Annotated in this window: 76 protein-coding genes and 1 tRNA gene; 38 read left to right on the top strand and 39 right to left on the bottom strand. The window is 61.6% G+C overall.

The annotated features are described in order from the left end of the window. Window positions 1-22: 22 nt before the first annotated feature. The 3 genes from IVB42_RS05955 to IVB42_RS05945 form a co-directional block, all read right to left on the bottom strand. The gene (locus tag IVB42_RS05955; protein WP_247469845.1) at window positions 23-1,708 is read right to left on the bottom strand and encodes a transposase family protein; all 1,686 of its coding nucleotides are present in this window, start codon (window positions 1,706-1,708) and stop codon (window positions 23-25) included. A gap of 363 nt (window positions 1,709-2,071) precedes the next feature. Further along, window positions 2,072-2,147: transfer RNA gene (locus IVB42_RS05950), tRNA-Ile, on the bottom strand. Between the two features lie 381 nt (window positions 2,148-2,528). Further along, window positions 2,529-3,503, bottom strand: a complete 975-nt coding sequence (locus tag IVB42_RS05945; protein WP_039799642.1) for a tripartite tricarboxylate transporter substrate binding protein — start codon at window positions 3,501-3,503, stop codon at window positions 2,529-2,531. Window positions 3,504-3,609: 106 nt separating this feature from the next. Between IVB42_RS05945 and IVB42_RS05940 the strand changes: the two genes are divergently transcribed. Continuing rightward, window positions 3,610-4,587 (top strand): TAXI family TRAP transporter solute-binding subunit, encoded by a 978-nt coding sequence (locus IVB42_RS05940; RefSeq protein WP_247397686.1) that lies wholly within the window; start codon window positions 3,610-3,612, stop codon window positions 4,585-4,587. Between the two features lie 184 nt (window positions 4,588-4,771). Here IVB42_RS05940 and IVB42_RS05935 read toward each other — a convergent pair whose 3' ends face one another. Both IVB42_RS05935 and IVB42_RS05930 read right to left on the bottom strand, forming a co-directional pair. Next, a complete protein-coding gene (locus IVB42_RS05935; RefSeq protein WP_018456163.1) occupies window positions 4,772-6,001 on the bottom strand; it encodes an ABC transporter substrate-binding protein in 1,230 nt (409 codons plus the stop codon). Between the two features lie 98 nt (window positions 6,002-6,099). Next, entirely contained in the window at window positions 6,100-6,993 is an 894-nt protein-coding gene (locus IVB42_RS05930; RefSeq protein WP_247397688.1) for a helix-turn-helix transcriptional regulator, read from the bottom strand. Between the two features lie 301 nt (window positions 6,994-7,294). Between IVB42_RS05930 and IVB42_RS05925 the strand changes: the two genes are divergently transcribed. The 3 genes from IVB42_RS05925 to IVB42_RS05915 are packed head-to-tail and all read left to right on the top strand — an operon-like array spanning window position 7,295 to window position 11,251. Beyond that, window positions 7,295-8,128 (top strand): substrate-binding domain-containing protein, encoded by an 834-nt coding sequence (locus IVB42_RS05925; protein ID WP_247397690.1) that lies wholly within the window; start codon window positions 7,295-7,297, stop codon window positions 8,126-8,128. Between the two features lie 54 nt (window positions 8,129-8,182). Continuing rightward, window positions 8,183-9,289 carry a molybdopterin-binding protein gene (locus IVB42_RS05920; RefSeq protein ID WP_247397692.1) on the top strand — a complete coding sequence of 369 codons (1,107 nt, stop codon included), beginning with the start codon at window positions 8,183-8,185 and terminating at the stop codon, window positions 9,287-9,289. Between the two features lie 12 nt (window positions 9,290-9,301). Next, on the top strand, window positions 9,302-11,251 hold the full coding sequence (locus tag IVB42_RS05915) for a molybdopterin biosynthesis protein (protein ID WP_247397694.1): 1,950 nt from the start codon (window positions 9,302-9,304) through the stop codon (window positions 11,249-11,251). Between the two features lie 7 nt (window positions 11,252-11,258). Here the strand turns inward: IVB42_RS05915 and mobA are convergent, their stop codons facing one another. Both mobA and fdhD read right to left on the bottom strand, forming a co-directional pair. Next, window positions 11,259-11,894 (bottom strand): molybdenum cofactor guanylyltransferase MobA, encoded by a 636-nt coding sequence (gene mobA, locus IVB42_RS05910; protein WP_247397712.1) that lies wholly within the window; start codon window positions 11,892-11,894, stop codon window positions 11,259-11,261. Further along, window positions 11,881-12,771: a formate dehydrogenase accessory sulfurtransferase FdhD gene (gene fdhD, locus IVB42_RS05905; protein ID WP_247397715.1), complete on the bottom strand. Its 891-nt coding sequence runs from the start codon at window positions 12,769-12,771 to the stop codon at window positions 11,881-11,883. Before fdhD ends, mobA begins: the two co-directional genes overlap by 14 nt. A gap of 207 nt (window positions 12,772-12,978) precedes the next feature. Between fdhD and mobB the strand changes: the two genes are divergently transcribed. From mobB to ybaK, 8 genes are all read left to right on the top strand, one after another. Beyond that, window positions 12,979-13,506: a molybdopterin-guanine dinucleotide biosynthesis protein B gene (mobB, locus tag IVB42_RS05900; protein WP_247397717.1), complete on the top strand. Its 528-nt coding sequence runs from the start codon at window positions 12,979-12,981 to the stop codon at window positions 13,504-13,506. A gap of 9 nt (window positions 13,507-13,515) precedes the next feature. After that, window positions 13,516-14,772: a gephyrin-like molybdotransferase Glp gene (gene glp, locus IVB42_RS05895; protein WP_085384381.1), complete on the top strand. Its 1,257-nt coding sequence runs from the start codon at window positions 13,516-13,518 to the stop codon at window positions 14,770-14,772. 66 nt (window positions 14,773-14,838) lie between these two features. Next, on the top strand, window positions 14,839-15,102 hold the full coding sequence (locus IVB42_RS05890) for a sulfurtransferase TusA family protein (RefSeq protein WP_018456154.1): 264 nt from the start codon (window positions 14,839-14,841) through the stop codon (window positions 15,100-15,102). A 319-nt stretch (window positions 15,103-15,421) separates the two neighbouring features. Then, on the top strand, window positions 15,422-17,077 hold the full coding sequence (locus IVB42_RS05885) for an OFA family MFS transporter (RefSeq protein WP_018456153.1): 1,656 nt from the start codon (window positions 15,422-15,424) through the stop codon (window positions 17,075-17,077). 90 nt (window positions 17,078-17,167) lie between these two features. Continuing rightward, entirely contained in the window at window positions 17,168-17,455 is a 288-nt protein-coding gene (locus IVB42_RS05880) for a hypothetical protein (protein ID WP_026233096.1), read from the top strand. Between the two features lie 248 nt (window positions 17,456-17,703). Further along, window positions 17,704-19,413, top strand: coding sequence for an NADH-ubiquinone oxidoreductase-F iron-sulfur binding region domain-containing protein (locus tag IVB42_RS05875; RefSeq protein ID WP_247397720.1), 1,710 nt, complete (start codon window positions 17,704-17,706; stop codon window positions 19,411-19,413). Next, window positions 19,410-22,178 (top strand): formate dehydrogenase subunit alpha, encoded by a 2,769-nt coding sequence (fdhF, locus tag IVB42_RS05870; protein WP_247469841.1) that lies wholly within the window; start codon window positions 19,410-19,412, stop codon window positions 22,176-22,178. The genes IVB42_RS05875 and fdhF overlap by 4 nt, the downstream gene beginning before the upstream one ends. Before the next feature lie 245 nt (window positions 22,179-22,423). Then, window positions 22,424-22,897, top strand: coding sequence for a Cys-tRNA(Pro) deacylase (ybaK, locus tag IVB42_RS05865; protein WP_247397726.1), 474 nt, complete (start codon window positions 22,424-22,426; stop codon window positions 22,895-22,897). Between the two features lie 13 nt (window positions 22,898-22,910). On the opposite strand, the gene IVB42_RS05860 is transcribed toward ybaK, so the two are convergent. Beyond that, window positions 22,911-23,594, bottom strand: a complete 684-nt coding sequence (locus tag IVB42_RS05860) for a GntR family transcriptional regulator (protein ID WP_085350046.1) — start codon at window positions 23,592-23,594, stop codon at window positions 22,911-22,913. A gap of 157 nt (window positions 23,595-23,751) precedes the next feature. Between IVB42_RS05860 and tcuA the strand changes: the two genes are divergently transcribed. From tcuA to tcuB, 3 genes are read left to right on the top strand one after another with little or no spacing between them, the layout of a single operon-like run. Beyond that, entirely contained in the window at window positions 23,752-25,143 is a 1,392-nt protein-coding gene (gene tcuA, locus IVB42_RS05855; protein WP_247397729.1) for an FAD-dependent tricarballylate dehydrogenase TcuA, read from the top strand. Window positions 25,144-25,171: 28 nt separating this feature from the next. Then, entirely contained in the window at window positions 25,172-26,200 is a 1,029-nt protein-coding gene (locus IVB42_RS05850; RefSeq protein WP_085384376.1) for an esterase, read from the top strand. Window positions 26,201-26,204: 4 nt separating this feature from the next. Continuing rightward, window positions 26,205-27,311, top strand: coding sequence for a tricarballylate utilization 4Fe-4S protein TcuB (tcuB, locus tag IVB42_RS05845; protein ID WP_085384375.1), 1,107 nt, complete (start codon window positions 26,205-26,207; stop codon window positions 27,309-27,311). Between the two features lie 72 nt (window positions 27,312-27,383). Here tcuB and IVB42_RS05840 read toward each other — a convergent pair whose 3' ends face one another. Together IVB42_RS05840 and IVB42_RS42195 are read right to left on the bottom strand one after the other, a co-directional pair. Continuing rightward, window positions 27,384-30,788: an acyl-[ACP]--phospholipid O-acyltransferase gene (locus IVB42_RS05840; protein WP_247397731.1), complete on the bottom strand. Its 3,405-nt coding sequence runs from the start codon at window positions 30,786-30,788 to the stop codon at window positions 27,384-27,386. A 219-nt stretch (window positions 30,789-31,007) separates the two neighbouring features. Further along, a complete protein-coding gene (locus IVB42_RS42195) occupies window positions 31,008-31,274 on the bottom strand; it encodes a hypothetical protein (protein WP_346659071.1) in 267 nt (88 codons plus the stop codon). 51 nt (window positions 31,275-31,325) lie between these two features. Between IVB42_RS42195 and IVB42_RS05835 the strand changes: the two genes are divergently transcribed. After that, entirely contained in the window at window positions 31,326-31,946 is a 621-nt protein-coding gene (locus IVB42_RS05835; RefSeq protein ID WP_162496297.1) for a TetR/AcrR family transcriptional regulator, read from the top strand. 14 nt (window positions 31,947-31,960) lie between these two features. On the opposite strand, the gene IVB42_RS05830 is transcribed toward IVB42_RS05835, so the two are convergent. The 3 genes from IVB42_RS05830 to IVB42_RS05820 all read right to left on the bottom strand — a co-directional run bounded on the left by IVB42_RS05830 (window position 31,961) and on the right by IVB42_RS05820 (window position 35,815). Next, the gene (locus IVB42_RS05830) at window positions 31,961-33,268 is read right to left on the bottom strand and encodes a GGDEF domain-containing protein (RefSeq protein ID WP_085384371.1); all 1,308 of its coding nucleotides are present in this window, start codon (window positions 33,266-33,268) and stop codon (window positions 31,961-31,963) included. A gap of 246 nt (window positions 33,269-33,514) precedes the next feature. After that, window positions 33,515-34,819, bottom strand: coding sequence for a nicotinate phosphoribosyltransferase (pncB, locus tag IVB42_RS05825; protein ID WP_247397742.1), 1,305 nt, complete (start codon window positions 34,817-34,819; stop codon window positions 33,515-33,517). A 51-nt stretch (window positions 34,820-34,870) separates the two neighbouring features. Then, window positions 34,871-35,815 carry a LysR family transcriptional regulator gene (locus tag IVB42_RS05820; RefSeq protein WP_166517555.1) on the bottom strand — a complete coding sequence of 315 codons (945 nt, stop codon included), beginning with the start codon at window positions 35,813-35,815 and terminating at the stop codon, window positions 34,871-34,873. 95 nt (window positions 35,816-35,910) lie between these two features. On the opposite strand from IVB42_RS05820, the gene pcaH reads away from it, so the two are divergent. Further along, window positions 35,911-36,699 carry a protocatechuate 3,4-dioxygenase subunit beta gene (gene pcaH / locus IVB42_RS05815; protein ID WP_039799636.1) on the top strand — a complete coding sequence of 263 codons (789 nt, stop codon included), beginning with the start codon at window positions 35,911-35,913 and terminating at the stop codon, window positions 36,697-36,699. Window positions 36,700-36,703: 4 nt separating this feature from the next. Beyond that, entirely contained in the window at window positions 36,704-37,330 is a 627-nt protein-coding gene (gene pcaG, locus IVB42_RS05810; RefSeq protein WP_026233093.1) for a protocatechuate 3,4-dioxygenase subunit alpha, read from the top strand. 18 nt (window positions 37,331-37,348) lie between these two features. Here pcaG and IVB42_RS05805 read toward each other — a convergent pair whose 3' ends face one another. Beyond that, window positions 37,349-37,960 carry an NYN domain-containing protein gene (locus tag IVB42_RS05805; protein ID WP_018456136.1) on the bottom strand — a complete coding sequence of 204 codons (612 nt, stop codon included), beginning with the start codon at window positions 37,958-37,960 and terminating at the stop codon, window positions 37,349-37,351. Window positions 37,961-38,320: 360 nt separating this feature from the next. Next, window positions 38,321-39,226: a helix-turn-helix domain-containing protein gene (locus IVB42_RS05800; protein WP_085359783.1), complete on the bottom strand. Its 906-nt coding sequence runs from the start codon at window positions 39,224-39,226 to the stop codon at window positions 38,321-38,323. A 48-nt stretch (window positions 39,227-39,274) separates the two neighbouring features. On the opposite strand from IVB42_RS05800, the gene pobA reads away from it, so the two are divergent. Next, complete coding sequence (gene pobA, locus IVB42_RS05795; protein ID WP_085350037.1) at window positions 39,275-40,447, top strand: 4-hydroxybenzoate 3-monooxygenase; 1,173 nt, start codon at window positions 39,275-39,277, stop codon at window positions 40,445-40,447. Window positions 40,448-40,482: 35 nt separating this feature from the next. Here pobA and IVB42_RS05790 read toward each other — a convergent pair whose 3' ends face one another. After that, a complete protein-coding gene (locus IVB42_RS05790) occupies window positions 40,483-42,624 on the bottom strand; it encodes an adenylate/guanylate cyclase domain-containing protein (protein ID WP_247397744.1) in 2,142 nt (713 codons plus the stop codon). Between the two features lie 18 nt (window positions 42,625-42,642). After that, window positions 42,643-43,314, bottom strand: a complete 672-nt coding sequence (locus IVB42_RS05785; RefSeq protein ID WP_085384366.1) for a hypothetical protein — start codon at window positions 43,312-43,314, stop codon at window positions 42,643-42,645. Between the two features lie 588 nt (window positions 43,315-43,902). Between IVB42_RS05785 and IVB42_RS05780 the strand changes: the two genes are divergently transcribed. After that, window positions 43,903-44,361, top strand: coding sequence for a hypothetical protein (locus IVB42_RS05780; RefSeq protein ID WP_085359789.1), 459 nt, complete (start codon window positions 43,903-43,905; stop codon window positions 44,359-44,361). A gap of 40 nt (window positions 44,362-44,401) precedes the next feature. Here the strand turns inward: IVB42_RS05780 and galE are convergent, their stop codons facing one another. Together galE and IVB42_RS05770 are read right to left on the bottom strand one after the other, a co-directional pair. Further along, on the bottom strand, window positions 44,402-45,394 hold the full coding sequence (gene galE, locus IVB42_RS05775) for a UDP-glucose 4-epimerase GalE (RefSeq protein WP_018456129.1): 993 nt from the start codon (window positions 45,392-45,394) through the stop codon (window positions 44,402-44,404). A gap of 6 nt (window positions 45,395-45,400) precedes the next feature. Next, on the bottom strand, window positions 45,401-45,550 hold the full coding sequence (locus IVB42_RS05770; RefSeq protein ID WP_240543981.1) for a hypothetical protein: 150 nt from the start codon (window positions 45,548-45,550) through the stop codon (window positions 45,401-45,403). 239 nt (window positions 45,551-45,789) lie between these two features. On the opposite strand from IVB42_RS05770, the gene IVB42_RS05765 reads away from it, so the two are divergent. Both IVB42_RS05765 and IVB42_RS05760 read left to right on the top strand, forming a co-directional pair. Continuing rightward, a complete protein-coding gene (locus tag IVB42_RS05765; protein ID WP_247397747.1) occupies window positions 45,790-46,074 on the top strand; it encodes a hypothetical protein in 285 nt (94 codons plus the stop codon). A 196-nt stretch (window positions 46,075-46,270) separates the two neighbouring features. Further along, window positions 46,271-46,669, top strand: a complete 399-nt coding sequence (locus IVB42_RS05760; RefSeq protein WP_039799634.1) for a CHRD domain-containing protein — start codon at window positions 46,271-46,273, stop codon at window positions 46,667-46,669. A 43-nt stretch (window positions 46,670-46,712) separates the two neighbouring features. On the opposite strand, the gene IVB42_RS05755 is transcribed toward IVB42_RS05760, so the two are convergent. From IVB42_RS05755 to IVB42_RS05745, 3 genes are all read right to left on the bottom strand, one after another. Next, window positions 46,713-47,078: a VanZ family protein gene (locus IVB42_RS05755; RefSeq protein WP_247397750.1), complete on the bottom strand. Its 366-nt coding sequence runs from the start codon at window positions 47,076-47,078 to the stop codon at window positions 46,713-46,715. Between the two features lie 115 nt (window positions 47,079-47,193). Further along, entirely contained in the window at window positions 47,194-48,744 is a 1,551-nt protein-coding gene (locus IVB42_RS05750; RefSeq protein ID WP_247397753.1) for an EAL domain-containing protein, read from the bottom strand. A 639-nt stretch (window positions 48,745-49,383) separates the two neighbouring features. Next, complete coding sequence (locus tag IVB42_RS05745) at window positions 49,384-49,557, bottom strand: hypothetical protein (protein ID WP_162847250.1); 174 nt, start codon at window positions 49,555-49,557, stop codon at window positions 49,384-49,386. A 999-nt stretch (window positions 49,558-50,556) separates the two neighbouring features. Here IVB42_RS05745 and IVB42_RS05740 point away from each other — a divergent pair. The 3 genes from IVB42_RS05740 (at window position 50,557) to IVB42_RS05730 (ending at window position 51,769) form a co-directional block, all read left to right on the top strand. Further along, window positions 50,557-50,832, top strand: coding sequence for a hypothetical protein (locus tag IVB42_RS05740; RefSeq protein WP_018456121.1), 276 nt, complete (start codon window positions 50,557-50,559; stop codon window positions 50,830-50,832). Between the two features lie 41 nt (window positions 50,833-50,873). Further along, window positions 50,874-51,290 (top strand): hypothetical protein, encoded by a 417-nt coding sequence (locus IVB42_RS05735; RefSeq protein ID WP_018456120.1) that lies wholly within the window; start codon window positions 50,874-50,876, stop codon window positions 51,288-51,290. A gap of 203 nt (window positions 51,291-51,493) precedes the next feature. Next, window positions 51,494-51,769 (top strand): hypothetical protein, encoded by a 276-nt coding sequence (locus IVB42_RS05730; protein ID WP_083926416.1) that lies wholly within the window; start codon window positions 51,494-51,496, stop codon window positions 51,767-51,769. Window positions 51,770-51,789: 20 nt separating this feature from the next. Here the strand turns inward: IVB42_RS05730 and IVB42_RS05725 are convergent, their stop codons facing one another. Both IVB42_RS05725 and IVB42_RS05720 read right to left on the bottom strand, forming a co-directional pair. Then, the gene (locus tag IVB42_RS05725) at window positions 51,790-53,013 is read right to left on the bottom strand and encodes a hypothetical protein (RefSeq protein ID WP_247397756.1); all 1,224 of its coding nucleotides are present in this window, start codon (window positions 53,011-53,013) and stop codon (window positions 51,790-51,792) included. A gap of 758 nt (window positions 53,014-53,771) precedes the next feature. Then, complete coding sequence (locus IVB42_RS05720; RefSeq protein WP_247397760.1) at window positions 53,772-54,164, bottom strand: hypothetical protein; 393 nt, start codon at window positions 54,162-54,164, stop codon at window positions 53,772-53,774. A 196-nt stretch (window positions 54,165-54,360) separates the two neighbouring features. Between IVB42_RS05720 and IVB42_RS05715 the strand changes: the two genes are divergently transcribed. Continuing rightward, complete coding sequence (locus IVB42_RS05715; protein WP_247397763.1) at window positions 54,361-54,756, top strand: hypothetical protein; 396 nt, start codon at window positions 54,361-54,363, stop codon at window positions 54,754-54,756. A 41-nt stretch (window positions 54,757-54,797) separates the two neighbouring features. Here the strand turns inward: IVB42_RS05715 and IVB42_RS05710 are convergent, their stop codons facing one another. Both IVB42_RS05710 and IVB42_RS05705 read right to left on the bottom strand, forming a co-directional pair. Next, window positions 54,798-55,331, bottom strand: coding sequence for a hypothetical protein (locus IVB42_RS05710; RefSeq protein ID WP_247397823.1), 534 nt, complete (start codon window positions 55,329-55,331; stop codon window positions 54,798-54,800). Between the two features lie 189 nt (window positions 55,332-55,520). Then, window positions 55,521-56,258, bottom strand: coding sequence for a metallophosphoesterase family protein (locus tag IVB42_RS05705; protein WP_085384361.1), 738 nt, complete (start codon window positions 56,256-56,258; stop codon window positions 55,521-55,523). Between the two features lie 192 nt (window positions 56,259-56,450). Between IVB42_RS05705 and IVB42_RS05700 the strand changes: the two genes are divergently transcribed. Beyond that, the gene (locus IVB42_RS05700; protein WP_247397766.1) at window positions 56,451-57,074 is read left to right on the top strand and encodes a transglutaminase-like cysteine peptidase; all 624 of its coding nucleotides are present in this window, start codon (window positions 56,451-56,453) and stop codon (window positions 57,072-57,074) included. Window positions 57,075-57,084: 10 nt separating this feature from the next. Here IVB42_RS05700 and IVB42_RS05695 read toward each other — a convergent pair whose 3' ends face one another. From IVB42_RS05695 to IVB42_RS05685, 3 genes are all read right to left on the bottom strand, one after another. After that, window positions 57,085-58,365, bottom strand: a complete 1,281-nt coding sequence (locus tag IVB42_RS05695) for a hypothetical protein (RefSeq protein WP_247397769.1) — start codon at window positions 58,363-58,365, stop codon at window positions 57,085-57,087. Window positions 58,366-58,523: 158 nt separating this feature from the next. Next, window positions 58,524-58,799, bottom strand: a complete 276-nt coding sequence (locus IVB42_RS05690; RefSeq protein WP_247397771.1) for a hypothetical protein — start codon at window positions 58,797-58,799, stop codon at window positions 58,524-58,526. A 74-nt stretch (window positions 58,800-58,873) separates the two neighbouring features. Then, entirely contained in the window at window positions 58,874-59,398 is a 525-nt protein-coding gene (locus IVB42_RS05685; protein WP_247397775.1) for a hypothetical protein, read from the bottom strand. Window positions 59,399-59,671: 273 nt separating this feature from the next. Between IVB42_RS05685 and IVB42_RS05680 the strand changes: the two genes are divergently transcribed. From IVB42_RS05680 to IVB42_RS05655, 6 genes are all read left to right on the top strand, one after another. Then, on the top strand, window positions 59,672-60,874 hold the full coding sequence (locus tag IVB42_RS05680; RefSeq protein ID WP_247397777.1) for a polysaccharide biosynthesis/export family protein: 1,203 nt from the start codon (window positions 59,672-59,674) through the stop codon (window positions 60,872-60,874). Window positions 60,875-61,091: 217 nt separating this feature from the next. Further along, window positions 61,092-61,610, top strand: coding sequence for a hypothetical protein (locus IVB42_RS05675; RefSeq protein ID WP_247375389.1), 519 nt, complete (start codon window positions 61,092-61,094; stop codon window positions 61,608-61,610). A 28-nt stretch (window positions 61,611-61,638) separates the two neighbouring features. Continuing rightward, entirely contained in the window at window positions 61,639-63,126 is a 1,488-nt protein-coding gene (locus IVB42_RS05670) for an O-antigen ligase family protein (RefSeq protein ID WP_247469839.1), read from the top strand. A 138-nt stretch (window positions 63,127-63,264) separates the two neighbouring features. Further along, the gene (locus IVB42_RS05665) at window positions 63,265-63,891 is read left to right on the top strand and encodes a hypothetical protein (protein WP_247397782.1); all 627 of its coding nucleotides are present in this window, start codon (window positions 63,265-63,267) and stop codon (window positions 63,889-63,891) included. A 280-nt stretch (window positions 63,892-64,171) separates the two neighbouring features. Continuing rightward, the gene (locus IVB42_RS05660) at window positions 64,172-66,427 is read left to right on the top strand and encodes a polysaccharide biosynthesis tyrosine autokinase (protein ID WP_247397797.1); all 2,256 of its coding nucleotides are present in this window, start codon (window positions 64,172-64,174) and stop codon (window positions 66,425-66,427) included. A 71-nt stretch (window positions 66,428-66,498) separates the two neighbouring features. Further along, entirely contained in the window at window positions 66,499-67,179 is a 681-nt protein-coding gene (locus IVB42_RS05655) for a hypothetical protein (RefSeq protein ID WP_247397800.1), read from the top strand. A 401-nt stretch (window positions 67,180-67,580) separates the two neighbouring features. On the opposite strand, the gene IVB42_RS05650 is transcribed toward IVB42_RS05655, so the two are convergent. After that, complete coding sequence (locus IVB42_RS05650) at window positions 67,581-68,897, bottom strand: hypothetical protein (protein WP_247397803.1); 1,317 nt, start codon at window positions 68,895-68,897, stop codon at window positions 67,581-67,583. A 132-nt stretch (window positions 68,898-69,029) separates the two neighbouring features. Between IVB42_RS05650 and IVB42_RS05645 the strand changes: the two genes are divergently transcribed. Then, on the top strand, window positions 69,030-70,280 hold the full coding sequence (locus IVB42_RS05645; RefSeq protein WP_247397806.1) for a glycosyltransferase: 1,251 nt from the start codon (window positions 69,030-69,032) through the stop codon (window positions 70,278-70,280). Here the strand turns inward: IVB42_RS05645 and IVB42_RS05640 are convergent. After that, window positions 70,244-70,969, bottom strand: a complete 726-nt coding sequence (locus IVB42_RS05640; protein ID WP_247397807.1) for a family 16 glycosylhydrolase — start codon at window positions 70,967-70,969, stop codon at window positions 70,244-70,246. The two genes, IVB42_RS05645 and IVB42_RS05640, sit on opposite strands and share 37 nt — an antisense overlap. Window positions 70,970-71,109: 140 nt before the next feature. Further along, window positions 71,110-72,450, bottom strand: coding sequence for a hypothetical protein (locus IVB42_RS05635; RefSeq protein ID WP_247397809.1), 1,341 nt, complete (start codon window positions 72,448-72,450; stop codon window positions 71,110-71,112). 207 nt (window positions 72,451-72,657) lie between these two features. Here IVB42_RS05635 and IVB42_RS05630 point away from each other — a divergent pair, with 207 nt between their 5' ends. Beyond that, window positions 72,658-73,752: an acyltransferase gene (locus tag IVB42_RS05630; RefSeq protein WP_247469837.1), complete on the top strand. Its 1,095-nt coding sequence runs from the start codon at window positions 72,658-72,660 to the stop codon at window positions 73,750-73,752. An 11-nt stretch (window positions 73,753-73,763) separates the two neighbouring features. Here IVB42_RS05630 and IVB42_RS05625 read toward each other — a convergent pair whose 3' ends face one another. The 3 genes from IVB42_RS05625 to IVB42_RS05615 form a co-directional block, all read right to left on the bottom strand. Continuing rightward, window positions 73,764-74,918: a glycosyltransferase family 4 protein gene (locus IVB42_RS05625; RefSeq protein WP_247397811.1), complete on the bottom strand. Its 1,155-nt coding sequence runs from the start codon at window positions 74,916-74,918 to the stop codon at window positions 73,764-73,766. Window positions 74,919-74,988: 70 nt separating this feature from the next. Beyond that, window positions 74,989-75,573, bottom strand: a complete 585-nt coding sequence (locus IVB42_RS05620; RefSeq protein WP_247397813.1) for a WcaF family extracellular polysaccharide biosynthesis acetyltransferase — start codon at window positions 75,571-75,573, stop codon at window positions 74,989-74,991. 13 nt (window positions 75,574-75,586) lie between these two features. Then, a complete protein-coding gene (locus IVB42_RS05615) occupies window positions 75,587-76,951 on the bottom strand; it encodes an undecaprenyl-phosphate glucose phosphotransferase (RefSeq protein WP_247397826.1) in 1,365 nt (454 codons plus the stop codon). 399 nt (window positions 76,952-77,350) lie between these two features. Here IVB42_RS05615 and IVB42_RS05610 point away from each other — a divergent pair, with 399 nt between their 5' ends. The 3 genes from IVB42_RS05610 to IVB42_RS05600 all read left to right on the top strand — a co-directional run bounded on the left by IVB42_RS05610 (window position 77,351) and on the right by IVB42_RS05600 (window position 81,430). After that, window positions 77,351-78,337 carry an ABC transporter substrate-binding protein gene (locus tag IVB42_RS05610; protein ID WP_247469834.1) on the top strand — a complete coding sequence of 329 codons (987 nt, stop codon included), beginning with the start codon at window positions 77,351-77,353 and terminating at the stop codon, window positions 78,335-78,337. Window positions 78,338-79,087: 750 nt separating this feature from the next. Next, window positions 79,088-80,062 carry a GDP-L-fucose synthase gene (locus IVB42_RS05605; protein WP_247397817.1) on the top strand — a complete coding sequence of 325 codons (975 nt, stop codon included), beginning with the start codon at window positions 79,088-79,090 and terminating at the stop codon, window positions 80,060-80,062. Window positions 80,063-80,122: 60 nt separating this feature from the next. Next, window positions 80,123-81,430, top strand: a complete 1,308-nt coding sequence (locus IVB42_RS05600) for a WcaI family glycosyltransferase (protein WP_247397820.1) — start codon at window positions 80,123-80,125, stop codon at window positions 81,428-81,430. Window positions 81,431-81,551: 121 nt separating this feature from the next. Here the strand turns inward: IVB42_RS05600 and gmd are convergent, their stop codons facing one another. The 4 genes from gmd to IVB42_RS05585 all read right to left on the bottom strand — a co-directional run. Continuing rightward, window positions 81,552-82,643: a GDP-mannose 4,6-dehydratase gene (gmd, locus tag IVB42_RS05595; RefSeq protein ID WP_247397821.1), complete on the bottom strand. Its 1,092-nt coding sequence runs from the start codon at window positions 82,641-82,643 to the stop codon at window positions 81,552-81,554. Window positions 82,644-82,781: 138 nt separating this feature from the next. Then, on the bottom strand, window positions 82,782-83,078 hold the full coding sequence (locus IVB42_RS41875) for a transglutaminase-like cysteine peptidase (RefSeq protein WP_253075156.1): 297 nt from the start codon (window positions 83,076-83,078) through the stop codon (window positions 82,782-82,784). Then, window positions 82,972-83,241, bottom strand: a complete 270-nt coding sequence (locus IVB42_RS41870) for a transglutaminase-like cysteine peptidase (protein WP_253075157.1) — start codon at window positions 83,239-83,241, stop codon at window positions 82,972-82,974. The genes IVB42_RS41875 and IVB42_RS41870 overlap by 107 nt, the downstream gene beginning before the upstream one ends. 291 nt (window positions 83,242-83,532) lie before the next feature. Beyond that, the coding region (locus IVB42_RS05585) for a transposase domain-containing protein (RefSeq protein WP_247295740.1) at window positions 83,533-83,635 on the bottom strand (103 nt) is incomplete at its 5' end.

The raw sequence follows: 83,635 nt of genomic DNA, 5'->3' as shown, positions 1-83,635 counted from the left end.
CGTATTGCCTCACTTGCAGATGTTACCCTGGCGGCGCCGTGGCCGATGACGATCCGAGGTCGCCTGATGGGTCGCGCCAGGTAGCTTTCCCGGCTTGCTCGATGAGAGGGGCTGTGGGCGGGTCGGGCCCTACATAGCCCGAGCCGTCCACAACCCCGGGCAATGGGGCTGCGGTCGTGACGTCCGCAAGCGGCTCCTTCGCGAGCAACTGCTTAACAGTCTTCCGTCGAAGCACCCTCAGCAGACGCTGCACAATAGAATGCTGCGTCGGCCCGAAATCCTCGGGGTATTTCTCGCTCAGCCGGCAGACAATGGTGAGCGCAGTTAGCTGCGGCTGCTCGGCGAGCCAACCCTCGATCACAGCAATATGCGGATCGAGCTTGGACGGCATGCGAACCCTGGTTTTATAGGGCCGACGGGTGCGCCGGTGTGTGGCACGTGGCTCGCCGGAGGTCGTCGTCTTGCCGAGCGTCTTCGCAAAGGTGGCTGTGGTGGCTGGCGCGGTGCTCGTGCTGGCGGCTTGCAGGCCGCGCACTTGTCCGGCACGACGATCGACGCGATTGCCGAGTTCGTCCTGGGTCGCGCGAATCTCGGCCAACAGCCCGACCGGATCGAGCGAGCGATACTGATCGCGCAGCCGCTTCTTTACGGCTGCGGTGACCTTGGGATGCGCCAATGCACGCTCATAGGGTGTTGATGGGAGATGATAGCGCTTGATCACTTTAGCCCCTTCGCGGCGCTTCTCCTTCAGCTTGAATGACGGCTGGAAGAAGTTGACGTAGAGCCTTGCCGCCGCATAGAGGCGACCCATCACGCGCGCCGTCTCGACGCCATCGAAGCGGCCATAACCCATGAGGCGGCGGACGACGGCACCATTCTTCTGCTCGACGAACGCCTGATCGTTCTTCTTGTAGGCGCGCGAGCGTGTGACTTCGAGCTTCTGTTCGCGACACCATGGCACTACGACATCGTTCATGAAGGCGCTGTCGTTGTCGAAGTCGACGCCGCGCAACAGCCAGGGGAACAGGCTCTGTGCGCGGTTGATCGCCTCGACGACCAGCGAACCTTCCCGCGTCACCAACGGCAGACACTCCGTCCAGCCCGTGGCGACATCGACCATCGTCAAAGTCTGGATGAACGAGCCAGCCACCGACGTTCCGCCATGGGCGACCATGTCGACCTCGCAGAAGCCAGGCGGCGGGCTGTTCCAGTCATTGAACGTGCGGATCGGGACCTCGCGCCGGATTGCCGAATAAAATCCGGCACGGCGTCGCCTGCCACCGCTCGCCGCGACCTTCACGTCCACGAGCAGGCGGTCGATGGTTGCGGGGCTGATCGAGAGAACACAGTCACGATCCGCCTGGCCAAGTCGCAATCGGCCATGTTGCTCGAGGGCAGGCAGCAAGGTCGGGATCATCACCTTGAGCCGCTTGCCGCACACCCGATCCGACGCCTCCCACAGCGCCGTCATCGCGTCCTTGATCGTCGCGCCATATCTACGCTTGCGCTCTCGCGGTGCCTCAACTGCGCCGGGCCCAACCGTTGCGCGTCGCCGGAGTGCGCGCACCGCATGCTTGCGATGCCAGCCCGTCCTCGCGCACAGCTCGTCAAGGATCCGCCCCTTCTCCGCTCGTTTGGCCGATCGGTAACGTTCCATCACCGCCGACACCACCTCGCGCCTCGCGCCCATGCTGATCTTTCCCGCCATGGAGGCCACCGAACCAATTTGGTGGCGCCGCTGCATTCACCGGCGAGAAGTTGTCCAGTAACATTCTGGGTGAGGCAATGCGCACTCTTATATGTCCCAGCACACAAAGGCGCGGCCAAGCCACTGCGGCACGCGAGGAATACCCGACGTGGACATCGAGCCAACTGCTGTGAAGGTATTCTTTTGGAAAGAGTGACCGATTACCGGCCCATTTGGTTCATCGTCCCGGCAGATTTGAAAAATCAGGCTCATTCCCCTCGGGACCCTACGAATTCAGCGACGGGCTCCGCTAGTTGAGGCGCAAGAGTCAGATCTTGCGAATCCGAGTCAAGTCCGCTGCGAACCGATAAAAAGTGCTTTCATTGGTGGGCCCGGCAGGACTCGAACCTGCAACCAGACCGTTATGAGCGGCCGGCTCTAACCATTGAGCTACAGGCCCCGCCGCGAGACGGCTCGCGGGACTGCGCGGCCGGCAACGGTGCGCGGTTCGTTTACAGGGACGGAGGCGGGGGTGCAATGCTGGCTCTGGCGGATGGGAGCGCCGGCGCAGCAAGGCCTGATATTTTTGAATAACCGAAATTGGCGATGATGCCCTTATAGTCCTGTTTTGCCCGACGGCGCAAGCCCACCTCGCCGAGTCTTCGCCCCCGCCCTCTGGCAATCGCGCCAGGGGGCTCGGTTCTCGATCCGTAACCTCTTGTGATCCCTTGATCTTTCTACTGTGCATGGGGTTGTTTTCGCACATTTTGTTGGGAGGGGGCTTCCGATCCCCTCCGATGTCGCGTTGGCGCGCTGCCGGCGCGCGGCAGTTCCGCAGGCGCTAGTCCACCGACACGCCGGCGAACTCCACCACCTTGCGCCACTTCTCGGTCTCGTCGGTGACCAGCTTGCCGAACTCGGCCGGCGTCATCGGCTTGGGGATGCCGCCGGTCTCGGTGAGGCGCGCGACCAGCTTCGGGTCCTTCAGCGCCTCGTTGACGGCCTTGTTAAGGATCTCGATCACGTCCTGCGGCGTGCCCTTCGGCGCGGAGATGCCGTAGAAGCCGACCGATTCGAAGCCGGGCAACGTCTCGGCGATCGCGGGCACATCGGGCACGCTCGGCCAGCGCTGCGGCGAGGTGACGCCGAGCGCGCGGACATTGCCGCCCTTGGCCTGCTCCATCGCGGAGGGCAGGTTGTCGAAGATCAGCTGCACCTTGTTGGAGATGATGTCGGGGAACGCGATCGCAGATCCCCGATAGGGCACGTGCACCATGTCGCACTTGGACATCACCTTGAACAGCTCCGCCGACATGTGCACCGAGGTGCCGTTGCCGGACGAGGCAAAGGAGATTTTGCCGGGATTGGCCTTGCAGTAGTCGATGAACTCCTGAACCGTCTTCGCCGGGAACGCGTTGGAGACCACCAGCATGTTGGTGAGCTGCATGATGCTCGCGACCGGCACGGTGTCGCGCAGGAAGTCGAACGGCAGCTTCTTGTAGAGCGAGGTCGAGATCGCGTTGTTGGGCGCGACGAACAGCAGCGTGTAGCCGTCCGGCGGCGAGGTGATCGCGGCAGCGGCCGCGATGTTGCCGCCCGAGCCGGTGCGGTTCTCGACGATGAACTGCTGGCCGAGGCGGTCGGTCAGCCACTGCGCCATGATCCGCGCCACGATATCGACCGGGCCGCCGGCGGAGAAGCCGATGATCCAGTGCACGGGACGGTCGGGATAAGCGGCGGAGGCGGGAGGTGCGGCGCCCAACAGCGTTGAAAGGAAAACCAGCCCGCAAACACTGTTACGCAAAATTCGCAACATGACGTCTCCCATTGTTCTATTGTCGTTGGGCTGCATGCTTTCACAAAATCGGGGCGCTGCCTACATCCCGCAAGTCGATGTTGACGCGCCCCCGCCGGGACCGACCATGAGATTCGCTTTTGTTTTCCTGCTCGGCGCGGCGCTGCTTTCAAGCCCCGCCGCCGCTCAAACCGGAGCCAACGCCATTCCGACCAACACACCCAGCCTGACGATCAGCTTGGGCACTGCGACGCCCGGCGGCGGTTTTCCGCTCTATGGCAACGCCTTTGCGCAAGTGATGAACGCGGCCGATCCGCAAGTGATCATCGCCCCGCGCAACACCAAGGGCAGCAACGAGAACATTCCGCTCTTGGAGAAGGTCGCGCTCGATCTCGCCCTGGTCGCGGGCGAGCCGGCCTATGAAGCCTTCGCCGGCATCGGCCGCGCGAAGGTCGCGCTGAAGATTCTCACGGCGATTTATTCCAACCCCGGCATGTTCGTGGTGCGCGCCGATAGTCCCTACAAGGCGATTCGCGATCTCGTCGGTCAGCCCGTCGCATTCGGCGCCAAGGGCTCGGGCCTGCCGATCCTGGCGCGCTACGTGCTCGATGGTCTCGGGTTGAAGCAGGACGAGGACTTCAAGGCGATCTATCTCGACCGCGCCGGCGACGGCCCCGCGATGGTCGAGGATGGCCGCGTCGCAGCACTCTGGGGCGCCGGCATCGGCTGGCCCGGTTTCGCGGCGGTGGCCTCTAGCGTATCAGGCGCGCGCTTCATCGCGCCCAGTGCCGAGGAGATCGCGCGCATCCGCGCCAAGCATGCCTTCCTGAAGCCGCTCACCGTGCCGGCCGGCAGCTACCCGAACCAGTCCGAGCCGATCGCCTCGCTCGGCTCCTGGAGCTTTGTGCTGACACGCGAAGATTTGCCTGACGATGTCGCCTATCGCCTGGCGAAGACGCTTCACGGTGTCGAGCCGACCTTCTGCAAGCAGCTCGCGCAAGCCTGCGAGACTACGGCCGCGAACACCGTCGCCGCCGCGCCGAAGCCCGAGCTGATCCATCCCGGCGTGATCAAGTACTTTCGCGAGATCGGGGTGGTGAAGTAGCGCGCTTCCTTCCTTCTCCCCCTGTGGGAGAAGGTGGCGCGAAGCGCCGGATGAGGGGTATCTCTCCGCGAACTCAACAGCGAGTTGGACTCGCGGAGACGACCCCTCACCCGGCTTCGCTTCGCGAATCCACCCTCTCCCGCAAGGGGAGAGGGTGCACCGTCAGCGCGGCGTCGCTACACCCTCACTTCTTCACCATCGCGCACGCCGGGTCCGGCGGACCGAACGCCTTGTCGCCCGAGATCGTGGTGAGGATCTTGTAATAGTCCCACGGATATTTGCTTTCCTCCGGCGTCTTCACCTGCACCAGCCACAGATCGTGCACCATCAGATTGTCTTCGCGTAAGCGGCCATTGCGGGCGAAGAAATCCTCGATCGGCTTTTCCCGCATCTTGGCGGCCACCTTGAGCGGATCGTCGGTGCCGGTGTCCTTGATGGCGTTGAGATAGTGCATCACGCTCGAATAGACGCCGGCCTGCCACATCGACGGCATCTTGTTCATCTTGGCGAAGTAGCGCTTCGACCATTCGCGGGTCTTGTCGTCCAGGTCCCAATAGAACGATGTCGTCAGCAACAGCCCTTGGGCTGCCTGCAGGCCGAGGCCGTGGATGTCGGTGATCAGCGCCAGCAGCGCCGCCATCTGCTGGCCGCCCTTGAACACGCCGAATTCGGAGCCGGTCTTGATCTCGTTCATGTTGTTCGGCGGACCCGCCGCAATGCCGATGATCTTGGCCTTGGAGGCCTGCGCTTGCAGCACGAAGGAGGAGAGGTCGGGCGTCGCCAGCGGCGGCTTCACCGAGCCCAGCACCTTGCCGCCATTGGCGGTCACGACCGCCGAGGCGTCGCGCTCCAGCGAATGGCCGAAGGCATAATCGTCGGTGATGAAGAACCAGCTGTCGCCGCCGCGCTTGACCACCGCGTCCGCGGTGCCGACCGCGAGCGCGCGGGTGTCGAACACCCACTGGATCGCATAAGGCGAGCAGAACTTGCCGTGGAAATCCGCGGTGCCGGTGGAGTGGGTGATGAACAGCCGCTTCTTCTCGTTGGCCATGTTCTGCACCGCGAGCCCGACCGCGGAGACCGGCACGTCGACGATCAGATCGACCTGGTCGACGTCGTACCAGCGCCGCGCAATCGCGCCGCCGATATCGGCCTTGAGCTGGTGGTCGCCGACGACGATGCTGATCGGCTTGCCGAGCACGGTGCCGCCGAAATCGTCGATCGCCATCTGCGCCGCCGTCACCGAACCCTGGCCGGTCGGCGCCGAGGCCGGACCGTTCATGTCGGTGAGCACGCCGATCTTGACGACGTCGTCGGACACCTGCGCCATTGCGGCGCCCGGCAGCAGCGTCGCCGCCAGGAACGTCGCTGCAAAGCCGGCAGCGACCGGCAGTCCAAATCTCGTTGGCTTCATATTTGTCCTCCCCTGATCCGGCGCGTTGGCCGGTGTACCCCGGGTATGGCCCGGCTGAATTGGTTTCTTTTGCAACTATTTGGGGGCGGGCGTCAACGTCAGGCGGCGAAGCGGATTTGTCCGGCCGGGGAGGGATCGTAGCCGGTCAGCTCCTCGGCGCGCTGGAGCAACCGCTTTTCGCCGAGGAACCGGATCAGGCCCTGCATAGCGGGGCGGAAATAGCTGCGCTGCCGCATCGCGAGGTCGAAGTTCTCCCAGACCAGCGGCACGAAATCGAGGCCGGCCGAGCGCGCGGACGCACGCGTCGCGATGCCGCAATCGGCCTGTCCCGCGCGAACGATCTCGGCGAGATCCGGCCCGGTCAGGGCCGGCATCTCGATCCGGCGCAAATCGCGCGTCGAGGCGCCGGCGCGCTTCAGCAGCACATCGAGCAGCATCTGCGCGCCCGTGCCCTGCTGTCGCATCGCCATCCTGGCCCCGAGCGCGAGCACGTCGGAAAGGCCGCGCAGCCGCTTGGGATTGCCCGGCGGCAGCACGAGACCCTGCTCGCGGCGCGCGAACGCGACCAGCAATGCATCATGCAGGTCCGGAGCGTCTCGCAGGACCGTCGCATTGGCCTCGGCGGCAAGATTGCCGTCGGCGTCGACGCTGTGGAAGTGCATTGCCACGGCCATCACCTCGTCGCGCTGTAAGCGCTCGAGCCCGCGTGCGCTGCCCTCGCTCATCGAGCCCAGGCCCGAGCCGGATTCGCGCAGACTCCAATCCAGAAGCTCGTCCTGGCTGCCGCCGACGACCGGCGGCGGCTCCGCGATCAGCATGCCGGCCGGGCGCGCCAGTCCGGACAGCACCCAGAGGTCGAGTTCGTGCCGCGGGAAGAGCCATTTTCCGGTCACCTTGGTGCAGGGGATCGCACCGGTGGTGACGAGTTCGTAAAGCTTGCGTTCGCCGAGCCGAAGATAGTCGGCGGCTTCGCTGGTCGTCAGGAATTCCATCCTGCATTCCTATGCAAATTCTTGCTTCTTTTTGACGTTCGACGCAGGTGGAATTCTGCATTTCAAGTTTTGTCCGCCACGACCATGCCCGATCATCTCGCTGCTTTGCAACACATCCCCACGCGCGATCTCTGCCTTGGTGAACGATCCTGAATTGCTCGCGTGGTGCGGATCTTGCGGTCTTCGCGCGCGGCGCATTGCCGGAATTTCCCGACGCTGCGGGCGCAATGTGCAAACGCGTCACGAGTGCGGCGCAATCCATCAGCATCATGATCGCGTCATAGCCAGTGGGAACCCGATCATGGCCGTCCGCCGCCTCTCCGTTGCACTCGCGCTTCTCTGCGGCCTCGTCGCCGGCGTTGCAGCGTCATCCGCGGAGGACCGCGCGATCGTGCTCGCCACGACCACAGCGACGCAGGAGTCCGGCCTGCTCGACCATCTGCTGCCGATCTTCCGTGAGAAGACCGGCATCGAGGTGACGGTGATCGCGCGGCGCGCCGACGAGGTGCTCGAGGGGGCACGAAGGGGCGAAGTCGACGTCGTGCTGATGCATGCACGGCCGCAGGAGGAGAAATTCGTTGCCGACGGTTTTGCGGTGAAGCGCTTTGACGTGATGTACAACGACTATGTGCTGATCGGGCCGAAGAGCGATCCCGCCGGCGTGAAGGGCAAGGACATCGCGACCGCGCTGAAGGCGATCGAGGGCAAGGGCGCGCCGTTCGTGACGCGCGGCGACCGCTCGGGCACGCATGCCGCGGAGCTCGCGCTCTGGATCGTCGCCGGCATCGACATCGCCCGTACCAAGGGCGCATGGTATCGCGAAGCCAAGCAGGACATGGCCTCAGCCCTTGATGCAGCGCGCACGGCGAACGCCTATGTGCTGTCCGACCGTGGCAGCTGGATCGCTTTTCGGGATCGCGGCGATCTCGACATCGTCGTCGAAGGCGACAAGCGGCTGCTCAATCAGTACGGCGTGATGCTGGTGAACCCCGCGAAGTCTCCGAACGTCAAGAAGGAATTGGGGCAAGACTTCGTCGACTGGCTGATCTCGCCGGACGGGCAGGCGGCGATCGCCGGATACAAGGTCGACGGACAACAGCTGTTCTTCCCCAATGCGGACAAATCGGGCGGCTGACGTTCGTGTCGCCAGCGGTTGCCAAACCGGGCGATGCATGGTCCATCATGGCGCATGACCCAGCGCCTGCCGCCATCGCTGACGCCACTCGACGCCGCGCTCGCCGCGTTGCTGAAGGGGCTTGATCCGCTCGCGCCGGTGGAGTTGCCGCTGAGCGAAGCGGCCGGCTGCATCGCCGCGGGCAATCCGCTGCTCGCGCCTCGACCATCCTGTGACGTCGCTGCCGCGGACGGCTGGGCGTTATGCGCCAATGATCTGGTCGGCGCGTCCTCCTATTCACCGCTGCCGCTGCCGACAGCGCCCGCCTGGGCCGATGCCGGCGACGCGATGCCGGCGGGATGCGACTGTGTGCTCGATGCTGACGCAGTCGAGGTGTCTGGTCCGCTCGCCCAGGTGTTGGCGGAGGGCGTGCCGGGGCAGGGCGTCAGGCGCGCAGGAAGCGACATCGACGGACGAACGCCTGCCGCCGCAGAGGGGTATCCGGTCGGTCCTGCCGCTCTTTTGCTCGCGCGCGCCGCCGGGCTGGACCGGCTGAGCGTGCGCCGTCCGCGGCTGCGCATTGTCAATGTATCAGGTGCAACGCTGACCATGCATTTGATCGCGGACATTGCTCGCGCCGCTGGACTGGATGTGCAGACGAGCGAGGCCGGCGCGCGAGACGCGGGATCGATCGCGGAGACGTTGGGGACGCCTACCTGCGATCTCCTGCTGACGATCGGCGGCAGCGGCGTCGGTCGCAAGGATGCCGCGGTCACGGCGCTGGCCCAGGGTGGTGACGTGATCGCCCATGGTCTTGCGCTCCAGCCCGGACGCACCGCCGCGATCGGGCGGCTGGGAACCATTCCTGTCGTCGGCTTGCCCGGATCGCCGGACCATGCGCTCGCGGTCTGGCTCGCGCTCGTGCTGCCGCTCGTCGACCTTCTGTCGGCGCGGCAGCCGCGCCGACAGATAGTCTTGCCGCTCGCGCGAAAAATTGCATCCAGCGTCGGCATCGCCGAAATGGTCCTGCTGGCCGAGGAACATCATGCGTGGGTGCCGCTTGCGGTAGGAGAATGGCCGCTCCAGGCAATGGCCCGTGCTGATGCATGGCTGCTTGTTCCCGCCGGCCACGAGGGATTTGCAGCGGGCGCGCCGGTCGATGCCTATCTGATGCGGGAATGATATGGGTTTAGCATGACCATGATCCCGCAATCGCAAGTCCGCAGCGCACTCGAACAGGAACAGTTCCTGAAAATCCTTTCCCGCGAGGAGGCCCAGGCACGCTTCGAGGCTGCGCTGTTCCCTCGCGCGATCTCAAGCGAAAGACGCAAGCTCGCAGCAGCGCTCGGCGCGTCGCTTGCTGAAGACATCACTGCGCCAATCGACGTGCCACCGTTCGACCGTTCCAACGTCGACGGCTTCGCGGTGCGCTCAGCGGACCTTGCGACAGCCGGCGAAGGTGCGCAAGTTCGCCTCGCGCTGAATGGCGAGACTATTCACTGCGGCACCGTACCCGCGCTGCAGGTGGCGGCGGGAACGGCAACGCCGATTGCCACCGGCGGTCCGCTGCCGCGCGGTGCCGATGCCGTGGTCATGGTCGAGCATACCCAGCCGGCGGGATCGGCCACCATCGACGTCCGTCGCGCCGCCTCGCCCGGGCAATTCATATCCTACGCAGGATCCGATATCGCGCGCGGCGAGGCGCTGCTGCGCGCCGGCACGATCGTGGGCTCGCGCGAGGTGGGCATGCTGGCGGCTTGCGGTCTTGCCGAGGTGAGCGTCGTGCGCAAACCTCGTGTGGCCGTGATCTCCACCGGCGACGAACTGGTTCAGCCCGGCGAGGTGCTCGCGCCTGCTGCGATTTACGATACCAACGGCGCGATCGTCACTGCTGCGATCGACGAGAACGGCGGAGAGGCGGTTTTCCTCGGCGCCATTCCCGACGACGAAGCTCAGCTCGAAGCCGCCATGCGGCGTGCGCTGGCGGACGCCGACATGCTAGTGCTCTCCGGCGGCACGTCGAAAGGCGCCGGCGATCTGTCTCATCGCATCATCGGCCGGCTCGGCCAGCCCGGCATCATCGCGCATGGCATTGCGCTCAAGCCCGGCAAGCCGCTGTGTCTTGCGGTGTGCGACGGCAAGCCGGTGGTGATCCTTCCCGGTTTTCCGACCTCGGCGATGTTCACCTTTCACGACATGATCGTGCCGGTGTTGCGCAAAATGGCCGGACTGCCGCCGCGCTCCGATGCCAAGGTGAACGCGACCGTGCCGGTGCGCATTGCTTCCGAGCTCGGCCGCACCGAATTCGTCATGGTCTCGCTGGTCGAAGGCAAGGACGGCTTGATCGCTTATCCCTCCGGCAAGGGGTCCGGTGCGATCACGTCGTTCGCGCAGGCCGACGGTTTTCTGCGCATCGACGCACTCGCCGACCAGATGCCGGCCGGGACCGAAGCCGAGGTGACGCTGTTCACGCCGCATGTGCGAGTGCCCGATCTCGTCATCGTCGGCAGTCATTGCACCGGCCTCGATCTCGTCACGGCGCAACTCGCGCATGCCGGGCTGACCGTGCGTTCGATCGCGGTCGGCAGTCTCGGCGGACTTGCGGCGGCGCGGCGCGGCGAATGCGATCTGGCGCCGATCCATCTGTTCGACGACAAGAGCGAGACCTACAATGCGCCTTACCTCGTCGAAGGTCTCGAACTCGTGCCGGGCTGGCGACGGATGCAGGGCATCGTGTTCCGCAAGGGCGACAAGCGTTTCGAAGGCCACAGCGCGAAGGACGCCGTCGTCGCGGCGCTCGCTGATCCCTCCTGCATCATGGTCAACCGCAACCAAGGCGCCGGCACGCGCATCCTGATCGACCGGTTGCTCGGTGGTGCGCGCCCGGAAGGCTACTGGAACCAGCCACGCTCGCACAACGCGGTGGCCGCGGCGGTCGCGCAGCATCGCGCCGACTGGGGCATGACCATTGCGCCGGTCGCCAAGGCGGTCGGCCTCGGTTTCATTCCGCTCGCGGAGGAGCATTATGACTTCGCGTTGGTGACGGCGCGGAAGCAGCGTCCGGCGGTGCGGGCCTTTCTCGATGCGCTCGGCTCGGACGAAGCGCGTGCCGCGCTGGAGCGGGCCGGATTCCGGCCGGCGTAGAGCTTGGTTAGGACGCCGCATCCAGTGCGGCGAGCCGCTCGGCTTCCGCGATATCCTCGACCGTATTGGCATTGAAGAACGGATCGAGCGGTTCGGTCGGCCACGTCACGGTCGCGAGCGGATAACGCGCGGTCCAGCGGTCGATCTTGCGGAGATCCTCGACCACCAGCGCGTGACGCAGTTCGTCTCGCAAGCCAACGCGCCACAAGCCTATCACCGGATGCGACTGGCCGCCCGACGCCGCAACGGCGAGCTCGGCATTCGCCGCGATGCATTCGTCATGCAAGCGCGCGACCAGATCGCGCGGCAGGAATGGACAGTCGCCGGCGGCACTGAGCACCCATTCCACCTCAGGCCGGTTCGCCGCGGTCCAGTCGAGCGCGGCAAGGATGCCGGCGAGCGGACCGGGAAAGCCGGGCACGTCGTCGGCGACGACCTGCAAACCGAAAGTGGCGAAGCGGGCGGGATCGCCGTTGGCATTGAGGATCAGCCCGCTGCATTGGGGTGATAGGCGCGCGATCACGCGTTCCAGAATGGTGCGGCCGCCAATGGTGCGCATCGGCTTGTCGCCGCCGCCCATGCGCCGCGCGAGGCCACCGGCGAGCAGCACGCCTTGCGTGGTCGGAAAGCTAATCGTCACCACCTTCACCCTTGCGCTTGTGCTTGGCCGCTTCCTCCTCGACGTAAGCGAGGTTCTGGTCGTAGACGATGCGCTCTTCCCCCGACAACGCGATGAAGCGTTTGCCGCGCGCGCGGCCGACCAGCGTCAAGCCCACCTGCCGGGCGAGATCGACGCCCCAGGCGGTGAAGCCGGAGCGCGACACCAGGATCGGAATTCCCATGCGGACCGTCTTGATCACCATCTCAGAGGTGAGCCGTCCCGTGGTATAGAGGATCTTGTCGGATGCATCGACGCCGTGGCGGTACATCCAGCCCGCGATCTTGTCGACGGCGTTGTGACGGCCGACATCCTCGGTGTAGCAGAGCGGCTCCCCCTCCCTGCACAGCACGCAGCCGTGGATCGCACCGGCTTCCAGATAGAGCGAGGGCATGGTGTTGATGGTCTGAGTCATCTGGTAGAGCCAGGACGTACGCAGCTCCGCCTTCGGCAACGCCACGCTCTCGACCGCCTCCAGCAGATCGCCGAAGGCGGTGCCCTGCGCGCAGCCCGAAGTCTGCGTTCGCTTCTTCAGCTTGGCTTCGAAATTGGTGTTATGCTCGGTGCGCACCACCACGACCTGGAGGTCGTCGTCGTATTCGACCTCGGTGACCGCGTCATTATACTTCAGCATGTTCTGGTTGAGCAAATAGCCCAGCGCCAGATATTCCGGATAGTCGCCGATCGTCATCATGGTGACGATCTCCTGCGAATTCAGATAGAGCGTCAGTGGCCGCTCCACCGGCACCTTGATCTCGATTCTGGCGCCGGACTGGTCGGTCCCGGTCACGCTTTCGGTGAGGCGCGGGTCGTCGGTATCAGGGACGATCAGGGGCACTGGGGCTTTGTCGATCTTCATCATGGCCGCGACGTTAGCATGACATTCGGGTCAAGCCGATATAAGCATGCTAGCGAGAGAACGAAATGCCGCCTTTTCGTCATTGCGAGCGAAGCGAAGCAATCCGGGCTGCCGCTGTGGATCCATTCCTAGATGCTTCGCTGCGCTCGCAATGACGGAGGAGAGAGTGGTTCCATCAGGGACCTGGTCGCTCGCGGAGACGGAGCTGGAATGAAAGTCATCGGCCTTGCGGGCTGGAGCGGTGCGGGCAAGACCACGCTGTTGACGCGGCTGATCCCGCATTTCAATGCGCTTGGCTTGCGCGTCTCGGTCATCAAGCATGCGCATCACCAGTTCGACGTCGACGTTCCCGGCAAGGACTCCTGGCGCCATCGTGAGGCCGGCGCGGCCGAGGTGCTGGTTGCTTCGTCAAATCGCTGGGCGCTGATGCACGAATTGCGCGGGGCGGCGGAGCCGCGACTGCCGGAACTGTTGAGCAAATTGTCAGCCGTCGACCTCGTCGTGATCGAGGGTTTCAAGCGCGAGCCGCATCGCAAGATCGAGGTGCATCGCGCGGCCAACGACAAACCGTTGCTGTTTCGCGATGATCCCGGAATTTACGGGATCGCGGCCGATGTCGCCATTGAAACACGACTGCCGACCGTCCATCTCGACGATATCGCCGCCGCCGCGGAATTGCTGCTGCGCGCGGCGATGCCGGTCGAGGAAGCGGTCGCGAAAAGCGCTGCGATGCGCTGACGAGGCACCATGGCGCAATTGTCGGACGATTGTTTTGCCTTCGGCGGACCGATGATGTCGGTCGCCGAAGCCGTTGGCCTGATCACGACGCGCGTCAACGCGATTGTCGATCTCGAAACCGTGACACTCATCGATGCTGATGGGCGGGTGCTGGCCCGCGATATCGCGGCGCCGCTGCCGTTGCCCCCCTTCACCAATTCCGCTGTTGACGGCTACGCCGTGCGCAACGCCGATCTTCCGGACAGCGCCGAGCGGGCACTCCCGCTCGACGGCCGCATCCAGGCCGGCGGTCTGGCACTGGCGCCGATCAAGGCCGACCACACTGCGCGCATCTTCACCGGCGCGCCGATGCCGCCGGATGCCGAAACCGTCTTCATGCAGGAAGACGTGCGCGTAGACGATGCCGGCCGAATCGTGCTGCCGCCGGGGCTGAAGCCGGGCGCGAATGTCCGCCCTGCGGGAGAGGACATCCCCCAGGGCCACATCGCGCTGCGCGCAGGCCAGCGCTTGCTGCCGCAACATGTCGCGCTCGCGGCGGCGTTCGGCCTGGTCGGGCTCGACGTCGTCAGGCGCATCCGTGTCGCGGTGTTCTCGACCGGTGACGAATTGACCTCGCCCGGCGAGCCGCGCGCGGCCTCGCAGCTGTTCGATTCCAACCGCTTCATGCTGATGGCGATGCTGCGCCGGCTCGGCTGCGAGGTCAGCGATCTCGGCATTTTGCGCGACGAACGTACCTCGCTTGCGAATGGCCTCAAGCAAGTCGCAGGCACGCACGATCTGATCCTCACCACCGGCGGCGTCTCGACCGGAGAGGAGGACCACGTCAAGGCCGCGGTCGAAAGCATCGGCTCGCTGGTGTTGTGGCGGATGGCGATCAAGCCGGGACGGCCCGTGGCGATGGGCATCATTGCGGGCACGCCGCTGATCGGATTGCCGGGCAATCCCGTCGCGAGTTTCGTCACCTTTGTGCATGTGGTGCGGCCGACGGTGCTGGCCCTTGCGGGCAGCCTGCCGGCGCCGCTGTTGCCGATCCCGGTGCGTGCGGCATTCACCTACAAGAAGAAGGCGGGCCGACGCGAATATGTTCGCGCCTCCTTGCGGCGCACGCAGGACGGCGCACTCGAGGCAATCAAGTTTCCACGCGAGGGGGCTGGGCTGTTGTCCTCTCTGGTCGACACCGACGGCCTCATCGAGCTCGATGAGGAGGTCACGCGTGTCGAGCCGGGGCAGAGCGTGGGTTTCCTGTCCTATGCCGATTTGCTCTGAGTCTGAACGTGATGCTGGTGCTGGCTCGGCGTTGACGCCATCGGTCGCTCCCGCCATGTTGCGCCGATGACCAGAACGACGCTCGATCTCACCGGACTGAAATGCCCGCTGCCCGCCCTGAAGACGCGCAAAGCGCTGAAGCCGTTGCATCCGGGGGATCAGCTCGAAGTGTACTGCACCGATCCGCTGTCGGTGATTGACATTCCGAACCTGATCCGGGAGACCGGCGACACGGTGGAGATCACCGAGCGCAACGACGCGCGCATCGTGTTCTTGATTGAGAAGGCCGATCGATCGATAGAAAATATCAATGGTGCGCCGCCCACTTAGCTCGCGGTCACTCGGTTGATACCTACCTTTTGTCTATCGACATCGATCATCACTTCTGCCCCAATTGACCGTCCTCCGCCGAGACGCGGAGGTCGAGTCGTGCCTGCGATATGCGGAGCAAATGGGCCGTCGAAAGAAGCCCGGCCGTGGCGTCGGGCATAGTCCCCACGGTTAGGGGTTTAACGTCTCGGATGCGCGTGACGATCCTGGCGCGCGTCGATCATTGTGCGGAGCAGCAGGGACAAAGGCTGCGCTGCAGGCTGAGGAACAGGACCGTCGTGGCAGGCCGTTCAGAAGGGCGGCTTTAGGGGAGGAATGCATGTCTACCATCGAGAGCGCTGGAACACTTTCGGGTGCCGGCGCAGGTTTTCTGGATCGCGAGCGGACCATCGCGACCGCCGGGTTCAATCGCTGGCTGGTGCCGCCGGCTGCGCTGTGCATCCATCTCTGTATCGGCATGGCCTACGGCTTCTCGGTGTTCTGGTTGCCGCTGTCGCGCGCGATCGGAGTTACCGCGCCGAAGGCGTGCGCGGACATGTCACTGTTTCAGGAGCTGTTCACGACCAGCTGCGACTGGAAGGTCGCCAGCATGGGGTGGATGTACACGCTCTTTTTCGTGCTGCTCGGTATCGCGGCTGCGGTCTGGGGTGGCTGGCTGGAGCGCGTAGGCCCGCGCAAGGCCGGCTTCGTCTCGGCCTTGTGCTGGTGCGGCGGCCTCTTCCTCGGTGCGATCGGGGTTTACACCCATCAGCTCTGGCTGTTGTGGCTGGGTTCGGGCGTGATCGGCGGCATCGGTCTCGGTCTTGGCTATATCTCGCCGGTCTCGACGCTCGTGAAGTGGTTCCCGGACCGTCGCGGCATGGCGACCGGCATGGCCATCATGGGTTTCGGCGGCGGCGCCATGATCGGCGCGCCGCTGGCTAACCTCTTGATGAACTACTTCAAGACCCCGACCTCGGTCGGCGTCTGGGAGACCTTCGTCACGATGGGCGTCATCTACTTCGTGTTCATGATGATCGGCGCGTTCCGCTATCGCTTGCCGCCGCCCGGCTGGCAGCCCGAGGGCTGGACCGCGCCGTCGAAGGCCAACGCGATGATCTCGAAGGCCAACGTCCATCTCAACGATGCGCACAAGACGCCGCAATTCTGGCTGATCTGGTGGGTGCTGTGCCTGAACGTGTCGGCCGGCATCGGTGTGATCGGCATGGCATCGCCGATGCTGCAGGAGATCTTCGCCGGCAAGCTGATCGGCCTGCCGGAGGTGGGCTTCAACGCGCTCGATGCGGGGCAGAAGGCGCAGATCGCCGCGATCGCCGCGGGCTTCGCCGGATTGCTGTCGCTGTTCAACATCGGCGGCCGCTTCTTCTGGGCATCGCTGTCGGACAAGATCGGGCGCAAGAACACCTACTATACGTTCTTCATCCTGGGCATCGTGCTCTACGCGCTGGCGCCGACCTTTGCGGCGATGGGTTCGAAGCTCCTGTTCGTGCTTGGCTTCGGCATCATCCTATCGATGTATGGCGGCGGCTTCGCCACCGTGCCGGCTTACCTCGCCGACATGTTCGGAACCCAGTTCGTCGGCGCCATCCATGGCCGGCTGCTGACGGCGTGGTCCACCGCAGGCATCATCGGTCCCGTCGTCGTCAACTACATCCGCGAGTTCCAGCTCGCGGCAGGCGTGCCGCGCGATCAGCTCTACAACACGACTATGTACATCCTCTGTGCGATGCTGATTGCGGGCTTGATCTGCAACTATCTGATCAAGCCGGTCGATTCGAAGTGGCACATGAAGGACGCCGATGTCGCCAAGTTGCAGGCTGCAAGCGCCAGCGCCGCCGCCGCGGGGCCGCACGGCTCCTACGGCATCGGATTTGGCGGGCTTGACGCCAAGGCGGCGCTGTTCTGGGCGTTCGTCGGCGTCCCCCTGCTTTGGGGTGTTTGGAAGACATTGGAGAGCGCGGTCAAGATCTTCTGACCGTCGTCGAGACAGAAGCGGGATGCTCATCAGGCGTCCCGCTTCGTTGGCCTTTCGGACATCATCAGAAATGGGACTTGGGGGATTGAAATGATTCGCACCCGAATTTGCCTTCGAATTTGCCTCGCGGCCGTGTTGCTCGTCGCTGGCCTTCATGCCGCATCCGCGCAGACGGCGACGCCGCCGGCGGCGCCTGCTGCAGCGACGCAAGCCAAACCTGGCAAGATGAAGCTCACCATGCAGAAGCTGAAAGACATGAAGGCGAAATGGGCAACCAACAAGCCGAAGCTGAAAGCCTGCCGCGCCGACGTGAAGTCCAAGGGCCTCGCCGGCGACGATCGCTGGTTCTACATTGAAGAGTGCATGAGCAAGACTTGAGATCGGGTTCCATCCGACGCTTGCGCAAAAGGGCACGGCGGGCGACCGCCTGCCTCCTAAATCATTCTAGAGACGCTCTAAATTCTCTTGCATCTGGCATACCACAGATTAGAGTTGCGTCGAATTTGGCTTGATCGGCGGGACGCAGGAACCGGTGGTTCCGTTTGATCGAGTCGGGAAATGAAGACTGATCGCCTTGGCGGTCCGGTCCAAACTCATCACGCATTTGAAGAGAACGCGACGTCTCCATGAGCAGCAACGACGACGTTCACAAGGTTCGCGAGTTCGAACATCCCGGCCAGGGACGGAAGCGCGCCAAATCCACACCCAAGGGACGGCAGGTCGATCCCACCGCCTCTCATGAGATCGCGCAGTTGCTCGGCGACCGACCGCGGCGTCGCGACCTGTTGATCGAATATCTGCACCTGATCCAGGATCAGTACCGCCAGATCTCTGCCGCGCATCTCGCCGCGCTCGCCGACGAGATGAAGCTCGCCTTCGCCGAAGTGTTCGAGACCGCGACCTTCTATGCGCATTTCGACGTGGTGAAGGAAGGCGAGCCCGATATCGCGCCGCTGACGATCCGGGTCTGCGATTCGCTGACCTGCGCGATGCTCGGCGGAGAGAAGCTGCTCGCGGATTTGCAAGACGCGTCGGGTCCCGGCATCCGCGTGGTGCGTGCGCCCTGCGTCGGCCGCTGCGATACGGCGCCTGCCGCGGAAGTCGGACACAACTTTGTTGACCATGCGACGGTGGCCAATGTCATGGCGGCGGCGAAGGCTGGCGACACCCACGCGCATCTGCCCAAATATATCGGCTATGACGCCTATGTCGCCCGCGGCGGCTACAAGCTGCTCAATCGCCTGTGCTCGGGCGAACTACCGACGGACGACCTGCTGAAGGCGCTCGACGACGCCTCGTTGCGCGGTCTCGGCGGCGCCGGCTTCCCGACGGGACGTAAATGGCGCGCGGTGCTTGGTGAACCCGGCCCGCGCCTGATGGCGATCAACGGCGACGAGGGCGAGCCCGGCACGTTCAAGGATCGCGTCTATCTCGAGAGCGATCCGCACCGTTTCCTCGAGGGCATGCTGATCGGTGCGCATGTGGTGCAGGCCTCGGATATCTACATCTACCTGCGCGACGAATATCCGGCCTCGCGCGAAATCCTCGAACGTGAGATCGCGAAGCTGCCGCCGGGCGGTCCGACGCTGCACATGCGCCGCGGCGCTGGCGCCTATATCTGCGGCGAGGAATCCTCGCTGCTGGAAAGCATCGAGGGCAAGCGCGGCTTACCCAGGCACAAGCCGCCTTATCCATTCCAGGTCGGTCTGTTCGGCCTGCCGACCTTGATCAACAATATTGAGACCTTGTGGTGGGTGCGCGACATCATCGAGAAGGGCGCCGACTGGTGGAAGGGCCACGGCCGGCATGAGCGGCACGGCCTGCGCAGCTTCTCGGTTTCGGGCCGCGTCAAGAATCCCGGCATGAAGCTCGCGCCTGCTGGCATCACCGTGCGCGAGTTGATCGACGAATATTGCGGCGGCATGGCCGATGGCCATCAGTTCTACGCGTACCTCCCGGGTGGTGCGTCCGGCGGCATCCTGCCGGCGGCGATGGACGACATCCCGCTCGATTTCGGCACGCTTGAAAAATACGGCTGCTTCATCGGCTCTGCCGCGATCGTGATCCTGTCGCAAAAGGACAGCGTGCGCGCGGCCGCATTGAACCTGATGAAGTTCTTCGAGGACGAGAGCTGCGGCCAGTGCACGCCGTGTCGCGTCGGAACCCAGAAGGCCGCGCTGCTGATGCAGCAACCGGTCTGGAACCGCGCTCTCCTGGACGAATTGAGCCAGGCGATGCGCGATGCCTCGATCTGCGGGCTCGGACAGGCGGCATCGAATCCGCTTGCCACCGTGATTAAATATTTCCCTGACGAGTTCAAGGAAGCGGCCGAATGACGAAGATTACGTTCGAGCTCGACGGCAAGCAGGTCGAGGCCAATGCAGGCGAGACGATCTGGCAAGTCGCAAAACGCCAGGGTCGCGAGATTCCGCATCTGTGCTACTCGCCCGCGCCGGATTATCGCCCCGACGGCAATTGCCGCGCCTGCATGGTCGAGATCGAGGGCGAGCGCGTGCTCGCGGCGTCCTGCAAGCGCACGCCATCGGTCGGCATGAAGGTGAAGACCGAGAGCGCGCGCGCGGTTTCCGCGCAAAAAATGGTCATGGAGCTGCTGGTCGCCGACCAGCCGGCGCGCGAGACCTCGCACGATCCGGACTCCAAATTCTGGCACTGGGCCGAAACCACTGGGGTCACCGAGAGTCGCTTCCCCGCCGCCGAGCGTTGGGCGACCGACGCCAGCCATCCGGCCATGCGCGTCAATCTTGACGCCTGTATCCAGTGCGGCCTGTGCGTGCGCGCCTGCCGCGAGGTCCAGGTCAACGACGTCATCGGCATGGCCTATCGTAGTCACGGCTCGAAAATCGTGTTCGATTTCGACGATCCCATGGGCGAGTCCACTTGCGTCGCCTGCGGCGAATGTGTGCAGGCCTGTCCGACCGGGGCCCTGATGCCGGCCGTAATGCTGGACGAGAAGCAGACCCGTGTCGTCTATGCCGACAAGAAGGTGGACTCGCTCTGCCCGTTCTGCGGCGTCGGCTGCCAGGTGACTTATGAGGTCAAGGACGAGAAGGTGATCTATGCCGAGGGCCGTGACGGCCCCGCCAATCACAACCGCCTTTGCGTCAAGGGCCGCTTCGGCTTCGACTACATCCATCATCCGCATCGCCTGACCAAGCCGCTGGTGCGGCTGCCCAACGCGAAGAAGGATTCCAACGACCAGGTCGATCCGGCCAATCCGTTCACGCATTTCCGCGAAGCGAGCTGGGAAGAAGCGCTCGACATCGCGGCCAAAGGCTTGGTCAAGATCCGCGACGAGAAGGGCGTGAAGGCGCTGGCCGGCTTCGGTTCGGCGAAGGGCTCCAACGAGGAGGCCTATCTGTTCCAGAAGCTGGTGCGCACCGGCTTCGGCTCCAACAACGTCGACCATTGCACCCGTCTGTGCCACGCCTCGTCGGTCGCGGCGCTGTTCGAAGGTCTGAGCTCGGGCGCCGTGTCGGCGCCGTTCTCGGCTGCGATGGACGCCGAGGTCATCATCGTGATCGGCGCCAATCCGACCGTGAATCATCCAGTCGCCGCGACCTTCATCAAGAACGCGGTCAAGCAGTACGGCGCAAAGCTGTTCGTCATGGACCCGCGCCGGCAGACGCTGTCGCGCCATGCGACCAAGCATCTGCAGTTCAAGCCGGGCTCCGACGTCGCCATGCTGAACGCGATGATCCACACGATCATCACCGAAGGGCTGACCGACGATCAGTACATCGCCGGCTACACCGAGGGGTTCGAGGAGCTCAAGGAGAAGATCAAGGAGTTCACACCGGAGAAGATGGAGCCGATCTGCGGTGTCCCGGCGCAGACCCTGCGCGAGGTCGCGCGAACCTATGCGCGGGCAAAATCGTCGATCATCTTCTGGGGCATGGGCATCAGCCAGCATGTCCACGGCACCGACAATGCGCGCTGCCTGATTGCGCTGGCGTTGATCACCGGCCAGGTCGGGCGTCCCGGCACCGGCCTGCATCCGCTGCGCGGCCAGAACAACGTGCAGGGCGCTTCCGATGCCGGTCTGATCCCGATGTTCCTGCCGGATTATCAGCCGGTCGGCCGCGACGACATGCGCGGCGCCTTCGAGAAGCTGTGGGGCCAGGATCTCGATCCCGTGCGCGGTCTGACCGTGGTCGAGATCATGAACGCGATCCATGCCGGCGAGATCAAGGGCATGTATATCGAGGGCGAAAACCCAGCGATGTCCGACCCCGATCTCCAGCATGCGCGCCAGGCGCTTGCCATGCTCGACCATCTCGTGGTGCAGGATCTCTTCGTCACGGAGACCGCGTTCCACGCCGACGTCATCCTGCCGGCCTCGGCGTTTGCCGAAAAGGAAGGCTCCTTCACCAACACCGATCGCCGCGTGCAGCTCGCACGCCAGGTGATCAAGCCGCCGGGCGATGCGCGGCAGGATCTCTGGATCATCCAGGAGATCGGCAAGCGCATGGGGTTGCCGTGGAATTATGCCGGTCCCGGCGAGGTCTTCACCGAGATGGCGGAGTTGATGCCGTCGCTGAAGAACATCACCTGGGAACGGCTGGTCCGGGAGGGCGCGGTCACCTATCCCGTCGACGGTCCCGACGTGCCCGGCAACGAGATTATCTTCACCACGGGCTTCCCGACCGCGAGCGGCCGCGGCAAGATCGTTCCGGCTCACGTCATCCCGCCGGACGAGATCCCCGACACCGAATATCCGATGGTGCTCTCAACCGGCCGCGTGCTCGAGCATTGGCACACCGGCTCGATGACCCGCCGCGCGCAGGTGCTCGACCAGATCGAGCCCGAGGCGGTCGCGTTCATGTCGCCGAAGGACATGCACAGGAAGAAGCTCGCGCCGGGCGATTTCATCCGGCTCGAGACCCGCCGCGGCGCGGTCGAGGTCAAGGTCCGCTCCGACCGCGACGTGCCCGAGAACATGGTGTTCATGCCGTTCTGCTACGCTGAGGCGGCGGCCAATCTCCTGACCAACCCGGCGCTCGATCCGTTCGGCAAGATCCCGGAGTTCAAGTTCTGCGCGGCCAGGGCGGAGCGGGCCGAGATGCGCGACGCGGCGGAGTAGGCTGCGCGCTCGCCGGTTATTTGGCGACACAATGCCTGCGGTGTCGTCCCGGCGAAGGCCGGGACCCATACCGCGAGGTGTCTCGTTAGCGGATGGTGGGCGTACCGAACGACGAGTCTTCTCCAAACTCCTCCCTGTGGTTATGGGTCCCGGCCTTCGCCGGGACGACGCTGAGGCTGTGGTGCATGTGTCCACCCGTGTCGCCGTCCCTTCGCTCCTCGCAGCGGCGGTGCTAGACATCGTCCATGTCCAAAGCCACCCCAGCCACACGCGCGCTCACGGCCGCCGGTGTTGCCTTCACTGTCCACACCTACGACTACGATCCCGACGCCGAGAGCATCGGCCTTCAGGCTGCATCCGCACTCGGCGAGGATCCCGCGCGCGTCTTGAAGACGCTGATGGCGCTGGTCGACGGCAAGCCGGTCTGCGTGATCGTCCCGTCCGATCAGGAAGTCTCGATGAAGAAGCTCGCCGCTGTTGTTAGCGGCAAGTCGGCGCAGATGATGAAGCCGCCTGAGGCCGAGCGCCTCACCGGCTACAAGGTTGGCGGCATCAGCCCATTCGGGCAGCGGAAGCTTGTGCGCACCGTGATCGAGCAGAGCGCGCTCGCACATGATTACGTGTACGTGAATGGCGGTCAGCGCGGACTGCAGGTGCGGCTCAGTCCGGGCGATGTGCGGGACGTGTTGAAGGCGATCGTCGCGGAACTGGTCGCCTGAGCGCGGCGCTCTGCTATTGTTTTTGCAACAGCTTCAGCCGACAGCGCAGCGCTTCGCGGATGTGTGTGCGCGCGAGCTGCTCCGCTTTGCCGCCGTCGCGAGCCGCGATGGCGTCGATGATGGCCTGGTGCTCGCCGTGGCTGGTCGACGGGCGACCGGATACGGTGAACGTGGTTGGACCGAGCAGGGCGATCCAGTCCTGCAATTCCCGCGAAGCGTTGTCGAGATAGCGGTTGCGCGCGGCGCGGCAGATCGCCTCGTGGAAGGCGCGGTTGAGCCGCGCCATCTCGGCGGGATCAGTCCCCGACGCTTCCACGAAGGTCTGCTCGATGTCCCTGAGCGCGTCGACCTCGGTCGCAGACGCGTGCTCGGCGGCAAGTCGGGCGGCGGCGCCCTCCATGATCTCGCGCATGGCGTAGAGCTCGAGCACCTCCGAGATGTCGAGGTTGCGTACGATCAGGCCGCGGCCGCCGGCAGGTTCGACGAACCCACGTGCGGCAAGCCGCCCGAGCGCTTCCCGCACCGGGGTGCGGCTGACCTTCAGCCGCTGGGCGACCTCTTCCTCGCGCAGGCGGTCGCCGGCGCGGTAGCTGCCGGCCTGCAGCGCCTCGCAGAGCGAGCGGAACACTGCTTCGCCGAGCGCCACGCCGCCGCCGCGCGCGATCGAGCCGCCTGCTTTTGTCGGGCGTCTTGCCATGCATCCTCGTGCTCGCCACGCGCATCCTTCCCATGCAGGATAACGCTTGCCGGACATTCGTATATCTTTGTATACAAAGGTGCGCAATGACCAGCCGGATTGGCCGGGGCCGCCGGCGGGCAGAATGTCTCCAACTTCGTCGCATCGGACAGACGGCATGAGCAGCAAATACGATGTGCTGGTGATCGGCGGCGGCAACGCGGCGCTGTGTGCGGCGATCAGCGCGCGACGCGGTGGGGCATCGGTGCTGGTGCTCGAAGGCGCGCCAAAGTTCTATCGCGGCGGCAACACGCGCCACACCCGCAACATGCGTTGCGCACATGACGAGGCGACCGAAATCCTCACCGGCCCCTACACTGAGGAAGAGTTTTGGGAGGATCTCCTGCGCGTCACCGGGGGCCAGACCGACGAGGTGCTCGCCCGGCACATGATCCGCGAGTCCAAGGACATCTTGAACTGGATCGTCGAGCAGGGCGTGCGCTGGCAGCCCTCGCTCGGCGGCACGCTGAGCCTCGGCCGCACCAACTCATTCTTCCTCGGCGGCGGCCGCGCGATGTTGAACGCACTTTATCTCACCGCCGAGAAGCTCGGCGTCGAAATCGAATACGACGCCGAGGTCATCGACCTCATGATCGAGGACGGCATGTTTCTCGCCGCCCACCTCAGGCGGCCGATTAAAGGCGACACCGAGATCCGCGCGACGTCGCTGGTCGCCGCCGCCGGCGGATTCGAGGCCAACATCGAATGGCTGAAGCAATATTGGGGTGAGGCCGCCGACAATTTCCTGATCCGCGGTACCCCCTATAACCGCGGCTCGATCCTGAAGATGCTGCTCGCCAAGGGCGTGCAGGAGGTCGGCGACCCCACCCAGTGCCATGCGGTCGCGATCGACGCGCGCGCGCCGAAATTCGACGGCGGCATCATCACGCGGCACGATTCTGTGGTGTTTGGCATCGTCGTCAACAAGCACGCGCAGCGCTTCGATGATGAAGGTGAGGACATCTGGCCGAAGCGTTACGCGATCTGGGGCCGGCTGGTGGCCGCGCAGCCCGAACAGATCGCCTACATCATCTTCGACTCCACCGTGGTCACGAGCTTCATGCCGACGCTATTCCCGCCGATCGCAGGGCAGACGGTGGCTGAGCTTGCCGGCAAGCTCGAGCTCGATCCGGCCGCGCTGGAAAAGACGATCACCGAATTCAACGCCGCGGTGCAGCCCGGCACCTTCGACCACACCATTCTGGACGATTGCCGCACGGAAGGCATCACGCCGCCGAAGACGCATTGGGCACGGCGGATCGAGACACCGCCCTACCTTGCCTATCCGGTGCGGCCCGGCATCACCTTCACCTATCTCGGCACGCGCGTGACCAGGGAAGCGCGCATGCTGATGGCTGACGGCAAGCCGTCGGCCAACATGTTCGCGGCCGGCGAGGTCATGGCCGGCAACGTGCTCGGCAAGGGCTATGCCGCCGGCATGGGCATGACCATCGGCAGCGTGTTCGGGCGGATCGCAGGACGGGAAGCGGCGCGCCACGCGAAGAATTAGGCGGAAGAACAGACACGAGGGAGGAACCATGTCACGCATTGCCATCGCTTCGATCGCGGCGCTGCTGACCGTCGGCTACGCCCACGCGGCCGAGCCGATCACGCTGCGAGACATGGGCTCGTTCCATGTCGGTGGCCGTCTTGTCGAAATCTCGGGCAAGCCGGTGAGGGAGGTCGTGTTCGCGCCCGGCGGAGTGCCGGCCAAGGTTGATCCCAACGGGACGTATCAGGTCGAGCAGATGTATGTTCAGTATTTCCTGCCGGCAAACGAGAAGGGTGCCTATCCTTTGCTGATGTGGCATGGCGGCGGACTGACCGGCGTCACCTACGAGACCACGCCTGACGGACGCGAAGGCTGGCTGAATTATTTTCTACGCATGGGGTGGGGGGTCTATAACTCCGACGCAGTAGAGCGCGGACGCGCGGGCTGGGCGCAATATCCCGATATCTTCAAAGGCGAGCCGGTCTTCCTGACCACGGCCAACCCGTTCGAGCGTTTCCGCATCGGCGATGGGCCGAACTCGTACGATCCCGATCCCGCCAAGCGAAAATTGTTGCCGGGCAACCAGTTCCCCGTCGAGGGTTACGAGAATTTCGTCAAGCAGAACGTACCGCGCTGGACCACGACCGACGATGCGACCATCGCCGCCTATATCGCTGAGATCGATCGCGTCGGCCCCTCGGTGCTTCTGTTCCACAGCCAGGCCGGCACCTTCGGCTTCAAGGTCGCGCAAGCCCGCCCTGACAAGGTCAAGGCGCTGATTGCGATCGAGCCGGCCGGCATCGGCGATCCCGCCAAAGCGGATGTGCTGAAGAACATCCCGACCCTCATCATCTACGGCGACTATATCGAGCGCGATTCGCGCTGGCCCAAGATCCGCGCCAACGGCATCGCCTTTGCGGACGCCATCAAGGCGGCCGGCGGCAGCGTCGACATCATCGATCTCCCGCAGACAGGCATCAAGGGCAATTCGCATATGGTGATGATGGACAAGAACAATCTCGAGGTCGCGGCCCTGATCCAGAAATGGCTCGAGGGCAAAGGCCTGACGAAGTAAAGCCATGCACGGAAGCAGAATTTTGGATGAAGGCGACCGCCTGATGACGGTCTGCAATTCCTGCCGTTACTGCGAAGGCCTTTGCGCGGTTTTTCCCGCCATGGAGATGCGCCGCGCCTTCTCCGACGGCGACCTCAATTATCTCGCCAATCTCTGCCATGGCTGCGGCGCCTGCTACGTCGACTGCCAGTTCTCGCCGCCGCACGAATTCAACGTCAACGTCCCGCAGACGCTGGCGATCGCGCGCGCGGAATCCTATGCGACCTATGCCTGGCCGCAGGCGCTGTCCGGTGCCTTCGCCCGCAATGGTCTCGTCATCAGCATCGTCGCCGCGCTCAGCATGGCCGCCTTCATACTCGGCTTCGCTGCCCTAAACGACCGCAGCGTGCTGTTTGGCGTGCACACTGGCCCCGGCGCGTTCTACAAGTTGATGCCGCACAACGCGATGGCAGCGTTGTTCAGCGCCGCCTTCCTTTATGCGATTTTCGCGCTGGTGATGAGCGTGCGTGCCTTCTGGCGGGATATCGGCCCGCCGATCGGCGGCCGTGCGGACGGCGGCTCGATCTTTCAGGCGATGCGCGACGCTGGTGAGCTGCGCTACCTCCATGGTGGCGGCGTCGGCTGCTACAATGAGGATGACAAGCCGACCGACCGGCGCAAGCTTTTCCATCACCTGACCTTCTACGGCTTCCTGCTCTGCTTCGCCGCGACCTCGGTCGCAACGCTGTATCACTATCTGCTCGGCCGCGAGGCGCCGTATCCGTGGTGGGATCTGCCGGTGGTTCTCGGCACGCTCGGCGGCATCGGCCTGATCATCGGGCCGATCGGCCTGTTCGTCGCCAAGATGCGGCGCGATCCGGCGCTGCTCGACGAGCAGCGCTACGGCATGGATGTCGGCTTCATCGCCATGCTGTTCCTGACCGGGTTCACCGGCATGCTGCTTCTGATTCTGCGGGAGACTGCCGCCATGGGACCGCTGCTGGCACTCCATTTAGGTGCAGTGTTCGCGCTGTTCATCACCATGCCCTACGGCAAGTTCGTGCACGGCATCTATCGCTTCGCGGCGCTGGTGCGTTATGCGCAGGAGCGACGCGGAGAAGCCGGTTCTTGAGATTCAGGCGGCGCGGAAGCGGCCGATCGGGGCACCGCGCCTCGCCTGATTGAGGCGCCTCGTGCATCTCTCTTATGCCACCTCGCGCTCTGGTCCAGACGCCTGCTCGCGAGCCATCGTCGTTGCGGTGACGTAGTCGGTCTTGCCGGTGCCGAGCAGCGGCACCTTGTCCACCACCATGATCGCCGCGGGAACGGTCAGCTCGGATGCGCCGATCGCCTTGGCTTGGCCCTGCATGGCACTGCGCTCGGCACCCTTTTCCGTCGTCAGCAGCACGATACGCTCGCCCTTGCGCGGATCCGGGATCGAAACCGCGACCGATGCGGCCTGCGGCCACAGCGTTGTCGCGATGTTCTCGACCGCCGACAGCGAGACCATTTCGCCGGCGATCTTGGCAAAGCGCTTGGCGCGACCCTTGATGGTGATGAAGCCGGCCGGGTCGATCGCCACGATGTCGCCGGTGTCGTGCCAGCCGTCGGCGAGCGGTTCGAGCACGCCGGGATTTTCGGCCCGCAAGTATCCGAGCATTACGTTGGGTCCGCGCACCGACAGGCGTCCGCCTTCCTCGATGCCGGGGACCGGGTCGAGGCGGCTTTCCATCAGCGGCGACAGGCGGCCGACCGTGCCTGGACGATTGGCCATCGGCGTGTTCATCGCCAGCACCGGTGCCGTCTCGGTGACGCCATAGCCTTCGAGGATGCGGATGCCGTAACGCTCCATGAAGACCTGCCGGGTGCGATCCTTGACCGCCTCCGCGCCGGCGATCACCAGGCGCAAGGTGCGGAAGTCGTAGGCATGGGCCGAGCGTGCATAGCCCGTGAGGAATGTGTCGGTGCCGAACAGGATCGTGGCTCCGGTCTGGTAGATCAGCTCGGGCACGATCCGGTAGTGCAGCGGCGAGGGGTACATGTAGATCGGAATGCCCGCGAGCAGCGGCATCATCATTCCACCGGTCAGCCCGAAGGAGTGGAACACCGGCAGCACGTTGAACACCTTATCATTGGCGTTGGCATCGACCCGCGCCAGCGCCTGTGCGGCGTTGGCAAGGATATTGCGGTGGGATAGCACAACGCCCTTGGGCGTGCCTTCCGAGCCCGACGTGAACAGCACGACGGCCGGATCGCTCGCCTGGCGGACGACGCGCGGCGTAGTACCGGCGAGCAGGCCCTTGATCTTGTCGGCCGTGCCGATCGAGGCACGGACGTCCTCGAGGTAGACGACGCCGACTTCCGCGGAGATCGCCGCCATCAGCTTGTCGAGCTTGCCCTTCTCGATGAAAGCTTTCGACGTCAGCACGGTTTTGACCTGCGCGGCTTTCATGGCGGCAAGCACGTTGACCGGGCCCGCCGAGAAGTTGAGCATCGCCGGCACCCGGCCGATGTTTTGCAGCGCCATGAAGACCACGGCGACGCCTGCGGAATTCGGCAGCAGCACGCCGACATTTTCACCGATGGCGGTGCCGTTCTCCAGCTTCCGGCTCAAGACCTGCGCGCCAAGGATCAGCTTGCGATAGGTCAGCTTGGTGCCGAGCGCGTCCTCGACGATGACCTTGCCGGTGTCGCGGTCGCGATAGGCGTGTCCGAGCGCCTCGAACAGGGTGTGATCGAGCATGGCGTTCTTCACCATGGCGTCGATCATCACGTCCTGAAGTGCTGCGCCCGCGGCGTTGCGGCGCGCCTTGCCCTTGAGCGACGGATCGACCGGAAGCTTGACCGGCGGCAGGATGGTGACGGTCACCCGCGGAAACCACGAGCGCTTGATCTGGCGGCCGTTGAGATAGCTGAGATGCGAGCGTTGGGCGCCTTCGATGCGGATCGGGACGACGACCGCGTCGGCCTTGTCCGCGATCATCGCGGTGCCGTCATAGACCTTCATCAGCGAGCCGGAAACAGTGATGCGTCCTTCCGGGAAAATCACCACCGGCTCTCCGGCGGCGACGAGCTTGATGAGGTCGCGCGCCGCCAGCGGCTTGGTGGGGTCCATGGTGTAGTGCTTGACCACCCGCAGGAACGGCTTGGCCCACCAGGCCTTGGCGATGCCGGTATCAACCGCGAAGCTCGCGTCGATCGGCAGCACGGCGTGCAGGAGCGGGCCGTCGATCAGGCTGACATGATTGGGCGCGATCAGCATGCGCGTGCCAGCAGGCGGCAGGTTCTCCAGCCCGCGGACCTCGGTGCGGAACAGCGCGCGGAACAGCAGCCCGCCAAAGTCGCGCACGCCTTCCTTGCCCCACTTGGTCAGCACGAACCAGACTGCGCCGAAGCTGATGACGCCGAGGCCAAAGAAGATCCAGCCGATGTGCAATCCGCCGGCCTGCAACAGCGCGACGAACAGCGAGCCGGCCACCATGAAGGCGGCCTGCAGCACGTTGCCGGCGGCGATAATGCGGGCGCGCTCGGAGGGGGCGGACCAGGCCTGGACGGCGGCGAAGGACGGCACGACGAACAGCCCGCCGCCGAATGCGAAGGCAACGAAATCGACCAGCATGCGCAATCCCGCGAACGAGGTTGCGAAGTCGCCCGCTGTGATGTCCTGGCCCTTGGTGGTCACGCCGATCGCCCAAGCGAGGTCGAGGCCGGCAAACCCCATCATGATGGCGCCGATCGGCACCAGCGCGAGGTTCGGGCGAACGTGGCTCAGATTCGCGGCGAACAGCGAGCCGACGGCAATGCCGATTGCGAAGATCGCGAGACACAACGTCACCACGCCCTCGGTGCCACCGATGACTTCCTTGACCAGCGCCGGTAGCAGCGAGAGCACGATGGCGCCCACCAGCCAGAACCAGGACACGATCACGGTGCCGTCCCACAGCCGGTGATCGGCGTGCAACGTCTTCAACAGGCCGAGCGTCGAGGTCCAGGGATTTCGATTGACCGGCAGATCGGGTGCGGACGGCGTCGTCGCTGGTATGCGGGAGGCGAAGGCCCAGGACAGCAGGGCCAGCACGACCACGACCGATGCGACCCAGCCCATATGCGCGGAGCCGGCCACGAACTGGCCACCGGCAACGGTGCCGAGCAGGATGGCCATGAAGGTCGCGCCTTCGACCAGCGCGTTGCCGGTCGCGAGCTCGCCGAGCTCGAGCTGGTCCGGCAGCATCGCGTATTTCACGGGTCCGAACAGCGCGGCGATGACGCCGAACAGTGCGAGCGCTGCGAACAGCAGCGGCACCGAGTGCAGGAAGAAGCCGGCCGCGGCAAAGCCCGCGGCAAAGATCTCGGCGAATTTGAGCCGCCTTGCGACGACGGATTTGACGTATTTGTCGGCGAGCTGGCCGCCGAGCCCGGACAGGATGAAATAGGGGAAGATGAACACCGCGCCCGCGACCGTCACCAGCGCATCACCGTGGCCGGTCGCGGCACTGTAAAGCAGGATGATGACGAGTGCGTTCTTGAGCACGTTGTCGTTCAGCGCCGAGAAGAATTGCGCCCAGAACAGCGGCGCGAAGCGGCGTGACGACATCAAATCCCTGATCATGACTAGTCCTGTTTTGGAAACGCTGTCTGAGGTTGTTTCATTGTCGGATGGGCGTCGGGACCCGAGGAGATGCGACGGGCATTTGCGGGTTGACGAACGATCGCCCCGGCCTGCTCTGCGCCTTTACCTTCCGATCCTGTTGGTCTCCGCGTGGCGACGTTTGGTTCGCAAATGGCTGGTCGCGGCTCTATCACGCCCCGGCAAGGAGGCGTGCGCGCCTCAGGTAAGGTGGGCAAGGCGGCGAAAGGGCGAGAGGCGGCCGAGCAGGCTAATGCGGCGGCCCTCATGACGGGCGCGGTCGCGGTTGGCCCGCCACATCGGGAAGGTCACGCGGCGCTCGGTCAGGACGCCGGCAATGTCGCAGGCATTTGCAATGCGATCGATCGGCGCCGTCGCGAACCGCAGGAAGGCGCGGCCAAATCCGGTCACGAGAGCTGTGGCGTCATCGACGAAGGTGGAGGCGATATCAACAGCGAGGGTTTGCATTTTGCAGATCTCCAGGTTAATTTGAACATTGTTCAAATGAGTACCTTGAAAATGAACAATGTTCAAGACGAATCGTTGCGAGACCGAAAAAAATCTCGCCGGCGGCAGCAGATCGTGGAGATCGCTCGCAGCATTATCGCGACTAAGGGGCTGAAATCGTTGAAAGTCCGGGATGTTGCGGACGCCGCAGGCTGCTCGGTTGGGAGCGTCTACAACGAGTTCGGCGACTTCGACGGGGTGATCCTGACCGTGAATCGGGAGACCGTTAAGGAGCTGACGGTGCGGCTGGGCCAGGTTCCCGCCGAGGATCCCGTTCGCCAGCTCTACGGGCTGGCCGCGACCTACCTCGAATTTTTTGCGGAGCACGCCAATCTGCTGCGCTCGCTGTTCGAACATCGGATGGAGGACGACCGCCCTTACCCCGATGACATCCTTCAGATGGTGATGGACGCCTTCGCGCTGATGCATCCACCCCTGGTGCGGCTGCTTCCGAATGCAGACGACGTGCAGATCGCGCTGCTGTCACGCACCCTGTTTTCCGCCGTGCACGGGATCATCTCGCTCGGCCTCGAAGAACGCATGGTAGCCGTGCCGCCGCAGATGCTGCGCCAGCAGGTCGATCAGTTTCTGGATGCGCATCTCGCAGGGCTCGGGATTGTGCCAGTACGATAAAGTGTGGAGCGCTGCTACGCGCTGGCGGCCTTGCGGTGCCGCGAGGTGACGACGACGACGTCCGTCGTCCCGTTGTCGACCTGAACACGGTTGCGTCCGTTCTCCTTGGCGCGATAGCAGGCGGCATCCGCGCGCCGCATCGCGTCCTCGAGCGTGGTGTTGCCGTCGGTGATGCAGGCAACGCCGATGCTGGCGGTCACTGCAAAGCAACGATCGTCCCACGCGAAGACGGATAGCTCGAGCGACCGGCGCAGCCGTTCGGCGATATCCACGGCGTCGTACGGCGTGCTTTGTGGAAGGATTAGGCCGAATTCGTCACCGCCAAGCCGGGCCACCAGGTCATGCGGCCGTCGTTCCTGTTGCAGGAGACGCGAGATCTGGCAGAGCAGGCGGTCGCCGGCGAGATGACCGCAGCTGTCGTTGACGTCCTTGAATTGGTCGAGATCGAGCAGGACCAGGCCCAGCGAACCCGCCGCGGTGTCGTCCAACTCGCTTTGCAGGCGGGCCTCGAACGCGCGCCGGTTGGACAAGCCGGTCAGCCAGTCGTGCGACGCCTGCCAGACTAGGCGCTCCTTCTCGGCATGCAGGGCATCCTCAAACGCCTGTCGTTGCAGCACCAATCGCCGCGTGTGCCAGATCAGGAGCAGGATCAGCGTCATGGCTGTGACGATATTGACGCCAGTCAGCGTCATCTTGATGGCGCGCGAGCCTTCGCCGAGAACGGTGGAGAACCGCTTGGCGTGCACCGTGAACTGAGTGTTGAGCTCCGAAAGCCGCGACGACAATAATTGGAGGCGGTTGCCGTCCTGAACCGGTCCGCTCTTCAACTCTGACCGGATGACCTCGCCGAAAACGCTCAGCTCCAGCAGCATGGGGTCGGTGGCAGCCCACTCGCTGATCGCTTCCTTGAGAAAGCTGACCTGTTTGAAGTAGCGAAACAGCCAGATCAGTCCCGGCACGTCATCGGGATGGTTGCCGCCTTGCAGGAAGCCGATGCGGGCGGCCTCGACGTCGACCGGATCGCGCTCGAGCGCCCAGCGCGCGAACTCGTCGCCGATGGGAACGGCCAGCGAGGTCTGATATTGCGCAAACTGGCTGGCGTCGCCCGAATGCAGATAGAGATTGAGGAAATAGACGGCGTTCTTCTGCGAGCGCGACCACAACGCTTCGCCCGCGACATAGGCGCGGACCGAGGACATCACCTCCAGGCTGAATCCGGCGATCGCCGCCTGCAGCAGAACGACCGTGACGAAAGGCGAAACGAGCTTGATGACATGAAGGAAGCTTCGTCCCTTCGTTGACGGCGCTGTTCTGCGAAACACTTTGCGTTCCCCAAGTCGCTCAACGACCCCAGCGGAGCGATCCGCTCATAACGCGGATTACGCGCGAAAGGTGCTTAACTCGACTTGAAAATGCCAGGAGACTGCGTCGCAGGGTGAAGGCGTTGTGAAGTGGATGCTTGCAGATCGTCGCAAATGCCGTCGAACCGGAACTGACGCGGCATCGGCGAGCCGATGTCGCGCATTTGCCCCAGATGGTTTACTTGATGGAGAGAGATTGCTCTGGCGCTAGACCAGCACCGGCTTGCGCACGCGGCCGGCGTCGCCGAAGACGCGCAAATAGCGCTCGATCTCCGAAGGCAGGCCGGTCGCCTTCTCGGGATTGTCGGAAAGCTTGACGGCCGGACGTCCGTCGACCGACGACACCTTGCAGACCAGCGAGATCGGATCGAGGTTGAACGAGCCGTCCGGCGTGCAGCCGACGAAATCATTGGTGAGATTGGTGCCCCAGCCGAAGGAGAGCCGCACCCGGCCGGCGAAGTGGTGGTAGGTCTCCTCGATCGAGCCCACATCCATAGCGTCGGAGAACACCAGCAGCTTGTCCCTGGGATTGCGGCCCTTCTGCTCCCACCATTTCATGATCTCCTCGCCGGCTTGGATCGGCGGCGCGCTGTCGGGGCGGAAGCCGGTCCAGTCGGCAACCCATTCCGGCGCATCGCGCAGGAAAGCCTTGGTGCCAAAAGCGTCGGGCAGCGCAATCAGGAGGTTGCCGCCATAGGTTTGGCGCCACTGGTCGAGGATGCGATAGGGCGCCCAGCGCAATTCCTCGTCGTCCTTGGCCAGCGCAGCCGCGACCATCGGCAGTTCATGGGCGTTCGTGCCGATGGCTTCGAGATCATTGTCCATCGCGAGTAGCACGTTGGAGGTGCCGATGAAGGACGGGCCCAGGCCTTCCTTCACGGCCTCCACGCACCAGCGCTGCCAGAGGAAGCCATGGCGGCGACGGGTGCCGAAGTCGGAGAGCCGGAGGCCATCCAGCTTGCGCAGGCGTTCCACCTTGGTCCACAGCTTGGCTTTGGCGCGGGCATAGAGCACGTCGAGCTCGAAGCGGCCGCGGCCCTTCATCGCCGCCCGCGAGCGCAATTCGTTGAGGATGGCGAGCGCAGGAATTTCCCACATCGTGGTATGGCTCCACGGTCCGTGGAAGTGCAGCTCGTACTGGCCTTCGACCTTGCGCAGCTCGTATTCGGGCAGCCGGAATTCGGCGAGCCAGCGGATGAAGTCCGCCGAGAACATGTGGGTCTTGCCGTAGAAAGTGTTACCGGCAAGCCAGATCAGCTCTTTCTTGGTGAAGCGGATGGTGCGGGCGTGGTCGAGCTGGGCGCGCAGCTCGCCCTCGTCGATGATTTCGGCGAGCCGGACATGGCGCGATCGGTTGATGACCGAGAATGTCACCTGCTGATTCGGGTAAGATTCCCGAATCATTTGCAACATCAATAGCTTGTAGAAGTCGGTATCAAGCAGGCTGCGGATGATGGGATCCAGCCGCCAGCTGTGATTGTAGGTCCGGCTCGCAATGTCGGTCACTGTCATGGGGGAATTCTAGCGTGGCGGCCCCGGCGCAACCAGTGGGTTTGACGGGGATCAGGTTTTCGCGGGGACGGGGTGCGAGGCCGTTGCCGCCACGGTCTCGAGCTGGCTTCTGATCCAGCGATGCGCCGGGTCCTTCTGATATCGCTGGTGCCAGACCATGAACATCGGCAGCTCGGCCAGGGTTCGTGTGCGCGAGGCCAGCGGAATCCGCACACGCGCGAAGCCGTGCATCACGCCGGGCGCCAGCAGGCTCGGCATGCTCGCCAGCATCTGCGAGCCACGCAGGAAGGACGGCACGCCGGAGAAGCTCGGCACGGAGATCGCGATGTCGCGGTGGAAGCCGTTGGCTGCAAGCCGGCGATCGATGTCGAGCCGCTCATTGTCAGTGTAGACCACCGTGACGTGACGCGCCGCGAGATAGGCGCCGCGGGTAGCCGGCGCGGCGCGCGCTTTGGGGTCGTAGTAACAAACGTAATGGTCTTGCAGCAGGCGCTTCTGCACGATGTCCACGCCGGATGGCGGCAGCGGCGTGATCAGCAGATCGCAGCGGTTTTCGCGCAGCATCGCCGGCGAGGGCGACTGCGAGGGGATCACGCGCAGGTTCAGGCTCGTCACTTGCGCTGCGACATGATCGAAGAACCGCGGCAGCAGCAGGTCGCGCTGGAAGTCATTGGCGGCGATTGTCAGCGAAAGCTGCGCGCTCGCCGGCTCGAACGTGACACCGCCGGCAAAGCTGCGCATCTCGTCGATCAGCGCTCGCGCCTTTGCCGCGAGCGCCTGGGCGTGCGCCGTAGCGACAATGCCGCGGCCGGATTTGGCAAACAGCGGATCGCCGACGATCCGCCGCAGCTTGTTCAGGGCGTGGCTGACCGCGGATTGCGTCAGGCCGAGCCGCGTTGCGGCCGCCGTCACCGAACCTTCTTCCAACACGGCCAGGAACAGCTCCAGCGCGTGGCCATCGAGCGCCAAATGATCGATTTTATTCATGGAATGCATTATAATCGATCTATTTATCTTGAGAATAGCCGGCGCCATCATCTCCCGATAAGCCGTGCGCCCCAACGGGAGCGCCAGAGGGAGAGACAACGCCGATGCATGCCCAGGCGCCAGCCTTGCGGGAATCCCGCCCCAACCGTCCCGAGCCGTTCACGCCGCCGCTCGGTGACGGCGGCTTCTTCCAGCGCGACCGTTCCATGCATCCGCCGGCGCACGCGCCGGGCTACAAATCCTCGGTGCTGCGCTCGCCGCGCCAGGCGTTGCTGTCGCTTGAGAACTCGGTCTCGGAGATCACGGGGCCGGTGTTCGGGCACAACGATCTCGGCCCGCTCGACAATGATTTGATCCGCAACTACGCCAAGGACGGCGATCCCGTCGGCGAACGCATCATCGTCCACGGCCGCGTGCTGGATGAGACCGGCCGCGGCGTGCCGAACACGCTGGTCGAGTTCTGGCAAGCCAATGCCGGCGGCCGCTACCGGCACAAGAGGGACACGTATCTGGCGCCGATCGATCCGAATTTCGGCGGTTGCGGCCGCGCGCTGACCGACGACAGCGGCTACTATTATTTCCGCACCGTGAAGCCGGGACCCTATCCCTGGCGCAACTACGTCAACAGCTGGCGTCCCGCTCACATCCACTTCTCGGTGTTCGGCTCGGGCTTTGCACAGCGTCTGATCACCCAGATGTACTTTGAGGGCGATCCCCTGATCCCGGTCTGCCCAATCCTGACGACGATCCCGGACAAGGATGCGCTGGAGCGCCTCATCGCGCCGCTCGACCTCAACGCATCGACCCCGTTCGACTCGCTCGCCTACCGCTTCGACATCGTCTTGCGCGGCCAGCGCTCCACTTACTTTGAAAATCGCACCGCAGGGAACTAGGTCCATGCCGCAGCCGCTCAACTACCTCAAGGAAACCGCCTCGCAGACCGCCGGGCCCTACGTCCATATCGGCCTGATCCCGGCGATGGCCGGCTTCGACATCTTCGAGAAGAACTTTTCCAACGTGCTGGTGACGCCGAACACGCAAGGCGAACGCATCACGCTGGAGGGCAAGGTGTTCGACGGCAGCGGCACGCCGCTGCGTGACGTGCTGTTGGAGATCTGGCAGGCGAACGCGGCCGGCCGCTACAACCATCCGGCCGATCGGTCGACCGGCGCGCTCGACGAGGAATTTCGTGGCTGGGGCCGCGCCGGCTCCGACTTCGAGAGCGGGCTGGTGACGTTCGAGACCATCAAGCCCGGGGCCATCACCGACAAGGCGGGCCGCAAATGCGCGCCTTACGTCAACATCTGGATCGTCGCGCGTGGCATCAATATCGGGCTCAACACCCGGCTGTATTTCTCCGATGAAGAGACTGCGAACGCCGCCGACCCCGTGCTCAGCCTGATCGAGCAGCCGGTGCGACGTTCGACGTTGATCGCAAAGCGCAGCGAGCGTGGCGCCAAGATCGTGTATGCTTTCACGATCAATTTGCAGGGGCCGGAGGAGACGATGTTCTTCGACGTCTGAGAGCCGCCCCCCGAAGGTTCACTCCACCTGGTCACTGCGATCGATCGCTACGCGCGCGTGGAATTGCGGTGACTGACGCATCTCGCGCGATCCCGGCCTATTGGCCGGATCGCGCCCCACTTTTGGTTTCAGTTCTGCCAAATCGATGAATATGTCCGCCTGTCGGCGCAGCTCGTCAGCGACCATGGCCGGCTGAGTGGAGAGTGTGGAGACGACCGTCACGCGGACACCGAGGCGTTGCAGGGCTTCCACCAGCGAACGAAAATTCCCATCGCCCGAGAACAACACGATCTGATCGACGTGCTCGGCGAGCTCCATCGCATTTACGGCGAGGTCGACATCCATGCTGCCCTTCACCTTGCGGCGGCCGGTGATGGCGTCGACGAATTCCTTCGTGAGTTTCGTGACGACGGTGTATCCGTTATAGTCGAGCCAATCGATCAACGGACGGATTGACGAATACTCCTGATCCTCGACGACGGTCGTGTAGTAGAAGGCCCGCAACAGCGCACCTCGGCTTTGGAATTCGCCGAGCAGTCGCCTGTAGTCGATGTCGAAGCCGAGCGCCTTGGAGGTGGCATGGAGATTGGAGCCATCGATAAAGAGTGCGATCTTCTCAATCGAAGACATTATGCACAAATCTCCAGTTGTACGCGAAAGGTGGCCGGTCCAACCGCCGGGGGCGGTGTGTCGGCCGGAAAAACATTGAAGGCACCGATGGCTTGCCGAAAAAGCAGCGCAGACGACCGGACAGGGGCGGCCGTCTTGCGCCCAGGTTAGGGAGGATACAATGCCACCGGCGCCAGGGCGCCGAATGCAGCCAGGCTAAGGCGCGCGCATTCCCTACTCAATTGTACTGAGGTAAAGGGCGCCTATCCAAAGGATAGGGCCCCATATACGAAGGTTAAGTGGCAGCGCTGGCAACAAAGGCCATTGCGGTTCCCAGCGTGGCCTTCGACCACAGGCGCGGCTGATCGATCGGCCGGTGTGTCAGCCTTCATCGCCATGAAGCTGGGCACGAAAGGCCCGCGGTGACACGCCCGTGGCGGCGGCGTAGACCCGGCTGAAATAGGCGGGGTCCTCGAAGCCAAGCGCATAGGCGATCGTCGAGACCGGTAAATTGGTGTAGACGAGGTTGCGCCGCGCCTCGCGGATCAGCCGGTTGAGGATCAGGTGCGAGGCGGTGTCGCCGGTTGCTGCCCGGGTCACACGGTTGAGATGGGTCGGCGTGATCGACAGCGCGCTCGCATAGTCCGCAACGCTCCAGCGTTCCAGATGATGCTGTTCCAGCAGCGCCTCGAAGCGGCGGAATAGTCCGCTTTCAGCCGTGCCGTTGCCACCGCTCTCGCCGGTGAGCGCGCGGGCCACCAGCCCGATCATGGCCGCCGAAAGTGCACGCAGCACATGCGCTCGGCCGAAATCGCGCGCGGCGTGTTCGGCAAAGATCTGCTTCATGGTGGTCCGAATCTGCGGCGTGCCGCGTATCACGGCCGAGCGCGACAAGGCACCTCGCAGCCCTTCGGAGGCGAGCAGCGCTTCGTCCAATATTTCCGCGGCGATGGTCAGCACCCAGCCCTGGGTATCAGGCACGAAACGGAAGCCGTGGACGTGGCCGACGGGCACGTTGACGATTTGCATCGGCTTCAGCTGCACCACGCGCCCGTCGAGCGTCGCTTCGCCGCCGCCGCGCTCGATCAGCAGCACCTGGTGCAGCCGGGCATGGCGGTGCACGGCGAGCGTCCAATCGTGCAGCACCGAGCGCGACGCTATCGTCTCGCAATGCACGACATCGGGCAGATCACCGGATTCGCCGAACAAATTGTAGACCCGGATTGCCGGGGCGGGGGCTGGGTTTCTCATGTTCGAATAGTACAAGACAAAGACGAAAGCCTCCATCCGTCAGCGGCGCTGAATCTGCAAGAAAGTGCCGAGGAGGACGCAAAAATGAAAGTCCAGGTCTGTATCATCGGCGGCGGGCCGTCCGGGCTGCTGTTGTCCCAGCTCCTGCACCTCAAGGGCATCGACACGGTCGTGCTGGAAAAGTACAGCCGCGACCACGTGCTTGCCCGGATCCGTGCCGGCGTGCTCGAGCACGGCTTCGCCAGGCTGATGCGCGAGGCACAGTGCGGCGAGCGGATGGACCGCGAGGGCGAGATCCACAAGGGATTCGAGATCGCCCATGACGGGGTGCTCTCCCAGATCGACCTCCACAAGCATTCCGGCGGCAATTCGGTGCTGGTCTACGGCCAGACCGAGCTGACGCGCGACCTCTACGAGGCGCGCGACCGCCTTGGCGGCAACGTCGTGCACAATGCCGAGGACGTGACGCCGCATGACCTGACCTCGGACCAGCCGTACGTGACCTATCGTTCGAATGCCGAAACCGTCCGAGTCGATTGCGACTACATCGTCGGCGCTGACGGCTTTCACGGCGTCAGCCGGAAGTCGATCCCGAAGGACGTGCTGCGGGAATACGAGAAGATCTATCCGTTCGGTTGGCTCGGCGTGCTGTCGCGCACGAAACCGGTGTCGCCGGAGCTGATCTATGTGAAGCACGAGCGCGGCTTCGCGCTGTGTTCCTTGCGGTCGCAAGTGCTGAGCCGCTACTACGTCCAGGTGCCGCTCACCGACAAGGTGGAGGACTGGAGCGACGATGCGTTCTGGGCCGAGCTGAAGCGCCGTTTGCCGCACGAGGTCGGCGACCGCCTGATCACGGGGTCGTCCATCGAGAAGAGCATCGCGCCGTTGCGCAGCTTCGTCGCCGAGCCGATGAGCTACGGCCGCCTGTTTCTCGCCGGCGATGCCGCCCACATCGTGCCGCCGACCGGCGCGCGCGGGCTGAACAGCGCCGGCTCCGACATCTATTATCTCTATCACGCCATGCTCGCGCATTATCAGAACGGCGATGATTCCGGGCTCCAGGGCTATTCCGCCAAGGCGCTGGCGCGGATCTGGAAGGCGCAACGCTTTTCGTGGTGGATGACGATGCTGCTGCATCGCTTCCCCGACCGTTCCGAGTATGAAGAGAGGCTTCAGCAGACGGAGCTGGAGTATCTGCTGTCGTCCGAGACGGCGCAGCGTCTGCTGGCGGAGAATTACGTGGGGTTGCCGTTCTAGCGGGGAGTGGACCCGAAACGCGGTGGGACGCTGCGCTACTTTCCTTCTAGGATGTTCACCGGCGTCCAATCCGACCCCGGTGGATTTGTAGCGAGCGCAGTCGCGCGCTTGCCAAAAAGCGCTGACGCCGGATCCATTTCCGCCATTCGCCCGAACGCATCAGCCGCCTTCGCAAACTCCCTTGCCCGCCAGCGCGCCAGCCCTTCCGCATACGCGGCGGCAACCTTCGTCTGCCCGGCACTCTCCGTGCCCTTCTCCGCGAGGGGCTCGAACACCTTGATCGCCTCGCCGCGTCCTATCACTTTGATGGCGTCGAGCTCGCGCCAGGTGAAAGTATTGCCTGTCTGCGCGACAGTCGTTTCTGAAGCCATGATTGCGGTGCCATAATATTTGTTGGCGCCTTCGAGCCGCGAGGCGACGTTCACGGTGTCGCTCATCACGGTGTAGTTGAAGCGGCGGCGGGAGCCGATATTGCCGACGACAGCCTCGCCGCTGTTGAGCCCGATGCGGTGCGACAGGCCGCGGCCGGCGAAAGCGGCGCTGCCGGCGTTGAGCTCCGCCAGCTTTGCGTGACATTTCAGCGCGGCATGGACGGCGTGGCGCGCATGCGCGGGATCGTCGGCGGGCGCGCCGAACATGGCGACAATGGAATCGCCGATATATTTGTCGACATAGCCGCCATGGCTCTCGATGATGTCGGTCATGGCCGACAGATATTCGTTCATCAGCGTCACCAGTTCGCCCGGCGTCATCGTCTCGGCGATGGAGGAGAAGCCACTCAGGTCGGAGAAGAACATGGTGACGTTGCGCATTTCGCCGCCGAGCGCCGGCATCTTGCCGGAGGCAACCATGGTGTCGATCACTTCGGGGGCGAGATAGAACGCAAAGCTCTTGCGCAGGAAACGCTCGTCGCGATCGGCCAGCATGAAACGGTAGCCAATCATCATCGCGAGCGCGGCAAGGCTCGCGAGCGCCGGCTCGGTCAATGGTAGCGCCAACGCCTGTACGAACGCGGCGACGGCTGCAGCGGCGTAAACGGCGGTGAGGACGAACCATGCGATCAGTGCGCCACCTGGTGCGAGCACGCAGGCCGCGCAGGCCACGATCGCTGCGAACACGATGGTGAGAATGCTCCGCAGTGGAAAGCCGAGCTCGGTCACCGCATCGCGTTCAACCAGATTTCGCACGGCGTTGGCATGCACGAAGACACCGGCGATGTCGCTGCGGGCTTTTTGTTCGGTGGTTGCCGGTGCGGGCAGGGCGCATCTTGCGGCCGGCGTTCCGTCATAGCCGCCGGAAAGACGCATCGAGGTGATCTTGCGGTCATCGACATTGAGGATCGTGCCGAGCACCACAATCTTGTCACCGAAGGCGCGGCGGAAGAAGTCGCGGTCGTTCTTCTCGACGCAGGCGTGCAGGTCTGCGAACGAATATGTCGGCACGTCGCGGCCGAGCCCTCGGAAATTGAGCGTTAGCGTGTTCGGCACCGCGCTCGGGATCGTATACCCGGACAAAGCAGTCACGCCAGAAGGCGCGGTCTGCGGTTTTGCGCCGAGCGCGCGGGTGGCGAGTTCGACGGCCATTGCGGGAGCTGGCATGTCGCCGACAGGAAAACTCAGCGGCATTCGCCGGATTACATGGTCGGTGTCGGTATAGACGTTGAGGCCGCGGACGTTATTCCCCACAGCCAATTGCTGTGCGCGGTCCGGATGATCGCTGCTGAGGACCTCGCCCAGCACCAGCTTGCCGTCACTAGAGAGTTTCCGCAAGGCGATGAGATAGTCTCGGTCGAATCCCTTCAATCGCGCGCCAAGCGGCGCATCGCCAAAGGGAATCTCCGACCGCTCGATCGAGCTCGGAAAGATGACATCGAAACCGATCACCTTGGCGCCGCCGTCGGCAATGCTGCCGAGCACCCGGCCGATCTCGCGCGTCCAGGTCAGCGTCGGCGACCCCTGGAACGGCGGAGTGTCGTAGGTCTCGCCGTCGATGGCCACGACGACGACCGGTGATGTCGCGGGATCGCGGTGGTCGCCGACGAGCTTGCCGCGCAGTGCCGTGAGGATGTCGAGCGACAGGCCCTGCAGCGTCTGGAACGGCGGAGACGTGACGACGGCGCCTGCAAGAAGCGCAATCAGGATCGCTGCAACGATGTCCCGTCTGCCGATCCGCCGCATCGCCCCGTCGCTAGCTGCCTATTCGAGCCGCAGCAGGCGTCCCACGATCGGCGTCGGCGACGACGTGGCGCTGGGATCGACCTGGAAGGCGTAACGCTTGGTGCCGAGGATGGCGAGATAGCTGCCGCCCGGCGTCAGCGACTTCCCGGCCTTGGCGAAGTCATAGAACTTGCCTCCGACCATGGTCTCGCTCTTGAGCGGCACGCTGATCGTGGGCTCCTTGCCATCGGTGCGCTCGATCACCAGGGTGCTGCCGCTCTTCGCCTGCACCAACGGCGCGACACCGTAGAGCGTCGGCAGCTTGGCCGGAGCGCTGCCCTTGGCGTCCGACCGCATGGTGCGGAAGGTCGTCGCGGCACTCTGGTTCGCCTCGCGCTCCGACAGTTTTGCCGCGTTGGTATCGCAGGGGACCTTTTCCCGCTTGACCTCGCCGAGTTGCACGGTGCTCTGCTCGGTGCCGACCATGACGACGCCTTCGCTGATGGTCTCGCGCTGGCACGATTTGAGATAGCTGAGCGTAATGGTTGCCTTGGGCCCCAGCTTGATGATCTTGCCCGGCACCACATAATCCATGAACGCGACACCGTCGACCTTGCCTTGCACGTCCTCGACGATGGCGGTCGGGCTCTCCGCCAAAGCCGGAGCAGCAAGACAGCATGTGCCGACAACAGCGCCGATCAGGCTTTTCATGGCAATTCTCATCCAATTCGACCAATATTTGCCGGTCCCCATCCAGGCCCGATGCTTAGCAGCGAAACGCCCAGGCAAGTGTGACCGGAATCACTCTTTGATATTGGTGCACTCTATCAGGAAGAGGTTCAAGCCGGCGACCCGAGAAGACAGTGCGCCGGCAAGCTGGATGGATAATTTCAATCGGCTGGGACGGCCTCAACCGGGTGGCTCTCCATATCTATGATGGGCGCGAACGTAGCCTCGGTCTTCTGATACGGCGTCGCCTGCTGACCGGCGGCGATCTCGACCACTTCCTCCCGCGTGACAGGCTAGCTGTCACGAGCTGGCTGGAGTTGATAGCGGTTATATGCGTGCTGCAAACGAGGTCGGCACGCCGATCGTTTTTAGCGCGGTATGCAACGGGGTCCAGCTCCAGCTTTCTTGCCCGCCGCACGGGAAGCATGCGCCCGCGTCGCTGCGCCTCGGCGTCAAATTGACGAGTTGATTTTGCAGGGCGTTAACCGTGGCGGAATGCTCCCCGCGCGGGTCATTGTCGCGCCCCAGAGTTGGTTGCAAATACGTTGGAGTTTTACGGTGGATGTTTTCATGCTGAGAGACGGCAAATATGCGGCCTGGTTCAGGACCCCGCGCGGTCAGGGCACGGGCGTCGTGCATCTGGCGGAGGGACGAATCTCCGGCAGCGACAGCTTCTTCACTTATGGAGGCTCTTACCGAATTGACGAGCAGCGCTTCACGGCGGTTCTGACCACGCGGCGTCATGCCGAGGGGCCGCCGACCGTGTTCGGGCTCGACGAGGTCGAGGTCAAGCTCTCGGGCGTGTGCAGCGGTGCGATGGCGACCTGTTCCGGAACGGCCGAGCAGGCCCCCGATGTGACCTTCGAGGCGACGCTCATCTACAGCCAGGACGAGGTGCCGGCCGTTGACGCCCGAGGTGCGGTCGTGAAGCTCAACGCCGACAAGCTGCCCAAGGGGCTCGACGGCCGTTCGCGATCGCGCCATCCGTTTGCGCCGGGATCGCTCGGCTCAGAACGGAATAGACCATAAGGCCACGTCTTATCCCGCCTGATCGACTTCGAGGATGTTGTCAGGGCTGCTTAAGCGGATGAGCCCTCTGGTGCCAGGCCCAGGCGGTGCGGATTACAGTCGGCAGATCCGAATATCGCGGCACGAAATTCAGCGCTTTTCGCGCTGCGGAGGGATCGGCGACCAGATAGGTGGGATCGCCGGCGCGGCGCGGTTTGACGGTGTGGGGCACCTCGCGCCCGGTCTCCTGCCTGATGGCGGTCAGGATCTCCCGTACCGAAAAGCCGGAGCCGGTGCCTAGATTGAAGCTGCCGCCGGCATGCCCTTGTTCCAGCAGCTTCAGCGCCGCGACATGCGCTGCGGCGAGGTCGGTGACGTGGATGTAGTCGCGGATCGCGGTGCCATCGGGCGTGTCGTAGTCCTGACCGAACACGGCAAAATCGACATGGCCCTGTAATGCCATCATGGCGCGCGGAATGAGATGGGTTTCATTGTCACGCAATTCGCCGATGCCGCCGGCAGGATCGGCGCCGCTGGCATTGAAATAGCGCAGGCAGAACGCGCCGAAGCCGTAAGCGGCGCGGTAATCGGCGAGCATGCGCTCGATCATCCACTTCGATGCGCCATAGGGGTTGATCGGCGCGCAGGGGAAGTCTTCCGGCAGTTCCTTGGAATCGGCATTGCCGTAGACGGCGCCGGTCGAGGAGAACACGATACGATGGCAGCCCGCATTGCGCATCGCCTGCAATAGCGACAGCGTGCCCTGCACATTGTTGATGTAGTACTTTTGCGGGTCGGTCATGGACTCGCCGACGAGACTCGCCGCCGCGAAATGCATGACCGCCGTGATTTTGTGCTCGGCGAAGGCGCGCGCCAGCGTGGCGCCGTCGAGCAGATCGCCTGTTACCAGCGGGCCGGCGACGAAGCCGCGATGACCTGTCGACAGATTGTCATAAACGACGGGCTGATAGCCGGCGGCGGTCAGGGCGCGACAGGCATGCGAGCCGATATAGCCCGCGCCTCCCGTAACGAGGACAGTCGGTCGGTCGGTCATGTCTGCTTACCTCGAGGTGAAATCAACGATCATCCATGCGTCCGCGGCCAGCACCAAATCGGCACCCGGCACGAGCACCGCAAGCGTCAGCCATGCGGGACGTTTGCGGAAGGCGAGGACATGCCGCGTGGCGCCACGGGAGACGACATCAATCAAGGAGAGGGCTTCCGAAGTGACCTGTCCCAATGCGATTGCCTCAGTTCAATAGTTGATCGATCTGGTGAGCATAGATTGATCTTCGCTGTATGCAACCCACCGGCGGCTCGGCACGATCGTCCTTCTTCGTTTAGCTCGCATTGACCCTATCGCTGCGAAACGGTGGGCGCGCGCATCGCGGCAACCGAAGCTTTAAGAACCAAAATTAAGCTGATGCCGAGTAAAGGAGTGACTGAAACATGGCACAGATCTGGATGACCTATGACGAACTCGCCGAGCTTAGCGGCTGCACGTCTGCCGAGGCACGAATGCGGGCCATGCATTTGTCACTTGACCGCCGCAAAAGCCGCGACGGCGCAACCCGCGTCAAGCTCGATCTGGCGCTGACGGCCAAATATTTCGCCTCTGTCCGGGACGCCGATTTTGATCTGGACGGCGCCATCGAGACGCTCCAGGCCACCCATCGGCAGATGGCAGAACTCCTGACGCCGAACCAGTTCCTGGGCCGGCGCCGCTCGGCTTAGCTCCCGCACGCAATCCATCGGGCTCCGGGTACAAGGAGCCGAGATTCTCGCGATAGTTGTTCCGAATCAGGCATAAATCTCCATCCGGAATTTTCATTGCTGGCCGGGGTTTAACCGCAGCGGGCCGTAGAGCCTGAAGGAGGATGCCATGAGGAACGACAGCGATCGAGGCTACGCGACACTGTTGGCAGCGGCGATGCTGGGTGCGCTGATCATCATGACAGCCGCAACGGCAAATGCAGAGCTCGTGAAGTTGCAGGCCGATTTAAAAGGCAGCAATGAAGTGCCTCCGAACAACTCGCCTGGAACAGGCAAGGCCGAGGCGACCTACGATACGGAGGCGAAAACCCTGACCTACACAGTCAGCTTCGCCGGCTTGACCGGGCCAGCCATGGGGGCACATTTCCATGGCCCCGTGGAGGCCGGCAAGAACGCCGGCATCGTGCTGCCGTTCAAGACGGTCCAAAGCCCGATTCAGGGGAGCGCAACGCTCACCGAAGCTCAGGCTGCGGACCTGCTGGCTGGGAAATGGTATGCCAACATTCATACGGCCGCGAACCCGGGCGGTGAACTACGCGGACAAATGATAAAATAAGGACGGTCACTTCCCGATGCAGACGTGCAGGCCATGCATCTGCTCAGGAGGGCGGCCTCGGTAAGAAGGCCAGGATTGTTTGAGCGAGGAGGACCCCGACGGTCCCGCCTGCTGCCTTTTGCAGCACGTCCAGGAAACCCGGATCACGATCGGGCGTCATTGCTTGCAGGATTTCCAGCCCCATTGCGACCGCCACGACAAGCGAGCATGCGAGGGTGAGCCGACCGGGCAACAGGAAGGACAAGAGAAATCCCAGCAACCCGTAGGCGCTGAAGCGCTCGATCACGACGACCCAATAAGCCTCGTGATGGCCAATAAGCACGGGTCTCCCCGCCAGTCTCGCAAGCGTGGCATAGACGATGAGCGCGAAGCAGACGCCTGCGGCTGCGATAAGGTGGTTGCGGCGCATTGGACGACCATAGCCGGACCGGAGCCAGGCCGCGTTGAAAGATGAGAGTATCGTTAAGGCTGATTGAGCAAGGGGCGCGGCGCGTTTGCCGTCCCGGGTTAACGGCTCAATCCTTTCAGGCCACCAACGCCGCGTCGGTCGGCAATTTAGCGCTCTGCGCCAAGCAGCGTGACTCGACCAACTCGTTAAATCGAGGGAAGGGCAGTGGGGCGGAGACCAGATAGCCCTGCCCCTCCTCTACGCCGGATGAAATAAGCGCCCGGACCTGCTCCTCCGTCTCGATGCCTTCCGCGACCACCGTCATTTGGAGGTCCTTCGCAAGTGCGACCAGCATCTCCACGATCGTGGCAGTCGATGCGTCCACGGTGATCGTGTCGACGAAAAATTTATCGATCTTGATTGTATTGGCGCCCAGGCCCTTGAGCCGGGATAGCCCGCTATGACCGACGCCGACGTCATCGATGGCGACGCGAAACCCGTAGTCCCGCAATTCGCTGACTACGGCTGCGGCGCGTGCGAGGTCGTCGAGCTCGTCGCGCTCGGTCACCTCGATGACGATCTGGCGCGCGGAGACTTGCGCCGCCATGACCGTGCGGCGGAGCGTTTCAATGAAGCCCGCACTCAAGAGATGCTTTGGTACGACGTTGAGGGAGAGCTTAAAATCCTTGTTCGCTTTCAACAGCGGCTGCAGATCCGACAGCGCTGATCGCAGGATCTGCCAGGTCATGACCTGGATGCGGCCGCTGGATTCCGCGAGCGGGATGAAGTTCATCGGAGGCACGACCGATCCGTCTTTGAGGAGCCACCGAGCCAACACCTCGCAGCCTTTGATCCGACCGGTCTTGAGCTCGAAGATGGGCTGGTAGTACGGCTTGAATTCGTTCGCGGCCAGCCCGCGGTCGAGATCGGCGACGGGCCCTTCCATGCGGCGGCTCCGCGCGAAAAGCCCGCCGAAAAGGGCGCCGATTGCAAATGCTACGGCCAGCGTCGGCCAGTAAGCCTCGTTGTTCCACGTCGAGAGGATGCTGCGTTCGAGGCGAATGGTCGCATGGAGTGGGAATCGAGCTGAATTTTTGTCGAGATCGATCGGGGCCTGCAAGGCTTTGTCGGGATCGAGCAGGAATTCGCCAAGTTTCTCGCCGTTGCTCAACGCGAGGATCACTTCGCTATGGGCGCGCAACTCGGCGGGCATGATGTCGAACAGGCTGGCGTTGACGCCAAGAATGGCGACCAATGCGGCATTGCCGTTGATGTCTTTGAGCACGCCCAGAGCATCGCCGCCGAATTGCTCGACACGGAAGAGCGAAAGGCTCTTGTCGCGGGAGGGAAGCATATCGCGGCGGTCGATCCATCCCTTGTCGAATTCCAGCGTTTCGGAATAGGCCGAGCAGATCACTGAGCCATCCGGGTTGACGAGGCGCACATCCTTGATCGCGGAACGTTGGTAGACGTGGAGCCGGATCGCCTGCAGCGTCGCGGGCCCACAATCGGCAAGATCGCGCCGCGCGAGTTCGCCCAGGCTCGCGCCGGCAAAGTCGACCGCAAACTCGGCGCGACGCAGAACCACCTCGGTCAATTCGTCGAGCTGGTGGGCCTGCTGGTACCGAATGAACGAAGTTGCCGCAAAGTGGCCAGCCACGCCGAACGCGGCCGTGCTCGCGAGCACGAACGCCGCAAATACGAAAGTCGGTCGCTGCAATCTCATTCGGCCCGGCGGAACAGAGGGAAGCGTCGGCCGATCCTAATCAGGACGCGCTAAGATAGGGTTTAATGCGCGGGCGAGGCATGTGGAACCGGCCTTTGGGGGTGGGCAGGCGAGGGACCCGTCTGCCCCCGGACCGGGGGACCCTATCGAAAATGCTACTTAACCTTCCGCTCCCAAGTTCTGGCGGCCCATTCGATGGCGGAGGGAAGCGGGTGCGGGATTGTAGGGCGCGATGGAAGCCTGCCGAGGGCTGCCACCATGCTGTGGCCGGGTGGCTCGCAAGCGCAAGACCACGAAGGCGATATTGATAGTCAACCAGACCAGAATGACGGAAATGGCAAGATGGGCCACGGCCAGACCTCGCGATGGAGTTGGAGTCAACGCGAGCGCGCTGGTTCGGTTCCCTGGCGAACCGGGCTAGAGCGCATCTATTTCATGTAGCCGGAGTCGAGCCTTCGGGGCGGACGGCGACCTCACCTTGCCTTGAGGTCCTTGCTCTACTCCGATCAGCAACACGACGCATTCGTTCTTCGTCAGAACCGGCGATCGCGCGCCCGCGGCCATCATGACGTCGTTGGCGGAACGCCGCCGCACGCTCGCTTAGGCCTTTTTTCTCGCCTTCGTTTTCAACGAAAGACCAAGGCGCAGGGCCATGCGCTTGATCGCATCGGGCGATCGTCCGAGCTGTTTCGCCGCCTCCTCCAATGAAGCCGAAGACTTAGCCAACTCCATCAGCCGGCGGTCTTCCTTGAACGACCAGGGCTTGCGCGCCATAACCGAAATCATCCTCTCGTCGCGACAAGGACAAAGCCGCCAAGCGGACCCATGTCGCTCGACGGCTTTGCTTGGGTGGGGCCGAGCTTGGGGGAGCCCGGTGAGACGATGGGATAAGTGATTAGTGAGAATTCGCAACAAACAACGCGGATTAAGCTAACCGCTCAACCTTAACGCGTCTAATCCGGCTTTGTCGCTCCGTACTATCACGGAGGTGTCAATGCTGATCAGCGGCGGCCGTTACCGCGCTTTGAATGGCTGGAAGCCGAATTGTCGGGCGCCGGTTCTGAAGGCTGCATGGACTGCGTGAACCCCGATTAACATCCGGCCGGATCCAACTTCAATCAGTGAGACGTTTTGTCATTCCCCGGCCCGCGGCTGTCCGGCAACGACCAAACTTCAATCAGCTCCTTGCACAAATTTCGTCATCGCCTGGCAAAACTTTCAGCGGTGCCGATCTTGAAGTCGTCACAACGACAAGATGAAATGCAATGGGAGGAACGCGCCGAAAAAATGGGACGTTCAAATGTTGGCAATTGTGATTTTGGGTTCGATCTTCGCGGGCGGTTTTGCTTGCGGCTATGGTGCGAGGGCGTGGCGCTCACGCAAGCGATCGGCAAGATATCGTCTCTATGCGCCCTATACTCCCGCAACAGGGGCGGGACGAAGTCGGTCGCCCTCCTAATGATGGTATTTCGCGCCTGGCCTGTTTGCCGAGCGATCTCTGTAGCATTATCGAAATAACCATGTGCGGTTAGGTTAACTTGTCGCAATTCTTGAGAGCCTAGCCAATGCCACCTAGAACATCTCGATTCACGGCGGAAGCTTAGCCGCCCCGATTTTTCCGTGGCCCCGCGTTAGGGTAGGCGTAAATGACGTATCTGATTGCATTGCTAGGCGCGATAATTTGCATCGTTATTTTGATGGTTTTCGTTCGCGCCTATGATCGACACCTGAAAGATCTTCCAGGTCCTTGGATCATGGACGAGGCTCATTCGAATGACTGAAAGGCACAACGCGCCCCGCAGGTATTTCGTTGATGCGCAAGGGAAGCGGGTGCTGATAGGGCTGTCGCTTCCGGAAACGGCGGAGTTCGAAGCGCTGGACATCACATCGGGAGAGACGGTTCAAATCGGTCCGGGCGATGGGGCCGCCGCGGCGCACGAAGCTCGATGGCTTGAGCTTTATTCGAAACACGAAGGAGCCTGGCGGGCGTGGATCGTACAAAGCCAGGCGGAGCAGCCACAAGATTCAAGCTTTGTTAACTATGTCTGACCGATGTTAGCGGTCCAAATCTCGAACGTGGGATGGCCCAAATGTTTCAGCTGTTCCTGAGAGCGCGCGCACACAATTTTCTCAGCTCCCGCCGTGAGGACAAAGGCTTCAAGGCCCGTACCATCGAGCGCGATGCGGAGACGGACCGCGTTCGAATCGATGCCGTCATGGTCGCGATCGATACGGCATTGCGCGATGCGGAGAGGGAGCAGGTCGGCCTCGGACGACGTGTTGATGACGCACTCGCGCGTGCATCCGTCACTTTCGGAAACGGCACCGATGAATATCTCGAACGGGAGCCGATCGACAGTCATCATCAAGATCTCTTTGCCGCCGACATCTCCAACGGCCAGCGGCGGCTCAAGGAATTGGCAAACACCATCGCTCATCTGAGGTTTATCAGGACCGCGATGCTCACGCGCTTTCCGAACCTGAAGCCGCCGCAGCTCAATAGCTAGGATCGAGGGTTTGGCTCGGCACCCTTCCGTCTGCTAAACGCAGCAGGTTTGGGCACGATGGATATCTCGGTCCGAAAAGCATAATCTCTCGCTGAACAGCTTTGCCACGGGACAATTCGGGCGCCGCTTTGCCGTTTGGCTCTTCTGCCGGTTTTGATATGGTCCCGTCCAGCGTTCTCGGACGGATTGAAGGAGCGAGCCAGGTGATCTCCAGAAATTTGCAAAGGTCTATGGGATTGGCATTTGTTTTGGCTATTGGCGCGCCAGTAACGGCGTCGGCCGTCACTGTAGAAGTAGCGCGTGCATGCGACGCAGCTTTGGCCAAGGCCTTTCCTCCAAAGCAAATCGGCAATCCCGCTGCCGGCAGCGCAGGGACAGCCAAGGAGCGGCGCGATTATTTCAGCAAATGCGTCACGAACAACGGCAAGGTCGATGATGCGCCCGCGGATGCGCCTAAAGACGCCAAGGCCAAGAAATAAACGGAACGCGTCGCGCCACTTTAGCGTCGCGGCGGGCAGGGGGAGTAGAATGCGCCGTTCGTTGCATTGATGCGTTCGACGCATTGGTTGGGATCAGTCGGCGTCCCGGCCACCGTGAAGTCATAGCCCATACCTTTGACGACCACGACGTAGCGACCCGGCGAAAGCGTAAAGCCGTCCTGCTCCGGCTGCAGCGATAGCATTCTCGGCTGATCCTCGACCGGACCTACTTTGTAAGGGAAGGACATGCTGCGGATGACCCAGGTGTCGCCGGCAGAGACCATGGCCGCTTTCCCGGTTGCATCGACGCCCATCGCTCGGGAGACTTTTGCGACTACTCGAACCTCGGTCCCGGTTGCATCGACACCACCGTCGGGCCTGAAAACAATGAAGCTGACATCTCCGCTTGTCAGGGTCGTCGCGCTCGGTGTGGTGATTGCTGCTGAGATCGCGACACGACGATCCGGAATCTTCCCGGGGACCGGCTTGAGCTCCTGGAGCTGGCCCTGGCTCAGGGCGTAGACGCCGAAGGTCGTTGGCAACGGCATCGAGGGTTGCGCAGGCGTCACCGGCTCCTTCGGTTGATCCGGTGTCCGTTCGACGCTCTCACCGCTCGATGGAGTCACAGCCCCGGTGGGGTGAGGCTCGGGGCTTGTGGAGGTGCGCTTGGACAGCGTCGCGGACTGCCACAATGCGAGGGATTGTGTCCTCAACCGCGGCCAATAAGTAACCGCCGCGCTGGCACCGGCAATGACGACCAGGATGGCGGCTAATCGGATGAGGGAGTTGAGGATGCCGCTTCGCCGAGATTGGTCGGGCGGGCTTGGCGGTGCGACAGAACCGCGCCCTGTTTCCGCAGGCTTCGGGACGGGCGGCGAGGGCGGAACGGGCGCCAGATGCGGAACGGGCTGAGGAGCCGGGGGACTGGGTGGCGACTGATGCGAAGCGACGTCTAGCGCCAACTCCGGCGCTTTGGACAGCGCGTCGCGCTCGCTACGGTCAAATGAAAGCTCAACCTCCCGGATGGCGCGCTCAAGCACTTGCTGGAGCTCGCGGGACCCCCGTGCGTCGCCATGCGTTAATTGTTCCAGAAGCTTGATGCGAGCCAGCTCGTATACGATTTCGCGGATCTGCCGGGGGTCGCTGGATATGTCGCGAATCCGCCCGGACAGGAGACGCACAAACCCGGCCTTGATCGCGTGCGTATTTGGCGCGCCGGCGGCGGTGTCGCTGGGGTCGGTCATCAAGGCCGATCAAGTAACCCGGAACAGGCTGTTTCGCTAGGCTTTTCCGCGTCAAAATCCTATCTCGGCGAAAGCCGCTCTGATCGCCAGCCTTGCAAGAGCCCATGTCGAACAGCTTCGGGGGCTTGCTTTTGGGCAGAAAGCTGTGACAGTTCGACGAGCTCCTCTTTCCGGTATTTTGATCATGCGCGACGGTTTCATAGCACTCACGTTTGTGGCTCTCCTGGTGCAACCTTCTTTTGCACAAGGGACCAAGGACAAAGCCAATTTGACGAGCACCAGTATCGTGACCACCCCTACGAAGAAAACCCAAACGGCCCAGAGCGCCTCACGACCCACCGCCACCCGAAACCTGGCGCCGGGCAAGCTGCCGAGCGGGATGGCGGCTCAGGGGGTCTGGAGAGACGGCAAGTTGATCGCCGTGCCTCGGCAATGACGACCAAGCAACCGTGAAGGAACGGTGATCGCCTCCCGATGTTCTCGCTTGGGAGACATCTTATGAAACGATTAGTCCTGACCGCGTTTACGCTTCTTGTGACGGCAAGCACGTGGGCCCTCAGCGCTCGGGCCCAGGGGGTCAATGATCCATCGACCCCCGATCGAAATGTCATCATCGTCAATCCCTCGCAGCCCGCGCCGAGCACGGCTACGCGGAATATTCCGAGCCAGATTCAGCCGCCTCTGGTCAGTGGAGGGCGCGCGCGCCCCTATTACGGCAACAGAACGCGGACTAGTGGGTCGAGCAGGCGTTAGTCTGGCTACTGTGCGTTGGGTGTCATTCCGCCGCCGGTGGGGAAATTGCTGGATTTGAGCGCCATTCCACTGACGCGAAAGCGAACATTTCCCGCCAGGTACAAATAGTCCGACGTCGTGCTGCTGACGGTCCGCACCTCGACATAGGTCAGTGTGATCGACCCCACGCTTGGGGTTACCTGGGTGATGTCGACAAACCGAGCTCCCGGGAAAAGCTTCTGGTCGAGGCCATAGAAGATCTTTTCCCGCTCTGACCACAGCACGAAGTGACCGCCGGTCTTCTGATCGACGGCTTCGTATTGCGTATGGATCACTTGCGGGTATTCGATCTGGCCTGCCGCTGCAAAGTGCGTCCCCAAAAGGATCACCAGAATCAGGAAGGTAATTTTGCGGACCACTGGTCAATACCCTCGCGAACTAAAGCACGAAGCTTGCCCGCGATTTGGCTTTCGTGCAATCGGCAAACGTATAGATTGAATGGACTGGACGAGACGTTTCCGGCCCTTGCTCGTTCTTCTCGCTCTGCCCTGGAGTTACAGCGTGCGAACCGCGCGACCCCACACCTCACCAGCTCAGGCAAGGCGGCTTGGGCAGTTGGCCGGAGCGGTCCTGACCGTTGCCGGTGCAATCGGCTTCGGTCTCGCCAATCCGGCCTCGCGTTTTGCCCAGACCGAACCGGAGCCCTCGGTCAACGACTATCGTCCACCAAGCGAGCCGGAAGTCAGCCGCGACGAATGGCGTCAGCGTATCGAAGATGCGCGGCGACGAGCCAAGGAGGTTTCGCGCGAGCGGCGGGACCATCCAGAGCTCTATAAACCGGTCCCGGAGGATCCGGACCTTGTCGCGACCGAACGCCTCCTCAACGACGACAGCCTGCAGCGCGGCGACATCGTCTCGACCAAGAAGGGCATGTTCGTCTACCAGGGGCGACCGGATCAACCGCGCCGTGAGCAGGATTTCGTGCCGATCGCACCAAAAGCGACGCGCTGAAAAATTGACTGCAAGCCAGCAGGCTAAGTCGCGCTCGAACGTCAGTACCGCCGCAAAATCTGATTGAACTTGGGATCGATCCCCTGCGTGGCCTCCAGAAGCAGCGACTTGCCTTGCGGCGTGGCCTGCAGGTAGGCTGCGATCAGGAGCTGCTCGTAGCGAGAGCGGTTGGCAAGCGCCGCGCGGACGTCCGATTGCGCCAGCAGCTTGATCTCTTCGTCGGCTGCTGCCGCATTCGATGTGACGGTTTGGAGCCGTGCGAAGGCAACGGCGATCGGCACCGCGCCGGCCAGGTAAGACATTTTCACTGCAGGCGTCGCCAGCTCACCCGACTGCGCCTTCAGCGTGCCGAGCGTGAGCCAAAGCGCGGGCCGGATGGGCGATACTTTCAGGGCGGCAACAACGACGTCTTGGGCCGCCTTGTTCTCGGCGGCCCTGCTGTTCGCATCGGCTGCAGGACGGTGAAGAAAATCCGCGGCTTTGGCGGCCGCATAATTCGCCAGCAAGTCGCCGTCGAATGAAAGGGGCGCCAGAACGCCCGAAGCGGCTACGTTGACCTTCTCGGGCGGAAACACGCCCAAGAACAAATCGCTCGCCCGAAAGTTCGACCGCGTGAGATCGCCGTAAAACCCCAATGCTGCGTCAAGCAGCAACATCACTGCGATGCAGGCGCCAATGATGCGAAGCAAGGTCATGCGGCTCATGATGAATTTCGATGCCCGTGTGGAAGGGCGCAGGAGTTGGCCAGCAACTCTGCAAAAGTCCTAAATTGCGAGCAGACTATCGCCCTGGATCGTGAGCAAGGTCAAGTTGCCGGTCGCGTAAGCGCCGGTGTCGATATTGATCCGGTTTGAGCGGATATCCGGGACGCTGACCGGGGTATGGCCGTGGACGATATATTTGCCGAAGCGTCTTTCGGACTCGAGGAATTCCTCGCGGATCCAGAGCAGATCCTCCTCCTTCTGACGTTCCAGGGCTACGCCCGGCTTGACGCCGGCGTGCACAAAGAAGAAGTCGCCGCACGCGAAGGACGGGCGGAGCTGCTGAAGAAACGAAAGATGCTCCGGCGGAAGCGCCTGCCTCAACCCTTCGATCAATTTGATCTGCTGCTCCGGCGTCGGATTCATCGTCGGGTTGATGCCGTATGAAACAAGGGTTAGCAGGCCTCCGTAGCGACGCCATTCCTCCAGGCGCGCCGGGTCCTTGAGGACCTCGAGCAGGAACACCTCGTGATTGCCCTTGAGGCACACTGTCTCATGCGACTTCGAGCGCTCGATCAGGAGATCAATCACAGCGCGCGAGTCGGGGCCCCGGTCGACATAGTCGCCAAGAAAGACCTGAATCGCTCGTTCGGGAGCGGAGCGGGCAAGGTCGGCGTCGATGACAGTTAAGAGCGACTGAAGCAGGTCGGCGCGTCCATGCACATCGCCGATGGCATAGATCCTCACGCCGTCGGGGAGCCGCGGCTTGACGTTCTTACGAAAACGCTTGGAAAGGCCCATCAGCTGGTCGAATCGGGTCTGGCGTCATGAATGGAGGGCATGATCGCTCATAGCAGAACAAGTTACGCATCGGTATTCTTAATTGTTTCTGACGGAGTCGCAGCGGTTTTGATTAAAGGATCGCTCGGCTTTTGAGCCGGATTTCAAGACGTGTCCCGTAGCGTTTCCCCAACAAGAAATGGGGAGCGCGACATGCGCAAGACTTTAAAGTTCCTGGCGATTGCCGCCGCTCTGTTGGCTGGGGCGGCTCAACACAAGGCCGAGGCCGCCTTTGTCGGTGCGCCGTCGGCGTTGCGTGGTGCCATCCAGTACATCAAGTTCGACCAGCCGACCTTGGCGCCGATGGCTTTCACGCTCTTTTGCCTGAAGTACGAGGGCGAGTGTAAGCCGCGACCGCAGCAAATCGTGTTCAGGGGCGGACGTCTCAAGCTCACGGCCGAGCGCATGGCCCAGCTTCAGGAGGTCAATCGGCGGGTTAACAGCGCGATCCGACCCGAGCCCAATTTGGAGGGGCTGCGCGGCGAGAAGTGGCTGCTGCATCCCACCAGCGGCGACTGCAACGACTATGCCGTAACAAAACGCCACGATCTGATTGCCAACGGCTTCCCGGCGCGATCGGTGTTGCTCAGCGAGGTCGTGACGAGCTGGGGTGAGCATCACCTCGTGGTCGTGGTGCGCACGTTCTCCGGCGATCTCGTGCTGGATAACCTCACCGGGCACATCCTGCCGTGGTCGAAGAAGTCCTACCGGTGGGTCCGCATCCAAATGCCCAAGAACCCGACCTACTGGGCGTCACTGGCTGATCGCGACGTCTAACGACGAACGACTAATGACCCGTGCCGCGTGAGGACTGGGTGACGCTTTGGGACAATCCGAGTCCCACGATCGTTGACAGGCAAAGGATTGCTGCAGGATGCAGCAGTCCTGAACCAGCGAAGCTCTCAACCAGCGCGAAGACAAGGCAGGCCGCGGCCGCCGCAGGGAAGAACGAGTCGCGGCCGCGCTGCAAAGCCCCCAAAAACAAGCGCCCCAAAGCCATCATGCCCGCCAGCAGCGCGGCGGAAAAACCGACCCATCCGGTATCCGCGAAGATGGCAAAAGCCGTCGAGGGCGGCATCAAAGCCGCGCCGGCATCGCTTTGGTAGATCCTGCCAACGGCAGAAAAGGTGCCTGCCCCCGCACCGAACCACCTGGTGTCGGCCAACATTCGCTCCAGCGCGGCTCTGGTTTCGGCCCCCACATCCGGGACAAGCCGCAAAAGAATCGGCCCTGCATTCTTTTCGAACAAGAAGCTCAGGACAATAATCGCTCCGACCAGCGCGGCTAAGGACAGCGCGCCGGCGGCCAACGGCGACAGGTCGATCCTTCGAATGACAAGGATCAGCAACATCAACACGAGGCCAAAGGCCGCGGCGATCGCGCTGTTCGTCCCCGACAAGCAAAAAACCGCAACCGCGCTGGCCAGAGCGCCCCCAAGGCCGCAAAGGCCGATCGCGACCGACCGAACGATCGAGTGGCGCGTTTCGGCCCGCTCGGCGGCCAGCTGCATGACGGCCAGATTAAGCATAACGCCAAGACCGGCCATCGTTGTCGCCAGGTCGGAAGGGACGGCGGTTGCAAGGGCGGATGAGAACGGACGCAAATCCAAGGTCAGAGCCGACACCGCCGTTACCCCGCTCAGCACGAACAGCACCAGTTCGGCACGGCTGCGGTCACGGACCACGACGATGGTCACGCTGAGCAACGAGATCGCTGCGAGGGCTTGAAACAGCGCATTCAGGGTGAGGCCGAGATCCGCCGTCACTGGCCCCAACGCCAGGCCACCCAGAGCATCGTGGCTGCTCGCCCAGATCGGATGCGCCCAACTCAGCCACAGCGGCACCAGCTGAGCCGCGATACAAAGGGGAATGCCGATCAGGATCCAACGGCCCCAGACCGTGGCACGCAGATAGTGCTCGTAGTCGGCCTTTCGTGCGCTGAAGACCGCTGCAAATAGCCCCAGGGCCGTAGCCGTCATCCCGAGCTGTACGCCGAATTTGGCGCCGGCAATGTCGAGAGCGGATGCAGAAACAAGGCAAACGATGAGGGCAAAATAAGCGAAGGACAAACGTGCGCCTGGAAGGAATCCTGAAAGGGTCAGGCCACCATACAAGCCGGAGGCAAGTTTTCAAACAGAGCTCTGCAGCCCACGCAGCTCCCAGCCCAACCCCAGATCAACGAAGCGTCGCCTGCGGGATCAGACGGATTGATGCGCCACAGAGGAGGTCAGCGGGCGGTCTTGAGCGGACGGGCAAACACGCGGGCGGCACGACCGGCGGCGAGAGCAAAGCGGGCGGCCGAGCCAAAGAGATAACCGGCCTGGAGCGCGATGGCCGCGAGCGCTACGCCCTTCAGACCATCAAGAAAGCTCAGATTGGCGATCCAGCCGACCGGGATCGCGGCGAGCAGCATGACGAAGGTCAGCGGCAGGAGCACCAGGACGCGAAAGCGTTGGCCCAGAACTGCGCCTACCAGAAAGCTGAAGATCAAAAGCTCGGTCATCCGAAACACTCCGTGCTCCGGACCTTAGGTTCCCCACCCTAAAAAGACCCTTAAGTCGTATGGCTAAATTTTGTCTATTGGCCGCAACTTGCCGCCAGAGAATTATAGGCTTCGCGGAGCCCGTTCAGGGCCACCACGCCTTTGATCTCGCTGTCGCTTTCCTTGACCGTCACGGAAAGCGAGGGCGTCGTCTGCCACTTACCGGCGGCAAAGGCGGAAACTTCGTCCGGCAGGAGGACGGCCGCGCCCGCGACGGCCATGCTGGCCTCGAACGTCTGGGTACCGCCGCCAGTTGAGGAGATCGTCACTCGCGGGTGGCTCCGCGGCGGGAAGGGGCGAACCAAGGCCACCAGCACGTCGATCTTGCCCTTAGGCGCGCAGCGGACGATCAGGCCGGCGAACTCCGGGTCAGACTGCATCGTCTCGGCTGTCTTGGAGATGGAAGCGAAGCTCTCGCCCTCTTTGGGGCCTTGGGCGCGGGTGAATTTCCAAATCGAGGAGGAGGCTGCGATCTCAACGAAGGGGCGCCCCGGGGGTTCGTATCCCGGTCCGGCGAGCAACCATCCTGTCAGAGCAAGGGAAAGAAGCGACAAGAGCAACGCCGGAACTCCTCATGAGACGGCCGGAGCATTACCAGAGATACGCGGGGGTGAGAACGCCTCGCCCGTCGGTTGAGCGGTTGCCTATCGATCGGGCACACGAATTACAACAAACAGTCACAAAGGGTTAGCAGGGGTTCCAAAGTAGTGGCGCGGGCGCAACACCGGCGGACTCATTGCGCCGTTAACCATCGGTTTCGGCCTGGAACCCTTGTCGCGCCGTCCGCTAGCCCGTACCACTTTGAGGTAATTGGGACGATTGGGGCCGCGTTGATGCATTCCTTTGCTAAGACCTATTTATTGAAGCCCGCGTTTTTGGCCGTGGCGCTGGCGCTTGGCGCCTGCTCCACGAATCCAGGCTCCGGCCCGCTAACGGACGACGTTAACAACCACATACAGACTGAAAGTGCGCCGGCTTACGAGTTGGTGCCGCTCAACCCAGCCACCGTGAACATTCTACATACCCATGAACCCAAGGGGCTTGCGGGAGCGTTCACGGACAAACGACCGCCGGCGAGCATTGTGTTCGGGATCGGCGACGTCGTCAGCGTGACCATCTTCGAAGCGGCTGCGGGTGGTCTGTTCATTCCGGCGGAAGCCGGCGTCAGGCCCGGTAACTTCGTCACCATTCCGGATCAGTCGGTGGACAATGACGGGTTCATCACCGTGCCCTACGCCGGCCAGGTCAAGGCCGCGGGTCTCACGGCGGTTCAAATCCAGCGCGCGATCATTGAAAAGATATCCAACCGCGCCATCGAGCCGCAGGTCGTGGTCGCGATGTCCTCGCAGCGGACGCAGCTCATCAGCGTGCTCGGCGAAGTCAATGCGCCCGCGCGTTATCCGGCGAGCGCTGCGGGCGCGAAGGACAAGGTGCTCGACGCGATCACCCGCGCCGGCGGCATCCGAGGCCAGGGCTTCGAGACTTGGGTGATGCTGGAACGTGGCGGACGGCGCGCAACCGTTCCGTTCGAGAATCTGGTCATGTCGCCTGAGAACAACATCTATGTGCGTCCCGACGACAGCATCTATGTCTATCGCGAGCAGCAGAAGTTCCTGGCGTTCGGCGCCAGCGGCCAGAGCGGCGAGTTCAACTTCGATGCCTGGCGCATCAACCTCGGCGAAGCGGTGGGGAAGGCCGGCGGTCTCCTCGATGGCCAGGCCGATCCGGCAGCCGTTTATCTCTATCGCCGCGAGCCGCGTGAGGTCGCTGCCCAGCTCGGCATCGACGTTAGCAAGTACACGACCGAGACCATCCCGGTCATCTTCAACGTGAACTTCCGCGATCCGGGTGGCTTCTTCCTCGGCACCAAGGTCATGATGAAGAATGGCGACATCATCTACGTTTCGAACTCGCGCAACGTCGAAACTGCCAAGTTCCTGCAGTACCTGCGTGTGATCATGGCGACCGGAAGCGATGCGGTGAACCTCGGAAACAACGCCCTGATCTTCCGCAACAACATCAAGCTGGCGCCGTAATCAGCGGACTTGATCTACCGAGAGCGATGGCACCGGGGCTTTGTCCCGGTGCCATTTTCGTTTAGCAATCACAGCGGTTCTGTTCGGGGTGGATCAAGGCTTCACCGAGCAAGATTCACCGCCGATCGGTCACCCCGCAGGTTGCAAGGTCTTCATGTGCTTTGGACGGCAAGCAGCTCGGTGCTTATTGGCTCTCGTCATCGCGGGGCCGTCTCTGATGGGCAAGGCTGCCGGCGAAACCCAACAGCTCGGTGTCCGCCACCGGATCGACGTGGTGGTCTCGGCTGAGCCTGATGCACCAATTTTTCGGCACTTGCGCGAGGCCAAGGGCGAGCTCTCCTTCACCGTCCGGCTTTCAGCAAACGCCAAGGAGAGCCGCTTCTTCGGAATGCTGCACCCCAACTTCTCAGACATTGTTGTTCCCGACGGCGCGGGCAAACCTCTCGTTCGGCAGACCAAGCTATGGGAAGAGGAGGTCTGCCATCAGCGTCGCGGGCTGCCGAAGGTGACGGTGACCCAGCTCGCGGGACATTTCGGCGAGGGCGACGGGCGAATCGAGATAGCCGGCATCAACCGCCACATCGGGCTTCTGGTCCCGCCGGATGAGTTGACCCCCGGAATAAAACTGGACGCGGGGAGTGATAACCTTGGGCTATTCTACGGGTTCCGGGCGCAGACCCGGATCAGCCGCTTGAATGTGGATCTGAAGATCTATCCGATCGATTGCTTCCTCTAGAGCTAGAGCCAAGGCCGGCTAACCGACGATGCGCTTTCCGCTTCCCCGTATAAGTTGGTCGTGGAGCTGGCCTGCGACCTTCATCCTGTTCTTCGTCGCCGGCGGCGCGCCGTTCCCGTTCGGCTCGACCAACGACCTCTCGATCGCGTTCTGGTGCCTGTGCCTGGGCCTCGCCCTGATCGTGGCGCCGACGCGCGACTTGCGGCGCCCCCATTTCTGGATGATCGCGGGCATCGGGGTGATCGTGGCCGGATACGCCTTCGTGCTGCATGAACAACTGTCCGATCATCCCTGGATCGCGCCGTTCAATCCGATCTGGAAGCAGGCGTCCGACCTCCTGGGCGTGCCGATTGCGCCGTCGGCGTCCATCGTCAAGAACGAGGCGTTCTTCGCATTGGGCGCGCCGCTCGCCAACATTCTGGCGATCCTCCTCGGCATCACCGTCGGCGCCGAGCGTGAGCGCGCCCGACGTCTGCCTTGGGTCATCGCCGTCTCCGGCTGCCTTTACGCGCTTTATGGCGTCGCTTCGTTCCTGATCGAGCCCACCATGATCCTGTGGCGGGACAAGACGGCCTATATGGGCAGCGTCACCGGCACCTTCATCAACCGCAACACGGCCGCCGCCTATTTCGGGTCCTGCGCGGTGATCTGGATGCTCTTGATCCTGGAGGACGTCCGCCGGCGCCTGCCTGAGCGGCACATCGCGTGGAAGCGCCTCTCGCTTGACGTTCGCGCCATTCCGCCGCGCCAGATCCTGCCGCATCTCGGAGCGCTGTTGATTTGCCTGATGGCGATGTTCATGACCGGCTCGCGCGCCGGCGTCAGCCTGTCGCTGCTCGCGATGATCGTCTCCTTCACGGTGTTCCTGCGCAAGGACCTGCCGCCGCGGACCGGAATCTGGATCTCGCTCGGCTCCGGCCTGGTGGTGGCGCTCGGCCTGATGCAGTTGCTCGGCGGCCGCGTTTCCAGCCGGTTCGACAGCCAGGGCCTGGTGGACGAGGGCCGCATCGAGGCCTGGAAGTCCACGCTTCGGATCATCGCCGACAATCCCTGGTTCGGGACCGGCATGGGGACCTTCCAATGGGCCTTCCCGCCCTACCGCAGCCCCAACATCTCGATTCGCGGCATCTGGGATATTGCGCATTCCACGCCGCTGGAGCTCGCCTCCGACGTCGGCATCCCCATGGCGCTTATGGTGGCGGCCGCATGGGCGGTCATGTTCGGCATCCTGAGCCGCGGCGTGTTCGCAAGGCGGCGCGACGCCATCATCCCGCTGGCGGCCGCGGCGACCGCGAGCCTGTCGCTGCTGCATTCCTGCCTGGACTTCACGCTCCAGATCCCGGGCTATTCCATTCCGTTCTTTGCGCTTTTCGGCGCAGGGCTGGCGCAATCGTTCCGCATGCGCGAGCCGGCGCGGGCGCAAGGCGAGGCGATCGCCGCACCGGACCAGCAGGGCCCTCAGACGCAGCCCGCGCGAGGCCTGCGCCGCGCCCGCGAGCTTCACAAAACTGTCTAGTTTTGAAGCAGTTGCGCCGTTTACGAAGTCTTTAGAATAAGTGGACAGCGATTTGCTCTTCCGCTAGGTTCCGGCACTACACAGCCACTTGCCCGGGCCGAGACGTAAAGTGGGCAGACGTTTTTTGGAGGTTTATTTATGAGCGTTATCAAGATTGCGCTTCGCATGGCTGCGGCCGCGGCCCTCGCCGCGACGATTTCGAGCGCCGCTAGCGCTGCCGTCTATCCGCCGCAGCGCCAGCTGCCGGCCACGGTCATTTCCGAGTTCAAGGCGACACCAGGCACGCTGTTGACGCAATTTCCGGCCGGTGCGCAGCTGATCTCGCGCGTGCGCGACCTCGGCGCGTCCGATCCGACCACGGTTCCGGCCCTGATCGCGCTGCTCAAGGACCCCGCGACCACCAAGGACCAGATCCGCGCGATCACCGCCGGCCTGGCCCAGCTCGCCCGCATGGCCGCGGCGAGCGACCAGGCTTTCGCCACTGAGATCCAGGCGGCGATCGCCGGCACCAACAACCCCGACGTGATCGCAGCCTACCAGGCCGCAACCGGCGACGTAGCGATCGCGGCGGCCGGCGGTGGCGCAGGCGGCGGCGGCTCCGGCGCGGGCGGCCCCACGGGAGCGGGCGGTTTTGCGAATGGCGGACAGGGCGGTACCACCAGCACGTTCGGCGGCCTGCACTACGCGACGCAGGTCAATGGCGGCGCCTCCTCGGGCGGCGTGAGCGGCACCACCAACGCCGCCAACCGCATCAGCACGCGCTGACCGTAATTGCCCGGAGGCTAAAAGCCTCCCGGCTGCCTTATTGGCGATCCAGTCAAAGCGGCGCTTCATCGCGCCGTTTTGCGTTTCGGCCGTTAAGCTTCCACGCACATTGTAATGTGCGCAACGCATTGCGCTGCATCAATTGAGTTCAGGTGTGTTTCGCCGCGTGTTATATTCGTCCGCAACTGTCGGTCCCCTTCGAGTGCTTTTGCTCGCGTGACTTTCTTTTCCCCGGTGCCATCCTCCAGAGCCATTCGCTGGACGATTCAGGAATTGCACAATGCTGCAAGTGAATAAGCCGACGTCGGAGATCAACCGCGAATATCTTGAGGCCGAAGACCCTCCGCAGACGGCTGCCTCTTACCTCGAAATCGTCCGCCGGCAGTTTCCTACCATGCTGGCCATCGCTTCGGCTTGTTTGATCCTGGCCGTACTCTATCTCTTTACCGCGGCGCCCAAGTTTACCTCCACCGCCTCAATGGTGATCGACACCCGCAAGGTCCAGCTGTTTCAGCAGCAATCGGTGCTCGGCGATATCGCAGTCGATTCGGCCACGGTGGAAACCCAGGTCGAGATCCTGAAATCCGAGAACATTAGCCTCGCCGTGATCCGCGACCTGCATTTGATCGAGGATCCTGAGTTCACAGGCAGCGGCGGCGGCCCGCTGGGCTCCATTATCGATTTCGTGTCGAGCCAATTGTCGAGCGGGGATCCGGCTTCCGAATTTGAGTTGACGCGCAAGGCGCTGGAGCGCTTCGAGAAGAACCGCACCATCAAGCGGCTCGGCCTCACTTATGTGATGGAGATTGGCTCCACTTCACTCGATCCGGCGAAGGCCGCCAAAATCGCCAACGCCATCGCGGACGCCTACATCGTCGATCAGCTCGAGGCGAAGTATCAGGCCACCCGCCGTGCCAGCGTCTGGCTGCAGGACCGCATCAAGGAGCTGCGCACCCAGGCCTCCGCGGCACAGAAGGCGGTCGTCGATTTCAAGACGTCTAACAACATCGTCGACACCGGCGGCCGTTTGATGAACGAGCAGCAGCTCGCCGAGGTCAACAGCCAGCTCATCATGGCGCATGCCTCGACTGCAGAAGCCAAGGCGCGGCTCGACCGCATGAACGACATCCAGAAGCAGGAGATCCCAGATGCGAACGTCGCCGACGCGCTGAAGAACGACACCATCGTCAAGCTGCGCGGACAATATGTCGATATGGCCTCCAAGGAATCGATCTGGTCGATGAAATACGGCTCCGATCATTTGGCGGCGGTCAATTTGCGCAGGCAGATGGCGGAGATCAAGAAGAACATCGAGGATGAGCTCAAGCGCATCCAGCAATCCTACAAGAGCGATTATGACATCGCGATGACGCGCGAGGAGAGCATCAAGTCCAGCCTCGCCAACGTGGTTTCGGAATCGCAGCTCACCAACCAGGCGCAGGTGCAGCTTCGCGAGCTCGAGAGCAACGCGCAGTCCTACCAGGCGATGTACGACAATTTCCTGCAGCGCTACATGGAAAGCGTGCAGCAGCAGTCGTTCCCGATCACCGAGGCCCGCGTGATCAGCGCGGCTACTCGGCCACTGTTGAAGAGTTCTCCGAAGACGCTGATCGTTCTTGCTGCGGCTTTGATGGGCGGCTTGATGCTCAGCTTCGGCATCGCGATGGCGCGCGAACTCGCCGACAAGGTGTTCCGGACGACTAGGCAGGTGGAGGAGTTGCTGAATGCGAATTGCATCGCGATCCTACCTTCCCTCTCCGGCGGCGCCGTCGTGCCTTCCTTATTGCGTGGCAAGCTGAAAATGAAGGACGCAAATCCCGCACCGGATATCTTGCGCTATGTCGTCGAGAATCCTCTGTCGCGCTTCGCTGAGGCTGTGCGCTCGCTGAAGGTGGCGATAGATCTCAATTCCATCGTGCGCGAAAATCGTGTGCTGGCGGTGACCTCGACCCTGCCGAACGAGGGGAAGAGCACGTTGTCAACCAACCTCGCGCAACTGATGGCACATAGTGGCGCGCGGGTGATTCTGGTCGATTCCGATTTGCGCAATCCATCACTGTCCCGTGCTCTCGTGCCCGACGCCAGCATCGGGCTTGTGGACGTTATCGCGCAGAAGGCGCAGCTCGATCAGGCGCTGGTCATCGATCCGCAGACCAAGCTGTCGATCCTGCCCGCGGGCACCACGTCGAAGCTCCTGCACACCAACGAGATCCTCGCCTCCAAGCCGATGCGCGAACTCGTGGCGCTGCTCCGCTCGAAATTCGACTACGTCGTGCTCGACATGCCGCCTATGGCGCCGGTCGTCGACGTGCGCGTCACCTCCTCCTTCGTCGATTCCTATGTGTTCGTTGTCGAGTGGGGCAAGACCAAGATCGACGTGGTCAAGCACAATCTGCGCGGCTCACCTGAGATCCAAGAGAAGCTGCTCGGCGTGGTGCTGAACAAGGCTGATACCAAGGCCTTGGCGCGCTATGAATCGTATCACGGCCGCTACTATTATCAAAAGTACTACGCTCGCTACGGGTACGTTGAATAGCAGAAAATTGGTGCAGCACTATGATACGTGCTTGGTTGCTGCTGCTGGGTCTTGCGGGAGCATTTTGGTGCTTGGCAACCCTTCCGTCATTCTGGCAAACCGCGCCATTCCGCGAAGTTTCCGTCCGGATCGTATCGGATGCGCGGTTCAGGCCGGGCATTCTGGGCGCCATGCTAGCTCAGTTGCAGACGAAATCGCAGCCGCCCATCGTGCAGCCGGAGTTCTCGCAGGCCGAGGCGCTGGTCACGTTGCGCACGGCTGAAGAGGCACTGCAGCAGAAGAGCTCTGAGCAAGCCGACCGTGAGGCGCAAGCGGCAGAGGATAAGGTGAAGGCGGCGCTTTCCGCGAACCCAACCGATTCCTTCTTGTGGGTAATGCTGTATTCTGTGAAGACCGCACGCAACGGCTTCGATCCTAAGTACATCAGCTATCTAGATCAGTCCTACGCGGCCGGACCGAACGAGGGGTGGGTCGCGCTTAGGCGCAACCAGATCGCGCTTGCCACTTTCCTTAGGCTTTCTGAGCACGTTCAAAACGCTGTCATTGCCGAGTTCGCAGCGATGGTAGACTCAGACTTCATTGCAGCTGCTGCTGTGAATCTAACCGGGGTCGGCTGGACCTACAAGGAGCGCCTGCTTGCTGGCTTGGGTCAGGTGGATTTGGCCTCTAAGCAGGCACTCAGGAAGCACCTATCAAACGACGGTATCAAGGTGCATGTTCCAGGTCTCGAAGTTGATGATAGGCCATGGTGATACGATGCGGTCTTTGAGGAACCGGGACCAATCCGCTTACTTACCGACGATCATTCTGGCAATGTGTTGGTGTGTAGCGCTGATTGGTGAAGCTCGAGCTCAGGCGAGTCCGAGTCCGAGATTCACGCTGCAGGCGCCGGGCGACATGTCTGGAGGGCGGATCATTCGGGATGCATCCAACCGTCCGTGCCTCGACGTCGAAGCGGCGGCTCGCCCTCATATTGTCAATCCCGACGTCCTGGACCACGTTGTGAGCGTCAAAAACAACTGCCCGAAGTCTATCAAAGTGAAAGTTTGTTACTACGGCTCCGAACGGTGTAACGCGCTTGTCGTCGATGGCTATAAGCGAGTCGATACGATTCTTGGCACGATGACGAAGATTGCGATTTTCCGGTATTCTATCACTCAGCAGTAGTCGACCGCACCAAACGCGTATTTGCGGAGAACCTCCATTGCTGGCGCGCCTCCGAATTGCTCTTCGAGGCGAGTTGCACGGCAAGCGCCAGCAAGGAGAAGTAAATGAAATGCTGAGGCTCGTGAGGAACTTCAAATTGTGAATTCACAGCCAACAGTGTCAGCAATCCGAATGAGAGAGATTGGCAGAGAATTCGAACTGAACGCTCTCGGCTTCGGAATGCAATCAAAAGCGGCTGAAGAATGAACGCAACCACGCAACAGAAGTAAGGAATGCCATACTGAGCAGCATTTCGAAGTCCGCTCTCAGTAATTGCGCCCCTGTGTTCGGTGAGGCCCGAATCGGAGTAGATATTGGTGCCATACTGTATCACCGGATCTTCATGACCAACCCCAATCCAGGGACTTCCGCTTATCGTTTCCTTTAGAATGTCATTGAGAAGCGCGCGCCCGGCGGACAGATCGCCGTTTTTATACTGCGCAACGCTTGCACCCTGAAGCTCGGTTCGTACGTAGAATATTGCGTCGTTCAGCAGGTCGGGCTGTAGAAAAAAGATCGAAATAGCTAGGAAGACCGGAATGTACAGGACGGCTTTGACGGCATTGCCTACTTTGATAAGTTCAACTGCAAATGCGAATGCCACAGCGAGCAGGATGAGATAACCCCCGGCCGATTTTGCGAGCAAAATCGAGATCATTGAAGCAACGATCATCGATGACCTTTCGAACAATCCTAACTTTCCGATGTTCGAGACGGCGACTATCATCACCAAGAACGCTAAGTCGATTAGTACGCTGTGTCCGGTCTGCCAGGCTAGTAGCCGGACACGTTCTCCCGCCAAGAAGTCGTCGATCGGATTTCGTATTTCAATGAAACGAGACAGTAAAACAGATACGACAAAGTAGGCGAGCATGTTCAGCAGGGAAAGCCGCCCCAACGTCCTAAAAAATGTTGTTCTGTTGTTGCTTGTCAATGCATCGGTCGCAAACCACAGAGCGAAGGCTTCGACAAAGATCACACCTCCGATGTTCAGGACATTGCCGCCGCTGTCGGAATAGAGGAAAAGCAACCCTATCAGTAGAGCGAATTTTATGGCGACAATTATAGGGACGTCCACGTCCGGAAGCCTGCCGATACGGGCATAGTGAAGAGCCCCCCCGACCAACACCGCCCCATAGAGGGCATAGACTGCGGGCCAATAGAGGACGTAAATGACGGGAAGAATAGAGAACAATACGAACCAAACACCGAATTTGACTGCTCCCCGTTCAGATTGCGCGACCTTAGATTTCAGCTGTGTCATCTGAGGGCCTTCTCAACCATAGTTCTAAACCCACCGAATTGACGGGGAATAGCCGCTCGCAGCGGGTAGAGTGCTCTGCTCACCGAGCGCTGCCTTGCGCCGGATCGTCCCTTGGGTCCTAGGTTATACAACATGATCAGTCGTAAGCTAAAAGTTCTTCACATCATCGCTAGTGTTGATCCTGCCTTTGGCGGCCCCGTTGAAGGCATTCTGCAACAGAACCGCGCAACACGCTCAATTGAGCGCGAGATCGTTTCGCTCGATCCAGCAGATGCCCCGTTCCTGCTCGACTTCCCGATCAAGACCTACGCCCTAGGCTCCTACAAGACCGGACAGGGCTGGCGCAATTTTGTTAAGCGCTATGGCGTCAGCGGCCACCTAATACCCTGGTTGAAATCCCACGTGCGCGATTACGATTGCATCGTAGTGAACGGGTTGTGGAATTTTTCAACTTTTGCGGCATCTCGCGTGCTTCCGAACGGTGGCGTTCCATACTTCGTCTTTACCCATGGGATGCTCGATCCCTGGTTTCGAAGCAGCTTTCGAGCGAAGCATGCTCTCAAGCAGTGCTTCTGGCTCTTCAACGAAGGTCGCCTTTTGGCAAACTCGAATGCTGCGCTTTTTACAACCCAAGAGGAGCGAGAGCTAGCGAGAACAATGTTCTGGGGCTTCGATTACGAGAAGGAAGTAGTCGGCTATGGAACCTCCGATCCTCCTCCGGCCAACCAAGACCAAGAAAGGCAATTCCGCCGACTTGTACCAGGTTTGGGAGCGAGGCCGTTCATACTTTTCCTGAGTCGCATTCACCCGAAGAAGGGCTGTGATTTGTTGATCGAGGCGTTCGCAAGGGTCGGACGTCAGTTCTCTGGGACGGATCTGGTCATTGCCGGACCGGATCAGTCAGAAATGCTTGGCGCGTTCAAGAAATTGGCGACTGAACGTAGAATCGCCGATCGCGTGCACTTCCCAGGTATGCTGACCGGAGAAGCGAAATGGGGTGCATTCAGGTCTGCCGACGCATTTGCACTTCCGTCGCACAGTGAAAACTTCGGCATTGTAGTCGCTGAAGCTTTGGCTTGCGGTACTCCGGTTCTAGTTTCAAACAAAGTGAACATTTGGCGGGAAATTAAGTCTGCTAAGGCAGGGTTCGTAGAGGAGGACACGATCGAAGGTACCACATCGGCGCTCAGCGACTATCTAAGCTTGAGGTCGGCAGCGAAGGAACAAATGAAGCTCAACGCCCGCGTCTGTTTCGAGCAAAACTTCGACGTTCAGAAAAATGTGGACGCATTCGAAAGCCTTGTGCAACGTGCTGTATTTGCAGCGGGTCTTGTGCACGGAGATGCTCATTCGGCCGCACGAGACCGCCAGGATCTCACATAATCTATCTTGTAAGTAGACGGCATTGTAGCGTCCTCTGGAATACCGCACCCTTTCTCATGAACTTCGCTATCGAAGACCATGTGCATTGGTCTGTGCCATAATCGGTTTTCGGTGCGCCGAACCAAACTTCCGTCCACAAAGAATTCGATTTGTTTGGATGTCCAATTCAAACCAAAGACATGGAAGTCGTCTGCAAAATCAAAGGGAGCAATCCAAGACGCTTCCGAAATCTGATCCGAAGTGAACCCCGGTAGCTGATAAACGTGCAGCGTCATTCGGTATTTGTTCACGACATCGCGCCGGTCTTTGCACAATTCAAATACATCAATCTCTTCCTGCTCATGCTCATACTTCTTATAGAACCAGAATGAGCTTAGTGCGGCCGAGCGCATGGCTTTAGCACGGGCCTCGAAATATCCATACAGCACTGGTTGGATGCTTTTAACAATGGCCGTTGACCATCTTCCATATCCCGCGTTAGCAAGTCGTGGAGGAGGGTCGCGTAGTTCACACGTTATATTTAAGCACCCTTCACTTAGAGCAACATTTTCTGACGAGAAGAAGGATGGCTTCATACCGTTCCAGGAGTCGGTCGGCGACCATTTTGAGCCGTCCAGCGCAGTCCCGTTGAACTCGTCGCTGTGGGAGTCCATCTTTTGCCACTCACCATTGTTGGATTGATCTGACAACGGGAGTGCATCAGTGTGCCTTAATGGGGTCGTTCCCGGCGTGCCTCTCCTCAGGAACTCAGTGGCTCGCGACGCTCCGAATCTGAGAGATGGGAGCGCAAGCATGCCCATCGCAATTGAGCGCCTGGTAGGTCGCCTACTCATTCCTTATCGATCCGAAACTGACGTGATACCGCTCGCAAGCGAAACCACAGTTGAACTATTACGAATGCCGTGACGAGCATGTGCAAGCCTAGCAGTGGCGCCGTGACCGCAACAAGACTACCGTCGTACCACTTGCAAGCAGTGTACGATGTGGCAAGCCCAACAATGCTCAAAAAAGAGAATATGCGTGAGGCGGCGATGTGCTGATTGATCGAGGCGAGAGGCATCAGCGCCGCGCTCCAGAGCATCTCGAAAGCAACGGCAAGAAGCAGCAGGAAGAAAAATGGTTGTTCAGCAACCACCCTTCGGTGGGTCCAAGTTGCCAATAACACGCCTCCGCTAACATTCAGCGTTCCAACGTAGACAATCGTGACCGCTATCGTGCCTGAAATATGGAGGCGCGCGAGCCTCGCGAATTGTTGGAAACGTTCCAATCCATACAGTCGGGAATATTCAGGAGTAAAGGTAAAGTTGACCATGTTTATGGCGGAGGTGCCGAGTCTTGCCAACGTTCTTGAGGTTGAAAAAATAACGACTTGAATCGGCGTCCCTATGGCTCCGAGGATTACGACTGGTCCCTGAATTGTTAGAGCTTGTCCAATGGAAACCAACATGAAGCTAAGGGAGGGGTGGAATAACCTCCTGGTCTCGTCGAGGGAAGCATGCCGAATACCGAGTGCTAGCCATGGCTCAAGGAACCTCAACCGAAGCCATACCACGAAATTAAAGGCGATTCGATTAGCAACGATCGCTAGGGCCGCGGCAACGATATCTTCGTTCCAGCTTGCTGCAATTACAGTTGCAACGCCCTCCATCAATCTAGCTGAAGCGCTCCAGAAGACTTCTTCTGCCGGCCTTCCTGCGGATCGCAGACCGCTCGCAAATAGCAGCAGATATTGGGTCAGGAGAACATTGATGGCGAGAAGGATCAGAACGGCTATGGCAGATGCTTCCTTCGTGGATCCCAACGCGAAAATACCGCTGATCTTTAAAAATGGGACGACGCCCACTAGCAGGAGGAGAGCTACGCCTATCACGGCGTTGAGCAACATGAATATGCTCTGATATGTCACCACAGCTCCGGATCTATTTCCCTCGGCTACCTTGATCGTCATGACGTTTTTGGCAGCCATGGTGAAGCCGAGATCTGCAAAAGTCAGATAGGTCGGAATCGCTGATAGTAGAATCCAAACGCCGTATCGTTCCGTGCCCCAGAAATATAGGAGCACGGGAACGAGGGCGAGTTGAACGGCAATGGTGACTGCTTGATTGTAGATTTGTGCGCCAAACGTTCTCACTAAGCGGTTGCGGGACAACACAGCTTCTGTCTTATTCATGCTAAGACACTACTGTTGTCGGAGTGCGAAATTGGCACCGATGGGGAACCGAAGCAGCTGCAATCGAAGAATATTTCGCACACGAGCAAGACGACAGTTTGATGCGATCGTTTAGCGTGTAAGAGCCGTGCTTAACGATCGTAAGGTCGCGTTGATCTTCTATATCTTTCATGATTCAATCTGTGAACGTGGTGGGGCCTTCCAAAAATGTTTGCACCTCTTCGGCCAGAATCGCCGAACTTCCCTCGCTTGGATTCTCTACGATTCATTGCCTCCGTTGGTATAGTGCTCAATCACGTTAGGCGGGCAGTTGTGCCGACCGGCTTTGTTTCAGAGGCTGTTACTCAGGTTGACGCCTTCGTCCTTTTCGTCGATCTGTTCTTTATAATCTCCGGTTTCATAATGTGCTACGTTTACAAGGAAAGCGTGGCCACGCTGCCTCAGTATACGACGTTTTTGCGCAAGCGGTTCGCTCGTCTAATTCCGCTGCATTACGCTGTGTTGTTGCTGTATCTTTCAGTGTTGGCGATTGCGACGGTTTTTCAGGTCAAGATAAATCATCCCGAGGCATTCGACCTGAGCTGCGTCCCGAGTCATCTGTTCTTGACCTATGCGTTCAATACCTGCCCGAAGTTTGCCTTCAACACGCCGGCGTGGTCCATCAGCGCTGAAATGGGCATGTACATTCTGTTTCCTTTACTCATAAAGGCTTCCGTCAGATCAAGAACGATCATGTTTGTTGGGTCTCTGGTCGTTTTGTCGCTGGCTACTTCCCATCTTAACGCGAGGCCTTGGTATGAGTGGACATTTGACTGGGGCGTAGCAAGAGCATTTCCGTCGTTTGTATTTGGTACAATCCTATTCGATCAGCAAGTAAGCGTGACGAAGCTGCCATTTTCTTCCCTCTTGTTTAGGTTGTTCGTCGGAGGCTTTATTTTGGGAGCCGCGTTCGGCATGAACGAGGTGCCATTAGTGGCCATGATTTATTGCATTGTTTTATTTGGGCTCGCTGCCGATTTGAGCAAGGCGCAAGGCTCAATCTCTCCACGTCTCGCACCTCTGGGCCAGTTGACCTACTCAATCTACATGCTCCACGAGCCAATCCTACTGATTATGGTGGACATTCTTGCGGTGAAGTTCCTGCATATTGCCGGAGTGGCGCTAAATTGGACTCTCGCTGGCGTAATGTTACTGATCGTTTCAATCAGCTACGCCTCTTTCACTTGGTACGAAACTCCCGCCAGACAATGGATTGCAGGAGGACGTAGGACGCGAGCGGCCATATCACCGGCTTCGTCTTAGAACACTGGCCATCATTTCGTTGGCGGCCGCTCGAATCCGCTAGCCAGAAATTCAACCTGGAGATCGTCTATGATTGCATTTAGGTTTGTTTGAAACGAGCTGTTCAAATACTTAGTTTCGACTTTCTTTCTTCCATGTTCGCCAAACCGTCGAGCGAGCGAGCGATCTGTTAGCAGCTCGTGGAGCCGGTCTGCTATTGCATCACAATCCCGGTGATCAACGACAAATCCATCGCGGCCATCCGAGACGACTTCTTTGGCAGCGCCGAATGAACTGCAGAGGACGGGCAAGAGGCGAAGCCACGCTTCGAGGTAGACGATTCCAAAGCCTTCCTTCGAAGAAGGTAAGGCAAAAACCGCAGCTCGTAGATAAGCTTGAGCAAGCTCGGTCTCGCTCAAGCGACCGAGAAAGCTCACATTGCCGCTTATTCCGAGGTCGTCGGCTAATCGTTGTAGTTCATCTCGCAACGGCCCGTCCCCGACAACTTCATACCTGACGTCTGGCACCCGTTCTTTTACAAGCGCGATTGATTTTAGCATCTGGTCGATGTTCTTTTGCCGGTCGCCCGAACTCAGTCGCGACACGGTCAACACGACCGGCGCTTCTTTTTCAGGACCGCAACGGGGCAGGTCGATGCTGTCAACAGCATTAGGTAGCACGGTGAACTTAGTGGGGCTTAACCGAAACTCTTTCGCCATGACGTCGGCCGTATGTTGACTGACAGATGCAATCCGATTCACAGCAAGAAGGAACAATCGGTCGTACCACCGCTTTTTTCGGCGCGTGGGCTCATTCCAAACTTCGTCTCCGTGCACGAAGAGTAGTATCGGCATTCTCCAACGAAGGCACCGCACCATGGCTGCAAGGGGGAGAAGATTGACGTGCCCAATGACAAACATGTTTGCCTTCAAGCTACTAACCGCGCTGCGGAACAAATAGCTCGTTCGAGTCGGATAGCTCTTTATGTCGATAGAAAGATTCTTCGGCACTGAATCCCGATCCCGCAGGACGTGCACTTCGGGCGGAGCTTCGCCGCGCGAGTTGGCGCGCCAGATCAGACCTTTGACTACGCGGCGATTGAAGTTTTGTAGTCCGCCCACCAAAGAGTAAGTTTCGAGAGCGCAAAAGACGATCTGCAGCTTAGGTTGGTTTGGAAAAGGAAGCATGTGGGTACACTGATCTGGCCGAATGCGGCGTTCTCTTGGATATGGTGCTGAGGCCGGCTCTGCTCTCTTTTCAGTCGGTCGGCACAGCACTTGTTTGGCGCTTACGCTTCACGACGACCGGACTCCCCGCCGCAATTACCCCCGGAGGGACGTCGTGCAACACTGTGCTTCGTGCGGCGACTATTGTGCCCGCGCCTATAGTAACTCCGGGCGCGATGAAGCAATCTGCGGCAACCCAGACCTCCCGCTCGATCATGATCGAGTTAGCGACGAGGGGGAAGGTAATGTCCTTATAGTCGTGGGTGGCCGCGCAAACGTACGAGCGCTGCGATACGACGGCGTTGTCGCCGATGCTGATCGGCCCGAGGCTGTAGAGCTCGGCGTTGTCCCCGATCCAACAGTAATTCCCGAGTTTGACTTTCCAGGGGTACGTCACGCGCGCCGTAGGCCGCACAAGCACGCCTTTGCCGACTTCAGCTCCGAACAAGCGCAGCAACCATCTTCGCCAGCCGTAGGCTGGTTGAGGTGACCATGCAAACAATGTCTGCTGGACCGTCTGCCACATCAGCACCGTCAGTCCGGAACGTCCTCGAAAGCCGGGCGGCACTTTGGATCGCGAGAGGTCCTGAAACCTCGGTCGCTCATCGAGCGTCATTGCCTTCTCGCAATCAATACGCGTTGGGACGGCCGAAAGTGACCATCACCGTTCCAAGCAAGATCCTCAGATCCAGCCACAAGCTCCAGTTATTGATGTACCACAGGTCATGCTCCACGCGCTTCTGCATCATCTCGAGCGCGCGGGTTTCTCCGCGGTAACCATTAACCTGGGCCCAACCGGTGATGCCGGGCTTGACGTGGTGACGGAAGGCGTAGTTGCCGATGATCTGCTCATATTCGGTGTTGTGGGCGGCCGCGTGCGGGCGGGGGCCGACCAGCGACATGTCGCCCTTGAGCACGTTGAAGAGCTGCGGCAGCTCGTCGATCGAGGTCTTGCGCAGCCATTTGCCGATGGCGGTCACACGCGGGTCGTTCTTCTGCGCCTGCACGATCTTCGGGCCGTCCTCGAGCACGCCCATGGTGCGGAACTTGTAGATCTTGAAGGCGCGGCCGTTAAAGCCGTTGCGGGTCTGGCGGAAGAACACCGGCCCCTTCGAGGTCGCCTTGATCAGCACGGCGGTCACCAGCATCACGGGGGCGAACACGATCAGCGCCAGGGCCGTGCCGGCGAGGTCGAGCGTGCGCTTGAGCGCGCGTTCGTTCCGCGACAGTGGGGCGCGGCGCAGCTCCGCGGTAAAGGTGTTGCCGGTCGCTTGCAGCGGATAGCGCAGGAAGCGCGCGGCGTGGGCATCGGGCACCAGATGCACGGGAACGGGCAGGATCTTCAGCGCGTCCAGTATGCTGTCGATCGCGTGCTGCCGGCTCCAGCTCATCAGCAGGAAGATGTGCTCGACCCGGTTCTCGCGCGCATAGGCGATCAGCTCGTCAAAGCGCGGCGCGATCGCCGACAGCAGCAGCGGCGAGGCGAGGTCGGCGGAGCGGATCTCCATGATCCGCATCAGGCGATAGCCGTGCTGGGCGAGGTCCTTCATGGTGTTGGACGCCGCCGGTAGCCCGAATTCGGCGATCATCACCGCGCGGCTGTTGGCGAACGCGCCGGTCGCAAGCGCCCTAGCGGTCCAGCGCCCGGCGGCGAGCTTCCAGGCCAGCAGCACCGTGAGGCCGACCAGGTAGAACGAGAGCGTGGTGCCGCGGGAGAACTCCTCGCTGATCTTCATGGTGAAGGCGATCGCCAGCAGCGCGCCGAACAGCCCGGTCCACGTCGTCACCGCAATGCGGAACGCGCGCGACAGGTCGGTGATGTTCTTGAGCCGATAGCCCCGCTGGACCGTGGTCAGCAGGATGAAATTTATTGCAACCAGAACGCTCGCCGCGGCGTAGACATCCGCCTTGCCGAGCACCGATTGGGTGTAGAGATGGTAGACGACCGCGCAGCCGATGCCGCTCAGCACCACCAGCAGCCCGTCGATGATCATCACCAGCCGCTCCACAACCAGTGGGCGAAGAAAACTCCAGGCCAAACCTTGAGGTGCCGGCGAAACTGGCTCCACCACGCGAATTTCCGCAGCCGAATCAGGGACGGAAGCAGGTCGAGCCGATAAAAGTGTCATCGCGCTAATGCTCACTTAGGATCAAATCACTATCCGAATACACCGTGCTATCGGGCAGAATCGCAATTAAAACAAGGCGGAGGAAAAAGTAACCTTACCCCAATGGATTGATTGTAGCGCATTTGCCCTCACCCGATATGCCAAAGTTCACAGTTCGTTAGGATGCCTTCAGTGCCTCAGACCCGATCCCAGCGGCGATCCAGGCGACGCTCCAGCCGGTATGTGGCGATCGGTCTTGCGACCGCTGCCGTCCTGGGCTTGGCCATGATAGCACTGCGCCCCGATTCGCTGCCTTCGCGGCCGGCGTCGAACCCCGCGGCCGCGGCAAGTCTGCTCCTCGACGGACCCTACGCGGCGCGCTTTGCCGGCGAATTGATCGCGCTCAAACAGGGCTTTTTCACTTCCCAGATCGCCTTGCGCCCGCACCCTGACGACCCGAACTTCGTTGAAACGATCGCACGCGAGCATGCCATTGGCGTGACAACCGGCCAAAAATTTCTGCTGGCCGCTTGGCGCGGCGTTCCCGTAACGGCGTTCGCCGCAAGCTTCCTCGACACATCGATTGCGATTTTTACCCTGGAAAGCTCTGGGTTGCGTCGTCCGCCCGACCTCGTCGGCAAACGCGTCGGCTACCGCAAGGCGAGCGAAGGAGACGTAATCTTCGATGCGATGATGGCGCAGTTGGGCCTGCCGCGCAGCCAGGTAACGAAAGTGGCCGATCGCGACAGCTTCGATGCGCTCCGTGGCGGTGAGGTCGACGCCATCATCGCCGCGCTCGATGACCAGCCAAGTCCGTCCGGTGCGGGTTACCTCCGGCTGAACGTGATCAAACCGCAGGACTACGGCATTCATGTCCCGGGGCTGGTCTATTTCGCGAGCAATGAGCTCATTCATGACCGTCCATCCGTGATCACCGACGTGCTCCAAGGCCTTATCCGCGGCTGGCAGTCCGTCTATAGCGATTATGCACGGAGCGTGCCTGTTCTCGCCGGCCTTGCCCCCGAAAGGCTTGGCCCGGACCGCCTGAAAGCCGAGTTACAGCAGCAGCGGAGCCTCATCTTGCCAACCGGTGGCCGCATCGCCGACTACGACGAAAGCCGCTGGAGGACCCTTCGGGACATCCTGATGTTCGGGAAGCTGGGTGAGGAGGAGGTGCCGCTCGCCCAGGTGGTCAACTATCAGTTTGTCCGAGACGTTTATCGTCGCTCGCCCGATCTTGGCGCGTCCGGCGCCTGGAGCGGAGACAACTAGGGCCAAGAAGCCACAGTTCTGCGCCATATCGCTCCGAGCCTAAATTCGGTGCGTCGGATCGGTTGCGTTCCTCCCCTGCGCCTTGGTAGTCTGTTTCGGCTATTTCACAGCGATTTCTGGGGTGATCGACGAATCACAGTACTTCCGAAGCAGTTCTCGCAGGGCTGAGTGGCTTCGCTGATGAGTTCGTTGGGGCAAAGGAGCTTACACATGTTCAAGATGTTTGCGCGGGTCGGTCTTCTGGCGTTGGCCACTACCCTGTGTGCAGCGAGCGGCGCAAGCGCCGGCATGCAGATGCCTGCAAGCGCGGCTTTGCTCACGAGCGCCCCCCAGGTAACGCCGATCACCTTTTGGGCACAACCGTATCCATACCGCTATGTGCCGTCGCGTCACTGTCCGCTCGTCCGGGTGGAGACCCCGTACGGCTGGTATTTGGATCGCGTCTGCGCGCCCGAGGGTCCCATCCTCCGACGTGCGTACTGATCCGCTGGACTAAATGATGTTTATCGAGCAAGCAGCCGTGCGGCTCGCGCGGCTGCTTTGTCTATTTTGTCGCCAATGGCCTGCTTTGGGTTTGTGCACCCTGCTGCAGTTCACCATTAATATGTTCGCCGTCTTAGGCGGGCTGCTCGATGGTGAAGATTGTGTTAGCGAGTAAGAACGCGCACGAATCTTGCTTGACGCACCAGCGCGCCACGTGAATGGGCTGTACTGTCGGTTTTTCCGCAGGGATGACCGAAGAGGGGATGTATGACAGGCGCTTCTACCTACGATCTTTCGGGCAAGCGGCTCTTCGTCGCGGGCCATCGCGGCATGGTGGGTTCAGCCGTTGTGCGGCGTCTCGTTTCCGAAAATTGCACGGTGCTTGTTGCCGATCGCCGCGAGCTGGATCTGACGAAGGAAGAGCCGACGCTGCGATGGCTGGAATCCAACCGTCCGGATGCGGTGGTGCACGCTGCGGCAAAAGTCGGAGGCATTGCAGCAAACAGCAGCTTTCCTGTTGACTTTCTCTGCGAAAATCTCGCTATCGAACTCAACGTGATCCGCGCAAGCCACGCCATCGGCGTTCAGCGCCTGTTGTTTCTGGGCTCGTCTTGCATTTACCCCAAGCATGCCAAACAGCCGATAGCCGAGAGCGAATTGCTGACCGGACCGCTTGAGCCGACCAACGAATGGTACGCCATCGCGAAAATCGCCGGTCTCAAGATGTGCCAGGCCTATCGTCGCCAATATGGGGACGATTACATTTCGGCGATGCCCACCAACTTGTACGGCCGTGGCGATAACTACCACCCCGATCACAGTCACGTACCGGCCGCGCTGATCCGCCGCTTCCATGAAGCAAAGCTCGCGCAAGCACCGACCGTGAGTGTCTGGGGCACGGGCACGCCGCTTCGTGAGTTTCTCAACGTCGAAGATTTCGCCGACGCGTGTATCTTCCTTCTGAAGAATTATTCAAGCGACCTGCCGATCAATGTCGGTAGCGGCGACGAATTATCGATTGGAGATTTTGCGGCAACGGTTGCGGACGTGGTGGGCTATCGGGGCAAGCTGGTCTTCGACACGTCCAAGCCGGACGGTACGCCGCGTAAGCTGCTCGATAGCTCGCGGGTGCGGGCGCTTGGTTGGCACCCGAATATTCCTCTGCGCGCCGGTCTCGCCGCTGCGTATGCGGATTTTCTAAAGGGCTACGGCCGTCATCTGGAGGTTAGCGCCACCAGCTAAGCTCAACTATTCTGCCTACAATAATTTGACCCCTGAAAAACTTACTTGGATTGCGCCTTTATGCGTGTTCTTTTGGTCGGCATCAATTATGCCCCCGATCTGATCGGAGTGGCAAAATACAATAGCGAACTCTGCGAAAGCCTCGTCGCCGAAGGTCACGAGGTCAGGGTGATCACGGCTCCACCATATTATCCCACCTGGAAGATTCCTTCGAGCTTCAGTAGTTGTTACTTCAGAACGAGGCATATCGATGGCGTTCGGGTCACGCGGACGCCGATCTATGTGCCCGAACATCCGTCAGGAGCGAAGCGGCTCATCCATCATGCCTCGTTCGCACTCTCGAGCGCAGTGCCGGCCCTCGCGAATGCGCTCTCCTGGCGACCAGACGTCATGATCGCGGTAGCCCCGTCTCTGATGTCGGCTGCCTTCGTCTCGTTCGTTGCTCGTCGCGTCGGCGCCAAATCGTGGCTCCACATCCAGGATTTCGAGGTCGATGCAGCGTTCGATCTTGGTCTGCTGCGCAACGGTTTCTTGCGCAAATGGATGCTTAGGACGGAAGCGGCGATCCTCAAATCCTTCGATCATGTCTCAACGATCTCTCAGCCGATGATGGATCGCCTGATCCTCAAAGGCGTGGGCCTCGATAAAGCAGTTGAGGTCAGAAATTGGATTGACACCCGGGCGATCTGCCCCGCTTCGCGGATGACGAAATATCGCGAGCAACTCAAGCTTGCTGAGAGCGACATCGTTGCGCTCTACTCCGGTACGATGTCGAACAAGCAAGGGCTTGAGTTCGTGATCGAGGCCGCGATCGGGTTGGAGCAAAGCCATCCACATATCCGCTTTATCCTTGCCGGCGACGGACCAGATAAGACGAGGCTCGAGCAAATGGCCGTCGGGCATCCCAACATCCATTTTTTCGGGCTTCAGCCCAAGGAAAGCTTCAACGAGTTGTTGGCAACTGCAGATTTCCACCTGATCCCGCAGAAGGCGGAGGCGGCCGATCTGGTGTTGCCTTCCAAGCTTGGCGCGATCTTCGCGTCCGCTCGGCCAGTCATCGCCATGGCCGAAGAGGGTACGGGGCTTGCGGCGGAAGTCATCGGCGCGGGCCTTGTGATTCCACCTGGAGATTCGTCCGCTCTTCAAGCCGCAATTTGCGAGCTTAGCGAAGCATCCGCGCTCCGCGAGCATTACGCGGAGGAAGGAAGAAAGCGTGCCCTTGATCGGTGGGACCGACAAACAATTGTTCGTCGGTGGTCGGAAGTCATGGCGGAGGAGCGCAAGTCGACAGAACCGAAGGGTATCGGACCGACAAGCGCTAACGACAACATTGGACTTCCAGTGGAGGATGCGGTTCGCTTGCCCTGAGGCGTCTGACCGCGACTGCGGAGAGATGGCGTCGGCCGACGAACAAGAGCAGCCAAAGGTGAGCGTCGCGATGAGCGCTTACCTCCGGGCCGCTCGCGGTGACGGCTGATCTAACTCAGGATCACTCGTGACGCGGAAAGTATCTGAATCCGTGCTGCTTGATCAGTTCGTCGCGCTTTGCCGATTCGAGGTCTTCCTTCATCATTTCCTGAACCAGCGTTTCGAAGGAGGTCGTTGGCTCCCATCCGAGTTTTTGCTTGGCTTTTGATGGATCTCCCAAGAGAGTTGCGACCTCTGTGGGGCGGAAATAGCGGGGATCGACCGAGACGATACATTTGCCAGTAGAGACGTCATAGCCCTTCTCATCGACACCACTGCCTTCCCAGCGGATCAGTATCCCGACTTCGTTCGCTGCCACATTGACGAAATCTCTCACGGAATGCTGCACACCAGTGGCGATGACGAAATCCTCCGGCTTCTCCTGCTGCAGCATTAACCACTGCATCTCGACGTAGTCGCGGGCGTGGCCCCAGTCGCGCAGCGCGTCGAGATTGCCCAAATACAGGCGCTCCTGCAGACCTAAATGGATTCGCGCGAGTGCTCGCGTGATCTTTCGGGTAACGAAGGTCTCACCGCGAACAGGAGACTCGTGATTGAACAGGATGCCGTTGCAAGCATACATGCCGTACGCTTCGCGATAGTTCACCGTGATCCAATAGGCGTAGAGCTTGGCGACTGCGTAAGGAGAGCGCGGGTAAAAAGGAGTGGTCTCCTTCTGCGGAATTTCCTGAACCAGTCCGTATAGTTCGGAAGTCGATGCCTGGTAAAAGCGCGCCGTCTTCTCGAGCCCCACGATGCGCATCGCTTCCAGAATCCGCAGCGTGCCCAGCCCATCGGAATTCGCAGTGTACTCGGGTTCCTCGAACGACACGGCCACATGGCTCTGCGCAGCCAGATTGTAAATTTCGTCAGGCTGTACCTGGGCAACGATCCGGATGAGGCTGGAGGAGTCCGTCAGATCGCCGTAATGGAGGCGGAACGGCGGATCAGGCTCGTGGGGGTCAAGGTAAAGATGGTCAATTCGATCGGTATTGAAGAGCGAGGTCCGGCGCTTGATGCCATGGACTTCATAGCCCTTCCCAAGGAGTAACTCGGCCAGGTAGGCCCCGTCCTGGCCGGTAACACCAGTGATCAACGCGCGCTTTTTGGTCATAAAAATCTCATCGCCATGGATGCGTGTTCTTACCCAAAAGCCCGTCCCGAGGCTACCCGCGGTGCAGCATTTTGGCCCGGTTCGTGCGCTATTATTAACGAGCCGGGCGCATTGCGATTTCGCAGCGGAAGGACGCAGCTAAGATCTCGTGAGTCCGCGGGTCCAGAGCTGAGGGTTCAGATCCGATTCCGTGCGCAAGAAGACGTAGTTGTCCAAAGCCTCACTCAACTGGACGATAATGCCGCTCAGATTGTCCAGAACGAAAAGCGCTCGTCCTTCTCGAACGAGCAATACCAGATGATGTTCTCCTGTCGTGCGGATAGCGACTTCACCAAGGAGCAGAGACGAGCTCGGCCAGCCCGATCGCAGCAGCAGATGGCGCTTCGTTACAGCATTTCCCACAGTTTCCGGCGGAGGGGAAAATCTGCCAGTCATAGTCATTCCGGCTTGCGGATAGACTCTCTGGCGCGATACCAGAATTGACCGTCGAGTTGATCAGGTTGAGCTCGCGCCAGCGCTGTCCTCGAGAGCGAAACTCCGTTATGCGGCGGTCTCGCTGTTCCTTACAGTCGTCGGGATACTGGGTACAAAACAGCATGAATGACAGCGGAGGTACGACCTCCTGCAGTTCAAGAGTGGAGTAAGCGGGCCGGCTGCAAACGCAACACGCCAGCACCAGCATGTCGGATCATCGGATCGGCCTCATGATGGGCTGGACGATCCTTATATATTGCGACGCAATAATGAAAACGCCACATCAAATGTGAGGCAGTAGATGCCTCAATCTGCGCCGTTAACCCAACTCAATCTGTCGGCGTGAGGTCCACTGGGCGGATCTGACGTCCCCGAAAAGCCGAGAGCGGACTTTGCTGAATCGTAAGCGTCGTTCTCACGCCACGGCTTTGAGGGATTGCGCGCGATAGGCCCAGGGAAGCAGCTGATCGATTTCGCTGTTTGGGTGACCGTTGACGATCCTGGTGAGCGCGTCAGTC

This window comes from Bradyrhizobium sp. 45, from assembly GCF_023073155.1.
Classification (GTDB): Bacteria; Pseudomonadota; Alphaproteobacteria; order Rhizobiales; family Xanthobacteraceae; genus Bradyrhizobium; species Bradyrhizobium canariense_D.
The sequence above is the reverse complement of the archived record's forward strand: the minus strand, read 5'-3'. Positions and strand labels throughout refer to the sequence as shown.

Coding starts and splice junctions, on each gene's coding strand:
- IVB42_RS05955 (WP_247469845.1), bottom strand. CDS start 1,708: ATGGCGGGAAAGATCAGCATGGGCGCGAGGCGCGAGGTGGTGTCGGCG.
- IVB42_RS05945 (WP_039799642.1), bottom strand. CDS start 3,503: ATGTTGCGAATTTTGCGTAACAGTGTTTGCGGGCTGGTTTTCCTTTCA.
- IVB42_RS05940 (WP_247397686.1), top strand. CDS start 3,610: ATGAGATTCGCTTTTGTTTTCCTGCTCGGCGCGGCGCTGCTTTCAAGC.
- IVB42_RS05935 (WP_018456163.1), bottom strand. CDS start 6,001: ATGAAGCCAACGAGATTTGGACTGCCGGTCGCTGCCGGCTTTGCAGCG.
- IVB42_RS05930 (WP_247397688.1), bottom strand. CDS start 6,993: ATGGAATTCCTGACGACCAGCGAAGCCGCCGACTATCTTCGGCTCGGC.
- IVB42_RS05925 (WP_247397690.1), top strand. CDS start 7,295: ATGGCCGTCCGCCGCCTCTCCGTTGCACTCGCGCTTCTCTGCGGCCTC.
- IVB42_RS05920 (WP_247397692.1), top strand. CDS start 8,183: ATGACCCAGCGCCTGCCGCCATCGCTGACGCCACTCGACGCCGCGCTC.
- IVB42_RS05915 (WP_247397694.1), top strand. CDS start 9,302: ATGACCATGATCCCGCAATCGCAAGTCCGCAGCGCACTCGAACAGGAA.
- fdhD (WP_247397715.1), bottom strand. CDS start 12,771: ATGATGAAGATCGACAAAGCCCCAGTGCCCCTGATCGTCCCTGATACC.
- mobB (WP_247397717.1), top strand. CDS start 12,979: ATGAAAGTCATCGGCCTTGCGGGCTGGAGCGGTGCGGGCAAGACCACG.
- glp (WP_085384381.1), top strand. CDS start 13,516: ATGGCGCAATTGTCGGACGATTGTTTTGCCTTCGGCGGACCGATGATG.
- IVB42_RS05890 (WP_018456154.1), top strand. CDS start 14,839: ATGACCAGAACGACGCTCGATCTCACCGGACTGAAATGCCCGCTGCCC.
- IVB42_RS05885 (WP_018456153.1), top strand. CDS start 15,422: ATGTCTACCATCGAGAGCGCTGGAACACTTTCGGGTGCCGGCGCAGGT.
- IVB42_RS05880 (WP_026233096.1), top strand. CDS start 17,168: ATGATTCGCACCCGAATTTGCCTTCGAATTTGCCTCGCGGCCGTGTTG.
- IVB42_RS05875 (WP_247397720.1), top strand. CDS start 17,704: ATGAGCAGCAACGACGACGTTCACAAGGTTCGCGAGTTCGAACATCCC.
- fdhF (WP_247469841.1), top strand. CDS start 19,410: ATGACGAAGATTACGTTCGAGCTCGACGGCAAGCAGGTCGAGGCCAAT.
- ybaK (WP_247397726.1), top strand. CDS start 22,424: ATGTCCAAAGCCACCCCAGCCACACGCGCGCTCACGGCCGCCGGTGTT.
- IVB42_RS05860 (WP_085350046.1), bottom strand. CDS start 23,594: ATGGCAAGACGCCCGACAAAAGCAGGCGGCTCGATCGCGCGCGGCGGC.
- tcuA (WP_247397729.1), top strand. CDS start 23,752: ATGAGCAGCAAATACGATGTGCTGGTGATCGGCGGCGGCAACGCGGCG.
- IVB42_RS05850 (WP_085384376.1), top strand. CDS start 25,172: ATGTCACGCATTGCCATCGCTTCGATCGCGGCGCTGCTGACCGTCGGC.
- tcuB (WP_085384375.1), top strand. CDS start 26,205: ATGCACGGAAGCAGAATTTTGGATGAAGGCGACCGCCTGATGACGGTC.
- IVB42_RS05840 (WP_247397731.1), bottom strand. CDS start 30,788: ATGATCAGGGATTTGATGTCGTCACGCCGCTTCGCGCCGCTGTTCTGG.
- IVB42_RS42195 (WP_346659071.1), bottom strand. CDS start 31,274: ATGCAAACCCTCGCTGTTGATATCGCCTCCACCTTCGTCGATGACGCC.
- IVB42_RS05835 (WP_162496297.1), top strand. CDS start 31,326: ATGAACAATGTTCAAGACGAATCGTTGCGAGACCGAAAAAAATCTCGC.
- pncB (WP_247397742.1), bottom strand. CDS start 34,819: ATGACAGTGACCGACATTGCGAGCCGGACCTACAATCACAGCTGGCGG.
- IVB42_RS05820 (WP_166517555.1), bottom strand. CDS start 35,815: ATGCATTCCATGAATAAAATCGATCATTTGGCGCTCGATGGCCACGCG.
- pcaH (WP_039799636.1), top strand. CDS start 35,911: ATGCATGCCCAGGCGCCAGCCTTGCGGGAATCCCGCCCCAACCGTCCC.
- pcaG (WP_026233093.1), top strand. CDS start 36,704: ATGCCGCAGCCGCTCAACTACCTCAAGGAAACCGCCTCGCAGACCGCC.
- IVB42_RS05805 (WP_018456136.1), bottom strand. CDS start 37,960: ATGTCTTCGATTGAGAAGATCGCACTCTTTATCGATGGCTCCAATCTC.
- IVB42_RS05800 (WP_085359783.1), bottom strand. CDS start 39,226: ATGGAGGCTTTCGTCTTTGTCTTGTACTATTCGAACATGAGAAACCCA.
- pobA (WP_085350037.1), top strand. CDS start 39,275: ATGAAAGTCCAGGTCTGTATCATCGGCGGCGGGCCGTCCGGGCTGCTG.
- IVB42_RS05790 (WP_247397744.1), bottom strand. CDS start 42,624: ATGCGGCGGATCGGCAGACGGGACATCGTTGCAGCGATCCTGATTGCG.
- IVB42_RS05785 (WP_085384366.1), bottom strand. CDS start 43,314: ATGAAAAGCCTGATCGGCGCTGTTGTCGGCACATGCTGTCTTGCTGCT.
- IVB42_RS05780 (WP_085359789.1), top strand. CDS start 43,903: ATGCTGAGAGACGGCAAATATGCGGCCTGGTTCAGGACCCCGCGCGGT.
- galE (WP_018456129.1), bottom strand. CDS start 45,394: ATGACCGACCGACCGACTGTCCTCGTTACGGGAGGCGCGGGCTATATC.
- IVB42_RS05765 (WP_247397747.1), top strand. CDS start 45,790: ATGGCACAGATCTGGATGACCTATGACGAACTCGCCGAGCTTAGCGGC.
- IVB42_RS05760 (WP_039799634.1), top strand. CDS start 46,271: ATGCTGGGTGCGCTGATCATCATGACAGCCGCAACGGCAAATGCAGAG.
- IVB42_RS05755 (WP_247397750.1), bottom strand. CDS start 47,078: ATGCGCCGCAACCACCTTATCGCAGCCGCAGGCGTCTGCTTCGCGCTC.
- IVB42_RS05745 (WP_162847250.1), bottom strand. CDS start 49,557: ATGGCGCGCAAGCCCTGGTCGTTCAAGGAAGACCGCCGGCTGATGGAG.
- IVB42_RS05740 (WP_018456121.1), top strand. CDS start 50,557: ATGACTGAAAGGCACAACGCGCCCCGCAGGTATTTCGTTGATGCGCAA.
- IVB42_RS05735 (WP_018456120.1), top strand. CDS start 50,874: ATGTTTCAGCTGTTCCTGAGAGCGCGCGCACACAATTTTCTCAGCTCC.
- IVB42_RS05725 (WP_247397756.1), bottom strand. CDS start 53,013: ATGACCGACCCCAGCGACACCGCCGCCGGCGCGCCAAATACGCACGCG.
- IVB42_RS05705 (WP_085384361.1), bottom strand. CDS start 56,258: ATGGGCCTTTCCAAGCGTTTTCGTAAGAACGTCAAGCCGCGGCTCCCC.
- IVB42_RS05700 (WP_247397766.1), top strand. CDS start 56,451: ATGCGCAAGACTTTAAAGTTCCTGGCGATTGCCGCCGCTCTGTTGGCT.
- IVB42_RS05690 (WP_247397771.1), bottom strand. CDS start 58,799: ATGACCGAGCTTTTGATCTTCAGCTTTCTGGTAGGCGCAGTTCTGGGC.
- IVB42_RS05680 (WP_247397777.1), top strand. CDS start 59,672: ATGCATTCCTTTGCTAAGACCTATTTATTGAAGCCCGCGTTTTTGGCC.
- IVB42_RS05675 (WP_247375389.1), top strand. CDS start 61,092: ATGGGCAAGGCTGCCGGCGAAACCCAACAGCTCGGTGTCCGCCACCGG.
- IVB42_RS05670 (WP_247469839.1), top strand. CDS start 61,639: ATGCGCTTTCCGCTTCCCCGTATAAGTTGGTCGTGGAGCTGGCCTGCG.
- IVB42_RS05665 (WP_247397782.1), top strand. CDS start 63,265: ATGAGCGTTATCAAGATTGCGCTTCGCATGGCTGCGGCCGCGGCCCTC.
- IVB42_RS05660 (WP_247397797.1), top strand. CDS start 64,172: ATGCTGCAAGTGAATAAGCCGACGTCGGAGATCAACCGCGAATATCTT.
- IVB42_RS05650 (WP_247397803.1), bottom strand. CDS start 68,897: ATGACACAGCTGAAATCTAAGGTCGCGCAATCTGAACGGGGAGCAGTC.
- IVB42_RS05645 (WP_247397806.1), top strand. CDS start 69,030: ATGATCAGTCGTAAGCTAAAAGTTCTTCACATCATCGCTAGTGTTGAT.
- IVB42_RS05635 (WP_247397809.1), bottom strand. CDS start 72,450: ATGAATAAGACAGAAGCTGTGTTGTCCCGCAACCGCTTAGTGAGAACG.
- IVB42_RS05630 (WP_247469837.1), top strand. CDS start 72,658: ATGTTTGCACCTCTTCGGCCAGAATCGCCGAACTTCCCTCGCTTGGAT.
- IVB42_RS05625 (WP_247397811.1), bottom strand. CDS start 74,918: ATGCTTCCTTTTCCAAACCAACCTAAGCTGCAGATCGTCTTTTGCGCT.
- IVB42_RS05620 (WP_247397813.1), bottom strand. CDS start 75,573: ATGACGCTCGATGAGCGACCGAGGTTTCAGGACCTCTCGCGATCCAAA.
- IVB42_RS05615 (WP_247397826.1), bottom strand. CDS start 76,951: ATGATCATCGACGGGCTGCTGGTGGTGCTGAGCGGCATCGGCTGCGCG.
- IVB42_RS05610 (WP_247469834.1), top strand. CDS start 77,351: ATGATAGCACTGCGCCCCGATTCGCTGCCTTCGCGGCCGGCGTCGAAC.
- IVB42_RS05605 (WP_247397817.1), top strand. CDS start 79,088: ATGACAGGCGCTTCTACCTACGATCTTTCGGGCAAGCGGCTCTTCGTC.
- IVB42_RS05600 (WP_247397820.1), top strand. CDS start 80,123: ATGCGTGTTCTTTTGGTCGGCATCAATTATGCCCCCGATCTGATCGGA.
- gmd (WP_247397821.1), bottom strand. CDS start 82,643: ATGACCAAAAAGCGCGCGTTGATCACTGGTGTTACCGGCCAGGACGGG.
- IVB42_RS41875 (WP_253075156.1), bottom strand. CDS start 83,078: ATGACTGGCAGATTTTCCCCTCCGCCGGAAACTGTGGGAAATGCTGTA.
- IVB42_RS41870 (WP_253075157.1), bottom strand. CDS start 83,241: ATGCTGTTTTGTACCCAGTATCCCGACGACTGTAAGGAACAGCGAGAC.